We start from the raw sequence: 115,343 nt of genomic DNA, 5'->3' as shown, positions 1-115,343 counted from the left end.
GGCGAGGCGAGCCAGTGCGCCAGCGAGGCGACATCTTCGGGGACACCGACCCGGCCGTTGAGGGTCTGGCCGACGAGGAACCGGCGGCGTTCCTCGCTCAGGCCCTCGCCGAAGAACTCGGTGTCGGCGATATAGCCGGGGGCGATGACATTGACCGTGATACCGCGCGAGCCGAGAGCGGCGGCGAGGTCGTACGCGTACGGGTGCAGGGCCGCCTTGGCGGCGCCGTAGGAGCCGGAGCCGCCGCCACGGACGGCGGCGATCGAGGAGAGGAGCAGCACACGGCCGTTGTCGGCGAGCAGCTCGCGCAGAGCCTCGGTCAGCAGGACGGCGGTGAGGACGTTGGCCCGGAAATTGCCGGTCCACAGCTCTGCGGTGGTCAGCCCGACGGCGCCCTCGCCGAGGGCGACATTGCCGCCGGCGTTGTTCACCAGCACGTCGACGCGTCCGTACCGCTCGGCGAGCAGATCGCGGACGCGGGCCGCCTCCCGCTCGTCGGCGAGGTCGGCGACGACGGCGGTCGCCGCGGGGCCGAGCCGCTCGACGGCGGCGTCCAGGACGTCCTTGCGGCGGCCGATGAGAACGGCCTGGTCACCGTCGCGTACAAAGGCTTCGGCGACGGCCAGGCCTATGCCGGTTCCGCCACCGCTGATGACCACGATTCGCGACATTTCGAAGACTCCGTTCGGTAATGGAACCGTAAAAGGGGATCAGTCGTTATCGAAGGCATGACCGCTATGACACCTGGTTCGAACATCCCGCTCTCCGCACCGCGCGTCGCGGTGGAGGTCGCCGCCCCTGTGAAGCTGGATGTCTCGGGCCTGCTGATCGCCGCGAACGGCAAGGTGCGCTCGGACGACGACTTCGTCTTCTACAACCAGCCGAGCGGCCCCGGCGTGACGTACCAGCCCGATTCGATCATCGTGGACACGGTAGCCGTCCCGGCGGGCATCGAAAAAGTGGTTATCACCGCCAGCCCCGACGCGGCCGGCCAGAGCTTCGCGGGCATCGAGCCGACCGCCACGCTGCGCAACCCCGACGACGGCAGCGTTCTCGCCACCTTCACCCCGCCGCAGCTCGGCTCCGAGACCGCCCTCGTCGTCATCGAGGTCTACCGGCGCGCCGGCGCCTGGAAGGCCCGCGCGGTCGGGCAGGGGTACGCCAACGGGCTGGCCGGCATCGCCACGGACTTCGGCGTCAGCGTCGACGAGCCCGCGGCCGCCCCCGCCCCGGCAGCGGCGCCCCAGGCCCCTGCCCCTGCCCCGGCCCCTGCTCCCGCCCCCGTCGGCGCCCCCGTCGCGAACATCCCGCCGCCCCCGCCCGCTCCCCCGGCTCCCCCGGCGGCGCCCCCGCTGGCCGCCGGCAAGATCAACCTGGACAAGGGCCGCGTCAGCCTCCAGAAGAACCAGAGCGTGTCCCTGGTCAAGGGCGGCAAGCCCTTCCTGTCCAGCGTCCGGATGGGCCTCGGCTGGGAACCCGCCTTCAAGTCCAAGGACATCGACCTCGACGCCTCCGTCATCGCCTACGGCCCGCAGCGCAACCATGTGGCCTCCTGCTACTTCGGCAAGCTCACCATCCTCAACGGCGCCATCCAGCACTCCGGCGACAACCTCACCGGCGAAGGCGCCGGCGACGACGAGGCCATCACCGTCCACCTCGGCGGCCTCCCGCCCGAGGTCACCGGCCTCGTCTTCACCGTCAACTCCTTCTCCGGCCAGAAGTTCAGCCAGGTCGCCAAGGCTTACTGCCGCCTGCTCGACGCAGCCACCGGCGAGGAGCTCGTGCGCTTCGACCTGACCAACGGCGAGCCGCGCACGGGCGTGATGATGGCCAAGCTCATCAAGCAGTTCTCCGGCGAGTGGGAGATGACCGCGATGGGCGAGTTCGTCGACTCCCGCACGGTCAAGGGCATGGTCAAGCCGGCGGCCCAGGCGCTTTAGCGCCACGGACCGCCGGCCGGGTGAGCCGCAGCTGTCAGCAGCCGGAGTTACGCCGCCACGGTCCCGTGATCGCGAGCATGATGCCCGGCTCCTGGATGTTGGCGAACAGCGTCTTGCCGTCGGGCGAGAACGTGACGCCGGTGAACTCGCTGTACTCCGGGTCGTCCGCCGTGCCGATGTTGAGGTCGTTCCGGGCGATCGGGTACGTGCGGCCGTCACCCAGGGCACCGAAGAGGTGCTGGATGCCCTCGCCGTCCTCGGCGAGGACGAGGCCGCCGTAGGGGGAGACCGTGATGTTGTCGGGGCCGTCGAAGGCTCCGTCGACGGACGGGTCGGGGTTCACTCCGAGCAGGACCTTGAGCGTCAGCGTCCGCCGCTTGGGGTCGTAGAACCAGACCGCGCCGTCGTGCTGGACGGGGCTCTCGGCGCGGGCGAAGGAGGAGACGATGTAGGCGCCGCCGTCACCCCACCACATGCCCTCCAGCTTGCGGGCCCGGGTGATCTGGCCGGTGCTGAACTGCTTGCGGGTGGAGACCGTCTTGGCGTCGCGGTCAGGGACGTCGACCCAGTCGACGCCGTAGACCGTGCCGATGACGGTGGCGCGGGAGAGGTCGTCGACGAACTGGCCGCCGGAGTCGAAGCACTTGAAGGCCTGCAGGACTCCGGCGTCGTCGGCGAGGGTGCGCAGCTTGCCGCGGCCGTGCTTGAAGCCGGCCGGCGGGGTCCAGCGGTAGAGGAGGCCGTTGGGGCCGGCGGCGTCCTCGGTGAGGTAGAGGTGGCCGAGCTTGGGGTCGACGACGACGGCCTCGTGTGCGTAGCGGCCCAGCGCCTTGATGGGCTTGGGGTCGCGGTTGGCCTTGCGGTCGTAGGGGTCGACCTCGAAGACGTAGCCGTGGTCCTTGAGGAAGCCGGTGGTGCCGGCCTTGTCCTCGGTCTCCTCGCAGGTCAGCCAGGTGCCCCAGGGGGTGGCGCCACCGGCGCAGTTGGTGGCGGTGCCGGCCACGCCGACCCATTCCGCCACGTCGCCGCCGTGCTTGGCGACCTCGACGATGGTGACGCCGCCCGCCGCGCCGGTGTCGTAGACCAAGCCCTCCGTCAGCGGCACGGGGTGCGGCCAGTCGGCGCGGGCGCCGCGCAGCTCGTGGTTGTTGGCGATCAGGGTCGCGCCGCGCAGGCCCTCGAAGGTGGCCGTGCCGTCGTGGTTGGAGGGGGTGGACTCGCCCGACTCCAGGGTGGTGACGCCGGTCCGGGTGATGATCCGGTACTTGAAGCCCTTGGGGAGGGCGAGGATGCCGTCGGGGTCGGCGATCAGCTCTCCGTATCCGAGCTTGCCGCTGTGCCGGTCGGTGGTGGCCTCGGCCTCGCTGGAAGCGGTGGCGGCCAGCGCGCCGGGGGCGGTGGCCAGTACGTCCACGGTTCCGGCCAGCGCGACGCCGGCACCGGTGATGGCCGAACGCTTGGCGAAGTCTCTGCGGGTGAGCGGCATCGGTTCTCTCCTGGTGGTCCACGGGTGGCGTGGGTCATGGGTTGGTAATGCGCCGTCCGTCACGTTCCCGCCTTTTAGCAAACGGAAGTTAAACTGAACCTGACATTCCCACACTCTTTCGCCGATGTGTTCGGCTGGTTTCGGCCACTTCCGAAACACCCTCCCCATTACGTCCCGGGGCCTTGACCCGCGCCGGGCCCGGGCATAGACAGGCAGCACTACCTGCAGCACCCGCGGGGAGGCGAGTCCACTGGACGCGAAAAGGGTTCGCAGCCTCCACGAGAGCCGGCTTCTCAAGCTGGCCAATGTCACCGGAGTGGGCACAGGGAGGGACGAGCACTCGGGGGAAGACGTGATCATCGTCTTCGTCATCCGGAAAGTGCCCTTGCCCGCGCTCCGCAGTGAAGATGTGGTTCCGGATCGACTCGACGGCGTACCGGTACGCGTGCTCGCGATCGGTGACGTGTCGGCGGCGGAACCCCCGATACGGTGAAGAAGGTGGTCTGGCGTGAGCCAGCCCGAGCTGATGCGTGGTCCCATCGGAGGTCACGTAAGCGATTCATCCAGGCAGCAGGCACTGGAACAGTTCCTGCGCCCCGAAGCACCGCTCGCCAATGTGGTCGGCTTCGGCCACGGCGTGAAGTGGACGGACGGTCAGCCGACCGGCCAGGAAGCCCTGCTGGTCCTGGTGGACCAGAAGGTCCCGGAAGCCTCGCTGTCCGAGCGCGAGGTCATTCCGCGGCAGATGGACGACGGCACCCTGACCGACGTTCTGGCGGTCGGCCAGATCTCCGCCCAGCAGCGGCTGCACCAGCCGCCGCGCGGCACGGCCCAGTTCCAGCCCGACGGCCACGGCCACGCCCACGCGCCGGACTCCGCGCAGATGGAGGAGCTGGGGCTGTCCCTGGTCGAGCCCGAGGTGCTGGTGCACCGCATGCGGCCCTGCCCGTCCGGCTTCTCGGTCGGCAACGTACGGGTGACCGCCGGCACCCTGGGCAGTGTGGTCTACGACTTCCTGACGGGAGCCTCGACCAACCCGCCCGCGCCGGGCATCGGCACGCCCGCGCAGTTCTACGTCCTCAGCAACAACCATGTGCTCGCCGACTCCAACCGCGCCCAGATCGGCAGCCCGATCGTGCAGCCCGGCGTCTTCGACGGCGGCACCGACCCCAGCGACCGGATCGCGACGCTGAGCCGCTTCATCCCGATCCAGTTCGCCCCGCAGATCCCGCTCAACCAGCACAACAACACCGTGGACGCGGCGCTGGGCGCCGTCCCGTTCCAGGACGCCACCCGTGAGCAGCACTTCATCGGTGCGCCGCGCGCCTGGCGGCGCAAGGCCAATGTCTCGGTCGGCGACATGGTGAAGAAGGTCGGCCGCACCACGAATCTGTCCATGGGGCGGATCATCGTCACCGACGCCACGATCGACGTCAGCTACGGCACAGCCGGCGTGGCCCGCTTCAGGGACCAGATCCTGACCACCAACATCTCGGCGGGCGGCGACTCCGGCTCCCTGGTCTGCTCGCTCGACAACGTGGCGCTCGGCCTGCTCTTCGCCGGCTCGAACGTCGTCACCGTGGTCAACCACATCGAGAACGTGCGCACCCTGCTGCGCGTCGAGATCGCCGAGCAACTGGCCTGAGGGCCTGAGGAGGCACTGCCATGACGACGCAGGCACAGCAGAAGAAGCAACAGCAGCAGCGGCGGTCGGCGGCGGAGCACCGGTTCATCAACGCCCAGGGTGCCGAGGTCAAGAGCCACGACGAGGCCTTCAAGGCCCCGATGGAGCTCTCGCCGGAGGCCGTGTCCACCCAGTGCAAGCTCGAACTGCACAACGGGCCGGTGACCTTCGGCATCGAGGTGACGTACAACCCCAACACCTACCCGCATGTCATCACCGGCGGCCAGATCACCTCCGGCATCAGCGGCGCCCCGTGGAACATCACCGGCGGCTTCATCGGCGAGCAGATCCGGCTCGACGCGAAGCGCTCCGGAGCGGGCACCACCAACACCATCACCATCGTCGGCGAGTTCCAGAACCCGCCGGCCTACCGCGGCACCTACGGCTTCGACGGGGCCACGGCCTCGTTCAAGCACACCACCCGCTACGAGTGCTGACGCCTCAGCGGCGAGGTCCTGTCCGGGCGATCATGGGCGGTCCAGGCGTCGTCTGGTGCGGTGCATCGCAAGGTGCCGGAGTGCCCGCAGGGTGGTTTCCTGTGGGCGTTTCGGCAACGCGGCGAGGTGCCGTGCCGGGCGGCGAAGGGGCCGTTCATGATCGCCCGGACAGGGCCTAGCGGACCGGCACTGTGTCCTCGATCGCCGGATGGGCTGAGAAGCTCAGCCCATCCGGGAGCGGGCCTTGAAGGCCGCCTTGCGGGCTTCCTTGGCGACGGCCTTGTCCGGGTGCAGCCTGCCCATGGCCTCCAGGACATCGGCCGTGGCCGGGTGGTCCACCCGCCAGGCCGTCGCGAAGAAGCCGACGTGCCGGGCGACGAGATCGCTGACGAGTTCCTGCAGCAGCTCGGCGTCGTCATCGGTGTCGAGCTGCGCGGCCAGGGTGTCGACGGTGAGCCAGAAGACCATCGCCTCGTCCGGCGCCGGAACGTCCGCGGCGCCCTGCTCGGTGAGCCAGACGCGGGCCAGGCCGCCGAGTTCGCGGTCGTCGAGGACCTCGCGGATGGCGGGCTCGGCCTCGCCGCCGAGCAGGCTGAGGGTCTGCTGGGCGACCAGGCGCCGGCCGGGCGCGTCGCGGTCGTCGCCGCGGGCGGCCTGCAGCAGCTCGCGGGCGGCGTCGGCGGGCTTACGGTGGCTGAGCCACTGGTCGGCCTCGCTGCGGGCGGCCCGGTCCGGGTACCGGAACAGCGCCTCCAGCAGTACGGCGGCGGGCCGGTCGGCGAGATCCCCGGAGACGGGGGCGTGCATGCCGGCGTCGAGCATCCGGGCGCGTACGCCGTAGACGCCGAGCGGGGTGAGCCGGACCAGTCCGTAGCGGGAGACCTCTTCGGGGTCCAGCTCGCCGGGGCCGACGGGGCCGACGGCCGCCGCGTCATCGTCCTCGGCCTCCTGGATGAGCGCCTCGTCGACCGGCTCGTAGTCGATCAGCCCGGTGGGGGCGAGCAGCCGGAAGTGCTCGTCGAGGCGCATCATCACCTCGGTGACCTCTTCGAGGACGGCGTCGGTCGGGTCCTCCATCTCGTCCGGCACGACCATGGAGGCGGCCAGCACCGGGAGCGGCACAGCCCCGGACTCGTTCTCCTCCAGGGCGGTGAAGAGGTAGAGGTTGCCCAGCGCCCCGTCGAGGAACTCGGCCTCCTCCTCCGGGTCGAAGTCCGTCGCGTCCGGGTCGGCGCCGGTGTCGCCGTCCATGGCCATCTCGTCGAGCAGGCCCTCCAGGTCGGGGGCGGCGGCCTCGGCGAGCGCGGACTCCACCGCCGACAGCCACACGTCCAGGACCTCCTGCGGCTGCCCGCCCTCCAGTTGGGTCAGGGTGTCGCCGGGCACGGCCCGGCCGGCCGGGGCGTCGAGGTCGTCCGTCACCGCTTCCTCGTCGATGTCCAGCTCGACCAGTCCCGCGTCGATCGCCACGCCCCAGGCCTGCGAGGTCTCCGCCAGCCCGTCCGGCTGTTCGGCCAGCCCCAGTTCGGCCGCGCCACGCCGCAGGTCGGCCTCCACCAGCTCCCCCATCCCGTCCACCTGGACATGCGGAGCGGCCCAGCGGGCCAGCCGTGCGGCCCGCGCCAGCAACGGCGCGGCGAGCGCGAGCCGTGCCAGCTCGTCCTCGGGCAGCAGCCGTACCGGCGGCAGGTCGAGGCGGTCAGCGGCCATGGGGGATCTCCAATGCGATACGGGGTTCTTCTGCGAGGACGTACGCGGACGCGCGAGCGCGAAGCCCAGCGTAGTCCCGTGACGGCATCGTTTCGGCGCGTGCAGGCGGCCGGCCGCACCCCGGGGCAGGGTTCACCCCACGGCTGACCCTCGGTTATCCCATCGTGTCTTGACAATGCGCGCGCGGGACAAGGAGATTACGCGCGTAGACGTTTACGAGCCGTAACCCCCACCCGTTCCCTTTTGCGCATGGCACGAAACCACGGAGGCTCCGTTGACCACCCCCCGCCACAAGCGACGCAGGACCAAGGCAGCCGGCGTCGGCGCGCTCGTCGTGGCCGCGATCGCGACCGGACTGGTCGTCGTCCCGCAACTGGCCTCGGCCTCCGAGATCCAGATCCACGACCTGCAGGGCACCACGCGGCTCTCGCCCTACGCCGGCCAGACGGTCACGGGCATAGCCGGCGTCGTCACGGGTGTGCGCACCTACGGCTCGTCCAAGGGCTTCTGGTTCCAGGACACCGCCCCTGACGACAACCCCGCCACCAGCGAGGGCATCTTCGTCTTCACCAGCTCCACCCCCACCGTCGCGGTCGGCGACTCGGTGCAGGTCTCCGGCACCGTCACCGAGTACTACCCGGGCGGCAAGACCACCGGCGGCCAGTCGCTCACCCAGATCTCCAAGCCGACGGTCACCGTGGTCTCTTCGGGCAACGCGATCCCGGCCCCGGTCGTGATCACCGCCAAGACCGTCCCGGCGGCGTACACCCCGGCGGGCGACCCGGCGGCGGACAACAGCATCGAGGGCCTCACCCTGCAGCCCAAGAAGTACGCACTCGACTTCTACGAGTCCATCGAGGGCGAGAACGTCCAGGTCAAGGACGTCCGCGTGGTCGGCGCCACCGACGCGTACGCCGAGCTGTGGGTCACCACCAAGCCCAAGGAGAACGCCACCAAGCGCGGCGGGACCCTCTACTCCTCCTACGAGGACCAGAACTCCGGCCGCCTGCAGATCCAGTCGCTCGTCCCGACCGCCACCCAGGCCTTCCCGACCGCCAACGTCGGCGATGTCCTGACCGGCACCACCGCGGGCCCGCTGGACTTCAACTCCTTCGGCGGTTACACGCTGGCCGCGCGCACCATCGGCACGCTCAAGGACAACGGCCTGACCGCCGAGACCACCCGCAAGCAGAAGAAGGGCGAACTGGCGATCGCGACGTACAACGTCGAGAACCTCGCCCCGTCCGACAGCGACGCCAAGTACGCGCGGCTCGGCACGGCCATCGTCACCCACCTCGCCTCGCCCGACATCGTCGCCCTGGAGGAGATCCAGGACAACAGCGGCGCCACGGACGACGGCACGGTCGACGCCGACCAGACCGTCCAGAAGTTCATCGACGCGATCGTCGCCGCCGGCGGCCCCACCTACGACTGGCGCTCCATCAGCCCGGTCAACGACCAGGACGGCGGCCAGCCCGGCGGCAACATCCGCCAGGTCTTCCTCTTCAACCCGGCCCGGGTCTCCTTCACCGACCGCACGGGCGGCGACGCCACCACCGCCGTCGGCGTCCAGAAGATCAACGGCAAGGCGGCGCTCACCGCCTCCCCCGGCCGGATCGCGCCCGCCGACGAGGCCTGGACCACCAGCCGCAAGCCGCTGGCCGCCGAGTTCTCCTTCCAGGGCAAGCCGGTCATCGTGGTCGCCAACCACTTCAACTCCAAGGGCGGCGACTACGCCCTGACCAGCCGCTACCAGCCCGTCCCGCGCAGCTCCGAGGTGCAGCGGGTCAAGCAGGCCACCCTGGTCAACACCTTCGTCAAGGAGATCGAGGCGGTCCAGAAGGACGCGAACGTCGTCGTCCTCGGCGACATCAACGACTACGAGTTCTCCACCGCCGGCAAGACGCTCACCGCCGGGGGCGCCCTGAAGGACCTCTACTTCTCCCTCAAGCCGAGCGAGCGCTACTCGTACGTCTACCAGGGCAACACCCAGGTCCTGGACCACATCCTGGTCAGCGGTTCCGTCGGCAGCCCGGACTACGACGTCGTGCACATCAACGCGGAGTTCGCCGACCAGGCGAGCGACCACGACCCGCAGGTCGTCCGCGTCAAGCCGTGATGTGAACGCACAAGGCAGAACGCGGCTCCGCGCCCTGAGGGGGACGCGGAGCCGCGTTCGCGTTGTCCGGCGTGTGCGTTGTGTCAGTTGTGGCTGTGCAGCGCCTCGTTCAGGCCGCCCCACGAGCCGGTGCGCTGCAGCACCTCGACCGTGCCGGTCGTCGAATTGCGGCGGAAGAGCAGGTTGTTCGCGCCGGACAGCTCCTGCGCCTTCACGATCTTGCCGTCCGGCAGTGTCACCCGCGTGCCGGCGGTGACATACAGACCCGCCTCCACCACGCAGTCGTCGCCCAGCGCGATCCCGATGCCCGCCTCCGCGCCCAGCAGGCAGCGCTCGCCGATCGACACGATCTGCTTGCCGCCGCCCGACAGCGTCCCCATGATCGACGCGCCCCCGCCGATGTCCGAGCCGTCACCGACCACGACACCCGCGCTGATCCGGCCCTCCACCATGGACGTGCCCAGCGTGCCGGCGTTGAAGTTGACGAAGCCCTCGTGCATCACCGTCGTCCCCGCCGCGAGGTGCGCGCCCAGGCGCACCCGGTCCGCGTCGGCGATCCGTACGCCGGCCGGGGCCACATAGTCCGTCATGCGCGGGAACTTGTCGACACTGGTGACCTGCAGGTGCAGCCCCTCGGCGCGGGCCGCGAGGCGGACCGTCTCGACCTGGTCCACGGCCACCGGGCCGAGCGAGGTCCAGGCGACGTTCGCCAGGTGGCCGAAAATGCCGTCCAGGCTCTGCCCGTGCGGCTTCACCAGGCGGTGGCTCAGCAGGTGCAGCCGCAGATAGACGTCATGCGCGTCCAGCGGCTTGTCCTCCAGCGACGCGATCACCGTACGTACGGCGATCACCTCGACCCCGCGCCGTCCGTCCGCCCCCAGCGCCTTCGGCGCGCTCTCCCCCAGCAGTTCGGCGGCCTGCTCCGCCGTCAGCCGCTCCGTCCCCGCCGGGCCGGGGGCTTCCACCAGCTCGGGCGCGGGGAACCAGGTGTCGAGTACGGTGCCGTCGGCGGCGACGGTCGCCAGCCCTGCGGCGGCAGCACCGATGGTGCGGTTTTCGGTCGTTTCAGTCATGTGTCGAACGCTAGTCGTTCCACCTCCCCCATGCCCAACCCGCCCGCCATGCGGGCACCGCGCCCGCGCCGCGACGCTGCCGTCAGCCCTGCGCCACCGCGGTCACGCTGTCCGGCTCCGCCGCCGGCTGCCGCAGGCCCAGGCGGGGCGCCGCCAGCACCGCGACGCCGGCGACCACCGCGAGCAGCGCGCACAGCGGCCAGAGCGCGCCGGGTGCGGCACCGTAGAGGGCTCCGCCGAGCGGGGCGGCGAGGACGAAGCCGCTGACGGAGGCACCGGCGTAGAGGCTCTGGAAGCGGCCTTGCAGGTGGTCGGGGGCGTTGTCGGCGACATAGGCGGTGGACGGGGACTTGTAGAGGATGTCGCCGAGGGTGAGCAGCGACATCATCACGATGGCGGTGAGGACATGGCCGCCGGCGATCAGGGTCGCGAAGCCCGCGCCGAGGAGGACGAGGCCGGCGCCGATGACCGGGAGCGGCGCGCGTTTGCGCAGGGCCACGGTGATCGGCAGTTCGAGACAGATGACGAGCCCGCCGTTGATGGCGATGAGCGCACCGTAGAAGCCGGTGCCGAGACCGTGGTCGGCGAGGAAGACCGGGAGCGTGGAGTACTGCTGCCGGTAGACGGTGTCGGCGACGAGTATGGCTCCCAGGACCACCAGCACGCCGGGCCGGGCGCGCAGTTCGGCCCACAGACCCGGGGCCCGGGTGCCGTCCGCCGTCAGGGCCGCCGCGGGCTTCTGCCGCTTGTTGCCGTTGCTGGGGAGGATCAGGGCGGCCCAGGCCGCGAAGAAGAGCATGCCGGCCCCGTCGGCGACGAAGAGCCAGCCGTACGAGAACTGCGCGGCGATCAGCGCGCCGAGCGGCGGGCCGATGGTGACGCCCGCGTTGGCGAAGAAGCGCATCAGGGCGAAGCCCTGGCGCCGGGCGCCCTCCGGTACGGAGAAGGCGATGAGCGCGGAGTTGGACGCGCGGGTGATGCCGGTGCCGTACTGGCAGACGGGGAAGACCACGGCGAGGGCGGCTGTGGGAACCGCGGGCAGCACGGCCAGGCCGAGGCCGCCGGTGAGCATGCCGATGATGAGGATCCGGCGGTGTCCGAAGCGGTCGCCGAACCAGCCTCCGGTGAAGTTTCCGGCGATCATTCCGACGCCGCCGAGGCCCGCGATGATCCCGGCATGGGCGGTGCTGAGGCCGCGCGGTCCGGTCAGGTAGACGAAGAGGTAGACCATGGCGAAGCTGAGCGCGGCGACGATGAACATGCTCGCGGCGAGCAGCCATACGACCCTCGGTATGTCCTTCATCGCCTGTTTCATGCCTACCCCTTGATTCGATTCGCCTCCCAGAATCGATCATTTACGGGCGGTAATGCCTTGCCCAGCGATGGACGGATCAGGCCGCGACCGGTATCGGCCAGTACAAGATCATCCGAGCAGCCGGGCGAACATCACCCGTGCCTGCTCACGGTCGAACTCCCGTCCCGTGAGCAGCACCTGAAGGCACAGTCCGTCGGCAAGTGCCGCCAGCGCGCGTGCCGTGCCACGGTCGGTGCGGCGCGCGATCACCTCGGTCATCAGGTCCACCCACTCCGCCGCGATGGGCCGCACCGCCTCGCGCCGCAGCGCCGCCAGATACAGCTCGTACTCCAGCTCGGTCCGGCCGCGGTCGCGGGTCAGCATCTCGTCGACCAGCAGGGCCAGTTCGCCCGCCAGATCACAGCCCGGGTCGGCCATCCCCTCCCGCGCGTCCAGCTCCCGCATACAGGCCTCGTTGACCTGGTGGAGGGCGGCGACCAGCAGGTCGTCGAGCGTCGCGAAGTGGTACGTGGTCGAGCCGAGCGGCACATCCGCCTCGGCGGCGACCGCCCGGTGGCTCAGCCCCGCGATACCGCGCTCACCGGCCACCCGGATCGCGGCGTCGATGATCCGCTGCCGGCGCTCGGGGTCGTACCGGCGGACCATCAGTGCGCACCGCCCAGGTTGAGCACCACGACCCCGGCGATCACCAGCGCCAGCCCGGCCAGCTTGACCGCGCTCGCCGACTCACCCAGGAAGACCATGCCGATGGCGGCGATCACGGCCGTGCCGACGCCCGCCCAGATCGCGTAGGCGGTGCCCACCGACATCGTCCTCAGGGTCTGCGCGAGCAGCGCGAAGGCGATGAGGTAGCCGGCGGCGGTGCCGAGCGAGGGCAGCAGCCGGCTGAAGCCGTCGCTGTACTTCATCGCGGTGGTGCCGAGGACTTCGGCGAGGATCGCGCCTCCGAGCATCAGGTAAACCATGCGTACGATTGTACACAACGATGCGTACGGCCGTACACATACCCCCCGAACCAGAACTCGCAAAACCGACGAACAGCCAGTCCACGACCGCTGGAAACACGCGTCCCAGAATTGGTCTCTGGGGTGCGGCATAGCGGCGGGCATCCGTACGCGTCTCGCAGGGCGGCCCGAAGAAAAGGTGAGGACAGATAGATACCCAAGGGCACCCAGACTTCAGCGCGATCTTGCGAGGAACCCCGGGACCCCCGGGAGGAATCGCATCCTAATCTCAGCGCAGTGCCGCCGTGTCGTTCCGGCGGAGCCCGACAATACGAACTAGCGAACTGTAATTCATTAGTTCTGGTGAGTGCGGGAAATCTTGAGGACTGCGTAGGGGCGTCTGGTTAGGGTCGTGTGCGTGAAGCTGGTGGTGCGGGTGAAGCTGCTGCCGACGCCCGTTCAGGCGGCGGCATTCGAGGCGACTCTGCACGCATGTAACGAGGCGGCCACGTGGGTGTCGACCACCGCCACCGAGGCAAAGACCATTAACAACCGGGCGTTGCGGGACCGCACCTATGCCACAGTGAAGGAACGATGGGGTCTTGGTGCGCAGGCGGCCCAGCACACCATCAAGAAGACCGCCGACGCGTACACCACACTGCGGGCGAATTTGAAGGCCGGGAACTGCGGCCGCCCCGGCGCCAAGCGGTATGAGCGGGCTGCGGGCAAGCCAGTCGTCTTCCGGCCGGAGTCCGCGCAGCCGTACGACGACCGGATGCTGTCCTGGCAACGAATCGCGCACGGTGTCGATCTGGACGACGGCCGGGCGGCTGAAGGGTGTGGCGTTCACCGGGCAGGCTGGGCAACTGGAAGTGGTGGCCCAACGGCGGCGGGGTGAATCCGACCTGATCCATCAGAACGGTGCCTGGTATCTCCTGGCCACCTGCGAGATTCCCGAGGCCGAACCAAACACCCGTCCAGTGGGCTTCGTCGGGGTGGACCTCGGCATCGTGAACATCGCCACCACCTCCGAGGGCACCAGGCACTCGGGCCGTCGGATGAACCGGCGGCGGGAGGCCGATCGGAAGCTGCGTGGCAAGCTGCAAAAGAAGGGCAGCAAGTCCGCCAAGCGGCGGGCGAAGAAGCATGCGGGCAAGGAGAAGCGCCGCGCCCGCGACATTAACCACAAGATCAGTAAGCGCATCGTGGCGGCGGCACAACGCACCGGTCGCGGGATCGCCCTGGAAGAACTCACAGGCATCCGCCAGCGGGTACGGCTGAGAAAGCCCCAACGCGCCACCCTGCACACCTGGTCCTTCCATCAGCTCGGAGCGTTCATCGCCTACAAGGCGAAGCGCTCCGGGGTCCCCGTGGTCTACGTGAACCCGGCGTACACCAGCCAGGAATGCTCTCACTGCCATCACACCGAACGAAGAAACCGGCCCTCCCAGGCCGTCTTCACCTGCCGGGCCTGCGGTTTCGTTGAACACGCGGACCTGAACTCGTCCCACAACATCGCCGCTCGCGGCTGGATGGTGTGGGTCTGCGGGGCCGAGTCACAGGCCCCTGCCCTCACGCACATCGCGTGACGGGCTGGACACAGCCGGACTCATCGAAGCCATCGATGACCCGAGCAGCAAGCCCGGTCGTTCACGGCCGGGTAGTTGACAGACTTCGTGGCGAACTGCTCGCCCGCGCTGCTGAAGCCGGCCTTGCTGCTGAGCGGCGGCGACCGCCACTCAGCCGAGGACCTGCTGCATAACGCGCCGATCGAGGCGGCCGGTCGCTGGCACCGGATCGACGAGCCGGAGGCATACATTCGGCAGGTTCTCTACTGGCAGCAGGTCAGCCGCTGGCGGCTGCGCGGCCGCACCACGAGACGCCTCGCGGTGGTAGGGGACTCTCCCCCAGAGCATGCAGTACTGCTTGATTGAGCACGACAGAGGCCCCTGGCGCATCGCCGGGGGCCTCTGTCACGCATGCCGTACGCCGTCAGACGTTGAAGCCGAGCGCCCGAAGCTGCTCGCGCCCGTCGTCGGTGATCTTGTCCGGGCCCCACGGCGGCATCCAGACCCAGTTGATCTTGAGGTCATTGACGATGCCCTCGGTCGCCGACCTGGCCTGGTCCTCGATGACGTCGGTCAGCGGGCAGGCCGCCGAGGTGAGCGTCATGTCGAGGGTGGCGACATTGGAGTCGTCGATGTGGATGCCGTAGATCAGGCCGAGGTTGACGACATCGATGCCCAGCTCGGGGTCGACGACGTCGTAGAGGGCCTCGCGGACCTCCTCCTCGCTGGCCGGCTTGATCTCGGTGACAGTGTCGTTGTCGCTCATGCGGTCTCCTTCTCGGACAGCGCCTGTGCGGTCGCGTCCTTCCACGCCATCCAGCTCAGCAGCGCGCACTTCACGCGCGCGGGGTACTTGGAGACGCCGGCGAACGCGACCGCGTCCTCCAGCACCTCCTCCATCGCCTCGTCCGGCTCGATCTTGCCCTTGGACTGCATCAGCTCCAGGAAGGTGCCCTGGATCTTCTGCGCCTCGGTGTAGTCCTTGCCGACCAGCAGCTCGTTGAGCACGGAAGCGCTCGCCTGGCTGATGGAGCAGCCCTGGCCCTCGTACGAGATGTCCTCGATGAGGGTGCCGTCGCCGCCGAGCTTGACGCGCAGCGTGATCTCGTCGCCGCACGTCGGGTTGACGTGGTGCACCTCGGCGTCGCCGTCGCGCAGGCCACGCCCGTGCGGGTGCTTGTAGTGGTCCAGGATCACTTCCTGGTACATGGAGTCGAGCTTCACCAGTCAGCCGCCCTCTAGCCGAAGAAGTTCCGCACGTGCTCCAGGCCGTCGATGAGCGCATCGACCTCGCCGGGAGTGGAGTACAGATAGAAGGACGCTCGCGTGGTCGCCGGAATTCCGTACCGCAGGCAGACCGGGCGTGCGCAGTGGTGGCCGACGCGGACCGCGATGCCCTGCTCGTCCAGGACCTGGCCCACGTCGTGGGGGTGGATGTCGCCCAGGGTGAAGGAGATCGCGGCGCCGCGGTCCTCGGCCGTGGTGGGGCCGATGATCTTCAGGCCGGGGACTTCCTGGAGCCGCCGCAGGGCGTACTCGGTGATCGCGTGTTCATGAGCGGCGATCTTGTCCATGCCGATGGCGCTGAGGTAGTCCACGGCCGCGCCGAGGCCGACGGCCTGGGCGATCGGGGGCGTACCGGCCTCGAACTTGTGCGGCGCGGGGGCGTAGGTGGAGGAGTGCATCGAGACGGTCTCGATCATCTCGCCGCCGCCGAGGAACGGCGGAAGGTCCTCCAGCAGCTCCTGGCGGCCCCACAGGACGCCGATGCCGGTCGGGCCGCACATCTTGTGGCCGGTGAAGGCCACGAAGTCCGCGCCGAGCGCCTGGACGTCCAGGGTCATGTGCGGGGCGGCCTGGGAGGCGTCGATGAGCACGAGCGCGCCGACGTCCTGGGCACGGCGGACGATCGCCTCGACCGGGTTGAGGGTGCCGAGGATGTTGGAGACCAGGACAAAGGAAACGATCTTGGTCTTCTCGGTGATGACCTGCTCTATGTTCGACAGGTCCAGCCGGCCGTCGTCGGTGAGGCCGAACCACTTCAGCTTCGTGCCGGTGCGCTGCGCGAGCAGCTGCCACGGCACGATGTTGGAGTGGTGCTCCATCTCCGTGATGACGACCTCGGTGTCGGCGTCCACGCGGTAGGGCTCGTCGGCCCAGCCCAGCATGTTGGCGACCAGGTTGAGTGACTCCGAGGCGTTCTTGGTGAATATCACCTCGTCGCGGCTCGGCGCGTTGATGAAGGCCGCGACCTTGTCCCGCGCGCCCTCGTACAGCGCCGTGGCCTCCTCGGCGAGCACATGGACGCCACGGTGCACGTTGGCGTTGTGCCGCTCGTAGTACTCGCTGAGGGTGTCGATGACCTGGCGCGGCGTCTGGGAGGTCGCCGCGTTGTCCAGGTACACGAGCTTCTTCCCGTCGTGGACCAGGCGGTCCAGGATCGGGAAGTCCTTGCGGATCGCCTCGGTGTCGAGGAGGCCCGGCAGCTGCGGTTGTGTCACGCGGACGCGCCACCCTTCACATACGACTCGTAGCCCTCGTTCTCCAGCTTGTCCGCGAGCTCCGGGCCGCCGGACTCGACGATCCGGCCCGCGGAGAAGACGTGGACATGGTCGGGCTTGATGTAGCGCAGGATGCGCGTGTAGTGGGTGATCAGCAGGGTGCCGACCTCGCCGCTCTCGGCGACCCGGTTGACGCCCTCGGAGACCACCCGGAGCGCGTCGACGTCGAGGCCGGAGTCGGTCTCGTCGAGGATCGCGATCTTCGGCTTGAGCAGCTCCAGCTGGAGGATCTCGTGGCGCTTCTTCTCACCGCCGGAGAAGCCCTCGTTCACATTGCGCTCGGCGAAGGTGGGGTCCATCTGGAGGCGCTCCATGGTCTCCCGGACCTCCTTCACCCAGGTGCGCAGCTTGGGGGCCTCGCCGCGGATCGCGGTGGCCGAGGTGCGCAGGAAGTTGGAGACCGAGACACCCGGGATCTCGACGGGGTACTGCATGGCCAGGAAGACACCGGCCCGCGCCCGCTCGTCGACGGTCATCTCCAGCACGTCCTCGCCGTCGAGGGTGACGGTGCCGCCGGTGACCGTGTACTTGGGGTGCCCGGCCAGCGAGTACGCGAGGGTGGACTTGCCGGAGCCGTTGGGGCCCATGATGGCGTGGGTCTCGCCCTGCTTCACGGTCAGATCGACACCGCGCAGGATCTCCTTGGTGCCGTTCTCGACCTCGACGGTGACGTGCAGGTCGTGGATTTCAAGCGTTGCCATGGGTGCCTCAGGACTCCTGGGTGACGGAGACGAGCACATCGTCCCCTTCGATCTTTACGGGGTATACGGGGACGGGCCGCGTCGCGGGCAGGCCGGACGGTTTGCCGGTCCGCAGGTCGAACGAGGACCCGTGCAGCCAGCACTCGATCTGGCAGTCCTCCACCTCGCCCTCGGACAGCGAGACGTTCGCGTGCGAGCAGACGTCGTGGATCGCGAACACCTCGCCCTCGGTACGCACGACGGACACCGGCGTGCCGGAGAGCTCCACCCTCTTGGGGGTGTCCTCCTCCAGCTCGTCCAGCCCGCAGACTCGTACGAAGGTCATCAGACGGACGCCTCCAGCTCGGCGTCGATCTTCGCCATCAGGCGCTCCTCCAGATCGGGCAGGCCGATCTGCTGGATGAGCTCCCCGAAGAAGCCGCGGACGACGAGACGGCGGGCCTCGCCCTCCGGGATGCCGCGGGCCATCAGGTAGAACAGCTGCTCGTCGTCGAAGCGGCCGGTTGCGGAGGCGTGGCCGGCGCCGACGATCTCGCCGGTCTCGATCTCCAGGTTCGGCACGGAGTCGACGCGGGCGCCGTCCGTCAGAACCAGGTTGCGGTTGAGCTCGTAGGTGTCCGTGCCCTCGGCCTCGGCACGGATCAGCACGTCGCCGATCCAGACCGCGTGCGCGCCGTCGCCCTGCAGCGCGCCCTTGTAGGCGACGTTGCTGCGGCAGTGCGGGGTGTCGTGGTCGATGAAGAGGCGGTGCTCCTGGTGCTGGCCCTTGTCGGTGAAGTACAGGCCGAACAGCTCGGCCTCGCCGCCGGGGGCGCCGTAGATCACCCGGGGGTGCAGCCGGACGAGGTCGCCGCCGAAGGTGACGATCACGGACTTGAAGGTCGCGTCCCGGCCGACCAGCGCGGTGTGCTGGGCGACGTGGACGGCCTTGTCGTCCCAGTCCTGGACCGAGACCACGGTGAGCTTGGCACCGTCGCCGATCAGGTACTCGACGTTGGCCGCCAGCGTCGCGTCGCCGGTGTGGTCGATGACCACGACCGCCTCGGCGAAGGCGCCGACCTCGACGACCTGGTGGCCGTAGGCGGTGCCGCCCTCACCGTGGACGGTGATGCGCACCGGCTCGGCGAGCACCATGTCCTTGGGGATGGAGACGACGCCGGCCTTCTCGAAGGAGCTGTACGCCTGTGCCGCGACCCGGTCGACCGGCTTGCCGGCCTTCCCGAGCCGGGCGTCGTCACGGCCCACGGTCTCGACGGTCACACCCTCGGGCGCGGCCACCTCGACCTTGACGCCGCCGTCGGCCACCGCCGTGCCGTCGTGGAGGCCGCGCAGCCGCTCCAGGGGAGTGAACCGCCACTCCTCCTCGCGGCCGTGCGGCACCGGGAAGTCGGCCACGTCGTAGGACGGGGCAGCGCTCACCCGGGCGTCGCGGGGGTGACCGACCTGGATGGCCCCGTCGGTGGTGGCACCGGCGGGGCTCCCGGCGGTAACAGTTTCAGCCATGGCTGTCGTACGGCTCTTTCTCTCTAGGGATGCGTCTGGTTGAGCTCGTGAGCTCATGGAAGCAGGGCCTCAGCCGACCGCGCCTTCCATCTGCAGCTCGATCAGCCGGTTGAGCTCCAGGGCGTACTCCATCGGCAGCTCCTTGGCGATCGGCTCGACGAAGCCGCGGACGATCATCGCCATGGCCTCGAACTCCGTCATGCCCCGGCTCATCAGGTAGAAGAGCTGGTCGTCGCTGACCTTGGAGACGGTCGCCTCGTGGCCCATGGACACGTCGTCCTCGCGGACGTCCACGTAGGGGTAGGTGTCCGAACGGGAGATCGTGTCGACCAGGAGCGCGTCACACAGCACGTTGGACTTGGAGCCGGCCGCGCCCTCGCCGATCTCGATCAGACCGCGGTAGGAGGTACGGCCGCCGCCGCGCGCCACGGACTTCGACACGATGTTCGAGGACGTGTTCGGGGCCATGTGGACCATCTTGGCGCCGGCGTCCTGGTGCTGGCCCTCGCCCGCGAAGGCGATGGACAGGGTCTCGCCCTTGGCGTGCTCGCCCATCAGGTAGACGGCCGGGTACTTCATGGTGACCTTGGAGCCGATGTTGCCGTCGACCCACTCCATGGTCGCGCCCTCGTACGCCACGGCACGCTTGGTGACCAGGTTGTAGACGTTGTTCGACCAGTTCTGGATCGTCGTGTAGCGGCAGCGGCCGCCTTTCTTGACGATGATCTCCACGACGGCGCTGTGCAGCGAGTCCGACTTGTAGATCGGGGCGGTGCAGCCCTCGACGTAGTGGACGTAGGCGTCCTCGTCGACGATGATCAGCGTCCGCTCGAACTGGCCCATGTTCTCGGTGTTGATCCGGAAGTAGGCCTGCAGCGGGATCTCCACGTGCACGCCCTTCGGCACGTAGATGAAGGAGCCGCCGGACCACACGGCCGAGTTCAGGGAGGCGAACTTGTTGTCGCCGACCGGGATGACGGTGCCGAAGTACTCCTGGAAGAGCTCCGGGTGCGTCTTCAGCGCGGTGTCGGTGTCCAGGAAGATGACACCCTGCTCCTCCAGGTCCTCGCGGATCTGGTGGTAGACGACCTCCGACTCGTACTGGGCGGCGACACCGGCGACGAGGCGCTGCTTCTCGGCCTCCGGGATGCCCAGCTTGTCGTAGGTGTTCTTGATGTCCTCGGGCAGGTCCTCCCAGGACTCCGCCTGCTTCTCCGTGGACCGCACGAAGTACTTGATGTTGTCGAAGTCGATGCCCGTGAGGTCGGAGCCCCAGGTCGGCATGGGCTTCTTGCCGAACAGCCTGAGGCCCTTGAGCCGCAGCTTCAGCATCCACTCCGGCTCGGACTTCTTGGAGGAGATGTCACGGACGACGTCCTCGGACAGCCCGCGCTTGGCGGCGGCCCCGGCCGCGTCCGAGTCGGCCCAGCCGTACTCGTACGTACCCAGGCCGTCGAGCTCGGGGTGGGCAGTCTCCAGAGGCGCTGTCATGCGGGGTTCCTCCCGGCGTTTACTTGCGTGGCTTGCTTGGCTTGCGTGACTTGCGGAACAAAGGTCGTGCAGACCCCGTCGCCGTGGGCGATCGTGGCCAGTCGCTGCACATGGGTGCCGAGCAGGCTTGAGAAGACCTCGGCCTCCGCCTCGCACAGCTGGGGGAACTGCTCGGCGACGTGCGCCACCGGGCAGTGGTGCTGGCAGAGCTGCTCACCGGCGGAGGAGGGCGCACTGCGCGTGGTAGCAGCGTACCCGTCCTGGCTCAAAGCCTTCGCGAGAGCCTTCGTACGCTCCTGCGGCGCGGCCTTCTCGACCTCGGCCCGGTACCGCTCGGCCTGCGCCGCGACCCGCGCCCTCGCGAACGCCGTCACTGCGGCCTCGCCCGGCTCCCCGCCGCCCGCGGACTGCGCGATCCAGCGCAGCGCGTCGGCCGCGATCTGGTCGTACGCCTGGTCGAACTCGTCCCGCCCGCAGTCGGTCAGCGCGAACACCTTGGCCGGCCGCCCCCGCGTCCGGGCCCCGTAGACCCGCTTCTCGCGCGGCTCCACGACGTCCTCGGCCACCAGCGCGTCCAGATGCCGGCGTACGGCGGCCTGCGTCAGGCCCAGCCGCTCCGCCAGATCCGCCGCGGTGGACGGGCCATGGTCCAGGATGGACCGGACGACTCGGTTGCGGGTGCTCCGCTCCCCGGTCGCCTGCTCATCCTCGCCCACGTATTTCACAATGCCAGTGTTGCGTAATTCCTCAGGGACTGGCAAGCGCGGTCCTGGGCGGACGGCGGTGCAGTGCGTCACTTAGGCATACCTAACCTGACCTGCACAAACGATCACTCGCACCCGCGGCGGCTGTCCCCAGCCGGTTGTGGGAGAACGTTCCGCAAGGCGGAACGGGCTGGCACAACCGGCCACCGGCCCGCGGCCGGCACCACCACAAACCCGCGTCCCGGGTGCCCATCCCCAACGCCGGACTCCGTCCGACGGACCTGGGAAACCGCCCTCCCCGCAAAAGCGCCCCGCAGGGGTTCGTAGACTGCGGCCCATGGGAAACGAGCCCGCCGTCGAAGTGACCGGCCTCATCAAACGGTACGGCCCCAAAACGGCGGTGAACGGGCTCGATCTCATCGTCGAGCGCGGCACGATCGCCGCCGTCCTCGGCCCTAACGGCGCCGGGAAGACAACAACCGTCGAAACCTGCGAGGGCTACCGCCGCCCGGACGGCGGCAGCGTACGCGTCCTGGGCCTGGACCCCGTCGCGGAAAGCGCCGCGCTGCGGCCCCGCATCGGCGTGATGCTCCAATCGGGTGGCGTCTACCCCGGCGCCCGCGCCGAGGAAATGCTGACGCACACCGCGAAGCTGCACGCGAACCCGGTCGACCCGGCGCTGCTCATCGAACGCCTCGGCCTCGAATCCTGCGGCCGCACCGCCTACCGCCGGCTCTCCGGCGGCCAGCAGCAGCGGCTCGCCCTCGCCATGGCCGTCGTCGGCCGGCCCGAGCTGGTCTTCCTCGACGAGCCCACCGCCGGTCTCGACCCGCAGGCCCGCCGCGCCACCTGGGACCTCGTACGGGAGCTGCGCGCCGACGGCGTCACGGTCGTCCTGACCACCCACTTCATGGACGAGGCCGAGCAGCTCGCCGACCATGTCTCGATCATCGACGCCGGCCGCGTCATAGCGCACGGCACCCCCGAAGAGCTCTGCCGCGGCGGCGCCGAGAACACCCTTCGCTTCTCCGGCCGCCCCGGCCTCGACGTCAACTCCCTCCTCAAGGCCCTCCCCGCCGACTCCGCCGCCGCCGAGCTCACCCCCGGCAGCTACCGCATCGAGGGCAAGGTCGACCCCCAGATGCTCGCCACCGTCGCCTCCTGGTGCGCCCAGCACGGCGTCATGCCGGACCGGCTCGCCGTCGAGCGGCGCACCCTCGAAGACGTATTCCTGGAGCTCACCGGCAAGGAGCTGCGCGCATGAGTACCTTCACCCCGAACCCGGGTGCCGCTCCACTGCCCCGCATGATCGGCGCCCAGACCGCGCTGGAAACGCGGATGCTGCTGCGCAACGGCGAACAGCTCCTGCTCACCGTGATCATCCCCAGCCTCCTGCTCCTCCTCTTCAGCACCGTCGACGTCATCGACACCGGCCGGGGCAAGTCCGTCGACTTCCTCGCCCCCGGCATCCTCGCTCTCGCCGTCATGTCCACCGCCTTCACCGGCCAGGCCATCGCCACCGGCTTTGAGCGCCGCTACGGCGTCCTCAAGCGCCTGGGCGCCTCCCCTCTCCCCCGCTGGGCCCTGATGACCGCCAAGACGGGCTCCGTCCTGGTCACCGAGATCCTCCAGATCGCGCTCCTCACGGTCATCGCCCTCGCCCTCGGCTGGTCCCCCCACGGCAACCCCCTCTCCGTACTGCTCCTGCTCGTCCTCGGCACCGCCGCCTTCTCCGGCCTCGGCCTCCTCATGGCCGGCACCCTCAAGGCCGAGGCCACCCTCGCCGCCGCCAACCTCGTCTTCCTGCTCCTCCTCGTCGGCGGCGGCGTGATCGTCCCCCTCGACAAGTTCCCGCACGGCCTGCGCGCCGCCCTGGAGCTGCTGCCGATCACCGCTCTGTCGGACGGCCTGCGGGACGTACTCCAGTACGGCAGGGACATGCCCTGGGGAGAGGCCGGGATCCTCGCGGTGTGGGCCGTCCTCGGCCTGGGGGCGGCGGCACGCTGGTTCCGGTGGGAGTGAACCCGAACCCCCTCGTGAAAGTTTGCACAAAGGGCCGCCTACGATGGGTCGCGTGCCGAATCTGAACCCGCTCGCCGCCATTTCCCAGCGCTGGACCCCGTCCCCGGCGACCGTCCGCCGGGCCGCGATGGCCGCGCTCGTGATGAGCGTGGTGATCGTGGTGACAGGTGGCGCGGTGCGGCTGACCAGCTCGGGGCTGGGCTGCCCGACGTGGCCGAAGTGCACGGCGGACAGCCTGACGACGACGAGCGCGATGGGCGTCCACGGGGCGATCGAGTTCACCAACCGCATGCTGACGTATGTGCTGTGCGCGGCGGTGGGGTGGGCGATCATCGCGGCGCGGGCGGCGAAGCCGTGGCGGCGGGGGTTGACGCGGCTCGGATGGGCACAGTTCTGGGTGGTGATGAGCAACGCGGTGTGGGGCGGGCTGACGGTGCTGACACACCTCAACCCGTACATCGTCGCGGCGCACTTCCTGCTGTCGGCGGCGCTGATCACGGTGGCGCTGGTGACCTGGCAGCGCGTCGCCGAGGGCGACGGAGCGCCGCGCCCGCTGGTGGGCAAGCCGGTGAAGCAGCTGACGTGGGTGCTGATCGGCGCGACCCTGGCCCTCATCTCGGTCGGCACCCTGGTGACCGGGGCGGGGCCGCACGCGGGCGACCACAGTGACGTGCCGCGCGTCGGTATCGACTGGGAGAGCATCGCCCAGCTCCACGCCGACCTCGCCTGGGTCGTGTGCGCGCTCGCCCTGGCCCTGTGGTTCGTACTGCGCGCGGTGGACGCCCCGCCCGGCCCCCGCAGGCGCGCACGCGACCTGATCGTGGTCCTGCTCGCGCAGGGCGTCATCGGCTATGTGCAGTACGCGACGCACCTGCCCGAGCTGCTGGTGGGCCTGCACATGCTCGGCGCCGCCCTCATCTGGATCGCGGCCCTGCGGGTCCTGCTCAGCATGCGCGAGCGCCCTGCGGCCGCCCCCGGCGAGGTGCCCGCCCCGGCGGGGACCGAGCACGCGGCCGTGCCGGCTAGCTGAGGCCGTAGACGCGGCGCGCGTTGCCTGCGGCGATCAGGGCGCCGACCCGCTCGGCGTCCGGCAGGGACCAGGCGCCGGACCTCACCCAGTCGCCCAGCAGCCGCCGCAGGGCGTCGCGGAAGGCCTCGGCCCCGACGACGTACAGCTCGGGGAGGGCGTACGCGTCCGTGGAGAAGAGCAGCTTGCCGAAGGGCGCGAGCTCCAGGAACTCGGCGAGGACGTCCGGCGCCCGCGCGCCCACGTGCGAGAGCGCAAGCCCGACATCGGCGTAGACGTGCGGGAAGACGTGGGCGAGGTAGGCCGCCTGCCGGTGGTAGGGGTAGCCGTGGAGGAGCACGAGGTCCGTGCCGAGGCCGGCCGTCGCGCGGACGAAGTCCGTGAGGAGGGCGGGGTCGGCGTGGTCGAGGCGGAGGTCGGGGTCGCCGAAGCCGGTGTGGAGCTGCAACGGCAGCCCGGTGGCGACGGCGGTCCACAGGAGGTGGCGCAGCAGTACGGGGTCGGTGAGGCGGCCGCCGGGGCGGCGGGCGGCTAGCCAGTGGCCGGCGGCGCGGCGGACGTCGCCGGGGGCGGGGGGATCGGGGGCCAGGGCGAGGCCGTGGCGGTAGGCGGCGACGGACTTGAAGCCGACGGCGCTGCCGACGGAGGCCGCGGTGTGCACGGACTCGGCGACATTGGCGACGAAGGCGTCCACCGTGCCGGAGGTGTCCGCGACCTGCTCGGCCAGCTGCTCCAGCCGCACGATCTCCCGTGCCTGCGCGGCCCCCGCCGCCGCGAGCTCCCCGGGCGGGGTGAGATCGCCGGGCAGCCCGGTGTCGACCAGATACACCTCGATCCCGGTGGCCCGCAGCAGCAGCCGCCCGGCCTCGTACGCGCCCAGCTCGCGGCGCCGGGCGAGATATTGGGCGGGCGACGCATGCGGTTCCAGCCCGAGCAGCGGCGGGCACCAGCGCCGTACGGCGAAGCCGGCCTGGGTGTCGAAGAACGTCGTCCCGGGCGCGGCGGGGGCGTCCGACTCCGTCAGGTAGGTCTCGAAGGTGCCGAAGCCGAGGTCGCCCCGCAGGACTCCGTGGCAGTGGTGGTCGACGAGGGCAGGGAGCTCGATCACGGGCGCCGGCCGCCCTTCGGAACGCCGTTCGGAGCGGCCGTCACCAGCGCCACCGCGTCGCTTCCGCGATCTCCTGCGGCTCGCTCTTCGCGAACCGCTCGGCCTCGGCCCGCCGCACCGCGAGCACCGCGCCGTGCAGGACTTCGCCGAACGCCTCGCGCAGCACCGCGCTCTCCTCGAACCGGTCGGCGGCCTCCGTCAGCGAGACCGGCAGCCGCTCCTGGCCGCCGCGGCCCGCGGGGTCACCGGCGACCGGCGGCGGGAGTACGCCGGAGCCCGCGAGCCCGGCCGCTATGACCGCCCCGACCAGCAGATACGGGTTCGCGGCGGCGTCGAAGGGCTTGAGCTCGGCATTGGGATTGGCCTCGTCCGCGATGAACCGCAGTGCGGCCTCGCGGTTCTCCAGCCCCCAGCAGCGGTAGACGCCGGCCCAGCGGGACGGCTCCAGCCGGAGGTAGCTCGCGGGGCTGGGGGCGCCGACCGCGAGCAGGGCGGGGAGTTCTCCGAGCACGCCTGCCAGGAAGGCCTCGCCGGCCGCCGTGATGCCGTAGGGCCCGTCGCCGCCGCTGAGCAGGCCGGCGGCGCTCAGGTGCAGGTGGCAGCCGTTCCCGACATGGCCGGCGGTGAAGCTCGGCGCGAAGGAGGCCCGCAGTCCGTGCCGCAGGCTCACCGCCCGTACGGTCTCCCGCACGAGCACCACCTCGTCCGCCGCCCGGACCGGGTCGGCCGGGACGGTGGAGACCTCGAACTGGCCGGGGGTGTACTCGGGGTGGATCTGGAGCACCTCGAGGCGCTGGGCGGCCAGCGCGTCGTACAGGTCGCGCAGATAGTCCGACCGCTCGACGACCCGGGTCAGCCCGTACGCGGGGCCGTCGCCCGCCGGGTCGACGATCCACTCCGTCTCGAAGCCCATCCGCAGGTCGAGCCCGGCGGCGGCCGCCCGCTCGGCCATCCGCCGGGCGAACAGCCGCTGGCAGCCGGGGTGCGGCTCGCCCTGCTGGTCGTAGCGGTCGACCGGCGCCCAGGCCCAGCCGGGCTGCGCGGCGAGGACGGTCAGCCGGTCGAGGTCGGGGAACAGCCGGAGGTCACCGTCGGGGCCGCCGGAATGCGGGGAGGAGGTGACGGCGTCCTCGGAGGTGAAGACGTCGAAGACCGGGGAGGCACCGATCCCGTGGTGGGCGGCGTCGGCGAGCCGGGTCGTGGGGATGGTCTTGACCCTGCTGACCCCGGCGTTGTCGACCCAGCCGAGCGCGACGGCCCGTACGCCCTCGGCGGTCAGCCGCGCCGCCTCCTGCCGGGCCTGCAGCCGCTGCCGTTCCCGCGTGTCCGCGTCCACCGCGCATCCCTCCCGTCGAGCACCGCTGTCACTCTCATGGTGCTTAACGGGCGGGCCCGCTGTCAGGTGTCGCCGGGTTGCGCAGCCCTCCGGCTGCGCTTGTCCTCAATCGCCGGACGGGCTGAGTTCAGCCGAGCTGGATGCCTGCCATGCGCTTCCACTCGTACGGCCCTGTGCTGACCCTGGCCGCGAAGTCGCCGTCGAAGTTCTCATGGACGGTCACGCCGGCGCGCTCGACGGCGCTCAGCGCGATCTCGTGCGTGGGGGCCACCAGGTCGCCCCACTCGCCGTTCTCGCCGACGAGGACGATCCGGGTGCCGATCTGGCCGATGTACTCGACCGTGGCCTCGGCGCTGCCGCCGTGGCTCTTGGCGAATGCCTGGATCTGCTTCGCGAGCCGTGCGACACGGCGCTCGGTGCTGTCTGCCTTAGCTGCCATGACCAGAATGCTACCCGTCGGTAATCAGCGCAGGAAGGGATCGAGGGCGACGACCACGAAGAGCAGTGTCGCGTAGGTGATCGACCAGTGGAAGAGCCGCATCTCCTTGAGCTTGGCCCCGGTGATCCCGGCCTTGGCGCGCGAGTGGAGCCCGTGCGCCTCCTTGAGCCAGAAGCCGCCCAGCACTGCCGCCGCGAGGGGGTAGAGCCAGCCTGTGGCGCCCAGCGGCCACCACAGGGTGAGGGAGACCAGGACCATGATCCAGCTGTAGATGACGATCTGCTTGGCGACGGCCTGGTTGCCGGAGACGACCGGCAGCATCGGGACGCCGGCCCGCTCGTAGTCGTCCTTGACCTTCATCGACAGCGGCCAGTAGTGCGGCGGCGTCCAGAAGAACAGGACGAGGAACAGCACGAACGGCGCCCAGGCCAGCTCGTTACGCACGGCCGACCAGCCGATGAACACCTGGAGACAGCCCGCGACGCCGCCCCACACGATGTTCTGCGCCGTGCGGCGCTTGAGCCAGATCGTGTAGACGAAGACGTAATAGAGGATGGCCGTCAGGGAGAGCGCGGCGGACAGCGGGTTGACCAGCACCACGAACCAGACCGTGGAGACCACCGACAGCGTGATGCCGAAGACCAGGCCCTCGCGCGGCGAGACCATGCCGGTGACCAGCGGGCGCTGCTCGGTGCGGTGCATGAGCGCGTCGATGTCGCGGTCGATGTACATGTTGAGCGCGTTCGCGCCGCCCGCCGACAGGTAGCCGCCGACAACCGTCGCCAGCACCAGCCAGAGGTCGGGAACGCCGCCTGCCGCGAGGAACATCACCGGAACCGTGGTGATGAGCAGAAGCTCGATAATGCGCGGCTTGGTCAGCGCCACGAAAGCCATCGCACGGGCACCGAAAGGACGGTGACCGATGCTCGACCCGGTGGCTCCGGCGGGCCGGGATTCGACGGCCGTCACGAACACCCCTGAGGAAAAGTCCAGCAAGCCGAGGCTTGCGCGTACCAGTGCACTCTAGACGCAGCCGGTACCCCGCCCTGCCCGGGGGTCCTCGTGTTGGTCCCGTCGTGTTGGTGTAACCGCCCGCGCACGCAGCGCGTACGACCCGCGTGCGCACTCGCGTACGAGTTGGCCTCCATACCGCAACCACCCCTTGTTGCGCACCCCGTATCCCGTTCAACAGGCGAATCCACACTGGCCGGGGCAAGGTGGGGCCAGGGCCTGGCCTCCGCCGCGCTCGCCCGGATGGCGAGACGGCTCGAGCGGGTGTACGCCCCCACAGGGGTAGGCTCGACAACGCCCGGTAGGCGTCCTGTCACCGGCGTTCCAGCATGTGGAAAGGAGCCCTGAGCCAGGGTGAGCACCGAGCCGACCACCACAGACCTCGAATGGACCGAACTGGACAAGCGGGCTGTTGACACCGCCCGGGTTCTGGCCATGGATTCCGTGCAGAAGGTCGGCAACGGCCATCCCGGAACGGCCATGAGCCTCGCGCCCGCCGCGTACCTGCTCTTCCAGAAGCTGATGCAGCACGACCCGTCGGACTCCCACTGGGTGGGCCGCGACCGGTTCGTGCTGTCCCCGGGCCACACCTCGCTGACGCTCTACACCCAGCTCTTCCTCTCCGGCTACGGCCTGGAGCTGGACGATCTGAAGGCTTTCCGCACCTGGGGCTCGCTGACCCCCGGCCACCCCGAGCACGGCCACACCACCGGCATCGAGACCACCACCGGTCCGCTGGGCCAGGGTGTCGGCAACGCGGTGGGCATGGCCATGGCCGCCCGTTACGAGCGCGGCCTGTTCGACCCGGACGCCGCCCCCGGCGAGTCCGTCTTCGACCACACCATCTGGGCCATCGTCTCCGACGGCGACCTGGAAGAGGGCATCTCGGCGGAGGCCTCCTCCCTCGCGGGCCACCAGAAGCTCGGCAACCTGATCGCGCTGTACGACGACAACCACATCTCGATCGAGGGCGACACCGCCACCGCGTTCTCCGAGGACGTGCTGAAGCGGTACGAGGCCTACGGCTGGCACACGCAGCGCGTCGAGCAGTCGCCGGACGGGGACTTCGACGTCCAGGCCCTGTACGCGGCCTTCCGCGCCGCCCAGGCCGTCACCGACCGCCCGTCCATCATCGCCGCCCGCACGATCATCGCCTGGCCGGCCCCCAACGCCCAGAACACCGAGGCCGCCCACGGCTCAGCGCTCGGCGCCGACGAGGTCGCCGCCACCAAGAGCGTGCTCGGCTTCGACCCCGAGAAGTCCTTCGAGGTCGCCGACGAGGTGCTCGCCCACGCCCGCAAGGCTGTGGACCGGGGCGCCGAGGCGCACTCCGCGTGGACCAAGCGCTTCGAGGAGTGGCGTACCGCCAACCCGCAGCGCGCCGCCGACTTCGACCGCATCGCCGCGGGCGAACTGCCGGCCGGCTGGGAGGACGCGCTTCCGGAGTTCCCCGCCGGCAAGGACGTCGCCACCCGCAAGGCCTCCGGCGAGGTGCTGAAGGCCGTCGGCGCCGTGCTGCCCGAGCTGTGGGGCGGCTCCGCCGACCTCGCGGGCTCCAACAACACCACCATCGACGCCTCGTCGTCCTTCCTCCCGGCGGACAACCCGCTGCCGGAGGCGGACCCGTACGGCCGGACCGTGCACTACGGCATCCGCGAGCACGCCATGGGCTCGACCATGAACGGCATCGCGCTGCACGGCAACACCCGTATCTACGGCGGCACGTTCCTGGTGTTCTCCGACTACATGCGCCCCGCCGTGCGCCTGGCCGCGCTGATGAAGCTGCCGGTCACCTACGTGTGGACGCACGACTCCATCGGCCTGGGCGAGGACGGCCCGACCCACCAGCCGGTCGAGCACCTGGCCGCGCTGCGCGCCATCCCCGGGCTGAACATCGTCCGCCCGGCCGACGCCAACGAGACCGCCATCGCCTGGCGCGAGATCCTCAAGCGGCACGCCACCAACCCCGCCCCGCACGGCATCGCGCTGACCCGTCAGAACGTGCCGACGTACGAGGCGAACGAGGACACCGTGAAGGGCGCGTACGTGCTCTTCGAGGCCGAGGGCGGCGCGCCGCAGGTCATCCTGCTGGGCACCGGCTCCGAGGTGCAGCTGGCCGTCGAGGCCCGCGAGGCGCTGCAGGCCGAGGGAATTGCGACCCGGGTCGTCTCCGTTCCGTCTGTGGAGTGGTTCGAGGAGCAGGACCAGGCGTACCGCGACAGCGTGCTGCCGCGCGATGTGAAGGCCCGCGTCGCCGTGGAGGCGGGCATCGGTCTGACCTGGCACCGCTTCGTCGGCGAGGACGGCCGGATCGTGTCCCTGGAGCACTTCGGGGCAAGTGCCGACTACAAGGTCCTTTACCGGGAGTTCGGAATCACCGCCGAGGCCGTGGCCGCCGCCGCCCGCGACTCGCTTGCGGCCGTAGCCCGCTGACGTACGACGCATTCGACTTACGAGGAGATGCAATACCAATGACAGACGCACTCAAGCGCCTCTCCGACGAAGGCGTCGCGATCTGGCTCGACGACCTGTCCCGCAAGCGGATCACCTCCGGCAACCTCGCGGAACTGATCGACGCCAGCCATGTCGTGGGCGTGACCACCAACCCCTCGATCTTCCAGAAGGCCATCTCCGGCGGCGACGGCTACGAGCAGCAGGTGGCCGACCTGGCCGCCCGCCAGGTCACCGTCGACGAGGCCATCCGCATGATCACCACGGCGGACGTCCGCGACGCCGCCGACATCCTGCGCCCGGTGTACGACCAGAGCGGCGGCCAGGACGGCCGGGTCTCCATCGAGGTCGACCCGCGCCTGGCGCACAACACCGCGGCGACCGTCGCCGAGGCCAAGCAGCTCGCCTGGCTGGTGGACCGGCCCAACACGCTGATCAAGATCCCGGCGACCAAGGCCGGTCTGCCGGCGATCACCGAGGTCATCGCCAAGGGCATCAGCGTCAATGTCACGCTGATCTTCTCCCTGGCCCGCTACACCGAGGTCATGGACGCCTACGTGACCGGCCTGGAGAAGGCCAAGGCGGCGGGTCTGGACATCTCGCGGATCCGTTCGGTCGCGTCCTTCTTCGTGTCCCGCGTGGACACCGAGATCGACAAGCGCCTGGAGAAGATCGGTACGCCGGAGGCCAAGGCCCTCAAGGGCAAGGCCGCCCTGGCCAACGCCCGGCTCGCCTACCAGGCGTACGAGGCGGTCTTCTCCTCCGACCGCTGGTCCGTGCTGGAGACGGCCGGCGCCCACCGCCAGCGCCCCCTGTGGGCCTCCACCGGCGTGAAGGACCCGGCCTACCCGGACACCCTCTACGTCACCGAGCTGGTCGCCCCCGGCACCGTCAACACCATGCCGGAAGCCACCCTTGAGGCCACCGCCGACCACGGCACGGTCACCGGCGACACCATCCGCTCCACCTACGCAGCCGCGCAGGCCGACCTCGACGCGCTCGCCGCCGTCGGGATCTCCTACGACGACGTCGTCCAGCTGCTGGAGGACGAGGGCGTCGAGAAGTTCGAGCAGGCCTGGATCGAGCTGCTCGACTCGACCACAGCTTCCCTCAAGCGGCTCGCGCCGAAGGAGGCGTAACGACCTTGAGCAGCGCCAATCCGCTGCGAAGTGCCCAGGACCGACGGCTCCCGCGCATCGCGGGGCCGTCGGGCCTGGTCATCTTCGGCGTAACGGGTGACCTGTCCCGCAAGAAGCTGATGCCGGCCGTCTACGACCTGGCCAACCGCGGGCTGCTGCCGCCGGGCTTCTCGCTCGTCGGCTACGCCCGCCGCGACTGGGCCGACGAGGACTTCGCCCAGGTCGTGCACGACTCCGTCAAGGAGCACGCCCGGACCCCCTTCCGCGAGGAGGTCTGGCAGCAGCTGTCGGAGGGCATGCGCTTCGTCCCCGGCGACTTCGACGACGACGCGGCCTTCGAGAAGCTGAAGGCCACCATCAACGACCTCGACAAGGCCCGGGGCACCGGCGGCAACTTCGCCTTCTACCTCTCCGTGCCGCCCAAGTTCTTCCCCAAGGTCGTCGAGCAGCTCAAGGCCCACGGCCTCAACGAGGGCCCCGGCGACGCCTGGCGACGGGCCGTCATCGAAAAGCCCTTCGGCCACGACCTGGAGAGCGCGGAGGACCTCAACTCGGTCATCCACCATGTCTTCAAGTCCCGCAACGTCTTCCGGATCGACCACTACCTGGGCAAGGAGACGGTCCAGAACATCATGGCGCTGCGGTTCGCCAACACGATGTTCGAGCCGCTCTGGAACCGCAGTTACGTGGACCATGTCCAGATCACGATGGCCGAGGACATCGGCATCGGCGGCCGCGCCGGCTACTACGACGGCATCGGCTCCGCCCGCGATGTCATCCAGAACCACCTGCTCCAGCTGATGGCCCTGACCGCCATGGAGGAGCCCGCCTCCTTCGACGCGGACTCCCTGGTGCAGGAGAAGCTCAAGGTCCTGCGGGCCGTCAAGCTTCCCGACGACCTGAGCGCCCACACCGTACGCGGCCAGTACGCGCACGGCTGGCAGGGCGGCGAGGAGGTGCTCGGCTACCTGGAGGAAGAGGGCATCAACCCGCAGTCCAAGACCGACACCTACGCGGCCGTCAAGCTGGAGGTCGACAACCGCCGTTGGGCGGGCGTCCCCTTCTACCTGCGCACCGGCAAGCGCCTGGGCCGCCGCGTCACCGAGATCGCGGTGGTCTTCCAGCGCGCCCCGCACTCCCCCTTCGACACCACGGACACCCAGGAGCTGGGCCAGAACGCCCTGGTCATCCGGGTCCAGCCGGACGAGGGCATCACCATCCGGTTCGGCTCCAAGGTGCCCGGCACCTCGATGGAGATCCGGGACGTGACGATGGACTTCGCGTACGGCGAGTCCTTCACGGAGTCCAGCCCGGAGGCGTACGAGCGGCTCATCCTCGATGTGCTGCTGGGCGACTCCAACCTCTTCCCCCGCCACCAGGAGGTGGAGGAGTCCTGGAAGATCCTCGATCCGATCGAGGAGCACTGGGACACCCACGGCCGTCCCGAGCAGTACACGGCCGGGACCTGGGGCCCCAAGGCGGCGGACGAGATGCTCGCACGAGACGGCAGGAGCTGGCGTCGGCCATGAACATCGATTTGACGGAAACCACGTCAAGTAAGATCAACTCCGCGTTGATAAAGGCGCGGCGGGCCGCCGGGAGCCCGGCGACGGGCATGGTGCTCACGCTGGTCATCGTCACGGACGAGGGCAATCACTACGACGCTCTCAAGGCCGCCAACGACGCGTCCAAGGAGCACCCCTCCCGGATCCTGGTCGTCATCAAGCGGCCGGGCCGGTCGCCGCGTGACCGCCGCACCGCCCGCCTCGACGCCGAGGTCCGGGTCGGCGGCGAGACCGGCACCGGCGAGACCGTGCTGCTGCGCATGCACGGCGAGCTGGCCAACCACGCCCAGAGCGTGGTCCTGCCGCTGCTGCTGCCGGACGCCCCCGTGGTGGTCTGGTGGCCCGACACCGCCCCGCTCAACCCCGCCGAGGACCTGCTCGGCCGGCTCGCCGCCCGCCGCATCACCGACGCGGCGGCGGCCGAGGACCCGGTCGCCTCGCTCACCCTGCGGGCCGACACCTACACCCCCGGCGACACCGACCTGGCCTGGACCCGGATCACCCCGTGGCGCAGCGTCCTGGCGGCCGCCCTGGACCAGAAGCACGCCGCCATCTCCGGCGCCGTCGTCGAGGGCGAGGCGTACAACCCCAGCACCGAACTGCTCGGGCTGTGGCTCGCCGAGCGCCTCGGCGTCCCCGTCGAGCGGCGCGTCTCGGACGGGCCCGGGCTCACCGCCGTACGTCTGAACACCTCGGACGGCGAGATCCGCCTGGACCGCCCGAACGGCTCCCTCGCCGAGCTGGCCATGCCGGGCCAGCCTGAGCGGCGGGTCGCGCTGCAGCGCCGCAACACGGCCGAGCTGATCGCGGAGGAGCTGCGTCGGCTCGACCCGGACGAGGCGTACGCGGCGGCGGTCAAGCACGGCGTGAAGCGGCTGTCACAGCCGATACCCGTCTCCGTATCGGCGGAGGCCGCCCCGAAGCCGGCCCCTCCGAAGCCGGCTGCGGCTCCGGCTCCGGCGGCGAAGGTGGCCGACAAGTGAGCGCACCCCAGGTCGTGGTCCATCGCGACAAGGAGCTCATGGCGCAGGCCGCCGCGGCCCGGCTGATCACCAAGATCGTGGACGCCCAGGCCGCCCGGGGCTCCGCCTCCGTCGTCCTCACCGGCGGCCGGAACGGCAACGCCCTGCTCGCAGCCCTCGCCCAGTCCCCGGCGCTCGACGCCGTGGACTGGGCGCGGCTCGACCTCTGGTGGGGCGACGAGCGGTTCCTCCCCGAGGGCGACCCCGAGCGCAACGTCACCCAGGCGAGGGAAGCCCTCCTGGACGCGGTCCCCGTCACCCCTTCGAGGGTGCACGCCATGCCCGCCTCCGACGGCCCCTACGGCCGTGACGCGGACGCGGCCGCCGCCGCCTACGCGGAGGAGCTCGCCAAGGCGGCGAGCCCCGAGGACCACGGCCGGGTCCCGTCCTTCGACGTCCTCATGCTCGGCGTCGGCCCCGACACCCACGTCGCCTCGCTCTTCCCCGGCCACCCCGGCGTACGCGAGACCGAACGCACCGTCGTCGGCATCCACGGCGCCCCCAAACCGCCCCCCACCCGGGTCTCCCTCACCCTCCCCGCCATCCGCGCCGCCCGCGAGGTCTGGCTCCTCGCCGCCGGCGACGACAAAGCCGGCGCCGTCGCCATAGCCCTCTCCTCCCCCGGCGAACTCCAGGCCCCCGCCGCCGGCGCCCACGGCCGCGCCCGCACCCTGTGGCTCCTGGACCGCGCGGCGGCCGCGAAGCTGCCGCCGCAGCTTTATCCGCCGGCCTCGGCGTAACGGTGCCGTTGGCCATGGTTTCCGGTTCCGTCCTCAAACGCCGGACGGGCCGCGCGGACGGTGCCGCCTGCACCGGTGCGGTTTCGGTGCCCCCGGTCGGGGTTGCCGGTTCCGTCCTCAAACGCCGGACGGGCCGCGCGGACGGTGCCGCCTGCACCGGTGCGGTTTCGGTGCCCCCGGTCGGGGTTGCCGGTTCCGTCCTCAAACGCCGGACGGGCCGCGCGGACGGTGCCGCCTGCACCGGTGCGGTTTCGGTGCCCCCGGTCGGGGTTGCTGGTTCCGTCCTCAAACGCCGGACGGGCTGGGGTGGCCGTGGGGTCGGGGGCGCCTGCCGGGGCTTCTCTCCTCGGCGCTCGCGACTCTGGCACCTTCAAATCCTTGCCCGGGATCCTCGCTCGTCGCCTGCGGGAGAACCCCTCCACCGCCCCCGCCCGGCCGGAGACGTTTGCTTCAGCCCGTCCGGGCTTGAGGACCCGTACCCCCACCGGGCGGTGGCCGCCAACCGGCCGAAGGGGACGGTGGAGGGATGCGCCCGGAAGCGACGAGCGAGGATCCCGGGCACGAACCGGGCCAACCCGAGTCGCGAGCGCTGAGGACGCAGTCCCGGCAGGCGGCCCCGACCCCACGACAACAGCAGGCGCACAACGGCCGACCCAGCCCGTCCGGCGATTGAGGACGGAACCGGTGCCCCCGCCGGGGGCACCGAAACCGCACCGCTCAGCGGCCCCGCAGGGACCGGTACTTGGCGACGAGCGCCGTCGTGGAGGCGTCCAGCCCCGGCACCTCCGCGCCTTCCGTGAGCGCGGGCTCGACCCGCTTCGCGAGGACCTTGCCGAGCTCGACGCCCCACTGGTCGAAGGAGTCGATGTCCCAGACGGCACCCTGGACGAAGACCTTGTGCTCGTAGAGGGCGACGAGCTGACCGAGCACGGAGGGCGATAGCTCGGCGGCGATGATCGTCGTCGTGGGGTGGTTGCCCAGGAACGTGCGGTGCGGAACTTGGGCCTCGGCGACGCCTTCCGCGCGCACTTCCTCGGCTGTCTTGCCGAAGGCGAGGGCCTGGGTCTGGGCGAAGAAGTTGGCCATGAGCAGGTCGTGGTGGTCCCGGAAGGGCCCCAGCTCCCGTACCGGCTCGGCGAAGCCGATGAAGTCGGCCGGGATGAGCTTGGTGCCCTGGTGGAGGAGTTGGTAGTAGGCGTGCTGGCCGTTGGTGCCGGGGGTGCCCCAGACGACCGGGCCGGTCTGCCAGGCGACGGGGTTGCCGTGGCGGTCGACGTACTTGCCGTTGGACTCCATGTCGAGCTGCTGGAGGTAGGCCGTGAACTTCGAGAGGTAGTGGCTGTAGGGGAGGACGGCGTGCGACTGGGCGTCGTGGAAGTTGCCGTACCAGATGCCGAGGAGGCCCAGCAGCAGCGGGACGTTGTCCTCGGCGGGGGCCGTGCGGAAGTGCTCGTCGACGAGGTGGAAGCCGGCGAGCATCTCGCGGAAGTGGTCGGGGCCGATGGCGACCATGAGGGACAGGCCGATGGCGGAGTCGTAGGAGTAGCGGCCGCCGACCCAGTCCCAGAACTCGAACATGTTGGCCGTGTCGATGCCGAACTCGGCGACCTTCTCGGCATTCGTCGAGAGGGCGACGAAGTGCTTGGCGACGGCCTCCTGGCCCGCGCCGAGGCCGCCGAGGAGCCAGTCGCGCGCCGAGGTGGCGTTGGTGATGGTCTCGATGGTGGTGAAGGTCTTGGACGCGATGATGAAGAGCGTCTCGGCGGGGTCGAGGTCGCGTACGGCCTCGTGCAGGTCCGCGCCGTCGACGTTGGAGACGAAACGGAACGTCAGGTCGCGGGCGCTGTACGGCCGCAGGACCTCGTAGGCCATGGCGGGGCCGAGGTCGGAGCCGCCGATGCCGATGTTGACGATGTTCCTGATGCGCTTGCCGGTGTGGCCGCGCCAGTCGCCGGAGCGGATCTTGTCGGTGAAGACCGTCATCTTGGTCAGCACGTGGTGCACGGCCGGGACGACATCGTGGCCGTCGGCCTCGATGACGGCCGAGCGCGGGGCGCGCAGCGCGGTGTGGAGTACCGCGCGGTCCTCGGTGACGTTGATGCGGTCGCCGCGGAACATCGCGTCCCGCAGCTCCGGGACCCCGGCGGCCGCGGCGAGTTCGCGCAGCAGGCGCAGGGTCTCGTCGGTGACGAGGTGTTTGGAGTAGTCCAGATGGAGGTCGCCGACCTGGAGGGTGTAGCGCTCGGCGCGCTGCGGGTCGGCGGCGAAGAGCTCGCGGAGATGCGTATCCCCGAACTCCTCGCGGTGCTTGGCGAGCGCGTGCCATTCGGGCCGCTGGTCGAGACGGATCCTGCCCTGGTCAAGCGCGTTGGTATCGGACATCAGTCCACTTTCTCCTTGTCCTCCGCTGCGGGTTCCACGCTAGTCGACGCGGAACGCGCAGGGGCGCAGCCGCCGTTCGGGCGGGAGATTTGCGGAAACGTACACCGGCACGTCATCTCATGTGCTTAAGAGGCCGCGAGGCCTCCAAGATCATGCGCTTACGAGGCGCATCCTGGCCAGCGCCAGCGCGCCAGCGCCCCCTTCATGGACCGGCATCACCTTCAGGCCCATCTCCTCGGCGCGCGCGGTGACCCGGCCGAGCAGTGGGCCGTGTGGGCCGAGGAGGCCGCCGGCGGCCACCAGCGTCTCGTCCTCGCGGGGGTCCAGGGCGGCGACGGTGGCGCCCAGCTCGTCGGCGGCGTCGTCGAGCAGCGACATGGCGACCTCGTCGCCGTCGGCGTCGGCCGTGACGGCGAGGGGGCTGAGCCGGGCGAGCCGGACCGGGGGCTCGGCGTAGGCGAGGGGGACGAGGCGGTGGCGGAGCAGCTCGCACTCGTGGCGGCTGGGGCGTTCCCGGGCGAGGTAGGGGCCGCCGGGGGTGCCCACGTAGTGCGCCATGACGGCCTCGACGAGCGAGGTCCAGGGTCCCCGGCCGTCCAGGGCGCGCAGGGCCGCCCTGACCACCTCACGGCCGATCCAGAAGCCGCTGCCGCCGTCGCCGAGGAGCCAGCCGTTGCCGTCGGAGAGGTAGAGCCGGCGGCGGTTCTCGATGCGGGCCGCGACCGCCCCCGTACCGGCGACGAGCGCCAGGCCGTCGGCGGGCGTGCCGTCGGCGGAGGCGAAGGCGATCTCGATGTCGCCCAGTACCTCGATCGAGCGGGCCGCGATGCCGTTGGCGGTGAGGGCCGTGTCCAGGCAGGTCATGGCCAGCTCGTACCCGGCGTCGGGACCCGCGTCGGACGCGCCGCCCGCGAAGCCGCCCACGACCGCCCGTACGGCCCCGCGCCGGTCCGCCGGGACGGCTGCCTTGATCGCGGCCACCAGGTGCCGGGTGAGCTCGCCCCGGGGGACGCTCATCGCGTTTCCGGGGCCGCCGGCGCCCTCACCGAGGACGATGCCGTCGCCATCGGCGAGATACGCGCGGGTACGGGTGCCGCCGGCGTCGATACCGATCACCAGCGGTGCGGTGTCACTGGCCACAGGTCCGAGCATACGGTTGCGGTCGCATTGGCGCCTGCGCGCCGTGCGCGCCGCCGGCCCGGGTCCTAGATCTCGCCGCGGAGCTTCGCCAGCGCCTCCGCGAGAATCGCTTCGCCGTCGGCCGCGCTGCGCCGCTCGCGTACATACGCGAGGTGCGTCTTGTACGGCTCGGTGCGCGGCGGGGCCGGCGGGTTCTCCTCGTCCTGCCCGGCCGGGAAGCCGCAGCGCGGGCAGTCCCAGGTTTCCGGGATCTGCGCGTCGCTGGCGAAGCTCGGCTGGGTCTCGTGCCCGTTCGAGCACCAGAAGGAGATGCGGAGGCGAGGCGCGGACTCGCCGCGCTCGGCCTCTCCCATCGGCCCCGCTCCGACCCGACTGCCACGGATCGCGTTGCCACTTGCCACGGTCGTAACTCCCTGCGTGATGGTGCTGCGAGGTCGTCCAGTTTACGGAGACCCTACGCGCCGTCCAGCGACTGGTCGTCGACCCGGCCCCCGAGGACGCCGTTACATGATAAGCCGCGTTGGCGACGAAGCGTCAGTTCTCCATCAAGGCAGGGCAGTCGGGCCCAGGGTCAGTGGTTCTTGAACTTGAGCAGCAGGCCGAGTACGACAATGCACGCGAACCATGCCAGACCGAACACAACCGTGATCCGGTCGAGGTTGCGCTCGGCGACCGAGGAGCCGCCGACGGAGGACTGCATGCCGCCGCCGAACATGTCGGAGAGGCCGCCGCCCTTGCCCTTGTGCATCAGCACGAGCAGCAGAAGCAGCAGGCTGAAGATGATGAGGGCGATGGAGAACCCGAGTACCACAGCAGGACCAACTCTCTCGGTGACAGGACACAGACACGACGAATCGGGGCCGGACGGTGGTCCGGCCCCGACAGCCTACTTCGCCCGGAGGGCGTGCGGATACTTCCAGGTCACTTACTGGTCACGGAAGCGGACGATCTTGACGAACTCCTCCGCGTCCAGCGCCGCGCCGCCCACCAGGGCGCCGTCGACATCCGGCTGCGCCATGATCGCCGCGACGTTGCCGGCCTTGACCGAGCCGCCGTACTGGATGCGGACCTTGTCCGCCAGCTCCTGGCTGTACAGCTCCGCCAGCCGGCCACGGATCGCCCCGCAGACCTCCTGGGCGTCCTCGGGGGTGGCGACCTCGCCGGTGCCGATGGCCCAGACGGGCTCGTAGGCGACGACGATGGTCTCCGCCTGCGCGGCCGGGATGCCCGCCAGGGCGCCGTCGAGCTGCGCGAGGGTGTGGGAGACCTGATTGCCCGCCTTGCGGACGTCCAGGCCCTCACCGACGCACAGGATCGGGGTGAGGCCGTGCTTGTACGCGGCCTTGACCTTGGCGTTGATCAGCGGCTCGTCCTCGCCGTGGTACTGGCGGCGCTCGGAGTGGCCGATGGCGACGTAGGTGCACTTCAGCTTGGCGAGCATCGAGCCGGAGATCTCGCCGGTGTACGCGCCGGAGTCGTGCGCCGAGAGGTCCTGGGCGCCGTACTTGATCTTCAGCTTGTCGCCGTCGACCAGGGTCTGTACGGACCGCAGGTCGATGTAGGGCGGCAGGACGGCGACCTCTACGGCGTCGTAGTCCTTGTCGGTGAGCGCGAAGGCGAGCTTCTGGGTGTGGGCGATGGCCTCGAGGTGGTTGAGGTTCATCTTCCAGTTGCCGGCCATGAGCGGGGTACGGGTCATGAGGGTCAGTCCTCCAGTGCGGCGAGGCCGGGGAGGGTCTTGCCCTCCAGGTATTCGAGGCTGGCGCCACCGCCGGTCGAGATGTGACCGAAGGCGGCTTCGTCGAAGCCGAGGATGCGCACGGCGGCGGCCGAGTCGCCGCCGCCGACCACGGTGAACGCGGGGCTGTCGATCAGCGCCTGGGCGACCGCGCGGGTGCCCTCGGCGTAGTCGGGGTGCTCGAAGACGCCCATCGGGCCGTTCCAGAACACGGTGGCCGCGTCTGCGAGCTTGGAGGCGAAGAGCTTGCGGGACTCCGGACCGATGTCCAGGCCCATCAGGTCGCCGGGGATGGCTTCGGCGGAGACCGTGGCCGGGCTGGTCGCGACCGGGTTCTTCAGGTCGGGGAAGCCGCCGGTGGCGACCACGTCGACCGGGAGCACGAACTCCACACCCAGCTTCTTCGCCCGCTCCAGGTACTCCGTGACCGCCGGGATCTGGTCCTCCTGCAGCAGGCTGCCGCCCACCTCGTGGCCCTGGGCCTTGAGGAAGGTGAACATCATGCCGCCGCCGATCAGGATCCGGTCGGCCTTGCCCAGCAGGTGGTCGATCACCCCGAGCTTGTCGGAGACCTTCGAGCCGCCGAGCACGACCGCGTACGGGCGCGACACGTCCTCGGTGAGCTTCTTCAGCACCCCGAGCTCGGTCGCGATCAGGTCGCCCGCGGCGTGCGGCAGCCGCGCCGGGAGGTCGTAGACGGAGGCGTGCTTGCGGTGCACGGCGCCGAAGCCGTCGCCCACGTACGCGTCCGCGAGGGCCGCCAGTTCGTCGGCGAAGGCGCCGCGCTCGGCGTCGTCCTTCGCGGTCTCGCCCGCGTTGAAGCGCAGGTTCTCCAGGAGTACGACGCCGCCGGCGGCGAGCGCGGAGACGGCGGCCTGCGCGCTGTCACCGACGGTGTCGGTGGCGAAGGCGACGTCCTGGCCCAGGAGTTCACCCAGACGGGTGGCGACCGGGGCGAGCGAGAACTGGGGGTCGGGCGCGCCCTTGGGACGGCCCAGGTGGGAGGCGACGATCACCTTGGCGCCGGCTGCGACGAGCTTGGTGATGGTCGGGACGGCGGCGCGGATGCGGCCGTCGTCGGTGATGGTGGTGCCGGACAGCGGCACGTTGAGGTCGGCGCGGACGAACACCCGCTTGCCGGACACGTCGAGGTCTTCGATCGTCTTCATCCATGGCTCCTAGGTCATGGGACAGGGCCCGGACGAGTTTCGTCGTCCGGACCCTGTCCTCATCACATCGTGCTGCGCGTTGCTTAGAGCTGGCCGCCGATGAAGGTGGTCAGGTCGACGAGGCGGTTGGAGTAGCCCCACTCGTTGTCGTACCAGCCGATGACCTTGACGCTCTTGCCCTGGACCATGGTCAGGGACGAGTCGAAGGTGCAGGAGGCCGGCCAGTTGACGATGTCCGAGGAGACGATCTCGTCCTCGGTGTACTCCAGGATGCCCTTGAGCTGGCCCTCGGCGGCCTTCTGGAACGCGGTGTTGACCTCGTCCTTGGTCACCTCGCGCTCCAGCTCGATGACCAGGTCGGTGACCGAGCCGGTCGGGACCGGGACGCGCATCGCGATGCCGTCGAGCTTGCCGGCGAGCTCCGGGATCACCAGCGCGGTGGCCTTCGCGGCACCGGTGGTGGTCGGGATGATGTTCTCGGCGGCGGCGCGGGCGCGGCGCAGGTCGCTGTGCGGGAAGTCCAGGATGCGCTGGTCGTTGGTGTACGCGTGGACCGTCGTCATCATGCCCTTGACGATGCCGAAGTTCTCCAGCAGCACCTTCGCCATCGGCGCCACACAGTTCGTGGTGCAGGAGGCGTTGGAGATGATGTGGTGGGCGGCCGGGTCGTACTTGTCGTTGTTGACGCCCATCACGATCGTGATGTCCTCGTCCTTGGCGGGCGCCGAGATGATGACCTTCTTGGCACCGCCCGCGAGGTGCTTGCCCGCGTCAGCGGCCTTCGTGAAGATGCCGGTCGACTCGATGACGATGTCGACGCCCAGCGTGCCCCACGGGATGTCGGCGGGGTTGCGCTCGGAGAGCACCTTGATGGTGTGGCCGTCCACGGTGATCGTGTCGGCGGTGTGGCTCACCTCGGCCTTGAGGCGGCCCAGGATGGTGTCGTACTTGAGCAGGTGCGCGGTGGTCGCCGTGTCACCCAGGTCGTTGACAGCCACGATCTCAATGTCCGCACCCTGCTCCAGGGCGGCACGGAAGAAGTTGCGACCGATGCGACCAAAGCCGTTGATGCCTACGCGGATCGTCACGAACCGATCTCCTCGCTGATTCGCCGGATTCCATTCCGGCTGCGACGTATGGGATGTCCCCGACCAAGGACGACCCTACCTCGCCCGGGACCCCTCAGTGACATCCCGACGGGCCGTTCCACGGCGCGGCGGCCCGTACCGCCCGGTAGGGGTACGGGCCGCCGCGTTCAGGCCGCCTGTCAGCGCCGCAGGGCTGCCAGGGCCTTGCCGATCAGGGCGGTACGGTCCGCGGCGGCGGGCAGGTGCTCAAGTCCGAAGCCGAGGAGGACGGTGTCACGGGTGGTGACGGCCGCGTAGGACTGGAAGAGCTCGCCGGAGCGGGTCCAGTCGCCCGCGACGGCGGGGCTGCCGGCCGGGGGGCCGGGGACGGTCCAGGGGCCGAGGGAGGTTTCGAAGCCCTCGGTGTCCTGGGGGGTGCCGGCGATGACGAGGGAGGCGTTGTCGGCGAAGACGCCGTGGCCGCCGGAGCCGGGGTCGGTGATGTAGCTCAGGGACAGCTCGACGGTCTTGCCGGCGAAGGCGCTCAGGTCGAAGGCGACCTGCTGCCAGCCACTGGAGGAGCCGGTGAGGCTGTTCCAGGCGCCGGTGGTGCCGGTGGCGGTGCAGGCGCCGTCGGCGAGGGTGAGGTAGTGGCTGAGGAAGGGGTGTTCGCCGATGAAGAATCCGGCCCCGCAGTCCTCGGGGACGGTGGTGCCGGTGGCGCCGCCGGCCTCGGGGAGGGTGGTCCAGTCGTCGGCGCCGGCGGTGTGGGCCTCCAGTACGGCGTGGTCGTAGCCGGGCTCGGTGTCCCAGCTGAGGGCGAGCCGCAGTTGGGGGGCGTCGGCGGCGCCGACGCCGGTGAGGTCGACGGTCCGGCTCAGCCGCTTCCAGTCGTCGTCGGCGTGAGTGGCGGCGGCCATCCACTGGCCTTCGTACGGGCCGTACGGGTTGAGGCTCCCGGCGTACCGGCCCGCCTGGGCGCTGGCGAACTGCGGGTAGTCGGCGGCGGGGAGGCTGTCGGAGGTGACCGTGTAGTTGCCGGCGTTGTCCAGCGGGTTGCCGGTGACGCCGGAGAGCGGGCCGGTGAAGCCGGCCAGGGTTCCGGCGCCGGTGAAGCCGGTGGCGCCGGCCGAGGACGAACGGTCGTACGCACCCAGGTAGTACTGGCTGAAGTCGTCGGTCTCGGCGCGGCCGACGACCGCGGAGCCGCCCGCCGCCTCCCCGGCCTCGATCAGCTTGCCGCCCTCGTTGAGGAAGTCGCGGATCGCCAGCTGGGTCTCGCCGCCGGGCTCCTGCGCGCCGAGGTAGTGGACGACGGTACGGAAGTGGCTGAGGACGCCGAGCGCGGACGGGACGCCCTGGGCGGCGACGTCCCAGACGACGGCGCTGCGGCCGTTGGCCTTGAGGGCGTCGACGTAGGTCTGGGCGTGTGCGGCCCCGGCGCCCTCCTCGGCCAGCACCAGGGTGTCCGCCTTGGCGCGCGGGGCCACGGTGTAGGTGAAGGACGCGCCGGCGGTGGACTTGCCGGCCTTCGTACGGCCGGTGAACCAGACCTTGACGGTGTCGCCGGGGCGGGCGCCCTTGACCTTGGCGCGGTATGCGTCGAAGCGGATGTTGTCCTTGCCACCGTAGGTCTCGCCGCCCTTCCAGGCCTTGAGGGCGGTGGTGTGCGTACGGCCGCCGTTGACGCGGTAGTTGAGCTTCTTGTCGCGGACCGACTTGCGGGCGGTGACCGCGACCTGCTGGTCGGCGCCGCGTGCGTACGAGGTGGTGAAGGCGTCCGCGGTGAAGTCGGGGGCCTCGGTGCCGGTGATGGAGACGGGCTGGTCGGGGTGGGCTGCGGTTTCGGCGACGGCCAGGGCGAAGGGGATGTTCTTGGCGAACTCGTCCTGGATCAGCTTCTCGTCGTCGGGGAAGTTGAAGCCGGACTCGCAGTCCCCGGGCTTCCAGGCGTCGTCGGGGTCGATGGCCGAGGCCGTCTGGCAGGTGCTCATCTCCGGGGTGAACATCATCATGCCGTTGACGTTGGCGGCGTGGCCGTCGGCCTCACCGTTGGTGGTGTACAGCTCGGAGGAGACCTGCGGGTAGTAGCCGGGGATGGCCGAGTTCCCGGGGGTGCCGGCGAGCGACTTGTAGAGCACGTCGTCGGGGGTGGGTGTGGCGACCTGCCAGCCGACGCCGTACAGGAGCAGCTCTGCGGCGGAGTGGTAGTTGATGCCGTACTCGAACCCGATCCGCTTTTCGAGGCCGTCGAGCGCCTTGGTCTCGGGCTCGGAGCCGGGGCCGGAGCCGCGGTAGACCTCGCTGGCGGGGTCGGGGGACGAGCCCTCGTCGTCGTAGCCCCACTTGTAGGCGAAGTTGCGGTTGAGGTCGACGCCGTCGCCGTTGGTGATCTTGCCGTCGCCGTTGACGTCCCGCAGGTTCTTGCGCCACAGCCGGTCGCCGTCGGGGTTGAACGTCCAGTCGTAGCCGTCCGGGTTGGCGCTGATCACGAACCACAGCTCGGTGGAGTCCACGATCTTCGTGATCCGCTTGTCCTTGCCGTAGTTGTCCAGGTAGTAGTGCATCAGCCGCCGGGTCATCTCGGGCGTGATCCACTCACGGGCGTGCTGGTTGGACGCGTACAGGACGGACGGCTTGGCGCCGTCCCTGGTCTTCTTCGCGCCCTTGGTGAGCTTGAGGGCGAGGATGTCCTGGCCGTTGACCGTCTTGCCGATGGAGACGACCTTGGTGAGGTCCGGGTGGGCCTGGCCGGTCTCGACGATCTCCTGCTTGATGCCGCCGGTGCCGCTGTACGGGCGGAAGACGCCGTCGCCAGCGGCCTCGACGCGGGCCTGCGCCTTCGCGGAGACCTGGCGTTCGGTGAGGGCCACGCCCTTGCTCCGCAGGTCGCCCGCCTGGGCGTCGGTGAGGTAGACCTCGACGTGTGCGGTACCCGTGGCGGCGGGCTGTTGGGCCAGTTCCTCGCCGTCCTGGCCGGCGGCGAGGAGTAACGGGATCTGCGCGCGGGTCACATCGGCGGTGAACACCTTCACCGCGTCCGCGCCCGGGTCCGCCCCGGACGACGCGGCCCCGGCCTGGGCGACCGGTGCCGCCATGACGCCGCCCAGCATCAGTACGCCCGCGGTGAGTATCGCTCTTGCCCTGCGTCTCATGAGTCCCCCTTGCGACGATGGGTCCCGACGGCGGTCATCCGTCAGGCTCATGACATTACCTGCGCATGACAAGCCTCATGAGTGACATGAGAAACCGTCGGCGCCCGGTCCGGGCGCCGACGGCGATTTCAGGTCAGTGCTGCTCCGCTTGACCCGGCTCGGCTCTCAGCCGACCAGGTTGTCGGCCAGCTCCTCGCTGAGATTGGACTCCGTACCCGGGATGCCGAGATCCTGCGCCCGCTTGTCGGCCATGGCCAGCAGCCGGCGGATCCGGCCGGCCACCGCGTCCTTGGTCAGCGGGGGCTCGGCCAGCGAGCCCAGTTCCTCCAGGGAGGCCTGCTTGTGGTCCATGCGCAGGCGCCCCGCGGCGGCGAGATGCTCGGGCACCTCCTCGCCGAGGATCTCCAGGGCCCGCTGCACCCGGGCGCCCGCCGCGACCGCGGCCCGCGCCGAGCGGCGCAGGTTCGCGTCGTCGAAGTTGGCGAGCCGGTTGGCCGTGGCCCGGACCTCGCGCCGCATGCGGCGCTCCTCCCAGGCCAGTACGGACTCGTGGGCGCCCAGCCGGGTCAGCAGGGCGCCGATCGCGTCACCGTCGCGGACCACGACGCGGTCGACGTTGCGCACCTCGCGCGCCTTGGCCGCGATCTGCAGCCGCCGGGCCGCGCCGACCAGGGCGAGCGCGGCTTCCGGCCCGGGGCAGGTGACCTCCAGGGAGGACGAGCGCCCCGGCTCCGTCAGCGAGCCGTGGGCCAGGAAGGCGCCGCGCCACGCCGCCTCGGCGTCGCAGGTGGCGCCGGAGACGACCTGCGGGGGAAGCCCGCGGATGGGCCGCCCGCGGCCGTCCACCAGGCCCGTCTGGCGGGCCAGCTGGTCACCGCCCGCGACGACCCTCACCACGAAGCGGCTGCCGCGCCGCAGCCCTCCCTGGGCCAGGACCACCAGGTCCGAGGAGTGCCCGAAGATCTCCAGGATGTCCTTGCGGAGCCGCCTTGCCGCCATCGCCGTGTCGAGCTCCGCCTCGATCACGATGCGCCCGCTCACCAGATGGAGCCCCCCGGCGAAACGCAGGATCGCCGAGACCTCCGCCTTGCGGCAGCAGGTCCGGGTGACGGGAAGCCGGGAGATCTCGTCCTTCACCGCTGCCGTCATCGCCATGGGCCGATCCTTCCATGCATACGAAAAATCCGGTCGTACGCGGCCGCCAGCAGCTCAGGGTCGTGTCGCGGCCCGTCTGGGGCGGCGACCGCGGCCAGCTCCACCGTGCCGGACAACCGCTCGGCGGCCTTGCTCAGGCTGTCGCGGTCGGGCACGGCGGCCTCGTCGGCCAGCACCACGTCGATGGTGAGTTTAGGGGCGTGTCGGGCCAAAACCTCCAAGTGACGCTGCGGAGAAAAGCCCTCGGTCTCGCCGGGCTGGGGCGCCAGGTTCAGCGCCAGCACCTTGCGGGCCCGGGTCTCCATCAGCGCGCACACCAGGTCCGGCACCAGCAGATGGGGCATCACCGACGAGAACCACGACCCCGGCCCGAGCACCACCCAGTCGGCGTCCAGAACCGCCCGTACCGCCTCCGGAACGGCCGGCGGATCATGCGGCACGAGCTGGACTTCCTGCACGTCACCGGGGGTGAGGGCGACATTGGCCTGCCCCCGTACGGTGGTCAGCTGATCCGGCTTCTCCGGGTCGTGACCGCGTACGGTCGCGGTCAGCTCCAGGGGCACCCCGGACATCGGCAGCACCCGCCCCTGGGCGCCGAGCAGCCGCCCGACCCACTCCAGGGCGGCCACCGGATCGCCGAGCTTCTCCCACAGCGCGACGATCAGCAGATTGCCCACCGCATGGCCGTGGAGATCACCCTCGCTGGTGAACCGGTGCTGGATCACCTGGGCCCATGTCTGACCCCACTCGTCGTCCCCGCACAGCGCCGCCAGCGCTTTGCGCAGGTCGCCGGGGGGCAGGACGCCCAGTTCCTCGCGGAGCCGGCCGCTGGAGCCGCCGTCGTCGGCGACGGTGACCACGGCGGTCAGGTCCTGGGTGATGCGGCGCAGCGCCGACAGCGAGGCGGACAGCCCCTGGCCGCCGCCGAGCGCCACCACCTTGGGAGTCGCGCCGGAGCCCGAGCGTTGGGCCGACCGGCGCAGGAACCGTGCGGTCTTGATCACTCGCGCCCCATGTCGCGGTGCACGAGCACGGTCTCCACGCCGTCCGCCGACAGCCGGGCGGCCAGCCGCTCGGACATCGCGACGCTGCGGTGCTTGCCGCCGGTGCAGCCCACCGCGATGGTCACATAGCGCTTGCCCTCGCGCCGGTAGCCGGCGTTGATGATGTGCAGCAGCTCGGCGTAGCGGTCGAGGAACTCCTTGGCGCCGGGCTGGTTGAAGACATAGGTCGCGACCTCGTCATTGAGCCCGGTGTACGGGCGCAGCTCCGGCACCCAGTGCGGGTTGGGCAGGAAGCGGCAGTCGGCGACGAGGTCGGCGTCGACCGGCAGCCCGTACTTGAAGCCGAAGGACATGACCGTGGCCCGCAGCTCCGGCTCCTCCCCGCCGGCGAACTGGGCGTCCATCTTGGAGCGCAGCTCGTGGACGTTGAGGGCGGAGGTGTCGATCACCAGGTCCGCGTCGCCGCGCAGCTCGCTGAGCAGCTCGCGTTCCTTCGCGATGCCGTCCACGATCCGGCCGTCGCCCTGGAGGGGGTGCGGACGCCGTACGGACTCGAAACGGCGGACCAGCGTGTCGTCGGACGCCTCCAGGAAGAGCACGCGGCGCTTGACGCCCTTGGCCTCCAGGTCGGCGAGCGACTCCATGAGGTTGTCGAAGAAGCGCCTGCCGCGCACGTCCACGACCACCGCGATGCGGGCCACATTGCCCTGCGAGCGGGCGCCGAGGTCCACCATGGTCGGGATCAGGGCGGGCGGCAGGTTGTCCACCACGAACCAGCCGAGGTCCTCCAGGCATTTGGCCGCATGGCTGCGCCCGGCGCCCGACATACCAGAAATGATCACGAGCTCGGGGATGGCCTCCGCGGCCTCGCTCGCTCCACCGGTGGTCACCTGTGCTCCGCCTCCGTCGTTCTCGTTCACTGGGTCTCGCCTCGCGGTGTCTCGCCGGTCCGGCCTGTCGGCCGGGGCTCTTCGTGGGGGTACGGGGGGTCGCCCCCCGAGGGATCGCAGGATGATCCCTTCACCCGTTCCGGTGAGGCGGCCGCCTTTGCGGCCGCCCCCTCTTCCACTCGCTCTTCCTCAATGATCTCTCCTGTGGCGGTGTTCACCGCAGGCCCGGCTGGCGCCGCTCCGGCCAGGGCGGCGAGCACCGTCTCCGCCGTCCGGCGGCCGACCCCGGGGACCTCGCAGAGCTGGTCCACGGTGGCCGTACGCAGCCGTTTCAGCGAGCCGAAGTGCTTGAGCAGCGCCTGTTTGCGGGTCTCCCCCAGGCCGGGTACGGAGTCCAGGGCGCCCGCCTTCATCGACTTCGAGCGCTTGCTGCGCTGGTACGAGATCGCGAAGCGGTGCGCCTCGTCCCGTACGCGCTGCAGCAGGTACAGGCCCTCGCTGGTGCGCGGCAGGATCACCGGGTCGTCCTCACCGGGCAGCCAGACCTCCTCCAGCCGCTTGGCCAGGCCGCACACCGCGATGTCCTCGATGCCCAGCTCGTCCAGCGCGCGCCTGGCGGCGGCGACCTGCGGCTGCCCGCCGTCGACGACCACGAGCTGCGGCGGGTAGGCGAAGCGGCGGGGCTTGCCGGTGTCGGGGTCGATGGGCCCGCTGACGGGCTCGTGCTCCTCGGGCTCGCCGTCGACCCATTCGCCGGACTTCTGCATGTCCTGCAGATAGCGGCGGAAGCGCCGGGACACGACTTCGTGCATGGACCGGACATCGTCCTGGCCCTCGAACGTCTTGATCTGGAAGCGCCGGTACTCGCTCTTGCGGGCGAGGCCGTCCTCGAAGACCACCATCGATGCGACCACGTCATCGCCCTGGAGGTGGGAGATGTCGAAGCACTCGATGCGCAGCGGCGCCGTGTCCAGGTCCAGCGCCTCGCTGATCTCCTCCAGGGCGCGCGAGCGCGTGGTCAGGTCGGAGGCGCGCTTGGTCTTGTGCAGCGCGAGCGCCTGCTGCGCGTTGCGCTGGACCGTGGCCATCAGGTCCTTCTTGTCGCCGCGCTGCGGTATGCGCAGGGACACCTGCGAGCCCCTGCGGGTGCTCAGCCACTCCTGCACCGGCTCGTACGGCTCCGGGAGGGCGGGCACGAGGACCTCGCGCGGGACCGCGTCGCCCTTCTCCTCGCCGTACAGCTGCTGCAGCGCGTGCTCGACCAGACCGGCGGTGTCCACGGCCTCGACCTTGTCGGTGACCCAGCCGCGCTGGCCGCGCACCCGGCCGCCGCGTACGTGGAAGATCTGGACGGCGGCTTCGAGCTCGTCCTCGGCGACCGCGATCAGGTCGGCGTCGGTGGCGTCCGCCAGCACGACGGCGTTCTTCTCCATGGCCCGGCGGAGGGCCTCGATGTCGTCCCGGAGGCGGGCGGCCTTCTCGTACTCCATCTCGGAGGCCGCGTCCTTCATCTGCTGTTCGAGGCGGCGCAGGTACGTCCCGGTCCGGCCCGCCATGAAGTCGCAGAACTCGTCGGCCAGTTCGCGGTGCTCCTCGGCGGTGACCCGGCCCACGCAGGGCGCCGAGCACTTGCCGATGTAGCCCAGCAGGCACGGCCGGCCGATCTGCGCCGAGCGCTTGAACACCCCGGCGGAGCACGTCCTTACCGGGAACACGCGCAGCAGCAGATCGACCGTCTCGCGGATGGCCCACGCATGGGCGTACGGACCGAAGTACCGCACGCCCTTGCGCTTCGGGCCGCGCATCACCTGGACGCGCGGGAATTCCTCATTGAGCGTGACCGCGAGCGACGGATAGCTCTTGTCGTCGCGGTATTTGACGTTGAAGCGCGGGTCGAACTCCTTGATCCAGGAGTACTCCAGCTGCAGGGCCTCCACCTCGGTCCCGACCACCGTCCACTCGACGGACGCGGCTGTCGTGACCATCGTGCGGGTGCGGTAGTGCAGATTGGCGAGGTCCTGGAAGTACGAGGAGAGGCGTGAGCGCAGGCTCTTCGCCTTCCCGACGTAGATCACCCGGCCGTGCTCGTCCCGGAACCTGTAGACGCCGGGGCTGTCCGGAATCTGTCCCGGCTTCGGGCGGTAGCTGGATGGATCGGCCATGCCCCCACCCTACTGACTGGGGATGACATTCCCGTTCCGCCCGCAGGGCTATTGGCTATCCGGCGACCAGCTTCCCTTCCTTGACGGTGACGGTCGCCGCCCTCAGCGCGGTCGTCGCCGGGCCCTGCTCCACGGCGCCCGTCTCGGCGTTGAACTTGCTGCCGTGGCAGGCACACAGCAGGGACGTGCCGGTCACCGAGTCGCAGACGCAGCCCTGGTGCGTACAGACCGCACTAAAGGCTTTGTACGTCCCTTTGGTCGGCTGGGACACCACGAGCTTGGCGTCCTTGTAGAGCTTCGCCCCGCCGACCGGGACATCCGACGTCGCGCCCAGCTCGGTGGACGTCGCGGCCGCGCTCGTCTCGGCCGTCGTCGTGGCGGAATCACTGTCCGAGCTACCGCACGCGGTGAGGCCTATACCGGCCACGCCGGCGAGCGCGGCGCCCTGGAGGACAGTACGGCGGCAGGGGGGCAGTGTGGTCATGATGGCGCTCCTCAGCTCGTAGCGAATCTTGAAAGCTGGAGCGTACGGGCTGAGCTTCTGAGAAGGCTATGAGCAAGGCCACGCGTCCACCGTTGAACCGCCCGGGGTGCGGGGAGGCGTTCCACCGTGGCGGAACGCCTCCCCGCACGAGGGCTTCGAGGTCAGCGCTTGGCGGCCGCCCGCTTACGCGCCGCGGGCTTCCGCAGCGGCGGGGCGTCGGAGACCCGGTCCGCGCCCAGGATGTCCCGCAGGAACTTTCCGGTGTGGCTGGCGCCGACGCCCGCGATCTGCTCGGGTGTGCCTTCGGCTACGACGAGCCCGCCGCCGCTGCCGCCCTCGGGGCCCATGTCGACGACCCAGTCGGCGGTTTTGATGACATCGAGGTTGTGCTCGATGACGATCACGGTGTTGCCCTTGTCGACGAGCCCGGAGAGCACCCTGATGAGCTTGCTGATGTCCTCGAAGTGGAGGCCGGTGGTCGGCTCGTCGAGGACGTAGACCGTCCGCCCGGTCGACCGCTTCTGCAGCTCGCTCGCGAGCTTCACGCGCTGCGCCTCGCCGCCCGACAGGGTGGGCGCGGACTGCCCGAGCCGGACATAGCCCAGCCCGACCTCGTTCAGCGTGCGCAGATGCCGGGCGATGGTCGGCACGGCCTCGAAGAAGGCCAGGCCCTCCTCGATCGGCATGTCCAGGACCTCGGCGATGGACTTGCCCTTGTAGTGCACTTCGAGGGTCTCGCGGTTGTAGCGCGCGCCGTGGCAGACCTCGCACGGGACGTACACATCCGGGAGGAAGTTCATCTCGATCTTGATCGTGCCGTCGCCGGAGCAGTTCTCGCAGCGACCGCCCTTGACGTTGAAGGAGAAGCGCCCGGGGAGGTATCCGCGGACCTTCGCCTCCATGGTCTCGGCGAAGAGCTTGCGCACATGGTCGAAGACACCGGTGTACGTGGCCGGGTTGGAGCGGGGGGTGCGGCCGATCGGCGACTGGTCCACATGCACGACCTTGTCGACCAGGTCGTCGCCGTCGACGCGGGTGTGGCGGCCGGGGACGGAGCGCGCGCCGTTCAGCTCACGGGCGAGGTGGGTGTAGAGGATGTCGTTGACCAGCGTGGACTTGCCGGAGCCGGAGACGCCCGTGACCGCGGTGAAGACGCCGAGCGGGAAGGAGACGTCGATGTCCTGGAGGTTGTGCTCGCGCGCGCCGTGCACGGTCAGCCGGCGGGCGCGGTCGATCGGCCGTCGTACGTCGGGGGTGGGGATGGCCCGCTTGCCGGAGAGGTACTGGCCGGTGAGCGACTCCTCGTTGGCCAGCAGGTCCTTCAGGGAGCCGCTGTGGACGACCTTGCCGCCGTGCTCGCCGGCGCCGGGGCCGATGTCGACGACCCAGTCGGCGGTCTTGATGGTGTCCTCGTCGTGCTCGACGACGATGAGGGTGTTGCCGAGGTCGCGGAGCCGGACGAGGGTCTCGATGAGCCGGTGGTTGTCGCGCTGGTGGAGGCCGATGGAGGGCTCGTCGAGCACATAGAGCACGCCCACCAGCCCGGAGCCGATCTGGGTGGCGAGCCGGATGCGCTGGGCCTCGCCGCCGGACAGGGTGCCGGACGCGCGGTTGAGGGAGAGGTAGTCCAGGCCGACGTCGACCAGGAAGGTCAGCCGCTCGTTGACCTCCTTGAGGACCCGCTCGGCGATCTTCTTGTCGCGGGCGTCGAGCTTCATCGCGCCGAGGAAGTCCGCGCAGTCGCTGATCGACATCGCGGCGACCTCGGCGATGGAGCGGTCCTGGACGGTGACGGCCAGGACGATCGGCTTGAGCCTGGTCCCCTCGCAGGTCGGGCAGGGCACCTCGCGCATATAGCCCTCGAAGCGCTCCCGGCTGGAGTCGGACTCCGACTCGGAGTGCCGCCGCTTAACGAAGGGCACCGCCCCCTCGAAGGAGGTCGTATAGGAGCGCTCGCGCCCGTACCGGTTCTTGTAGCGGACGGCGATCTGGGTCTTGTGCCCGTTCAGCAGCGCCTTCCTGGCGCGCACCGGCAGCCCGGCCCAGGGGATGTCGGTGCGGAAGCCCAGCTCGTCGGCGAGCGCGCCGATGAGGCGCTGGAAGTAGTCCCGGGTGTGGCCGAGCGACCAGGGCGCGATGGCGCCCTCGTCGAGGGACTTCTCCTCGTCGGGGATGATCAGCTCGGGGTCGACCTCCATGCGGGTGCCGATGCCGGTGCAGTCGGGGCAGGCGCCGAAGGGCGAGTTGAAGGAGAAGGAGCGCGGCTCCAGCTCCTCGAAGGACAGGTCGTCGTACGGGCAGTAGAGGTGCTCGGAGAACATCCGCTCGCGCTGCGGGTCGTCCTCGGGCAGATCGACGAAGTCCAGGATCACCATGCCGCCCGACAGGCCGAGGGCCGTCTCGACGGAGTCGGTGAGGCGGCGCTTGGCGCTGTCCTTGACCGTGAGGCGGTCGATGACCACCTCGATGGTGTGCTTCTCCTGCTTCTTCAGCGTGGGCGGTTCGGTGAGCTGGACGGTCGCGCCGTCCACCCGGGCCCTGCTGTAACCCTTGGTCTGCAGGTCGGCGAAGAGGTCGACGAACTCGCCCTTGCGCTCCCGTACCAGCGGGGACAGCACCTGGAAGCGGCTGCCCTCCTCCAGCTCCAGCACCCGGTCCACGATCGCCTGCGGCGACTGCCGGGAGATGGGGCGGCGGCACTCGGGACAGTGCGGCTTGCCGATGCGGGCGAAGAGCAGGCGCAGGTAGTCGTAGACCTCGGTGATGGTGCCGACGGTCGAGCGGGGGTTGCGGGAGGTGGACTTCTGGTCGATCGAGACGGCCGGGGAGAGGCCCTCGATGAAGTCGACGTCGGGCTTGTCCATCTGGCCCAGGAACTGCCGGGCGTAGGAGGAGAGCGACTCGACGTAGCGGCGCTGCCCCTCGGCGAAGATCGTGTCGAACGCGAGGGACGACTTGCCCGACCCGGACAGCCCGGTGAAGACGATGAGCGAGTCCCGTGGGAGGTCGAGCGAGACGTTCTTGAGGTTGTGCTCGCGAGCGCCACGGACGGTGAGTCGATCGGCCACGCCAGTGCGCACCTTTCATAGAGCGGGGGACGGGGAGCAGCACCCCCAGACAGCGTAACGGGGCACCTTCGCGCTTTCTTCCGGATAACCGCGGTCTTCGGGCCTCCGACTGCGCCACGCCCAGGCTATAGCACGTACATTCGATTTACGGGCCAAGCCTGCCATCTTCACTCGATCGAGTGGAGCGCGATAGCGTCGTTGACGAGACGTCGGTCACGTCCGACCCGGTCCGACCTGGGAGGCCCCCGTGTCTGTCCAACGACCCGACCCCGCACGCGATGCGGCCGCCGCACGGGAAGCCACCGAACAACTGCTCGAATCAGTGGCAGCCCTCACCCCCTCCGCCGTCGCCGAGCCCTCGCAGCTGCCCGGCTGGACCCGCGGCCACCTCCTGGCCCACCTCGCCCGCAACGCCGACTCCTACGTCAACCTGCTCACCTGGGCGCGTACCGGCGAGGAGACCCCGCAGTACGCCGACCAGGAGTCCCGTGACAAGGACATCGAGGACGGCGCCGGACGACCGCTGAGCGAGCACCTCGACGAGCTGCGGATCTCCGCCGACCGGCTCGCCTACGCCGTCGAGCAGACCCCGCCGCAGGCCTGGGCGGCCCAGGTCGTCATGCGCTCCGGCCGCGTCATCGCCGCCGCCGAGATCCCGTACCGCCGCCTCATCGAGGTCCTGCTGCACCACGTCGACCTCGGCATCGGCTACACCTGCGCCGACCTGCCCGCCGACTTCGCCGTGCGCGAGCTCGCCAACGTCATCGACGGCCTATCCGGCCACGAGGGCGTCGCCGCCGTACGCCTCCACGACACCGACAGCGGTGAGAAGTGGACCATCGGCGCCGCCAACGAGCCCGACCTCACCGTCAGCGGCCCCCGCACCGCACTCCTCGCCTGGGTCACCGGCCGCAGCAAGGGCGAAGGCCTCACCCCCGTGCCCGCCCTGCCCCTGCCCGTCCTCCCGCCACTAGGCTGACCGCCATGCCTTACACGGGAGAGGTCGAGGTCGGCGGCACGCCCGACGTGCACGAACTCAAGGACCTGATCATCACCAAGGCCGCCGTCGGCCCCATGAACAACAACGCCTACGTGCTGCGCTGCCGCGCCACCGACGAGCAGCTGCTCATCGACGCCGCCAACGAGCCGCACACCCTCGCCGAGGTCATCGGCACCGACGGCCTCACCTCCGTCGTCACCACCCACCAGCACGGCGACCACTGGCAGGCCCTCGCCACCGTCGTCACCACCACCGGCGCCCGCACCTACGCCGGCCGCCACGACGCCGCCGGCATCCCCGTCCCCACGGACGTGCTGGTCGACGACGGCGACACCATCACCGTCGGCCGCGTCACCCTCACCGCCCGCCACATCGTCGGCCACACCCCCGGCTCCATCGTCCTCGTCTACGACGACCCCCACGGCCACCCCCACCTCTTCACCGGCGACTGCCTCTTCCCCGGCGGCGTCGGCAACACCCAGGGCGACGCCGACCGCTTCGCCTCGCTCTACCGCGACGTCAAGGCCAAGCTCTTCGACGCCCTCCCCGACGAGACCTGGGTCTACCCGGGCCACGGCTCCGACACGACGCTCGGCGCGGAGCGGCCGCACCTGGAGGAGTGGCGCGAGCGCGGGTGGTGATCCGCTGACCCGAGCGGGGCCACCCGGCAACGGGACGGCCCCGCTTCGGTTCTTGAGGCATGTCCGGGAGCCTGTCCGGGCATGCGGTGGGCGAACGCACCATATTGGGGGGCCGGATGCACATCACCCGATCCGTGGCCGGTATCGCCGTACTGCTCGCCACCGTGAGTGCGTGCGGGCCGGTCAGCGACAGCAAGAGCGACGGCAGTGGCTCGCCGACCAGTTCGGCGAGCAGCAAGGCGGCCACCGCGAGCGTGCCCGATTTCGTGGGGATGGGGCTGCAGTCCGCGCAGGACAAGGCGCAGGAGCTGGGCTTCTACGGTCTGGACTCGCATGACTCGCTGGGGCGGGGCCGCAATCAGCTGTGGGACCGGGACTGGCGGGTCTGCTTCCAGAGTCCGGCGGCGGGCAAGCGGGTTGGGACGGATACGACGATCGACTTCGGGACGGTGAAGCTGAAGGAGACGTGTCCGTCGAAGGATGCGAGCGGGGCAGTGAAGGCGGGCGGGAGCATGCCGGACTTCAGGGGGAAGTCGGTGAAGGCCGCGCGGGCGGCGCTGGATTCGTCGACGAGCCTCACAGTGGACGACGCGTCGGGGAAGGACCGGTTCATCGTGGTGGAGAGCAACTGGCAGGTGTGCTCGCAGACTCCGGCGGCGGGTACGAAGCTGTTCGGGCAGCCGGTGACGTTCAAGGCCGTGAAGTTCGGGGAGAGCTGCCCTTAGCGTCCATGGCCTCAGGGGGCCGTCAGGCCTCGTGCTGGTAGAACCAGTAGTGGCTGACGGCGGTCATGGCGAGACCGAGGGTGGCGCCGACCAGGCTCGCCTTGAGTACGGAGTAGCCGCTGAGGCTGAGCAGGTAGCCCATGGCGCAGCCGAAGACGATGCCGAAGGCGGCCGCGCGGGCCTCGCGGGCAAGGGAGGCGCGCGCGGCGCCGACGGCGTAGCAGACGGCGGTGAGGGCGACGCAGCCGATGACGGCGATGAGGGTGGTGCGGGTGGTGGAGGCGCCGTTGTTGTCGGCGATGAAGGCCGCGTAGCCGCCGAAGACGACGCCGAGAGTGAGGGGGACCGCCCAGGCGGAGGTGTGGAGCTGGAGCTGGGGGCGGGTGGAGGGGGCTGCGTGAGCGTTCATGGGGAGAGCTCCTCTGTGTGCGTGTGCCCTGTTCATCAGGTGACACCCGTGGGGCGCTGCTGGCAACCGGTGGGCGGGTCGGTCGTTGGGCACACGTGCGTGATGACACCTCTTCCGGCATTCCGATGGGACGGATCGCGGCGGCCTCGGCGGCCGGGACCGCGATCGAGTTCTACGACTTCTTCGCCTACGGCACGGCGGCCGCGCTGGTCCTGGGACCGCTGTTCTTCCCCGGCTTCTCGGCGCTCGCCGGGACGCTGGCGGCGTTCGCGACCTTCGGGGTCGGCTTTGTGGCCCGGCCCCTCGGGGCGGTGGTGTTCGGGCATGTCGGGGACCGGTACGGGCGGCGGCCGGTGCTCGTCGGCTCGCTGCTGCTGACCGGGCTGGCGACGACCGCCGTCGGGTTTGTGCCGTCGTACGCGACGATCGGCGCGGCCGCGCCGGTGATCCTGGTGACGCTGCGCTTTCTTCAGGGGCTCGGCCTCGGCGGGGAGTGGGGCGGCGCGGTGCTGCTGGCCGCGGAACACGCGCCGCCGGGGCGGCGGGGGCTGTGGGCGAGCCTGCCGCAGACGGGGCCCGCGACGGGCTTTGTACTGGCCAACGGGGTGCTGCTGGCGCTGTCGGCGGGGCTGAGCGACGCGGCGTTCCGGGACTGGGGCTGGCGGGTGCCGTTCTGGGCGGCGGGGGTGCTGGCGGTGGGCGGGCTGGCGCTGCGGGCGGCGCTGCCGGAGACGCCGGAATTCACCCGGGTGGCCGAACGCGGGGAGCTGGCGCGGGTGCCGCTGGGCGAGCTGTTCGGCCGCCACTGGCGACTGGTGCTGCTGACGGCGGGGGCCATGGCGGGCGGGTATGCCGTGTTCTACACGGTCACCACGTGGTCGCTGTCATATGCGACCGGCACGCTCGGCATGCCGCGTACGACTGCCCTGGCCGCCGTGCTCGTGGCCGTCCTGGTCAAGGGCGCCGTCACACCGCTGGTGGGAATGCTGGGCGACCGCTTCGGGCGGCGGCGGCTCGCGCTGGCCGGCACCGGGGCGATGGCGGTGGTGATCTTCCCGTACGCCGGGCTTCTCGCCACGGGCTCGGCCGCCGCGATGGCGCTGGGCTCGACGGCGGAACTGCTGGCCTTCATCACGGCTTTCGCGGTACTCGGGGCGTATCTGCCGGAGCTGTACGAGCCCCGGGTGCGGTGCACGGGCGCCGCTCTGGGCTACAACCTGGGCGGGATCCTCGGCGGTGCGCTGACGCCGGTCGTCGCGACGCGCCTGGCGGAGGGCGGCGGGGGGCCCTGGCCGGTGGCGCTGTATGTGGCGGCGATCGCGCTGGGGAGCGTGGCGTGCTTCGCCGCGCTGCCCGACCCGGGGAGGGAGTTGGCCAGCGCGGCGCCGGCGGTCGCTACGTCCGCCGCTACCTCTGCCTCTACGTCTCCATGACGTCGATGAGGTCGCAGTTGATGAAGCGGGTGGGGCGGGTGCAGAGCTGCGCGGCCTGTTCGGCGAATTTCTGCGTCTCGGGGAGTTCGCTGTTGCGCATCGCTTCCTCGTACGAGTCGAATTCGACGACCACGTAGTAGCGGTTGGGGTTGTCACGGTCCCGCAGCACCATGCCGCGCGTGGCGGTGTTCGCGTCGCCGGCCGCCTGCCGCCGTTCCTCACCGAGCGCCTTGAACTCGTCGGGCTGCTCGGTCTCGTAGTCGATGATCTGGACGAACTTCATCGTGCCTCCAGCGATACGCGATACGGGGCGTGATTGCGGGACGAAAGCCCCCGTACAGACAAACACCGGGCGGTCCGGGCGGCAATGCATGCCGCCCGGACCGCCCGGAGGCGAAGAGGCATCCGTCAGACCTCGGCGTGCTCCACGCGCCCCTCGGCGAGCTCCCGCTCCGCCTGCTTCTTCGAGGCTCGCAGGCTGGTCACCGTGGTGACGGCGAGGACCAGGACGATGAAGCCCAGGGAGAAGGGGATGCTGATCTCGGGCACGTGGACGCCGGATTCGTGCAGGGCGTGCAGCACGAGCTTGACGCCGATGAAGCCGAGGATGACCGACAGGCCGTAGGAGAGGTGGACCAGCTTCTTGAGCAGGCCGCCGATGAGGAAGTAGAGCTGGCGCAGGCCCATCAGCGCGAAGGCGTTGGCGGTGAAGACGATGTACGGGTCCTGGGTGAGGCCGAAGATCGCGGGGATCGAGTCCAGGGCGAACAGCACGTCGGTGGTGCCGATGGCGAGCATGACGACGAGCATCGGCGTCATGACGCGCTTGCCGTGCTGCTGAACGAAGAGCTTCGTGCCGTGGTAGCGGTCGGCGACGCCGAGGCGGCGCTCGGCGGCCTTGAGGAGCTTGTTCTCCTCGAACTCCTCGTCGCCGTCGTCGGACTGGGCTTCCTTGATGAGCTTCCAGGCGGTGTAGATGAGGAAGGCGCCGAAGATGTAGAAGACCCAGGCGAAGGAGGTGATGATCGCGGCGCCGGCGGCGATGAAGACCGCGCGCAGGACCAGGGCGATGAGCACGCCCACCAGGAGCACGCGCTGCTGGTACTGGCTGGGGACCGCGAACTTGCCCATGATGAGGACGAAGACGAAGAGGTTGTCCACGCTGAGCGACTTCTCGGTGATGAAGCCCGCGAAGAACTCACCGGCCGGCTGTCCGCCGCTGAATATCAGCAGGCCGATGCCGAAGAGGGCGGCGAGGGCGATCCAGACGACCGTCCAGATGCCGGCTTCCTTGATCGATACGTCGTGCGGTTTGCGCCCGATGAGGAAGTCGATGGCGATGAGGGCGCACAGACCGGCGATGGTCACGGCCCACATGGTCAAGGAAACATCCACGCTTTGCCTCCGGCAGGTTGGTTCGGCAACTGTCAGCGTTGTCGCTGCCGGAGGTCTCTTCCACCCGGGCGCAGTGGCCGGGCCGGCGCCCCGGGGCCGTCTCGGCCCGTGATGACGGGGTCGCCGCAGATACGGGAATACTCCCCTCCGCGTAAAGAACAGTACACGAAAGACCAAGGATTGGTAAAGCGATGGTCAAGCGGAGGGTAGGTGGGCGGGGTCAGCTTCCATAGGCCTGCCGGGCGGCGGCTACCTGCCGCAGCACGAGCGGGAGCACCTGGCTGCCGTGCGGCGGCAGCAGCGGCTCGTACGTCCAGGAGTGGCCGACCCAGGGGTCGGCCATGTGGTCGTCCGGGACGGGGGTGAGGCGGAGCAGGGAGCGCCAGAGGGGGTCGAGGACGGGACCGTATTCGTGGGCGTCCTCGCGGTCGGCGATCAGGAGGAGGTGGACGCCGGCGGAGGGGCCCTCGTCGGCGAGGTAGCGGAGCTGGGTGATGGCCCGGTCGTCGAAGCCGTACGGGAAGTCGTTGACGATCAGCAGCTGTTCGGCGGGGTCGAGGTCGGGCGGGAGCGCGTCGGGGGCGCCGGCCCGAAGGGCCATCTGGACGAGGTCGACGCGCTCGGTCAGTCGGCCGAGCACCGTGGTCACCCCGGCGGCTCCCGTGGCGGGTGGCTCGCGCAGGACGCCGGAGCCGGCGAGCGGGGCGAGGGCGGCCGCTGCCGAGCCGGACGGGTCGATGATCTGGAGGGCGTAGCCGCCGACCGGGTAGGAGGCCAGCAGCCGGGTGGCAAGGGCGACGGCGACATCCTGGGCGCGCCGCCGGTCCTGGGCGCTGTCGACCCACAGGCCGCGCTCCAGCGGCAGCCGTACGAGCATGGGGATCCGCAGTGCCGGCTGCTCGGGCAGATGGAGCTCACCGACGCGGACCGCCATCGAGGGCTCGGCCGGCACCGCGTAGCCGTGCCAGACCGGGCTGTCCCAGCCGGCGTAGGCGGGCGGCAGCGCGGGCTCGACCACCTCGGCCTCGGCGGTGAGCTGCGCCAGGTCCCGGTCCAGGGCGGCACGGGCCTGGTCGACCAGGTCGGTGTGGCGGGCCATGGCCTGGTCGCGGGCGGCCTCGGCGGCCGGGCCGACCCGGGTGCGCGGATCGGCCAGGGCCCGGTCCAGCTCCTGGTCGAGCCGGGACTCGGCGAAGCCGACGGCGCTGCGGTACCCGGCTATGGTGCGGGCCAGGTCCTCGAACATCCCCCAGACCTGGTTGTAGAGCCGCTCCTCCATGGTCCAGCCGCCGGCGTCCCCGGCGACGGGCTGCCCGGAGGCGGGCGGGGCGGAGGCGGGCGGGGCGGAGGGCTGGGCAGCGGGCGAGGCCGGCTCGGGCTTCGGCTCGGGCTGTTTCAGGCCCAGGTCCCGCAGCAGCTCGGGGAGGCCGCCCGCGTAGCCCTGCCCGACCGCGCGCACCTTCCAGGCGCCCTGCCTGCGGTAGAACTCAAGGGCGACCAGCGCGGACTCGTCCCCGAGCCCCTCGATGGTGAAGCTCGCCAGCTCCGCACCGCTGCCGGCGCCCAGGACGGCCACATACGGAGCCGCCACCGCCCCGAAGCGGACGCCCGGGGGCAGCGCGAGCACCACGCTGACCCGCTCCTCGGAGGCGGGCACCGCGTCCAGTTCGACGGGGAAGCGGTGGACGCAGGCGTCCTGCGGCTCGAGCCGCAGGGTCTCCCCCGCCGTGCTGCCCGACAGCACCGGCGTGGCCGCCGACACCGTGATCTCCAGCCGGGTCTCGCGCAGCGGGTGGTTCTGTCCCCGTACCAGCTCGACGGTCATGGCCGGCCGTCCTACAGCGCCGATGCGATGGCCGGCAGCAGGTCCTGGAAGGTGCGCCCGTTGGCCGGGGTGCCGATCGCGGTCATCGACCAGCCGCCGCCGGAGCGCTCCACCTTCGCCATGATCTGCGCGGTGTGCGGGCCACCGCCGGTGAGGGTGTAGCGGGCCAGCTCCTGGCCGTTGGTCTCGTCGACCAGTCGGCAGAAAGCGTTCTGGACCTCGCCGAAGGTCTGGCCGGTGAAGGAGTTGACGGTGAAGACGATCTGGTTGACGTGCACCGGCACCCGCTGCAGGTCGACCAGGATCGACTCGTCGTCGCCACCCTGGCCCGCCCCGCCGACCCGGTTGTCACCGGTGTGCCGGACGGACCCGTCGTTGCTGACGAGGTGCTGGAAGAACACCACGTCCGTCGGCTCCTTGTCGGCGAACAGGACCGCCGACGCGTCCAGGTCGATCTCCTGGGTGCGCTTGCCGAAGAGCCCGCGGCGCGGCGCGGCCTGCCAGCCCAGCCCCATCCGCACCGCCGTCAGCGTCCCCCCGTCGGACTTCTGCAGGCTGATCTGCTGGCCCTTGGTCATGTTGACCGTCACGGCGCTGTCCCCTCTCGCCCAAAATGCCCTGTGCGGTTTGCTGTTGTCCCGCACCCTACGGGTAGACGCGAAAGCACCGCACGGTGGTTCAGGCTCAGGCCATTCCGGCCTCCCTCATCTGGCGCAGCTCCTTCTTCAGCTCCCCCAGCTCGTCGCGCAGCCGCGCCGCCACCTCGAACTGCAGCTCCGCCGCCGCCGCGTGCATCTGCTCGGTCAGCTCCCCGATGAGATCCGCCAGCTCCTCCGCCGGCAGGCTCTTCCCCGCGCGCTTGCCGCCCGCCTTCGCCGACAGGCCCGGCACCGGCGCCTTGCCCCGCGAGCGCTGCCGGCCGCTGCCGAGCAGCTCCTCGGTGTCGGCGTCCTCACGAGCGAAGGAGTCCATGATCCCGGCGATCTTCTTCCGCAGCGGCTGCGGGTCGATGCCGTTCTCCGTGTTGTACGCGATCTGCTTCTCGCGCCGCCGGTTGGTCTCGTCGATGGCCTTGGCCATCGACGGCGTGATCCGGTCCGCGTACATGTGGACCTGACCCGACACATTGCGCGCCGCGCGGCCGATGGTCTGGATCAGCGACGTCCCCGAGCGCAGGAAGCCCTCCTTGTCGGCGTCCAGGATCGCCACCAGCGACACCTCGGGCAGGTCGAGGCCCTCACGCAGCAGGTTGATGCCCACCAGCACGTCGTACTCGCCCGCGCGCAGCTCGCGCAGCAGCTCGACCCGGCGCAGGGTGTCGATGTCACTGTGCAGATACCGCACCTGGATGCCCAGTTCCAGCATGTAGTCGGTGAGGTCCTCGGACATCTTCTTGGTGAGGGTGGTGACCAGGACGCGTTCGTTCTTCTCGGCGCGGATACGGATCTCGTGCACCAGGTCGTCGATCTGTCCCTGGGTCGGCTTGACGACCACCTCGGGGTCGATCAGACCGGTCGGCCGGATGATCTGCTCGACGACCCCGTCGCCGCGCGACAGCTCGTACGGGCCCGGGGTCGCCGACAGGTACACGGTCTGGCCGACCCGCCCGAGGAACTCCTCCCACTTCAGCGGCCGGTTGTCCAGTGCGGACGGCAGCCGGAAGCCGTGGTCGACGAGGGTGCGCTTGCGGGAGGCGTCGCCCTCGTACATCGCGCCGATCTGCGGCACGGTGACATGCGACTCGTCGATGACCAGGAGAAAGTCCTCCGGGAAGTAGTCGATGAGGGTGTCCGGCGCGGTGCCGCCCTCGCGGCCGTCGATGTGGCGTGAGTAGTTCTCGATGCCCGAGCAGGTGCCGATCTGCCGCATCATCTCGATGTCGTACGTCGTGCGCATGCGCAGCCGCTGCGCCTCCAGGAGCTTGCCCTGCTTCTCCATGAGCGCGAGCTGTCCTTCGAGCTCCTTCTCGATCCCCGCGATGGCCCGCTCCATGCGCTCCGGACCGGCCACGTAGTGGCTGGCCGGGAACACGTAGAGCTGCTGGTCGTCGGTGATGACCTCGCCGGTGAGCGGGTGGAGGGTGGACAGCGCCTCGATCTCGTCGCCGAACATCTCGATGCGGACGGCGAGCTCCTCGTAGACCGGGAAGATCTCGATGGTGTCGCCGCGCACGCGGAATGTGCCGCGGGAGAACGCCACGTCATTGCGGGCGTACTGGATGTCGACGAACTTGCGCAGCAACCGGTCGCGGTCGATCTCGTCGCCGACCTTGAGGCGCACCATGCGGTCGATGTATTCCTGCGGCGTGCCGAGGCCGTAGATGCAGGACACGGACGCGACGACGATCACATCGCGCCGGGTGAGCAGGGAATTCGTCGCCGAGTGGCGGAGCCGCTCGACCTCCTCGTTGATCGAGGAGTCCTTCTCGATATAGGTGTCCGTCTGCGGGACATACGCCTCGGGCTGGTAGTAGTCGTAGTACGAGACGAAGTATTCGACAGCGTTGTTCGGAAGCAGCTCGCGGAATTCGTTGGCCAGCTGCGCGGCGAGTGTCTTGTTCGGCGCCATCACCAGTGTCGGGCGCTGCAGCCGCTCGACCATCCACGCCGTCGTCGCCGACTTTCCGGTGCCGGTCGCCCCCAGCAGGACGACATCCTGTTCGCCGGCGCGGATGCGCCGCTCCAGGTCGTCGATGGCGGTGGGCTGGTCACCGCTGGGATTGAAGGGGCTGACGACCTCGAAGGGCGCCACGGTGCGTTCGATGTCTGATACGGGCCGCATGGAACCCACGGTACGGCCCCCCACTGACAATCGGGTCCGGGCGCCCTACGGCAGCAGTCTCGGCCGCTTCTTCGCCGCGACGTCCTCGACCCAGCCGACCAGGAGAACCGCGACGGCGATCAGCACCCAGGCGACCCCGAACTGGAACCACATACTGTCCAGCGGCAGCGACAGCTCGAAGGCCCGCACCTGCCACATCAGGTCGATCAGGGGGACGCTGACGATGAGCGCGATCTCGTGCCAGAGGTAGATCGTGACGGCCCGCGAGTTGAAGATCGTGACGGTGCGGTCGAGCGGCTTGATCCGGCGCACCCAGTCCATGTCCGGCCGGAAGCGGAGCAGCAGCAGGACGAAGCCGACCGACCAGAACGCCTGGGCGAGCGGGATCTCGTTGAGGTCGTACGAGCCGTCCGACTGGTGGGTGAGGCCGTACCAGCCGCCGAAGGCCATCGTTGCGGCGGCGAGGAGCAGGACGACGCCGGGGTGCAGCCGGTCGACGAGGCCGTCGCGGTGGGCGAATCCGAGCAGCCAGCAGGTGAGGAAGGTGGCGAGGTCGAAGAGGATGGAGCCGATCCGGCCGTCCGGCGGGCTCCAGACCGTCGACATGACGACGATCGGGACCAGCGACAGGACCAGCGTCACCCCCCGGGAGAGCCTGAAGGCCTTCAGGAGCAGCGGCGAGAGCAGTACGAACCACAGATACGTACGCAGATACCACAGAATGTCCGTGGCCTGCGCACCCCACGCGTTGCCGGGCGGATCGCCGATGGGGATCACCCACAGCAGCATTCGCAGCCACCAGCGGCCGATGTGGTGCTCGGGCGGGGCCCAGCCGTGGACCATCATCGCGAGGACGACGACGATGCCGAAGGCCCAGAGCGGCGGAAGCAGCCTGCGCATGCGGCCTCGGATGACGCCCAGGGCGGGGCGGCCGAGGGAGCGGGCCATCAGTGAGCCGGCGAGGGCGAACATGACGCCCATGGAGGGGAAGACCAGGCTCAGCCAGGCCCAGCCGAAGGTGTGATAGGTGACGACGCGGATCATGGCGAACATGCGCAGGATGTCGAGGTAGCGGTCGCGACCGCCGGTCGCCGCCCCGGGCGCGGTGCGCGCGCGGCGGCGGGACGCCCTGGTCGTGAGGGGCACGGCGTCCGCGGGAGCGGGAGCTGGAGCCGGAGCCGTGGCGGGGGTGGTGACGGTCATGAGACACCTGCCGGGGTCTGCGGAGTGCCGACCTCGCCGGTGCGTTTGAGCTTCTGCCAGCGAAGGCGGCCGCCGGTGAGGGCGGTGATGGAGGAGTGGATCAGCACGAGGTACATGAGCTGCCGGTAGGCGATCTGCTGCAGCGGCATCATCCACAGGTAGCGGTACTTCTCGCGGTCCAGGCGGAACGCGTAGGCCGCACAGACCAGTTGGACGGCCAGTACGGCGGCCCAGGCGAGCAGCGACTTCACCGGGTCCACGAAGATCATTCCGTAGATCGTGAAGAGGTCGATCAGCGGTGCGAACAGCGGGGTGACGATCTGGAAGAGGACGACGAGCGGCATGCCGACGCGTCCGAAGCGGCCCGAGGGGCCCCGGTCGGTGACGGACTTGCGGTGCTTCCACAGGGCCTGCATGGTGCCGTAACTCCAGCGGTAGCGCTGCCGCCACAGCTGGCCGATGCTGGCCGGGGCCTCGGTCCAGGCGCGGGCGTGCTCCTGGTAGACCACGCGCCAGCCGGCCCGGTGCAGGGCGATCGTGACGTCGGTGTCCTCGGCAAGGGTGTCCTCGCTCATGCCGCCTGCCCGCAGCAGCGCCTCGCGGCGGAAGCCGCCGACGGCGCCGGGGATGGTCGGCATGCAGTTGAGCAGGTCGTACATGCGGCGGTCGAGGTTGAAGCCCATCACGTACTCGATGTGCTGCCAGGCGCCGATGACGGTGTTGCGGTTGCCGACCTTGGCGTTGCCGGCGACCGCGCCCACCGCCGGGTCGGCGAAGGGCTGGACGAGGTGGCGCACGGTGTCGGGCTCGAAGACGGTGTCGCCGTCCATCATGACGATGATGTCGTAACGCGCGTTGCGCACACCGTTGTTCAGGGCGGCCGGCTTGCCCGCGTTCTCCTGGCGCACGACGCGTACGTTGGGCAGGCCCATCGCCTCGACGATGTCGGCCGTGCCGTCGGTGGATCCGTCGTCCACGACGATGATCTCGATCGGATGGGTGCTGGCGGCGAGCGAGTTCACCGTGTTGGCGATGCACTCCTTCTCGTTGTACGCGGGCACGATCACGCTCACCGGTTCGGTGACCGTACGCCCCCAGGAGAAGCGCCGCTTGTTGCGGATCCGGTAGTGCCGCCGGGCGAGGATCAGCATCATCCCGAAGCGGCCCATGACGGCGACCCCGACGACGACCAGCAGCCAGGACAGGACCGGCATGGTGCCCTCGGCGAGGGCGACCGCCCAGACGAAGGCCCGGCCCTGCCACAGCTGGGCGCCGGTGGCCTTCTGGTTGGTGGACGTGCCACCGAGGCTCTTGGTCAGGGTGGTGAAGGCGTAGCCCTTGGCCTTCATCTGCTTGATGTACGTGCCGAGGGCGGCCACGGTCTGCGAGCGGTCGCCGCCCGCGTCGTGGAAGAGGACGGCGGCGCCCTTGCCGTTCTCGGGGGTGGCGTTGCTGATGATCTTCGCGACGCCGGGCTTCTTCCAGTCCTCGCTGTCGGTGTCGACGAAGGCGCTGATGTAGCCCTTGGAGCCGATGTACCGGTACACGGGCCAGTTGAAGTTGTCGATCGAGTCCGTCTCGGAGGAGTACGGGGCCCGGAAGAGCGAGGTGGTGATCCCGGCGGCGCCGGCCAGGGCGAGCTGGGTCTGCGACAGCTCGCGGTCGATGCGGGACCGGCTCTGGTAGGAGAGGTCGACGTGGGAGAAGGTGTGGACGCCGATCTCGCTGCCGGAGCTGACCATCTCACGGATCAGCGCGGGGTAGCGGACCGCCATCTGGCCGACCACGAAGAAGGTGCCGGGGACGTCGTTCTCGCGCAGCACCTTCAGGACCTGGGAGGTGTAGGTGGGGTCCGGGCCGTCGTCGAAGGTGAGCGCGATGGTCTTCTTCGGGATGGCGTGGGCGGTGGGGGTGCCCTTGGAGTCGAAGCTGATGAGCGGGCCGCCGTCGGTCACGCGGTCCGGGACCCTGCTGGCGCTGCCGGATTCGTGCACCCGGCTGTCGTTGCCGATCTCCGAGTGGAGATAGCCGTCCAGGAGCATCACGCACACCAGCGCGAACAGCGCCACCAGGGCCATGACCACCCGGGGCCTGGGCACGGCCTGCCGGCCGGCCGAAGCCACCCTGGTGATCGCTCCGGGTGCGGCGTGCCTTCTGTTCGGGCTGCTCGTCATCGACATGGCGGGTCAGCCGCCGCCGTTGGTGCTGTTGCCGTCACGGCTGCCGCCGGAGTCGCCGCCGCTGTCGCCGTCGCCATAGCCGCCAGGGGAGGTGACCGAAGCGCTGGGGGTGGCCGAAGCACTGGCGCCGGCGGTCGCCGAAGCGCTCGCGGTGGCCCCGGACTTCGTCGCGGACGCGCTCGTGCTCGTGCTCGCACTCGCGCTCGCCGACGCCGAGGAGGTGGCCGTGCCGGTGGCCTCGGCGGACGTGTCGGCGGCCTGGACGGTGCCGGCCGACGCAGTCGCGGACGCGGCAGGCGTCGCCTTGTGCGGCCGGGTGGTCCTGGTGGCGGTCGCCGACGAACTCGCCTTCGGGGACGCAGAATTCTCGACTTTTTCCGCTTTGGCCAAGGAATTGGACCTAGTGCCCGGAATTAGGGTGTCCGGAGCGAATGGCGTACCACCCGCGAAGGCCACGCCGAGCACCGCCGCGTAACCGATGCAGGCGATGCCGGTTACCACACCGGCCCGCTTGATAATCCGGGCCCGTCGCCCGGATGAGTCCACGAAGACAGGCCCTTCTTCGGTTGATCGCCGCCTACGAGCGGCAGCTCGCCCAGAGTTGGAATTCATGGCGGGAATGCTAGCAGGATAATTGCTTCATAAAATCTCAAATTCTTTCATGAGGATTCTAATGAGGGATTCCCCGGTTATGATGAGGGATCCTCACAAGAGGTGTTGGTAGTGTCGCCGGTATGAAAAAGCGGATCGGCGCCATCGTCGCCTTGCTGATATGGGGCGGCACTTCCTGTACGTCGCCGACTTCATCGACACCGTCGACGCTGTCGGCGAGTTCCACCGACGCCGCGAACAGTGTGAGCTTCGCCCCATATGTCGCCGTGTCCTCCTCCGGGAACTACGACATGGCCGCGACGGCCGAGGCCACCGGCACCGACCGCTTCACCCTCGGCTTCGTCGTCTCCGAAGGCGGCTGCGCCGCCAAGTGGGACGGCACCGACGGCCTCGCCAACCCGAGCCTGGACAAGCGCATCTCGGGGCTGCGGTCGGCCGGCGGCGACATCGGCGTGTCCTTCGGCGGCCAGGACGGCAGCGAACTCGCCCTTGCCTGCGACAGCGCCGGCGAACTGGCCGCCGCCTACGCGACCGTCATCGACCGCTACTACCTCACCGAGGCGGACTTCGACATCGAGGGCAGCGCGCTGGCCGACACCGCCGCCAACACCCGCCGCGCGAAAGCCATCGCCCAGCTCCAGAAAGAGGCCACGGCCGAGGGCCGCACCCCCGACATCTCCTTCACCCTGCCCGCCATGCCGGACGGCCTGACGGCCGACGCCGTCGCGTTCCTGAAGAACGCCGAGGCCAACGGTGTCGACATCTCGGCGGTCAACATCATGGCGATGGACTACGGATCCGAGTACACCGGCGACATGGGCGGCTACGCGATCCAGGCGGCCACCGCCGCGCATGCGCAGCTCAAGAGCATCCTCGGCCTGTCGGACACCGCCGCCTGGCAGACCCTCGCCGTGACCCCGATGATCGGCGTCAACGACATCACCACCGAGGTCTTCAGGGTCTCCGACGCCGCGCAACTGGCCGCGTTCGCCGCCCGGAAGGGCCTCGGCCGGCTGTCCATGTGGTCAGCCGACCGGGACACGTCATCGCTGGGGTTTACGAAGGCGCTGGCGGGAGGCTCCTGACAGCCCGTCCGGGCCGACAGGAGCGACAGGACCGAGAGGATCGACGGGACCGGCGGAACCGAACGGGCGGTACGTGTCGCTGAACTGCTCGGGCTCAGGGGCCCTGCCTCCCGCTGCGGACGGCGGGTCGAGCGCCACCACCACCCCCGCCAGGAACAGGAAGACCACGGGGCCGATCAGGACCGGCGCCAGCATGGCCGCCGGAGCCGACCCGCCCACCGACCCGTCCGCGACATGGGACTGGATCTCGACGCTCAGCGCGGCCATCCCCGTGTAGTGCATGGCGCTGACCGCGACCCCCATGATGAGGCTGGCGCCGAAGCCCACGTACGCCCCCTTGACCGACACCGCGCACCAGAGCGCGGCCGTGGCCGCCAGGACGGCGATGCCGATCGACTCACCCACGGTCAGCAGCTCGTAGCGCAGCTCGCCGTGCAGCCGCATGGCCGCCATGCCCAGGTAGTGCATGGCCGCGACGCCGAGACCGGTGACGGTGCCGCCGGCCAGCAGCGCGGGGACCGTACGGCCCCGGAAACCGACGATGAAGACGCCGATGCCGACGACCACGATCGCCACCAGGAGGCTTGCGAAGGTGACGGGCTTGTCGTAGTTGATCCGCGCTTCCCGGACCGTGAAGCCCATCATCGCGATGAAGTGCATGGTCCAGATGCCGGAGCCGATGGCGGTCGCGCCGAGCGCGAGCCAGCCGGCCCGCCGCGAGCGCTCCATCGTCAGCGCCCGCACCGTGCAGCGCAGTCCTAAAGCCGCGCCCAGGCAGGCCATGAGATACGCCGCCACCGGTGTGACCCAGCCGTAGGTGAAGTCATCTATCGTCCCGTACATGAATCACGCGCCCCCACCCTGAAATTCATGGAATTCATAGGTCCCGCCCGCGCACACCGTAGAGCGCAACGAAGATCCGCCTCAGGAACTTGAGGGAAGTTCATGTCCCGGACACGGATTCGTGACAGCCTTTCAGCCGCCGTCGGCCGCCCCGTCAGTCGCCCGGCAGCACGGTGATCCGCTCCAACGGGCCGTACGGACCCGCAGCCAGCGCCTCGCGCACCGTCCCCACCACCTCGCCGGGATGCCGCGCCAGGGCGGCCGGCGCGATCCGCAGCACCCGCACCCCCAGCGCCTCCAGCCGCCCCCGTCCGTTCGCCGGGCCGAGGTCCAGGGCCACCCCGTCGCGGGCCCAGTAGGCGTCCGGCGAGGCCAGGTACGAGCCGTCCACGCGCAGCACCGGCCGCCACAGCGGCTGGCGCAGGCCGGCCCGTATGACCAGCGCCCGGGCCAGGCCCAGTGCCGCCCGGATCCCGGTGTCCAGCTCGGCCAGCAGCGCGCCGACGGCCGGCCTGCGGGCCAGGACCGCGTCGCCCAGTGCGGCGGCGACGGCGTCCGGCCGCACCCCGGCGTACGTCACCAGCTCCCGGATCACGTCCCCGGCCCACTCCGCGTCGCACGATTCGCGTACCCCGTCGGCGGCCGCCCGGGCCAGCGGGGCCACCGGCACACCGCCGGCCAGCTCCGGGGCGGGCAGACCGGGCGCGTGATGCACCCGCACCCAGGTGTGCGTACGGATCCGGCGCTCGGCCGGCACCAGTACGTCCACCACGGGCACCCCGGACGGCAGCGGGGCCGCCTCGATGCCGTGCAGCGCCAGCGCCGCCGTGCCCGTCACCATCGCCGCCGCCTCCGGGTGCCCCGCGAAGCCCAGCGCCGCCCGGCAGCGCTGGCCGACGCTCAGCGGCCCGGCGTGCAGCACGATCACCCGCGGCAGCGGCCGCTGCCACCGCCCGCCGGGCCTGACCCGCTCCCGTACGAGGGACTGCGGCACCCCGATTGCGGTGAGCTGGGCCACGGTGGCCACCCGGTCCTGGTCGCGGGCGAGTCTGCGCAGGGCGGGCGTGAAGTCGTTTCGCGTCATGCCGGACCCGTCCCCCAATGTGGTGATTCGACTACCCGCTGTGACAGAGCTGTCGAGAACCGCCACCCGGGCGAGTGGGGCCGGGCGGGCCGCGTTGTCAGTGGCGGCGCATAGGCTTTTGATGTGACGAGCCCGCAGACTGAATCCGCAGCTGTGGCCTGGACGGTGCTGGACTCACCGATCGGGCCGCTGCTCCTCGCCGCGTCGGAGCAAGGCCTGGTCGAGGTCGTCTTCCACGCCGACGAGCCCACCGCTGCCGCCGCCGTCGACCGCCTCGCCCGGCGCCTCGGCGCGACCGTGCGCGCGGATCCGGCCGCCCCTCACCTCGCGGAGGCGATACGCCAACTCCGGGCCTACTTCTCGGGCGGGCTGCGCGACTTCACCCTCGACCTGGACTGGTCCCTGACCACCGGCTTCAACCGCCGCGTCCAGCGCGAGCTCGCCACGGGCGTGCCGTACGGCACGGTCGTCGGCTACCAGGACCTCGCCAACCGCGTCGGCGAACCCGGTGCCGCCCGTGCCGTCGGCATGGCCATGGGCGCCAATCCGCTGCCCATCGTCGTCCCGTGCCACCGGGTCGTCGAAAGCGACGGCGGCATCGGCGGCTTCGGCGGCGGGCTGGAGATGAAGCGGCAACTGCTGGCGCTGGAGGGCGTGCTGCCCGAGCCGCTGTTCTAGGGCCTGTCCAGGCGGCCAGGCCCTAGGCCGACAGGCTCTAACAGCCGGGGTCCGGCGCGTCAACGGAGAGCGGCGCGCCTTCCGGGAGGAGGTAGGTGACGTAGAGGACGACCGGTTCCGTGCCCAGATTGCGGCCGATGTGGACGTGGTTCGCACCATCGGGCTCGACGAAGGACTGTCCCGCGGTCGCGACCTCCACCGAGCAGTCGGCCATGGTGCGGGTGAGCGTGCCGGACTGCACGACCGCAATCAGTTTGCCCAGGTGGTAGTGCCAGCCAGTGCTGCCGCCGGGCTCTACGGTGATCGTACGGACCACGACATCCGTACGCCCCTTGGTCTTGATCTTCAGCCCGTCCTCGGACGTGCCCTTGGCCAGAATGGTCGCGCTCACCCCGCTGCCAGGCGTGGCCAGCGCCGCCGACGGTAAGACCGCCAATGCCGCCACGCCCGCCACGACCACGGCCCCCCTGCGAATCCGCCCCATGCGCATGTTCCGCCCCTCCCCTTTACGATGGCGGCGCAACGCTACCGGGGGACAAGGACGGCACGGCAGTGGACAAACCACCCCGCAACGGCGTGGGCTACAAGGTCACCCCCGGCGCCCCCGACTCCCCCGTGCTCCTCCATGTCCCGCACGGCTCACGGGCCGTTCCGGATCCGGTCCGCGCCCGGATCCTCCTCGACGACGACGCCCTCGCCGCGGAACTGGACCGCATGACGGACTCCCACACCGGGCTGATCGCCGAACGGGCGGCGGCCGAAGCGACCGTCGCCCCCTGGCAGTTCACCAATGTCCTCTCCCGGCTGGTGGTCGACCCCGAGCGCTTCCCCGACGAGCGCGAGGAGATGCGCGCGGTCGGCATGGGCGCCGTCTACACCCGCACCTCCGACGGCCGCCCGCTGCGCGCGGATGACGACCCGGCCCACACGGCCCATGAACAGGACCTGCTCGATGCCTACTTCATCCCCTACGCCGAGGCGATGACGGACTGCGTCCAGGACCGCCTCGACACCGCCGGCCGGGCCGTCGTCATCGACGTGCACTCCTACCCCCGCGACCCCTTGCCCTACGAGCTCCACGCCGACGGCCCCCGCCCGGCCGTCTGCCTGGGCACGGATTCCTTCCACACCCCGGCCCCGCTGCTCGACGCCGCGCGGGAGGCCTTCGGCCACTGCGGGCTCGCCGTCGGGCTGGACTCGCCCTTCGCGGGGGCGTACGTGCCGCTACGGCACTACGGCAGCGTGCGGGAGGTGTCGGCGCTGATGGTCGAGATCCGCCGCGACGTCCCGGCCACGGCGGACGGCCTCGACCGGCTCGTACGGGCGCTGGCGCGGCTCATCGGCAGCGTCACGTGATCCGTCACGTGATCCGGAAGCGCGCCGCCTGCAGATAGTCCGGCTGCGGATCCAGCGCCGCCGCCAGCCTGAAGTGCCGCAACGCCTCATCCGCCCGCCCCGCCCGCTCCAGGGTCCGCCCCAGTGCGAAGTGCGCGAACGCGTTGTCCGGCTCCCGCTCCAGCACCACCTGGAACTCCAGCTCCGCCGGCCGCAGCTGCGCCGCCAGGAAGAACGCCCTGGCGCGCAGCAGTCGCGCCGCCGTGTTCTCCGGGTGCGCCGCGATCACCGAGTCCAGCAGCTTCACCGCTCCGCGGGGGTCACGGGCGGCCAGCAGCTGCTCTGCGGCGCGATAGTCGATGACATGGGTCTCGGGGGTGCGCTCAAGCACGGCCATCTCCTTCCCGGGAGGTCAGAACTACCCAACATCCCGGGCGGCCATACGCATTCCCGGGGCGGGTGACCGGCCTCAGCGCGACCGTAGCTCGTCCCAGACCTTGCGGACCTGCGGCTCAAGCGCGTCCAGCGGGCCGTCGTTGTCGATGACGAAGTCCGCGACGGCGAGCCGCTGCTCGCGCGTGGCCTGCGCGGCCATGCGCGCACGGGCCTCCTCCTGCGTCATCCCCCGCAGCCGTACCAATCGGTCGAGCTGAGTCGAAGGTGCGGCATCGACGACGACGACCACGTCGTAGAGCGGGGCGAGTGCGTTCTCGGCCAGCAGGGGCACGTCGTGGACGACGACCGTGCCGGGCCCGGCGGCGGCCTCCTGCTGCGAGGAACGGTCACGCACCAGGGGGTGAACGATGGCGTTGAGCGCCTTGAGCCGGTCCGGGTCGGCGAAGACGATCGAGCCGAGCCCGGGCCGGTCCAGGCTGCCGTCGGGCAGGAGGACGCCGGTGCCGAACTCGGCGACGACGGCGGCCAGTCCGGGCGTGCCGGGCTCGACGACCTCCCGCGCGATGCGGTCGGCGTCGATGAGCACGGCGCCGTAGGAAACCAGCAGTGCGGAGACCGTGCTCTTGCCGGAGCCGATGCCCCCGGTGAGGCCCGCGCGGGTCACGCGCCGTCTTCCTCGCGGTCGGCGAGGAAGCGCTCGAACTCGGCGGCGAGGTCGTCCGCCGACGGTAGGTCCACCGGCTCGGCGATGAGGTTCTCGCGGCTGGCGGAGCCGGCGAGGGCGTCGTACTGGTTCTCCAGCCCGCGGACGACGGAGACGAGTTCGGCGTCGCCCTCCTCGACCTGGCGGTCGATCTCCAGGCGTACGGTGTGGGCCTCGGTGCGCAGCGCGTGCGCGACCTCCGGCAGGACCAGGCCCGTGGCGGCGGTCAGCGCCTCCAGCACCGCGAGGGCGGAGTCGGGGTAGGCGGAGCGCGCCAGGTAGTGCGGGACGTGGGCGGCGATGCCGAGGACGTCGCGGCCGGACTCGGCGAGGCGCAGCTCAATGAGGGACTCGGCACTGCCGGGGACCTGGGCCTCGTCGAACCAGCTGCGGTGGCCGGGGATGAGGTCGAGGCGGTTGCCGTGCGGGGTGAGGCCGACGGGGCGCGTGTGGGGGACGCCCATGGGGATGCCGTGGAAGTTGATGGCGAGGCGGACGCCGAGGCGCTCGATGATCTGGCGTACGGCGGCAGCGAACCGCTCCCACTCGACGTCCGGCTCGTGGCCGGTGAGGAGCAGGAAGGGCGCGTCGGTGCTGTCCTGAACGAGGTACAGCGTGATGTCCGGGGTCTCGTACGCGCTCCAGTGGTCGCGCTCGAAGGTCATCAGGGGGCGGCGGGCGCGGTAGTCGACCAGCCGGTCGGCGTCGAAACGCGCGACGATCTCGTGCTCCAGGCGGTCGAGCAGCTGCTCGGTCACCTGGGAGCCGGTCTCACCGGCGTCGATGTAGCCCTCCAGGTGGTACAGCAGCACGGGTCCGGCGTCGCCGAACGCCTCGTCGACGGCCTCGGCCCCGCCTGGCACGAACTCGTACAGCCCTTGCGGATCCAGCACCGCACACCCTCTCGTTTTCCAGGTCCACCGCGATCGTGCGCGGACCCTCGCTCGACAATGAGCAACGATCGGCGGGGCCCGCGCATTCCCGAGCGGCTCAGGCCATCAGGCCAGAACGCGCTTGTGCAGCGCGGTCACCGCCACCCGCGCCGACGTGAAGGCGCCATGCTGCCAGGCGTCGGTGTAGCTGAGCCAGTCGCCGGCGAAGTACACCCGTCCGGACGGATCGTTGAGCGGCTTGTAGCGGGCGTCGTCGGGGCCGCCGGGCGTGTCGTGCCAGGCCGCCTCCTGGTAGGGGAACTGCCGCCAGTGCTGCGAGAAGGAGGAGGCCAGCTCGGTGCGGTACTTGTCGCCGTAGATCTTCACGCCGGCCGCGATCGCGCGGGTCTCGCGCTCCTTGGGGGTGAGCTTGGCGTACGCGTCCGCGTCGTCGTCGTAGTTGTAGTAGCCGATCACAATGCCGCGCTCGCCGTGGAAGCCGTAGGACGGATGCCAGATGTGGACGACGTCCTGGTCGGTCTCCGTGATGCCGCCGTAGATGTTGTGGTCCTGCTCCCACCAGCGGGAACGGTATTCGAGGCCGATCTTGCCGGCCGAGGACGGGGTGATCGCCTCCAGCGCGGTCTGCACGCCGGAGCCCAGGTTGTGCGGGATCCTCGCCAAGAGGTTCGGTGGCAGCGCGCCGATGCAGTAGTCGGCGCTGATGGTCTTCGTGCGCCCGCCCTGGGTGTACGTGACGGTGACGCCGTCCGCCATGTCGGTGACCTCGGTGACGGCGCAGCCCGTCCGGACCTTGTGTCCGCCGATCGCCTTGACCAGGGCCTTCGGAATCTGGTCCATGCCCCCGACCGGCTGGAACATCAGCATGGCCTGGTCGTAGCCGAACTCGAAGGAGAAGTAGCGGCCGACGCCGGTCGCGAAGATCTGGGAGGCGGTCGGCACGTCGCCGTAGCGGACGCCCGGGGTGCCGGCGGCGGCCGGGACGACTGAGTAGCCGCGGCGCTCGCTGTCGGTGTAGGAGAGAGTCTCGCCCAGGTCACCGAAGTCCTTCAGGAACTCGGTGAGGGCTTCCTTGTCGTCGGTGGTCAGCTCCTTGTCCAGGGCGCCCTTGTCGGTCGCCTTGGCGAGCAGCTCCGACACATAGCCGTACATATCGGCCTTGGCGGTGCGGTAGCGCATCGGCTCGGTCATGCCGGACGACTCGTTGTAGATGTAGGCGTCCGCGTTGACGTTGGTGAACACCTCGATGGGCACGCCCAGTTCGCGGCAGTAGTCGAGGGTGACCATCCATTGCGGGATACGGGCGGGACCCGCGTTCATGTAGTGGCCGTCGCTGAACTTCGCGGTCTGGCGGTGTCCGTACAGGTCCACGGTGGTGTCCCCGCCCCGGACGGTGAAGTTGCGCCCGCCCGCCCGGTCCTTGGCCTCCAGGACCGTACAGGCGTAGCCGGCCTTGCCCAGTTCGTACGCGGCCGTCAGGCCCGCGATGCCGCCACCGAGGATGACGACGCTTGCGGCGGCCTTTCCGGTGAGCGTGAAGTCGCCCTCCGTGGGCGCGACGTACTTGGCGTCGCGGGTGGCGGCCTGCGCGGTGGGGGCTAGGCCGAGTGCGCCCATGGTGGCGAACATGGCGCCGGCGCCGGAGGTGGCGCCGACGGTGCGGAGGAAATCGCGACGGTTGAAGTGCGATATGCGAGACATCTGAGACATCAGTGAACTCCCCTTTCGCTCCTGGCGCAGGGGACTCTCGCAGCGGGATGTTACGGGCCGTCAGGGGTGGGTGTATCGCGCAGGTTTCTTTCCGGGCGCATGCGAGAGGCCCGCACCCTCGCGGGTGCGGGCCTCTCGTCAGCTACTGCCTAGCGGGTGAGCCGTTCAGCTCTGGCCGCCGGCCAGCTTCTCGCGAAGCGCGGCGAGCGCCTCGTCCGAGGCCAGCGCGCCGGAGGTGTCATCGGACTCCGAGGAGTACGAACCGCCGCCAAGACCGGCACCGGCGGCACCGGCGGGAGCCGCCGTACCCTCGGCAGCGGCCTGCTCGTCGGCCTCGCGGGACTTGATGACCTGGGCCTGGTGCTGCTCGAAGCGCTGCTGCGCCTCGGCGTACTGGCCCTCCCAAGCCTCGCGCTGGGTCTCGAAGCCCTCGAGCCAGTCGTTGGTCTCGGGGTCGAAGCCCTCGGGGTAGATGTAGTTGCCCTGGTCGTCGTACGAGGCAGCCATGCCGTACAGCGTCGGGTCGAACTCGACCGAGGCCGGGTCGGCACCGAAGGACTCGTTGGCCTGCTTCAGCGAGAGGCTGATGCGGCGGCGCTCGAGGTCGATGTCGATGACCTTGACGAAGATCTCGTCGTTGACCTGGACGACCTGCTCCGGGATCTCCACGTGGCGCTCGGCCAGCTCGGAGATGTGGACCAGACCCTCGATGCCCTCGTCGACGCGCACGAACGCACCGAACGGAACGAGCTTGGTGACCTTACCGGGAACGACCTGCCCGATCTGGTGCGTCCGGGCGAACTGCTGCCACGGGTCCTCCTGGGTCGCCTTCAGCGACAGGGAGACACGCTCGCGGTCCATGTCCACGTCGAGAACCTCGACGGTGACCTCCTGGCCGACCTCGACAACCTCGGAGGGGTGGTCGATGTGCTTCCAGGACAGCTCGGAGACGTGCACGAGACCGTCGACGCCACCCAGGTCCACGAAGGCACCGAAGTTGACGATCGAGGAGACGACGCCGGAGCGCACCTGACCCTTCTGGAGGGTCGTGAGGAACGTCTGGCGGACCTCGGACTGGGTCTGCTCGAGCCAGGCACGGCGAGACAGGACCACGTTGTTGCGGTTCTTGTCCAGCTCGATGATCTTGGCCTCGAGCTCCTTGCCCACGTAGGGCTGGAGGTCGCGGACGCGGCGCATCTCGACGAGCGAAGCCGGCAGGAAGCCACGGAGGCCGATGTCGAGGATGAGACCACCCTTGACCACCTCGATGACGGTGCCGGTGACGATGCCGTCCTCTTCCTTGATCTTCTCGATCGTGCCCCAGGCGCGCTCGTACTGCGCACGCTTCTTGGACAGGATGAGACGACCTTCCTTGTCCTCCTTCTGGAGAACAAGGGCCTCGATCTCGTCACCCACGGCGACGACCTCATTGGGGTCGACGTCGTGCTTGATGGAGAGCTCGCGGGAGGGGATGACGCCTTCGGTCTTGTAACCGATGTCGAGCAGGACCTCGTCCCGGTCGACCTTCACGATGACGCCGTCGACGATGTCGCCGTCGTTGAAGTACTTGATCGTCTCGTCGATCGCGGCGAGGAAGGCTTCCTCGTTACCGATGTCGTTGACCGCCACCTGCGGGGTGGTACGAGGGGCCTCGGTGCTGCTCGTCATTATAGGAAGGGCTCCGGTACGGACAGTAAGTCGTAGGTACTGCTACGCCGTGAGCCCGTGATCGCTCCTGCCGAATTCCGGACAGCCGCAAGGCCGAGAGGTTAACAACAGATTCGAGCGCAGCCTGCTCGGTCCGAGGCGCGCAGGCTCGCAGCGCAACTTGTAGCATACGGGGGCAGCCGGGCACGGTCAATGCGCGAAGAGCACACCGGGGGCATAACACCCCATACCGGGCACTTCCCGCAGCCACAGGTCAACACAGAGAGTACGACGACAAGCGTGATGATCCAAGCACCCAGCCCCATGGAAGAGCCCGAGGATACGGAAGAGGAGCCGGAGGCGACGCGGCGCAGCGCCGACAACACGGAGAGCATCCGGGCCAATCGCGGCTGGTGGGACGGCAACGCCGACGAATACCAGGTCGAACACGGGGACTTCCTCGGCGACGACCGCTTCGTCTGGGGGCCGGAGGGGCTGGACGAGGAGGACGCGCGGCTGCTCGGCCCGGCGGACGGGCTGAAGGGCCTGTCGGTGCTGGAGATCGGCGCCGGCGCCGCCCAGTGCTCGCGCTGGCTCGCCGCGCGCGGCGCCCGGCCGGTCGCGCTCGACCTCTCCTACCGGCAGCTGCAGCACGGCAGGCGCATCGGCGGTGACTTCCCCCTCGTCCAGGCCGACGCGAGCGCGTTGCCGTTCGCGGACGCCTCCTTCGACCTGGCGTGCTCGGCGTACGGCGCGCTGCCGTTCATCGCCGACACCGCGAAGGTCATGCGCGAGGTGCGGCGTGTCCTGCGGCCCGGCGGGCGGTGGGTCTTCTCCGTCACGCACCCCGTGCGCTGGGCGTTCCCGGACGAGCCGGGCCCGGAGGGGCTGACTGCGGCGTCCTCCTACTTCGACCGCACGCCGTACGTCGAGCAGGACGAGGCCGGGCGGGCGGTGTACGTCGAGCACCACCGCACCCTGGGCGACCGGGTCCGGGAGATCGCCGGCGCCGGCTTCCGGCTCACCGACCTCGTCGAGCCGGAGTGGCCCGACTGGAACCGGCAGGAGTGGGGCGGCTGGTCCCCGCTGCGCGGGGCGCTGCTGCCGGGGACGGCGATCTTCGTCTGCGTCGCCGGATGACCCCTGGCCGGACCACCCCCGAGCTGCCCGATCTGCCGGTGCGCGCGGCCGTCCCGGCCCTGCTGCGGGCGCTGGAGACGCACGGCTGCGCCGCGCTGACCGCGCCACCGGGAACGGGGAAGACGACGCTGGTGCCGCTGGCGCTCGCCGAGGCGGGGATGCGGGTGCTGGTCGCCGAGCCCCGGCGCATGGCCGCGCGGGCGGCGGCGCGGCGGATGGCGTGGCTGCTGGGCGAGGAGACCGGCGGGCGGGTCGGATTCACCGTGCGGGGTGAGCGCAGGGTCTCCGGGGACACGGTGGTCGAGGTGGTGACCACGGGCGTGCTGCTGCAGCGGTTGCAGCGGGACCAGGAGCTGGCGGAGGTGGATGTCGTCCTCCTCGACGAGTGCCATGAGCGGCATCTCGACGCGGACACAGCGATGGCCTTCCTGCTGGACGTACGGGCCATGCTGCGCCCCGATCTGCGGCTGGTGGCGGCCTCGGCGACGACGGACGTACAGGCGTGGTCGTGGCTGCTGGACAACGCCCCGGTGGTCGCCGCCGAGGGCCGGATGCATTCGGTGGCCGTCCGCTACGCCCCGCCCCCGCGCGGGATACGGCCGCCGCATGGGATGCGGGTCGATCCGGCGTTCCTCGGCCATGTGGCGGCGACGGTGCGGCGGGCGCTCACCGAGGTGCCCGGGGGTGATGTGCTGTGTTTCCTGCCCGGGGTCGGCGAGATCGCCCGGGTGGCCGGGCAGCTGGGCAACCTGGACGCCGACGTGCTGCAGCTGCACGGGCAGGCCCCTGCGGCGGTGCAGGACGCGGTGCTCGGGGGCGGTGGATCCCGGCGCAGGGTCATCCTGTCGACCTCGGTGGCCGAGTCGAGCCTGACGGTGCCCGGGGTGCGGATCGTGGTCGACTCCGGGCTGGCGCGCGAGCCGCGCATGGACCACGGCCGGGGCCTTGGCTCGCTGACGACCGTCCGGGTCTCCCTGGCGACCTCCACCCAGCGGCTCGGCCGGGCCGGGCGCGAAACCCCGGGCACCGTCTACCGCTGCTGGAGCGAGGCCGACGACGGTTCCCGGCCGCGCTTCCCCTCCCCCGAGATCGCGGTCGCCGACCTGACGCAGTTCGCCCTCCAGACCGCCGCCTGGGGCGACCCCGCCGCCTCGGGCCTGGCCCTGCTGGACACCCCTCCCGCCGGCGCCATGTCGGCGGCCCGCGAGGTGCTCGCCGCCATCGGCGCCGTCGACCCCGCCTCCGGCCGCCCCACCGGACGCGGCACGCGCATGACGCGTATCGGCGTCCATCCCCGCCTTGCGCGTGCGCTCCTGGACGGCGCCCCCCTCGTCGGCTCCCGCCGGGCCGCCGACATCGTCGCCCTGCTGAGTGAGGAGCCGCCGCGCTCCTACGGCGACGACCTGGCGGCCGCGCTGCGCACCGCCCGCCGCGGCGGCGACGGCTATGCGGCGCGCTGGCGCACCGAAGCCAGACGGCTGGCCTCGGCCGCCGCGTCCACCGCCGGCGCCGGGGATCTCGGCGACGATGCCGCCGCCGGGATCATCGCGGCCCTCGCCTTCCCCGAACGCGTCGCGCGCAGGCGGGGCGGGGCGTATCTGATGGCGTCCGGCACCGCCGCCCAGCTCGGCGACGGGTCCGCGCTGAGCGCCTCGGAGTGGCTGGCCGTCGCCGTGGCCGACCGGCCCGCGACCGCGGCGTCGGCCCGGGTGCGGCTGGCCGCGGTGATCGACGAGGAGACGGCACGCCGGGCCGCCGGGCCGCTGCTGCACTCGTACGAGGAGGTGGCCTGGAGCGGCGGCGATGTCGTCGCCCGCAGCGTCGAGCGCCTGGGCGCCGTCGAGCTGGCCTCTCGGCCCCTGCGCAACCCGGCGGCCGGGCTGCTGAGGGCGGCACTGCTGGACGGCCTGCGCAGCGAGGGCACCGGCCTGCTGCGCTGGACCCAGGACGCCCAGGCCCTGCGGCTACGGCTGGCCTTCCTCCACCGCGAGCTGGGGGCGCCCTGGCCCGACGTCTCCGAGGCCGCCCTGCTCGCCCCGGACCGCGTCGAGGACTGGCTCGGCCCCGAGCTCGGCAAAGCCCGCCGCCGCGCCGACCTGGAGCGCGTCGAGGCCGGGCAGGCCCTCTCGCGGCTGCTGCCCTGGGCCACCGGCGACGCCGCCCGGTTCGGCGAGCTCGCCCCGGAGCGGGTCGAGGTGCCGTCCGGGTCGCGCGTCCGGATCTCGTACGAGGGCGAGCAGCCGGTGCTCGCCGCCAAGCTCCAGGAGCTGTTCGGCTGGACCGAGACCCCGCGCATCGCGGGCGGCCGCGTCCCTCTCCTCATCCACCTCCTCTCCCCCGCCGGCCGCCCGGCCGCCGTCACCGCCGACCTGGCCTCCTTCTGGCGCGACGGCTACCGCTCGGTGCGCGCGGAACTGCGCGGGCGCTACCCCCGGCATCCGTGGCCCGAGGATCCCTCGACGGCGGAGCCGACCCGCCGGCTGAACGCCCGCCGCTAGCCGACCGGCACCGGTTCGGGGTCGTACGTCTGGGCGGAGGCCGGAGGCCTGCGGCGGCGGCCGCGCGCCTCCAGCAGGAGCGAGAGCGACAGCAGGGCCGCGCCGAGGAAGAGGAAGCCCCAGGGCAGGTAGGTGGTCATCAGCAGGACGAGCTGGCGCTGGGACTTCACGAGGGCGACGGTGTGCTGGATGTAGTCCTCGCGCATTTTCACGTCGCCCGCGAAGGCGGTGACCGGCGGGGTCTTCCCGTCGGTGTAGCGCATCTCCTCCTGGTGGATCTCCTCGCCGTTGACGGGGGCGCCGGTGGTCGGGTCGACCCAGAACATGCGCTTGGTGGTGTACCAGCGCTGCATGCCCATGGCCTCGACAGTGGCGGGGGTGACGCCCGCGACAGGCAGCTTCTTGGGGAGCGCGACCCGGGTCCAGGGGATGGTCTGCTCGAAGTAGTAGACCTCCAGGCCGCGGAAGTTCTGGGTGCCCTTGTAGTGGATGGGCGCGGAGGTGCGGGTCTGGGCGTCGAAGTAGAGGTAGTCGCGCTTCTCGGTGAGGAAGGGGAACTTGTACTCGATGCCCTGTCGGGTGACCGGGTCGCCGTCCACGCTCTCGCCCGCGTAGTGCACGGGGTCCTGGCTGTGGGCGTCGAAGATGTAGCGCTCGGGGAGCTCGGAGACCATCTTCCCGTCGGGGCCGACGATGTAGGCGAGGCCGTCCCAGACGACGACGCTGCGGCCGGTGGCCCTGTCGACCTTCTTCGCTTCCTCGACGTTGCCCTTGAGGGTCTGGACGATGCTGACCTTGGAGACCTTCTTGGCCGTCATGGAGCCGTAGTCCAGGAGCGTGGCGTTCTTCGCCTCCAGGACGACGGACTGGTACTGGCCTGCCGGGATCCTGGCCAGCCGGGGGAAGGCGTACCAGCGCAGCAGCGGCGACAGCGCGGCGAAGAAGACGGCGAGGGCGAGGAGCACCAGGCTGGACCTGCGGCGCATGTCGCTCGCCTCCTACGGGTGCGAGGGGATGGTGGTCAGCAGCGGCTCGGGCGAGGTGCTGCCGCTGGGCGTACCGATCGCGCTGAGGGTGAGTACGAGGGCCAGGGCGGCGGCCAGTCCGATGGCCGAGGCGATCAGGGCGCGCATGACCAGGCCTCCCGGTCGGTCGGGTGAGGACGGGGTGCGGACGGGCGAGCCGGGGCACCGTAGCAACCGGGGCGTGAGATGAGAACACGTACGGCCGCAACTCCTGAAGGGAGTGCGGCCGTAGGCGATGAGGCGTTACGTCAGTTGAGCTTGCCGGAGGCGGACTCGGCGACCGCCGGGGTGGTCGACTCCGAAGCGCTGGGGCTGGCGCTCGCGGAGGCCGTGGCGCACGGGTCGTCCGTGGCGGTGGCGGTGGGCGAGGCGGTCTCGGTGGCCGTCGCGGAGTCGGTCGCGCAGGTGGTGGCGGTGGGGCTGGCCGACTCGGAGGCGGATGCGGACGCGGAGGCCGAGGCCGAGGCGGACGCGCTGGCGGAGGTGGACGCGGAGGCCGACGCCGAGGCGCTGATGGAGCCGCTGGCGGTCGCGGTGGCGGTCGGCGACTTCGTCGCGGAGGCGGAGGCCGAGGCCGAGGCGCTGGCCGACTTGGACGACGAGGCGGAGGCCGACGGGGACTTGGTCGCGGTCGGACTGGCGCTCGCGCCGGTCGACGTACGGGGGTTGGTCGTGTAGCCGCTGCCGCTGTCGGGGATGGAGACGGCCCCGCCCTTGCGGAAGTGGTCGTACCAGGACAGGACGGTCGTCAGGTAGGCCTGGGAGTGGTTGTAGCCGAGGATCGCGCGGTCGAGTTCGGCCTCGACGGACAGGTCGCGGCCGTCGGCGCACAGGTAGTTGCCGGCGGCGAGCGCGGCGTCGTAGATGTTGTTCGGGTCCTTGTCGCCGTCGCCGTTGCCGTCGGCGCCCCAGGTGGCCCAGGTGGAGGGGATGAACTGCATGGGGCCCACGGCGCGGTCGTGGGTGCTGTCGCCGTCCCATTCGCCGTTGTCGGTGTCGCTGATGTTCGCGAAGCCGTCGCCGTTGAGGACCGGGCCGAGGATGGGGCTCAGGGTGGTGCCCTCGGAGTCGACGTTGCCGCCGCGCGCCTGGTTGGACTCGACCTGGCCGATCGCGGCGAGCAGTTCCCAGCGCAGGTTGCACTGCGGCCTGGTGAGGGCGATCGCCGTCTGGGCTTTCTGGTACGCGGCCAGGACGGTGGCCGGCAGGCCGGTGCCGCTGGTGTCGGTGGTGGAGCCGGTTCCGGTGCCCGCGCCGGGGCTGCTGGACACGCCGGGCGTCGGGGTGTTGAGCGGCGGCAGATCCATGTAGTTCGGCTGCGACCCGCCGTCGATGGCCGGGCCGGGGGGTGCGGTGACCGCGGCTCTCAGCGTGTCGCTGTTCTGGCTCGCGAAGGCGAATCCCGGTCCCTGCGAGGCGCTCAGCGCCGCCATCGCAGCCGTCGCGACCGCCGTGCCGGCGACACCCCTGCGTATCCGTCGGCCGTACCGCGCTGCCATACCCGAAACCCTCCCGATATACCCGATGTGCGTCTCCCGCGCGACAACCCTGGTGACACTACGGCAACTTCCCGCGCGCATCTACAGACGGGTGCCTCGCATACTGATCAGACGGATACCTTCAGAAAGAGGTTGTATGCCGTTCACTTTGAGCCACGCCATGGCCGTACTTCCGGGCCTGCGGCAGGACCGTGACGGCGTGGTGCGCGGCAGGGGCCCGCTGATCGCGTCGGCCCTGGTCGCGGGCTCTTTCGCGCCGGACGCGCCGTTCTTCGCGGACTCGCTGGTGCACGGTGTCTTCCGCCACGGCGAGGCCACCCACGGCCCGCTCGGGGTCGTGCTGGCCGATCCGCTGATCGCGGCCGGTCTGGTGGGTGGCTGGTACGTGGTGCGCGGCCCGCTGACGGCGCTGCTGCCGCACCGGTGGCAGGGGCCGGTGGGCACGGTGCTGGGCTGCGACGGCTCCGTGCTTCCCACTGCCCGTACCGCCGCCTGGTTCTGGGCTTCGGCGACGGCGGGCGCGGCCACGCACGTGGTGTGGGACGCCTTCACGCACCACGGGCGCTGGGGTGTGCGGATGCTGCCGTTCCTGGACGAGGACGTGCAGGGCTGGCCGCTGCACAAGTGGGCGCAGTACGGCAGTTCGGCGGTCGGCCTGGCGGTGCTGGGTGTCTGCGCCGTACGGGCCGTGCGCGCCGTGCCGCGCGACCCGGCACCGCCGCGCCGTGTCCCCCGGCTGTCGCGGCGGGCTCGGCGGGTGGCCCTGGCGGGGCTGGCCGCCGGGGCTGTGGCGGGTGCGGCGCTGCGCTGCCGGTCGTGGTGGGACGCGCACCCGGGGGCGCCGCTGGCCGACGTGGTGCCCACCTCGCTGTTCGGGGCGGGCGCGAGTCTGCCGGTGGCCGCCCTCGCGTACGCGCTGCTCGTACATGCGACGGCCGGCCGGCGGACCCCGGGTGATCAGTGGGCGGCGGACTCCCAGTCCGGGCCGACGCCGACCGAGACATCGAGCGGGGCCCGCAGCGGGTAGGCGCCTGCCATCTCGCGGCGGACCAGTTCCTCGACCGCCGCGCGCTCGCCGGGGGCGACCTCGATGACGATTTCGTCGTGGACCTGGAGCAGCAGGCGGGAGGCCAGCCCCTCCTTGGTGACCGCCTCGTCGACCCGCAGCATGGCGATCTTGACGATGTCGGCGGCCGAGCCCTGGATGGGTGCGTTGAGCGCCATCCGCTCGGCCATCTCGCGGCGCTGCCGGTTGTCGCTGTTGAGGTCCGGCAGATAGCGGCGGCGGCCCAGCAGCGTCTCGGTGTATCCGGTGACCCTGGCTTCCTCGACGACGCGCTGCAGGTAGTCCCGTACGCCGCCGAAGCGCTCGAAGTACGTCTCCATCAGGCCGCGGGCCTCGCCGGCCTCGATGCCGAGCTGCTGGGAGAGGCCGAAGGCGGAGAGGCCGTAGGCCAGTCCGTACGACATCGCCTTGATCTTGCGGCGCATGTCGGCGTCCACGTTCTCCGGCGGGACGGAGAAGACGTAGGAGCCGACAGTGGTGTGCAGGTCCTCGCCGGAGGCGAAGGCGGCCATCAGCTCCTCGTCCTCGGACAGGTGGGCCATGACGCGCAGTTCGATCTGGCTGTAGTCGGCGGTGAGCAGCGACTCGTACCCCTCGCCGACGACGAAGCCGCGGCGGATGTCGCGGCCCTCGGCGGTGCGGACCGGCACGTTCTGCAGGTTGGGGTCGGTGGAGGACAGCCGGCCGGTGGCGGCGACGGTCTGGCTGAAGGAGGTGTGGATGCGGCCCTGGGGGGCGATGCACTTGACCAGGCCCTCGACGGTGACGCGGAGCTTGGCCTGCTCCCGGTGGCGCAGCATGATCACCGGCAGCTCGTGCTCGGTCTGGGCGGCGAGCCAGGCCAGGGCGTCGGCGTCGGTGGTGTAACCGGTCTTGGTCTTCTTGGTCTTGGGCAGGCCCAGCTCGCCGAAGAGCACCTCCTGCAGCTGCTTGGGCGAGCCGAGGTTGAACTCGTGGCCCACGGCGGCGTGCGCCTCCTTCACCGCGAGCTGGACCTGGCCGGCGAACTGCTGCTCCAGCCGCTCCAGGTGCTCGCGGTCGGCGGCGATCCCGGCCCGCTCCATGCGGGCCAGCAGCACCGAGGTCGGCAGCTCGACATCGCGCAGCAGGCCGGCCGCGCCGACCTCGTCGAGCCGCTCGGTGAAGGCCTCGCCGAGGTCCAGGACCGTACGGGCCTGGGCCATGAGGGCGTCCGCCTCCTTGCCGTCCTCCTCCTCGCCGAAGGCCAGCTGGCCGCTCTCGGCGCCGGCCGGGGCCAGCTCGCGGCCCAGGTACTCCACGGACAGGGCGTCCAGGGCGAAGGAGCGGCGGCCCGGCTTGATCAGGTAGGCGGCCAGTGCGGTGTCCATCGCGACGCCGGCCACGCTCCAGCCGTGCTCGGCGAAGACCCGCATCACGTTCTTGGAGTTGTGCAGCACCTTGGGGCGGGCCGGGTCGGCGATCCAGGCCGCGAAGGCCTGTTCGTCGGTCTCGGCCAGCTGTGCCGGGTCGATCCAGGCGGCCGGTCCCCCGGCGGCGGCCAGCGCGATCTCCGAGACGCTGCCGCTGCCCAGGGCCCACGCGTCGACCGTGGCCACGCCCAGCGGCCCGGCGGCGGCGTGCTCGGCCAGCCAGCCCTCCAGCTCGCCGGAGCCGATCACGGTGCCGTCGATCTCGACACCGCCGGCGATCTCGATCTCCTCCTCGACCGCGCCCGGGTCGGCGGCGAACACCCGCTCCCGGAAGTTGGCGTTGCGGAACTCCAGCGCCTCCAGCACCACCGTGAGGGCGGCGCGGTCGTACGGCTCCCGGATCAGCCCCTCGGGGCCGCAGGGCAGCGCGACATCGCGCACCATCTCGGTGAGCCGCCGGTTGAGCTTGACCGCGTCCAGGTGGGCGCGCAGATTCTCGCCCGCCTTGCCCTTGACCTCCTCGACCCGCTCCACGAGGTCGGCGAAGGACCCGAACTGGGTGATCCACTTGGCGGCGGTCTTCTCGCCGACGCCCGGGATGCCCGGCAGGTTGTCCGACGGGTCGCCGCGCAGAGCGGCGAAGTCCGGGTACTGGGCCGGGGTGAGGCCGTACTTCTCCACGACCTTCTCCGGCGTGAAGCGGGTCAGCTCGGAGACGCCCTTGGTCGGGTACAGCACCGTGACATGGTCGCTGACCAGCTGGAAAGCGTCGCGGTCGCCGGTGACGATCAGCACCTCGTACCCCAGCGCCTCGGCCTGCGTGGCCAGCGTCGCGATGACGTCGTCGGCCTCGAAGCCCTCGACGGCGAAGCGCTTGACCGACATGGAGTCCAGCAGCTCGCCGATCAGCTCGACCTGGCTGCGGAACTCGTCCGGGGTCTTGGAGCGGGTCGCCTTGTACTCGGGGAACTCGTCGAAGCGCCAGGTCTTGCGGGAGACGTCGAAGGCGACCGCGAGGTGTGTGGGCTTCTCGTCACGCAGCGTGTTCGCCAGCATGGACGTGAAACCATAGATCGCGTTCGTCGGCTGCCCGGTGGCGGTGCTGAAGTTCTCCACCGGCAGCGCGTAGAACGCCCGGTAGGCAAGGGAGTGCCCGTCCAGCAGGAGCAGCCGGGGGCGCTGGCCGCCGGTCGCCGGGGTGGTCTCTGCGTTCGTCTTCGATGCTGTCTCTGCCACGCGTCCGATCCTCCCACGCTCCACTGACAATCCCGGCCGTGGCAGGATCGGAGGCATGGCAGGCAAAGCACCCTCAGGGGACCCGGTCCAGGACGCGCCCGAAGTCAGCGCGCCGAAGCACGCCGCTGCCGGGCTGCCGGCCGTCGGGCACAGCCTGCGCATGGCGCATCAGCAGATGGGCGTGCGGCGCACCGCGCTGACCCTCCTCAAGGTCAACCAGAAGGACGGCTTCGACTGTCCGGGCTGCGCGTGGCCGGAGCCGGAGCACCGCCACAAGGCGGAGTTCTGCGAGAACGGCGCGAAGGCCGTCGCCGAGGAGGCGACGCTGCGCAGGGTGACGCCGGACTTCTTCGCCGAGCACCCGGTCTCCGACCTGTTCCGGCGCAGCGGCTACTGGCTGGGCCAGCAGGGCCGGCTCACCCAGCCCATGTACCTGCCCGCCGGAGCGGACCGGTACGAGCCGGTGCCCTGGGAGCGGGCCTTCGAGATCATCGCCGAGGAGCTGACCGCCCTGGCCAGCCCCGACGAGGCGCTGTTCTACACCTCGGGCCGCACCAGCAACGAGGCCGCCTTCCTGTACCAGCTGTTCGCCCGCGAGTTCGGCACGAACAACCTGCCGGACTGCTCCAACATGTGCCACGAGTCGTCCGGGTCGGCGCTCAGCGAGACGATCGGCATCGGCAAGGGCAGCGTCCTGCTGGAGGACCTCTACCGCTCGGACCTGATCATCGTGGCCGGGCAGAATCCCGGGACCAACCATCCCCGGATGCTGTCCGCCCTGGAGAAGGCCAAGGCCCAGGGCGCCACGATCGTCACGATCAACCCGCTGCCCGAGGCGGGCATGCAGCGCTTCAAGAACCCGCAGCACGCCAAGGGCCTGGTGGGCGGCGGCACCGCGCTGTCCGACCTGTTCCTGCAGATCCGGCTCGGCGGCGACCAGGCGCTCTTCCGCGCCCTGAACAGCCTGCTGCTCAAGGCCGAGGACGAGGCCCCGGACACGGTCCTGGACCACGCCTTCATCGACGAGCACACCCACGGATACGACTCCTTCGCGGCCGCCGCCCGCGCCACCGACTGGGACGAGGTGCTGCGCGCCACCGGTCTGGAGCGCGCCGAGATCGACCGGCTCCTCGCGCTCGTCCTGAAGTCGAAGAGCATCGTGGTCTGCTGGGCGATGGGCCTCACCCAGCACAAGCACTCCGTGCCCACCATCCGCGAGGTCGTCAACTTCCTCCTCCTGCGCGGCAACATCGGCCGCCCCGGCGCCGGCGTCTGCCCCGTGCGCGGCCACAGCAACGTGCAGGGCGACCGCACGATGGGCATCTTCGAGCGGCCCGCCCCGGCCTTCCTGGACGCCCTGGAGAAGGAGTTCGGCTTCGCGCCCCCGCGCGAGCACGGTTACGACGTCGTACGGTCCATCCGCGCGCTGCGCGACGGCGACGCCAAGGTGTTCTTCGCCATGGGCGGCAACTTCGTGGCCGCCTCCCCCGACACCGACGCCACCGAAGCCGCCATGCGCAAGGCGCGTCTGACCGTCCACGTGTCGACCAAGCTCAACCGCTCGCATGTCGTCACCGGCGCCCGGGCCCTGATCCTGCCCACGCTGGGCCGCACCGAGAAGGACGTCCAGGCGGGCGGGCCGCAGTTCGTGACCGTCGAGGACTCCATGGGCATGGTGCACGCCTCGCACGGCGGCCTGGAACCGGCCGGCCCGCACCTGCTGTCCGAGACCGCCATCATCACCCGTCTTGCGCGTGCCGTGCTAGGGCCGGACAGCCGCGTGCCCTGGGCGGACTTCGAGGCCGACTACAGCCTCATACGCGACCGAATATCGCGCGTCGTCCCCGGCTTCGAGGACTTCAACGCACGTGTGGCCAACCCGGGCGGCTTCACCCTGCCGCACGCCCCGCGCGACTCCCGCAGCTTCCCCACCGCCACCGGCAAGGCCAACTTCACCGCGGCCCCGGTGGAGTACCCGGCGGTCCCCAAGGGCCGACTGCTGCTGCAGACCTTGCGCTCGCACGACCAGTACAACACCACCATCTACGGCCTCGACGACCGCTACCGCGGCATCAAGGGCGGCCGCCGCGTCGTCCTGCTCAACCCCGAGGACGCCGCCGCCCACAGCCTCGCCGACGGCGCCTACGTGGATCTGGTCAGCGAGTGGTCGGACGGCAGCGAGCGGCGCGCCCCCGGCTTCCGGGTGGTGCACTACGCGACGCCCCGGGGCTGCGCGGCCGCGTACTACCCCGAGACCAATGTGCTGGTCCCGCTGGACCACACCGCCGACACCAGCGGCACCCCGGCGTCGAAGTCGGTGCTGATCCGCCTGGAGGGCGGCACTGACCGTCCGGTATAAAGCTGGTCAGTACAACTACAGCGAACCATCGAACGGCACAACACCTTGAGGAGCCGACCGGCATGGGCGAGCAGACCCGCACTCCCTTCCCCCCGGAAGTAGTGGAGGAGTACGCCGGCCTCGGCGTCGACATCGTCGCGCTCTTCTCCGCCGGCCACCTCGGCAACCACATGGGCATCGAGGTCGTCGAGGCCACCGCCGACCGCGTCGTCGGCACCATGCCCGTCAAGGGCAACACCCAGCCCTACGGCCTCCTGCACGGCGGCGCCTCCGCCGTCCTCGCCGAGACCCTCGGCTCCGTCGGCGCCATGCTCCACGCCGGCTCCGGCAAGATCGCCGTCGGCGTCGACCTCAACGCCACCCACCACCGCGGTGTCCGTGACGGCGTCGTCACCGGCACCGCCACCCCCCTGCACCGGGGCCGCTCCTCCGCCACGTACGAGATCACCATCACGGACGAGCAGGGCCGGCGGGTCTGCTCCGCCCGGCTCACGTGCGCGCTGCGGCCGGTGACGCCGAACGGCATCACCGGCTGACCGGCCCCGGTATGCGCAAGCCCGGCCGCACGAGGCTCCGTTGTGGCGCGCGGCAGCGCGGTCTAACGTTTCGTCATGAGCGGCATCGGACCGGTCGAGCCCGGCGAAGGCACGACGATGCGCGGCCCCGCGGACGTGGACGTGATCGGCCCGGAGACCGGCGCGCCCCGCCTGTCCGACCGCTGGGCCGCACTGCCCCGCAGCCGGCGCCGGGCGACCGTCTCGGTGGCCTGTGCCACCGTCCTGGCCGCGCTCGCGGGCTACGCCGCCGCCACCCGCCCGGCCCCGCCCGAGCCCCCTCCGCCGCCCTGGCCGGCCCAGGCCACCCGCTTCGAGTACGAGGGGCCGGGCAGGGACACACCGGATCGCGCCACCCGGACTTTCACCCTCCGGTTCACCGTCTCGGTCACGGAGGGGCCGCCGGTCACCGTACGGGAGATCCGGCTGTCATCCGAAAGCGTGACGACGGTCGCGGCGCCCGCCACACCGTTCACCGTCGAGGCGGGGAGCGAGGTGCGGATTGTCCTGCGATTCCATGTGCGCGACTGCCGCGGCGTGCCCAGGAAAGTCGTGCTCGCTTTCCTCGACGTAACGCTTCGTAACACCCGCGCAATACAGCAGGAGAGCTACATCATCGGCGGCGACTACCCCGATGACCTGTTCACAGCGCTGCGCACGTCATGTGAGAACTCCTCACAGGTGGCGCAAAAACACGCACCGGAACTGGGGATTCTCAGTATGTGAAATCTTCGGTTTTGAAAAGATGATGCCGTTTTGTCACCGAGCCGAACCTCAAGCTTTGCTCATGTCATAACAAGAGCGTCACATCATGTCCTACCCCACTCCCAGACACCCTCCGACGCGCCTATAGTCACGCCCAGTCACCGCGCCACCGGATTCCAGCTCAGTTCGGTACCAGCGCACGACTCGGCCCCTCAAGCAGAGCGGGCCGCGCCAGGGGAAAGGACCAATCGTGCGACACCGTTCCTTGCTGATTCTCACCTCCACGCTCAGCGTCGGGGCGCTCACGCTGACCGCCTGCGGCTCACGCGGCGATGACTCCAGCAGCAGCGACAGCAAGTCCACCACCGTCGTGATCGGGGTCGACGCCCCGCTCTCCGGTGCGAACTCGGCCACCGGCCTGGGCATCCTCGGTGGCGCCAAGCTCGCCGTCGAAGACGCCAACAAGAACAAGACGGTCTCCGGCGTCACGTTCAAGATCAAGGAACTCGACGACAAGGCGCAGCCGGCCACCGGCCAGCAGAACGCCACCACGCTCGTCGCCGACGAGGACGTCCTCGGCGTCGTCGGCCCCCTGAACTCCGGCGTGGCCCAGTCGATGCAGCAGGTCTTCAACAGCGCGAACCTGGTCGAGATCTCCCCCTCGAACACCAACCCGGCGCTGACCCAGGGCGCCAACTGGGCGACCGGCAAGAAGGTCCGCCCGTACAAGACGTACTTCCGCACCGCCACCACCGACGCCCTCCAGGGCGCGTTCGCCGCGGACTACGCCTACAACACGATCAAGAAGACGAAGGTCTTCGTCGTCGACGACAAGCAGACCTACGGTGCCGGCCTGGCCGCCATCTTCAAGGACAAGTTCGTCGCGCTCGGCGGCAAGGCGGTCGGCACCGACCACGTCAACGCCGGCGACACCGACTTCTCCACCCTCGTCACCAAGATCAAGAACTCCGGCGCCGACCTGCTCTACTACGGCGGCCAGTACGACGAGTCCTCGCTGATCACCAAGCAGCTCAAGGCCGCCGGCTCCAAGATCCCGCTGTTCGGCGGTGACGGCATGTACTCCGACACCTACATCACCAACGGCGGCGCGGCCACCGCGGGCGACTACGTCACCTCCGTCGGCGTCCCCGTCACCACCCTGCCTGCCGCCCAGGACTTCATCACGGCCTACAAGGCCTCCGGCCTCAAGGGCGACTACCAGACCTACGGCGGCTACTCCTACGACGCCACCACGGCCATCATCAAGGCCGTCGGCGAGGTCGTGAAGGACGGCAAGATCCCCTCCGACGCCCGCGCCCAGATCACCGCGGCCGTCCAGAAGACCGACTTCGACGGCATCGCCGGCCACGTCTCCTTCGACGAGTTCGGTGACACCACCAACAAGCAGCTCACCGTCTACGAGGTCAAGGACGGCAAGTGGGCGGCCGTCAAGAGCGGCACCTACACCGGCTGACCACCGGAGTAGCGGCAGGACCCCTGGAAACCCAGGACCTGGAACCGCCGTAACGACACACAGCGCCACCACAGCACCACAAAAGGGCCGCGCGGAGGTCCACCCACCACCGCGCGGCCCGTGCCATGACCCGGGAACCCGGCACAGCCGGGAACCCGCCCCGAAAAACTCCCCTGCTCCCCAGCGACATGGAGGCCATGCGGTGAACACCCTGCCGCAACAGCTGGCCAACGGGCTGTTCCTCGGCTCGATGTACGGGCTGATCGCCATCGGCTACACGATGGTGTACGGCATCGTCCAGCTCATCAACTTCGCCCACGGCGAGATCTTCATGACCGGCGGCTTCGGCGCCCTCACGGTCTGGTTCGCCCTTCCATCCGGCACCTCCATGTGGGTAGCCCTACCCCTGATGCTCATCGGCGGCGCCGTCGTCGCCGTGCTCATCGCCACCGGGGCAGAACGATTCGCCTACCGGCCGCTGAGAAACGCGCCACGCCTCGCGCCACTCATCACCGCCATCGGACTCTCCCTGGCCCTCCAGGAAGCCGTCCGCAACTGGTACCCCAAGGCCACGGACGCCCGCGTCTTCCCCCAGATCGACGCCGGACCCTGGCACATCGGCTCCATCAGCTTCAGCAGCGGCGACCTCTTCGTCATCATCGCCGCCCCCCTGTGCATGGGCGCCCTCGCCGGCTTCGTCCGCTCCACCCGCACCGGCCGCGCCATGCAGGCCACCGCCCAGGACCCGGACACCGCCCAGCTCATGGGCATCGACACCAACCGGGTCATCGTCATCGCCTTCGCCATCGGCGGCCTCTTCGCCGCCGTCGCCTCGGTCGCCTACGGACTGCGCTACGGCCAGATCAAGTACGACATGGGCTTCCAGGCCGGCCTCAAGGCCTTCACCGCCGCCGTCCTCGGCGGCATCGGCAACATCTACGGCGCCATGCTCGGCGGCCTCGTCCTCGGCGTCGCCGAAGCCCTCGCCAGCGCCTACATCGCCAACATCCCCGGCATGGAACAGTTCGGCGGCGGCGGCTGGACCTCCGTGTGGGCGTTCGTCCTCCTCATCCTCGTACTCCTGCTGAGGCCACAAGGCCTACTCGGCGAACGCGTCGCGGACAGGGCGTGACACCATGACTGACACCATCAAGGACAACACCCCGGCCACGACCGTCAGCGCCGCAGGCCTGATCCCCCTCCCGGAGAACATCGCCCGCGCCCTCACCGTCGCCGGCGGCCTCCTCACCTGCGTGGGCGCCTTCCTCGCCTGGACCTGGACCAGCGAATTCCCGGGCGACCTCACCTACTACGGCTCACCCGCCGGCCTGCAGTGGCTCGCCTTCACCGCCGGCCTGCTCACGGTGCTCTTCGCCCTCGCCGGCTACGGCATCAAAGGCCTGGGCTGGCTCACCCCGGCCGGCGGCACCACCGCGCCGATCGTCCTGAGCGCCTTCGCCGGTCTCGGCGTCACCTGGTTCTCGCTCATCTCGATCGCCACCGAACTCGGCGGCGTGGCCAACTGGGTAGTCGGCGGCGTACTCGCGGGACTCTTCTCCATCGTCCCCGTCATCGGCGCACTGGCACTGCCCAAGCCCGGCCCCGCCACGGTCAGCGGCAAGGACAGCCTCAAGGCCACCCTCGCCGCATACGTCGCCAAGCCCGAGCGCACCAAGCCGCTCGCGGTCCTCCCCGGCTGGCAGCAGCGCGGCATCATCGCCGTCGTCATCGGCCTCGGGCTCCTGGTCTTCACCTACGGCATCGACACCGAGGGCGGCGAGCTCTTCAGCGGCTTCCTCATCGTCACCCTCCTCGGCTCCTGGGCCCTGCACAGCGCAGGCCTGCTCGACCGCTTCTCCGCGATCAGCGCCGGCAACCGCAGCTACGCCATGACGCTCGCCTTCGTGGCCGCCGCGATCTTCCCCTTCACCCAGAACAACGACCACGACGCCAACGTCGGCGTCAACATCCTCATCTTCGGCACGGTCGCCCTGGGCCTGAACATCGTCGTCGGCCTCACCGGCCTCCTCGACCTCGGCTACGTCGCCTTCCTCGGCGTCGGCGCCTACGCCGCGGCCCTGGTCTCCGGCTCCGAGTACTCCACCATCTCCGGGACGACGTTCCCCTTCTGGGCCGCCGCCCTCACCGGAGCCGCAGCCTCACTCATCTTCGGCGTCCTCATCGGCGCTCCCACCCTGCGGCTGCGCGGCGACTACCTCGCCATCGTCACCCTCGGCTTCGGTGAGATCTTCCGCATCGTCGTCCGCAACCTCGACGGCAGCTCCGGCCCGGACGTCACCAACGGGCCCAACGGCATCGCAGCCATCCCCGACCTGAGCATCGGCAGCTTCAACTTCGGCGCGAACCACACCTTCGCCGGGTTCACCCTCGGCCGCTTCGCCAACTACTACCTGCTCATGCTCATCGTCACCGTGGTCGTGGTGCTCGTCTTCAACCGGGCCTCCGACTCCCGCATCGGCCGCGCCTGGGTCGCCATCCGCGAAGACGAGACCGCCGCCACCGCCATGGGCATCAACGGCTTCCGCGTCAAGCTCATCGCCTTCGCCCTCGGCGCCTCCCTCGCCGGCCTCGCCGGCACCGTCAGCGCCCACGTCACCAACAACGTCGTGCCCGACCCCTACGTCTTCGCCGGGCCCGTCGCCCCCAACTCCGCGTTCCTCCTGGCCGCGGTCGTCCTCGGCGGCATGGGCACCGTCAGCGGCCCCCTCCTCGGCGCGGCGCTGCTGTACCTCATCCCCGAAAAGCTCGAATTCCTCCAGGAATACCAGCTCTTCGCCTTCGGCATCACCCTCATCATCCTCATGCGCTTCCGCCCCGAAGGCGTCATCGCCAACCGGCGGCGCCAGCTCGAATTCCACGAAGCCGAGGAACCAACCGAACCCGCCGCTCCCGCAGCGCCCGCCACGGCCGGGGTGTGAACCACATGACCACCACCACCGCAACCGCCACCACCGAGACCATCCTCGAAGCCAGCGGCGTAATCATGCGCTTCGGCGGCCTCACCGCCGTCCGCAACGTAGACCTCACCGTCAACAGCGGCGAGATCGTCGGCCTCATCGGCCCCAACGGCGCCGGCAAGACCACCTTCTTCAACTGTCTGACCGGGCTCTACATCCCAACCGAGGGCACGGTGAGGTACAAGGGCACGGTCCTTCCGCCCAAGCCGCACCTCGTCACCACGGCCGGCATCGCCCGTACCTTCCAGAACATCCGGCTCTTCGCCAACATGACCGTCCTGGAAAACGTCCTCGTCGGCCGGCACACCCGCACCAAGGAGGGCCTCTTCTCAGCCCTCATCCGCGGCCCCCGCTACCACAGGGCCGAAGCCGCCAGCCGCGCACGCGCCATGGAACTCCTGGAGTTCATCGGCCTCGAGAACAAGGCCGAGCACCTCGCGAAGAACCTGCCCTACGGCGAACAGCGCAAGCTCGAAATCGCCCGGGCACTCGCGAGCGAACCCGGCCTGCTGCTCCTCGACGAGCCCACGGCCGGCATGAACCCGCAGGAGACGCGAGCCACCGAGGAACTGGTGTTCGCCATCCGCGACAAGGGCATCGCCGTCCTCGTCATCGAGCACGACATGCGCTTCATCTTCAACCTCAGCGACCGCGTCGCCTGCCTCGTCCAGGGCGAAAAGCTCGTCGAAGGCACCAGCGAAGTCGTCCAGAACGACGAACGCGTCATCGCCGCCTACCTCGGCGAACCCTTCGAGGGCGCCCCGGGGGCGGAAGAAGTCGCCGAAGTCGAAGCAGCCGAGGCCGCGGAAGCCGCTCAAGCCGCGAGCACCACCAGCACCACGGAGGACGAGCGATGACCGCCCTGCTCGAAGTCGAAGACCTGCGCGTCTCCTACGGCAAGATCGAAGCCGTCAAAGGCATCTCCTTCAGCGTAGAAGCCGGCCAGGTCGTCACCCTCATCGGCACCAACGGCGCCGGCAAGACCACCACCCTGCGCACCCTGAGCGGCCTGCTGCGGCCGACCGGTGGCCGAGTCCTCTTCGACGGCCAGCCCATCGAAAAGGTCCCGGCCCACAAGATCGTCGCCTTGGGGCTCGCTCACTCTCCGGAAGGGCGGCACATCTTCCCCCGCCTGACCATCGAGGAGAACCTCAAGCTCGGCGCCTACCTGCGCAAGGACGCCGACGGCATCGCCAAGGACATCCAGCACGCCTACGACCTCTTCCCCATCCTGGGCGAGCGTCGAAAGCAGGCCGCCGGCACGCTGTCCGGTGGCGAGCAGCAAATGCTGGCCATGGGCCGCGCCCTGATGTGCCAGCCCAAACTGCTCATGCTGGACGAGCCCTCCATGGGGCTCTCCCCCATCATGATGCAGAAGATCATGTCCACCATCGTCGAGCTCAAGTCCACCGGCATGACCATCCTGCTCGTCGAGCAGAACGCCCAGGCCGCGCTCTCCCTGGCCGACCAGGGCCACGTCATGGAGATCGGCAACATCGTCCTCAGCGGGACCGGTCAGGACCTGCTGCACGACGAATCCGTACGCAAGGCCTACCTCGGCGAGGACTGACCTTACCTACGTACGCAATGCGAAGGGGCCCGCACCGATCGGTGCGGGCCCCTTCGCGTCGTACCTGCGGCTACTTCCCCGGGACCTCGTCGATCACGGCCTGCGCCACCGCCTGCATCGTCATCCGACGATCCATCGACGTCTTCTGGATCCACCGGAACGCGGCGGGCTCCGTCAGGCCGTACTTCGTCTGCAGCACGCTCTTCGCCCGGTCCACCAGCTTCCGCGTCTCCAGGCGCAGGGAGAGATCCGCGATCTCCGCGTCCAGCGCCCGCATCTCCGTGAAGCGGGATACGGCCATCTCGATCGCCGGCACGACATCGCTCTTGCTGAACGGCTTCACCAGATACGCCATCGCGCCCGCGTCACGCGCCCGCTCGACCAGCTCCCGCTGCGAGAAAGCCGTCAGCATCAGAACCGGCGCCAGCCGCTCCTTCGCGATCTGCTCCGCGGCCGAAATCCCGTCCAGAATCGGCATCTTCACATCGAGGATCACCAGATCCGGGCGGTGCTCCTCCGCCAGCTTCACGGCCGTCTCGCCGTCGCCGGCCTCACCGACGACCGAATAGCCTTCCTCTTCCAGCATCTCTTTGAGGTCGAGCCGGATCAGTGCCTCGTCCTCGGCGATGACGACACGCGTCGTCGTCGGGGGTACATGCTGCTGCTCGTCAGCGGGCTCGGGGGCGCTCACGGGACTCCTTGTTCCAGGCGGGGTACTGCACCATGAGCCTACCTATCTCCGGTATCGTTGGGGGCCGAAGGGCATCCGCAACCCTTCGTTTTGAAGGAGCCCCGGTAGCCCAGCGGTAGAGGCGATGGATTCAAAACCCATTCAGCGTCGGTTCGAATCCGACCCGGGGTACTCTCCCTTCAATTCCAAGGCGTTCCAAGAATGGCGATCTTCGCCACATCGAGTGAACTGACCTTCGAGTTTGCCCGGTGAGCAAGCAATCCGACCACGCTCGGTCACATGTACGACCTCGAAACGCGCCGTCGCGCCCTCTCACTTGTCGATGAGGGCCGCAGCCTCAACTCAGTGAGCCAACTGACCGGGATATCGCGCTCCGCGCTCCGCGACTGGCGCGTCCGAATCGAGCCGCTTCAGCGCAGCGGCGAGTGCGTTCGCTGCGCCGTACCCGCCGCGACGCCGAGCCCGGCACCCTATGCCTACCTGCTCGGCCTCTACCTGGGCGACGGCTGTCTGAGCCGTCAGCCGCGAGGCGGGTACGCCCTCCGCATCGCGTGTGCCGACTCCTGGCCCGGGCTCATCGCCGCCTGCGAGGAGGCCGTGCGCGCGGTCCGCCCGGAGGGTGCCGTCTGCCGCGTGCAGAACGTGGGCTGCACGATGATCACGTCCTACAGCAAGCACTGGCCGTGCCTGTTCCCGCAGCACGCCCCCGGCAAGAAACACGACCGCACGATCACACTGGAGCCGTGGCAGCAGACGATCACCGACGCGCACCCCTGGGAGTTCGTGAAGGGCCTCATCCACTCCGACGGCTGCCGGATCACCAACTGGGCCACGCGCCTCGTCCAGGGTGAGCGGAAGCGCTACGAGTACCCGAGATATTTCTTCACCAACAAGTCCGAGGACATCCGGCGGCTCTACACCGACACCCTGGACGCGCTGGGCGTCGAGTGGAAGCAGGCGAACGCCTGGAACATCTCCGTCGCCCGCCGGGAATCCGTCGCGCTCATGGACCGGCACGTGGGCCCCAAGTACTGACGGACGCCCTTCTCAGGGCTACTTCGGGGAGTCGTCCTCGCCGACGTGATGCACCCGGACCATGTTCGTCGTGCCGGCGACGCCCGGCGGGGAACCCGCCGTAATGATCACGACGTCGCCCTTCTGGCAGCGGCCGATGCGCAGCAGTTGCTCGTCGACGTGGTCGACGATCGCGTCGGTGGTCTGGACGACGGGGCCGAGGAAGGTTTCGACGCCCCAGGTGAGGTTGAGCTGGGAGCGGGTGGCGGGTTCGGGGGTGAAGGCGAGCACGGGAATCGGGGAGCGGTAGCGGGAGAGGCGGCGGGCGGTGTCGCCGGACTGGGTGAAGGCGACGAGGAATTTGGCGTTGAGGAAGTCGCCCATTTCGGCGGCGGCGCGGGCGACGGCGCCGCCTTGGGTGCGGGGTTTGTCGCGGTCGGTGAGGGGCGGGAGCCCGGCCGCGAGCATGTCTTCTTCGGCGGCTTCGACGATGCGGGACATGGTCTTGACGGTTTCGATGGGGTGTTTGCCGACGCTGGTCTCGCCGGAGAGCATGACGGCGTCGGCGCCGTCCATGACGGCGTTGGCGACGTCGCTGGCTTCGGCGCGGGTGGGGCGGGAGGCTTCGATCATGGAGTCGAGCATCTGGGTGGCGACGATGACGGGCTTGGCGTTGCGCTTGGCGAGTTTGACGGCTCGTTTCTGCACAAGCGGCACGGCTTCGAGGGGCATTTCGACGCCGAGGTCGCCGCGGGCGACCATGATGCCGTCGAAGGCGTCGACGATGTTTTCGAGGTTGTCTACGGCCTGCGGCTTTTCGATCTTGGCGATGACGGGGACGCGGCGGCCTTCTTGTGCCATGACGCGGTGGACGTCCTCGGCGTCGCGTCCGCTGCGTACGAAGGACAGGGCGATGATGTCGGCGCCGATGCGCAGGGCCCAGCGGAGGTCGTCGATGTCTTTTTCGGAGAGGGCGGGGACGGAGACGGAGACGCCGGGGAGGTTGAGGCCTTTGTTGTCGGAGATGAGGCCGCCCTCGATGCACATGGTGTGGACGCGGGGGCCTTCTACGTCGGTGACTTCGAGGGTGACGCGGCCGTCGTCGACGAGGATGCGTTCGCCGCGGCTGACGTCGGCGGCGAGGCCTTTGTAGGTGGTGCCGCAGATGTCGCGGGTGCCGGGGACGTCGTCGGTGGTGATGGTGAATTCGTCGCCGCGTTCAAGGAGTACGGGGCCTTCGGCGAAGCGGGCGAGGCGGATCTTCGGGCCTTGAAGGTCGGCGAGGATGCCGACGCTGTGGCCGATCTCGTCGGAGGCTTTGCGGACGCGCCGGTAGCGGTCTTCGTGGTCGACGTGGGAGCCGTGGCTCATGTTGAGGCGGGCTACGTCCATACCGGCTTCGACCAGGGTTTTGATCTGGTCGTAGGTGTCGGTGGCGGGGCCCAGGGTGCAGACGATTTTCGCTCGGCGCATGTTTCGAGCTTATGACTTACCCGTGGGTAGGTATTTGGTTGTCGGCGACTGTCCAACGTCGGCTGGATTAACGGTTGTTGACAAGTGGTGAATGTGCATGGGGGCGCTCCGATGAGCACACCGGGCGCGCCGGACAGGCTCTAGCCGAGGTCCGGGGCGGTCATGGTGAAGTGAGCGGTGACCTGGGCGTAGACGGTCTGGCGTTCGGGTTCGAGGTCGATGGCGGGGGCGGTGTCCTGTGCGGCGGAGCCGGGGGCGGCGGCGAAGGCGGCTCGCATGGTGCGTTCGCGGGGGTAGGGGGTGGATTGCTGGACGCCTTCGTCGTCGAGTTCGATGAGGGTGGTGAGGCGGGCGCCGAGGGCTTCGGCGTATTCGCGGGCGCGCTGGACGGCGGCGTGGACGGCTTGCTGCCGGGCGGTGCGGTAGGCGGGTGAGTCGTGGCGCAGGGACCACCAGGGGCCGTCGACGCGGGTGAGGTCGAGGTCGGCGAGGCGGGTGGTGAGTTCGCCGAGGGCGGTGAAGTCGGTGAGGGTGGCGTTGATGCGGACGGTGCCGTGGTAGGCGCGGATGCGTTCGCCGCGGCCGCGTTCGCGCAGTTCGGGGGTGATGACGAAGCCGCCGGTCTCCAGTTTCTCGACCGCGTCGCCGTATTCCTTGATCAGGTCGAGGATGTGGTTGTTGCGGCGGGTGATGTCCTTGAGCGTGTCGCGGCGGTCGGTGCCGCGGGCGGTGACGGTGACGGCGATGCGGGCGAGCTCGGGTTCGACTTCGAGGGTGGCTTCGCCGCGTACGCCGACGCGCGGGGCCTCGGGGCGGGGTGTGGGGGCGCTTGTCATGATTCCACTGTGGCAGGAAGCCAGGGCTCTGGCATGGCATGAACACACACGCAAGACGGCATAGCGTCAGGTGTCTGGGCGGTGTGTACATTGCCGAGGGCAACGCGGCGCAGTTCGTTGACGGAGCGGGTTAGCTAGGACGTCAGTACGGGCCTGTGTCATCAGCCCGTCGGCCTCGGCCCCGTCCTCCTTCCTCACCAAAGGCCAGCCGGCTGTCGATCGCGGCTATGAACCTTGACTCCTCCGCCTCCTGAAGGAGGGGGATTCCTGGCTCACGTCGCCTGCGGACCGGCGGCCCGCCAGGTCTTACACGATCAGCACCAGCCGGGTTGAGACCAGCCCGGACCAGCATCACGCGGGCGGAGTTCTTGTCCCGGGGGGACACGGCTCCGCACGCGGTGCAGGTGTAGGTACGTTCCGACAGCGGCAGTGCGTGCTTGGTTCTCGCTCCGCAGTGTCCGCAGTCCATTGTGGTGTGCGCGGGGTGCACGAGGTCCAGTTGTCGCCCATGCTTGCGCGCCATGTGGATCAGCGCCTGCTTGGTCGCGCTGATCGCGGCGTCGGCGGCTTTGCGGGCCATGGTGGACTTGGCGAGGAACTTCGGACGGAAGTCCTCGACCGCGAGCCTGTCATGATCGCGTACGACACTCTTGGCCCACTTGCGAGCGGTGTCCTCCCGTTGCCGGGCCACCTTCTTGTGGACCTTCGCGGCCTGCCGCTTCGCGGTGCGGTAGCCCTTGGACGCGGCCTGCCCGCGCTGTGGTTTGCGGCGGGCCATCATCCGCTGATACCGGGTAAGTCTTCCGGCGGCCTTCTTGCCGTGCCCACTGTAGGGGAGGTCGTGGGTATCGCTGGTGGTGGTGGCGGTCTCTTTCACGCCCCAATCGATGCCTATACAGCGGCCGGTTGCGGGGAGCGGTTGGGTCTCCGAGGGGACGACGAAGGAGGCATACCAGTGGCCGAGGCTATCGCGGTAGATGCGCACGCTGGACGGGTCAGCGGGCAGGCCCCTTGACCACACCACTGTCAGGACGACTCCTCCGGCCAGGTGCAAGCGGCCGTCCTTCAACCGGAAGCCACGTCGGGTGTAGTTGAGGGTGGGGCCCGCGAAATCCTTCTTCTTGAAGCGGGGCATGCCCGCCCGCTGCCGTACCGGCACTCGGGCCTTGATGTCCTTCAGCGCCTTGGCGCGCGACCTGGCGAAGTCCCGGATGATCTGCTGCTGCGGCACCGAGGCGCCCTCACCCAGCCACTCGTGTTCGGCGCGCCAACCGGTCAGCATCTTGTCGAGCCGGGCCGGACCGCACTTCTCCTCAGCCTTGTGCGCGGCCCTGGATTCGGCAGCGCACTGGTTCCACACCCACCGGCACCGGTCCCACTCGCCGAGCAGGGCCTTGCGGTCGGCGGACGACAGCCGCAGCCGGTAGGTGTATCGAGCATGTCCGGCCTCCTCCGACTCCCGTGGCGTCGCCATAACGTCAAAATACCACTAAACTGGTGTCATGAATTCCGAAGTTCGCATCACACTCAGACTCCCCTCCGAACTCCGTGACCGCCTGGACACTCGCGCCCGTGCCGACCGGCGGTCACTCAATTCCGAGATCGTGCACCTGCTAGAGGTCATCCTCGGCGATCCGGTGGAGGAGGCTGATTCGTCCTGACGGCGAATCGACTGTCCCCTCCCCGCTACCCCGCCCCGTCCCTCTACGGCCTGAAGGCCGGGGCATCCTCCGGCTCTCAGGAGTGAATACCTGCGGGCCTTGCGGTAGCGGGAGCGCTGACGGGCGCGGGTTGCAGCCCGAAGGTGGTGAAGGCGGTGCGCGAGGGCAGCGGGTAGGGCTGGCTGCCGGTGACGGCGTTGAGGATGACGGCGGAGCGCCAGGCGGCCAGGCCGAGGTCGGGGGCGCCGACGCCGTGGGTGTGGCGTTCGGCGTTCTGTACGTAGATGCCGGCGCCGTGGACGGGAGGGTCGAGGTCGAGGCGGTGGTCGAGCCCGATGCGGGGGCGGCCGGCGGAGTCGCGGCGGATGTACGGCTCCAGGGGGGCGAGGAGCTGGTCGAGGGGGCGTTCGCGGTATCCGGTGGCGAGGACGGCGGCGTTGGTGGTGAGCCGGGTGCGTACGCCCTGCTGCTCGTGTTCGAGGTGGAGCTCGATGGCGTTGGTGCCGAGGCGGCCGGCGGTGCGGACGGTGACGCCGGGGGTGAGGGTGACATCGGGCCAGCCGCCGTCGAGGGTGCGGCGGTAGAGCTCGTCGTGGATGGCGTTGATGGTGTCGTGGTCGATGCCCTTGTGGAGCTGCCACTGCTGGGGGACGAGCCGGTCGCGTACGGGTTCGGCGAGGTCGTGGAAGTAGCGGGTGTAGTCGGGGGTGAACTGTTCCAGGCCGAGCTTGCTGTATTCCATGGGGGCGAAGGCGGGGGTGCGGGCGATCCAGGTCAGGCCCTCGGCGCCGGCGGGGCGGGCCCGCAGGAGGTCGAGGAAGACCTCGGCGCCGGACTGGCCGGAGCCGACGATGGTGACGTGGGGGGTGGTCAGGAGACGTTCGCGCTGCTTGAGGTAGTCGGCGGAGTGGACGACGGGGACGGTGGGGGCCTCGGCGAGGGGGCGCAGCGGCTCGGGGACGTAGGGGGTGGTGCCGATGCCGATGACGAGGTTGCGGGCGTGGGTGCGGCCGAGGGCCTCGGCTTCGCCGTTGGTGTCGAGCTGGGTGTGGTCGACCTCGAACAGGCCCCGGCCGGGGTTCCAGCGGACGGTGTCGACCTGGTGGCCGAACCGGATGGTGGGGAGGGATTCGGCGACCCAGCGGCAGTAGGCGTCGTATTCGGCCCTTTGAATATGAAATCGCTCGGCGACGTAGAAGGGGTAGAGCCGGTCGCGGGACTTGAGGTAGTTGAGGAAGGTCCAGGGGTTGGCGGGGTCGGCGAGGGTGACGAGGTCGGCGAGGAAGGGCACTTGGAGGGTGGTGCCGTCGATGAGCAGGCCGGGGTGCCAGTGGAAGGCGGGGCGCTGGTCGTAGAAGGCGGTACGCAGGCCGGGGAGGCGGTCCGCCAGGGCGGCGAGGGAGAGGTTGAAGGGGCCGATGCCGATGCCGAGGAGGTCGAGGGGCTGGTCTTCTGCGGGCGCGGTCGTCATCGGGTCGGGCCTTCCGTGGGTTCCGTGGTGAGCCTGAGGAGCGTTGCCAGGTCTTCGGTGCGCGTGCCGGGGTTGAGGAGGGTGGCCTTGAGCCAGAGCCGGCCGTCGGCGGCGGCTCGGCCGAGGACGGCGCGGCCTTCGTCCATCAGCCGGCGGCGGATGGCGGCGACCTGTTCGTCGGTGGCGCCGGCGGGTCGGAACAGGACGGTGCTGATGGTGGGGCGGGCGTGGAGTTCGAGCCCGGGGTGCTGTTCGACGAGGTCGGCGAGGGTGTGGGCGCGGTCGCAGACGGCGTCGATGAGGGCGCCGAGGCCTTCGCGGCCCAGGGCTTTGAGGGTGACGGCGATTTTGAGGATGTCGGGGCGGCGGGTGGTGCGCAGCGAGCGGCCGAGGAGGTCGGGCAGTCCGGCTTCGGTGTCGTCGGTGGCGTTGAGGTAGTCGGCCTGGTAGGCCAGCGGCGCGAGGTCGGCGGTGTCGGGGACCGCGAACAGCCCTGCGGCCACCGGCTGCCAGCCGAGTTTGTGCAGGTCGAGGGAGACGGAGGCGGCTTTGGACAGGCCGTCGAGCTTGTGCGCCTGACGGTCGCTGAAGAGCAGGGAGCCGCCGTAGGCCGCGTCGATGTGGAGTTCGGCGCCGTGGGTGGCGGCGGCCTGGGCGATCTCGGGGATCGGGTCGATGGCGCCGGTGTCGGTGGTGCCGGCGGTGGCGACGACCAGGGCGGGGTCGTAGATGTCGGAGAGGGCGCGGCAGACGGCCGCCGGGTCCAGTACGCCGGTGGGGGTGAGGATGGTGAACGGCTCGGGCAGGCCGAGAAGCCAGGCGGCGCGGTGGATGCTGTGGTGGGCGTTGGCCCCGCAGACCACCTGGAGGGGGGCGGCGGGGTGGCGCTCGCGGGCCAGCAGGAGGGCGAGCTGGTTGGACTCGGTACCGCCGGTGGTGACCAGCGCGTCGGGCGCGGGCCGGTCGGGGTAGACCAGGGCGGCCAGCGCGGCCGTGGTCTCTGCCTCGATGGTGGCTGCGGCGGGCGCCTGGTCCCAGGAGTCGAGGGAGGGGTTGAGGACGGCGGCCGCCAGGTCCGCCGCGACGGCCGCCGCGAGCGGCGGGGCGTGCAGGTGCGCCGCGCACAGCGGGTCCGCCGGGTCGGCGGCGCCTTCGGCCAGCGTACGTACGTATCTGCGCAGCGCCGCTGCCGCGCCCTCGCCGGTGTCCGGGATCGCCTCCCCGCAGGCCTCCTGTACGCGCCGGGTGACCGCTTCCGGTCCGCCGGCCGGCAGGGGCCCGCCGCGGGCCGCGGCGCCCTGGGCGAGGGCGTCGAGCACGATGTCCAGCAGCGGCCGCAGGTGGCCGGTCCCTTCGACGCCTCCGGCGAGATCCGGGTGGGGTGGCATGGGGTGGCGTCCTTTGCGGTCGTGCGGTTGACCGGGGCGTTCGTACGTCCCGGTCAACACAACGACCGCCATCCGTCAGGGGTATCGCCCGGCCGGACCGGAACGTGGGAATCCGGTCAAATCATGGTCATACGGTCAGCGTTGAGCGTCGTCTTTCAGCTGTGCCCGCCCCGCACCCGCAGTGCCCTGCTCAGGTCGTCGAGCTGGTCGGCGAGCTTGCGGCGCAGCGCGGGGGTGACGTCGTCGCCGTTCAGGCAGGCCTCGCCGAGGCGCAAGGTCTCGGCGTCGACGTACGGGAGCGGGAAGGCGAAGCGGCCGGCGGCTTCGGCGAGGGCGGGGCCCCGGCGGGCGGCCAGGGCGACGGCCGCGGGGTAGAAGAGGGGGACGTAGCCGGCGACGAGGTCGCGGTGTTCGGGCTGCCAGAAGCCCTGGGCGGTGGCGATGAAGAGGTAGTTGGACAGTTCGGGCAGGCCTGCGGCGTCGCCGGTGGCGAACAGGGCTTCCCAGGCTGCCTGCTTGCTCGCCGGGTCGGGGAGGGCGGCGCGGCAGCGGGCGGCGCCTTCCTGGCCGGTGGCGCTGGGGTCGCGGGCGAGTTCGGCGTCGATGTCGGCGGCGGTGGCGGCGCCGAGGACGGTGAGGCGGAGCAGGAGCTGCCAGCGCAGTTCGGGGTCGAGTGCCTGTGCCGCGGCGCCGGCTGTGACGGTTTCGGCCTCGAGCCAGGCGCGCAGTTCGGCGGTGTCGGTGGCGACCGCGATGAGGGCCCGGGTGGCGGACAGCGGGTGGCGGGGCAGCAGTTCGCGCGCGAGGGCGTCGAGGGTGGCCAGGGCTGCGGGGCGCTGCTCGCCGGGGAGGTAGCGGTCGGCGATCTGGGCGCGGGCGAAGGCGAGGACGCCCTCGACGATCGCGATGTCGGTCTCGTACGGCAGGTGGGCGCGGGCCGCTTCGAGGTAGGCGGCGGGCGGCAGTTCCCCGTCGCGGACCAGGTCGCGGGCGGCGTTCCAGACCACCGCGCGGGACAGCGCGGCGGGCAGGCCGCGCAGGGCGGCGGCCACGGTGGCCCAGGACTGCTCGTCGAAGCGGATCTTGGCGTACGTGAGGTCGCCGTCGTTGAGCAGGACCAGGTCGGGGCGGGGGCCGGTGAAGTCGATCGGCTCACCGTCGGCGTCGGCCGGCACATCGGTGAAGAAGTGCTCGCGCCGCACGAGCCGTGCCGGGTCGGCGGGGGCAACGTCGTACAGGCCGACGGCGATGCGGTGCGGGCGGGACCCTTCGTGGCGTACGGCGAGCCGCCAGCCGCCCGCCGTGGTGGTGATCTCGGGGGTGAGGAGGTCGGGTCCGGTGGTGCGCAGCCAGGCCTGCGCCCAGCCGTGGACGTCACGGTCGGTGGCGCCGGCGAGGGAGTCGATGAAGTCGGCGAGGGTGGCGTTGCCGAAGCGGTGGCGGGCGAAGTGGTCGTTGATGCCGGCCAGGAAGTCCTTCTCGCCGAGCCAGGCGACGAGCTGGCGCAGGGCGGAGGCGCCCTTGGCGTACGAGATGCCGTCGAAGTTGAGCAGCGCGGAGGCGGTGTCGGGGACGGCGTCCGCGTCGGGGGCGACGGGGTGGGTGGAGGGGCGCTGGTCGGCGTCGTAGCCCCAGCCCTTGCGGGCGACGGCGAAGTCGGTCCAGGTGTCGGTCCAGGCGGTGGCCTCGGACAGGACCTGGAAGCCCATGTACTCGGCGAAGGACTCGTTCAGCCAGATGTCGTCCCACCACTGGAGGGTGACGAGGTCGCCGAACCACATGTGGGCCATCTCGTGGGCGATGACCATGCCGCGGGTCTGGCGCTCGGTGTCGGTGACGGCGGAGCGGAAGACGAAGTCGTCGCGAAAGGTGACCAGGCCCGGGTTCTCCATCGCGCCCGCGTTGAACTCGGGGACGAAGGCCTGGTCGTAGGAGTCGAACGGATACGGCTCCTGGAAGATCTCGTGGTAGCGGTCGAAGCAGCGGCGGGTGGTGGCCAGCAGCTCGCTCTCGTCGGCGTCCAGGTAGGGCGCCAGGGAGCGGCGGCAGTGCAGGCCGAAGGGCAGGCCGGCGTGCTCGGTCCGTACGGAGTGCCAGGGGCCGGCGGCGACGGCGAGCAGGTAGGTGCTGATCGGCGGGGTCGCCGCGATCTGCCAGCGGCCTTCCTTTCCGCCGTTCCCGTTCACGCGCTCGGCGATGCCGTTGCCGAGGACCGTCCATGCGGGCGGCGCGGTGACCGTGACCTCGAAGACGGCCTTCAGGTCCGGCTGGTCGAAGGCGGCCAGCACACGCTGGACGTCCTCCATGAACAGCTGCGTGTAGACGTAGGTCTCGCCGTCGGCCGGGTCCGTGAAGCGGTGCATCCCCTCGCCGGTGCGCGAGTAGCGCATGTCCGCCTCGACCCGCAGCTCGTGCGGTCCGGCCGCGAGGCCGGTGAGCGGCAGCCGGTTGTCGTCCAGCGCTGCCGGGTCGAGCTCGTGGCCGTCGAGCACGGCACGGTGCAGGGTCGCGGGTTTGAGCTCGACGAACGTGTCGCCGTCGGCGAGGGCGGTGAACCGGATCACCGTGCTTGAGCCGAACACCTCATCGCCGCGGGTCAGGTCGAGGTCGACGGCGTAGTGCTGGACGTCGATGAGCTGGGCGCGGATCTCGGCGGCAGCACGTGTGAGAGCAGGCATGCCGCCCATGCTGCCGTATGCCATGCGCCCCACGCATGGGGGTTTGCCCTAGGGTTGCGCGGGGCGACCAGGCCGGGCCGCTGCGGAGGGCGTAGACGGTCGCGGCCGGTACGGGGCAGGCTCCCCCACATGATTGGGACTCTCTACTGCGTGGTCATCGACTGCCCCGACCCGCTCGCGCTCGCCGTCTTCTACCAGCGGATGCTCGGCTGGGAACTGGATGACTCCGACCCGATTTCTCCTTCTCTGACCTCGGAGAACGGCATGCAGATCGGCTTCCAGATCGTGGGGGCCTACCGGGCGCCGCTGTGGCCCGACCCGGATCGCCCGCAGCAGTTCCACCTCGACTTCGACGCGGGCACGCTGGCCGATGTGGAGGCCAAGCACGAGCAGGTGGTCGCGTGGGGCGCGGCGTTCGTGCGCGACAGCGGCGGCAGGCAGAAGGGGTTCCGGGTCTTCAGCGACCCCGCGGGACACCCCTTCTGCCTGTGCTGGCGCGCGGACGCGAAGGGCACTACGGAGTGAGCGGCGGCACCGCGTTCCGTACGAGTTCCAGTGCCATGTCCGGGAACCAGGCGCCGGCGGCCGGGTCCACCGTGCCGCGCTCGGGGTCCTCGGGGCCGGGGGTGCCGCGCAGGCAGAGGCCGTCGGACTCGCCGGGGATCTTCACCCAGAGACGGGCGTCCTGGAGCGGGTCGCCGGGGCTGGTGGTGGGGCGGGCGCCGAGGCCGCGGGCGGGGGGATTGCACCAGTCCTGGGCGTCGGTGTACTTGCCGGCGGGCGGGGTCCAGGGGCCCTGGCCGTTGCGGCTGGTGTCGGTGACGAAGTGCTTCATCGTCTCGGGGGTGGCCTGGACGTTGGCGTCCAGCCAGGACTGGGCGTCGGGGCGCGGCCACCACTGGTTGGGGCAGGCGGCGGGATCCCCGCCGGAGGCGGCGTAGGCGAGGCAGGAGGAGATGAGCTTGCCGTACCAGGCGTTGGCGTCGTCGGTCTGGTAGTTGGAGACGTTGGTGAAGAAGCCGGTGGCGTCGGCGATGCCGCCGTTGATCAGGCGCGGGACGATGCTGTTGACGCTGTGCCAGGCGGGGTGTCCGGTGTCGAGGTAGACGCGGGTGGCGGCGAGCGGTTCGAGGGTGTGCACCGCGTAGGCGGTCTCGGCGTAGCGGGCGGCGGTGAGGGTGCCCTGGGCGTCGTCCTGTCCGCAGTCGGAGGGGAGGAGGGCGAGCGAGTCGGGTTCGAGGACGACGAGCGCGTCGCGGCGGCCTATGCCCCGGGCAACCGCGTCGATCCACGCCTTGTACTCGGCGGTGTTCGCCGCGCCTCCGGCGGAGTACTGCGAGCAGTCGCGGCCCGGGATGTCGTAGAGCGCGAGCACCGGCAGCGCCCGGTCGCGGGCCGCGTCCCGGACGGTCTCGCGGATGTCCGCCTCGACCTCGGCGGGGGTCTGGTCCCCGTACCAGACGGCCTGCGGCGTGCGGGTCATCGCCAGGAGCCCGGCGGCGTCACGGTAATCGCCCTGCTGGGCGAGTCGGAGGATCTGGCGGTACGCGTCGGGGTTGGCCGGCGGGGTGTAGAGGCGGGTGGCCGTCCCGGTGGCTTGCGCCGCATGCGCATGCGGCGCGATGAGCGTGAGAGCGGCGGCCACGAGGGCGGCCAGGAGGGCTGCGGGTCTGCGCACGTGATCACTCCTGAGAATGGGAGCGCTCCCAAAGCGCTGCGCGCAGCGCGGGGAACACAGGTGCGGGATATGGACGCGAGACTGCCCGCTCGCCGTGTCCGCGTCAAGGCCTGGGACGACACCGCTCTTGCGCAGGGGCGGTTGTCGTGAACACAGGGTCGTCGTCCATACTTCGTGCCGTGGAGCAGCCCATAAGTCCCAACATCCAGCCCGTGCACGCCGCCGCGACCGATCCGGCGTTCGTCCCCGGCATCACGCCTCCTCCCGCCGACGAGTCGGCCGAGGCGGCGGAGGCGACCGAGGCGGCGGAAGCCGCCGACTCCGCGGAGTCGGCAGAGCCGGCGGCGGACGAGGCCCCGGAGGCCTCGGCGACGCCGACCGACGACGCTGTCGCCGAGGAGGACGCCGAGGAGGACGCCGGGGAAGACGCCCCCGAGGGTGACGACGCCGAGGGTGACGACGCCGACGGTCCCGTCCTGGAGGCCGCCGACCGCCGCGGATCGGTCACCGCCGACCGCGACGGCATCCGGTTCCAGCTGGACGACCAGGAGGCCGACTTCGACTGGGACGAGGTCGGCGCGGTCGAGTACGAGACCTCCCGCTTCGGGCGCTGGTTCACCATCACCGTCCACCTCCCCGGCCCCCGCCGCCGCTGGTACCAGGCCGATGTCGAGGCGCCTTCCAAGAGCCGCATCAAGGAGTGGACGGCCCAGCTCGACGCGGTCCTGGACGCCTACTTCGAGGACGCCTGAGCCCGGCCCCTCAGCCCCGAGGCCCCATGCCCGTCCCCGTCACCGCACGTGTCGATCGAGGACCGTGCGGTGCGCGGCCGTCCAGTCGTACGCCGCCCGCACGGCGGCGACCGCGCCGCCGTCCCGCAGCCGCGCCATGGCCGGGTCACCCGCGTCCGCGAGCCGGTCGATGCCGCGCCAGCAGCGGTCCTGCCACCACAGCACCGTCTCCACCAGGCGCTCCCGGTCCGTGTCGGCGAGCCCGTACGCCTCGGCGACCAGCCGCATGCGCAGACCGGCTTCCTCCGGCCGGAACACCTGCGATCCCGTCCCGCAGAACTGCCAGCAGACATGCGCGACGTCGTGCACGCGCAGGCCGGGCGCGGCGAGGTCCCAGTCGATGAAGGCGACCGGCCGCAGCCCCTCCCCCATGTCCCGGTAGACCGTGTTCCTGGGGGACAGGTCGTTGTGGCACACCACCTCGCCGCCCTCCGCCAGCGGCGTACCCGCCGTCAGGTCGTGCAACCGCCGCGTCAGCCGGGCCACTTCCGCCAGGCTCTCCTCGCCGATGACCGAGGCGGGCTGCAGCGGCTCCCACGCCACGTGCCCGTCGACGTACGACAGCACCTCACGGCCGCGCTCGTCCGTGCCCAGGTGGCGCGGCGCGCCGGACCAGCCGGCCCTCCCGAGAAGCCCGAGCAGTTCGCGTACGTACGCCGCCCGCTCGCCCGGCGGCCGCCGGACCGTGTCCCCGATCCGTACGACCTCGGTCACGTTGCCGCCCGGCAGTGCTTCTTCCATCCGGTGATCGTCACACATGTGACACGTCAGCCCGCGACCGCCGCCCGCAGCGACTCCCCCGCCCCGCCGATGACCGGCTCGCCGTGCCCGAAACAGGCCGTCTCCACATCAAGGGCCGCCAGCCGGCGGCAGGCGGCCAGCACCTGCTCCCGGTCGTTGTTGAACACGCCCGGCATCGGCCGCCCATCGGCGAACGCGATCGTGTCCCCGGTGAACAGCACCCCCGCCGAGGGCAGATACAGCGCGATGCTGCCCGGCGTGTGGCCGGGCACATGGAGCACGCGAGCCCCTTCGCCGCCCCAGTCCAGCCGGTCCCCGTCGGCCAGCTCCCGGTCGACGCGCGCCGGCGGCACGAGCGGCAGGTCCCCGGCGCCCACCCGCTCCCAGATGGGCCGCTCCCATGGCTCCAGGACGGGAGGCAGCACCGTGTCCAGGCCCCGGACGGCGTCGGCGTCGGCCGCCCCGGCCAGGACGCGCGCGCCGGTGGCCGCCGCGAGGGCGGCGGCGGAGCCCGCGTGATCCCGGTGGGCGTGGGTGAGGACGATCTCCCGTACGTCCTCCGGGGCGCCGCCGAGCGCTTCGAGCGCCTGCAGGATCGGGCCCTCGCTGCCCGCCGGACCGGTGTCCACCAGGGCGAATCCGCCGGGCCGGCGGACGGCGTAGACCTGCCCGACGGGGAAAGGGAGAAGCCAGATGTCAGTGGCGACTTGTACGGTTTCCATAGCTGGACGCTAGGCGGGCTACGGGGGCCCGGCAGCGGTTCAGCCGAGGGGGAACGGCATGGCACAGGACGCGCTGACGGCGCATGCGGGAGCGATCCAGGAGCTGGCCTCCCGCTGGCTGCCGATCGTGGCGGGCGGGACCGGGACCGACGAGCCGGGCGGGGACTTCGCGTGCTCACCGGCCGGACTGTGGCTCGCGCTGGCGGCCACCGCCGCGGGCGCTGCGGGCGAGACGGCGGAGGAACTGCGCAAGCTGCTGGGCACGGCCGGGCCGGAGGCGGCGGGGACGGTGACGGAGGCGGCCCGGGCGGTGGCTGGGACGGACGCGGTGGCGGTGGCGACCGGGGTGTGGGCGCGTACGCCGTTGTACCGGGCCTTCCGCGAGTCGCTGCCGGACATCGGTTTCGGGCAGCTCGATCCGGAGGACCTCCGGGCGATCGACGACTGGGTGCGCGAGGCGACCGGCGGGCTGATCGAGCGGCTGCCCGCCGAGCCGGGCCCCGGGACATTGCTGCTGCTGGTCAACGCGATCGCGCTCAAGGCCTGCTGGGCCGAGCCGTTCGAGCCGCACGCCACGCGCCACCGGCCGTTCACGGACGCCACGGGCGGCCGGGAGAGCGTGCCGACCATGCGGAAGCGGGTGCCGCTCACGGACGCCTGGACGGTGGGCGCGTCCTGTGTCGTCGAGCTGCGCTGCCGTGGGGACGGCGGGAAACCCGGAGCCAGGGTGCGCTTCGTGCTCGGCGAGCCCGGACAGGCGGCGGGAGAAGTGCTGGCCGATGCCTGGGCCGCGCCCACGCGTCGCAGGCCGGTGGACGCGGAGGAGGTCGAGATCTCCCTCCCCCGGCTGTCCCTGCGCACCCGGCTGGAGGTGACCGATCACCTCGCGGCGCTGGGCATCGCCCGGTCCGCGTCGGACGCCGCCGACTTCTCCGTGATGTCGCCGGAGCGGCTCAAGATCGGCGCGGTGGCACAGGAGGCGGTGCTGCGGGTCGCCGAGAACGGCGTCGAGGCGGCCGCCGTGACGGTGGTGGAGATGCTGGCGGGCGGCGCCGCGCCGATACGACGGGTCGAGCACATCCGTTTCGACCGGCCCTTCGGGATCGTCGTCCTGGACGCGGCCGGTGAGGTGCCGCTGTTCACGGCCTGGCAGGCCGCCGTCCCGCGCGATCCGCTGCCCCGGCCGTACGAGCTGACCGAGCACGACCCCGACCCGGATGCCGTACGGCGGATCACCTTCGTGCCGTTCCTGCCGGACGGGCGGTGTGCGCTGATCGACACCGACGACGGGGATCTCGGGCTGCCGGCCGGCGATGTGCTCCCCGGCGAGCACTGGCTGCTGGACACCGCTCTGCGCGTGCCGATGGAGACCGCCGGATTCCGGCCGCAACGGGTGCATCCCTTCGCGTACGACGCCTCGCGGCAGCACCTCTTCGTCTGGCTGGAGGGCGACCGCTACACCGGCCCGCGCCCGCACGCGGACGCCCGGCTGGTGGCCGAGCCCCCCGAGGTGCTGGCCGAGGTCCTGCTGCCCGGCACGGACCTCACCGCCGCGCTCGACGCCGCCCGTTCCTATCGCGCGCAGAGCGACGCCTCGTACTTCGCGGACAATGTGC

101 protein-coding genes, 1 tRNA gene and 1 pseudogene (2 of these 103 only partly in view) are annotated in these 115,343 nt (G+C 70.4%); 40 read left to right on the top strand and 63 right to left on the bottom strand.

The window, feature by feature from the left end:
* A protein-coding gene (locus tag OG607_RS35770) for an SDR family NAD(P)-dependent oxidoreductase (protein WP_405732512.1) crosses the window boundary here: on the bottom strand, positions 1–671 show its 5' portion. 64 nt of this gene lie to the left of the window's left edge; only the first 671 of its 735 coding nucleotides appear in the window; its start codon is at positions 669–671; its stop codon lies off the left edge, out of view.
* A gap of 66 nt (positions 672–737) precedes the next feature.
* Here OG607_RS35770 and OG607_RS35765 point away from each other — a divergent pair, with 66 nt between their 5' ends.
* Positions 738–1,940 carry a TerD family protein gene (locus OG607_RS35765; RefSeq protein WP_405732509.1) on the top strand — a complete coding sequence of 401 codons (1,203 nt, stop codon included), beginning with the start codon at positions 738–740 and terminating at the stop codon, positions 1,938–1,940.
* 34 nt (positions 1,941–1,974) lie between these two features.
* On the opposite strand, the gene OG607_RS35760 is transcribed toward OG607_RS35765, so the two are convergent.
* The gene (locus OG607_RS35760; RefSeq protein ID WP_405732507.1) at positions 1,975–3,426 is read right to left on the bottom strand and encodes an alkaline phosphatase PhoX; all 1,452 of its coding nucleotides are present in this window, start codon (positions 3,424–3,426) and stop codon (positions 1,975–1,977) included.
* A gap of 508 nt (positions 3,427–3,934) precedes the next feature.
* Between OG607_RS35760 and OG607_RS35755 the strand changes: the two genes are divergently transcribed.
* Both OG607_RS35755 and OG607_RS35750 read left to right on the top strand, forming a co-directional pair.
* On the top strand, positions 3,935–5,071 hold the full coding sequence (locus OG607_RS35755) for a hypothetical protein (RefSeq protein WP_405732504.1): 1,137 nt from the start codon (positions 3,935–3,937) through the stop codon (positions 5,069–5,071).
* Positions 5,072–5,091: 20 nt separating this feature from the next.
* Entirely contained in the window at positions 5,092–5,547 is a 456-nt protein-coding gene (locus OG607_RS35750; protein WP_405732501.1) for a hypothetical protein, read from the top strand.
* A gap of 222 nt (positions 5,548–5,769) precedes the next feature.
* Here OG607_RS35750 and OG607_RS35745 read toward each other — a convergent pair whose 3' ends face one another.
* A complete protein-coding gene (locus OG607_RS35745) occupies positions 5,770–7,257 on the bottom strand; it encodes a hypothetical protein (protein ID WP_405732498.1) in 1,488 nt (495 codons plus the stop codon).
* 274 nt (positions 7,258–7,531) lie between these two features.
* Here OG607_RS35745 and OG607_RS35740 point away from each other — a divergent pair, with 274 nt between their 5' ends.
* On the top strand, positions 7,532–9,376 hold the full coding sequence (locus tag OG607_RS35740) for an endonuclease/exonuclease/phosphatase family protein (RefSeq protein WP_405732495.1): 1,845 nt from the start codon (positions 7,532–7,534) through the stop codon (positions 9,374–9,376).
* A gap of 83 nt (positions 9,377–9,459) precedes the next feature.
* Here the strand turns inward: OG607_RS35740 and dapD are convergent, their stop codons facing one another.
* The 4 genes from dapD to OG607_RS35720 form a co-directional block, all read right to left on the bottom strand.
* Complete coding sequence (dapD, locus tag OG607_RS35735; RefSeq protein WP_405732492.1) at positions 9,460–10,449, bottom strand: 2,3,4,5-tetrahydropyridine-2,6-dicarboxylate N-succinyltransferase; 990 nt, start codon at positions 10,447–10,449, stop codon at positions 9,460–9,462.
* Between the two features lie 82 nt (positions 10,450–10,531).
* Positions 10,532–11,764, bottom strand: a complete 1,233-nt coding sequence (locus OG607_RS35730) for an MFS transporter (RefSeq protein WP_405732489.1) — start codon at positions 11,762–11,764, stop codon at positions 10,532–10,534.
* A 108-nt stretch (positions 11,765–11,872) separates the two neighbouring features.
* Positions 11,873–12,409, bottom strand: coding sequence for a TetR/AcrR family transcriptional regulator (locus OG607_RS35725; protein WP_405732486.1), 537 nt, complete (start codon positions 12,407–12,409; stop codon positions 11,873–11,875).
* Complete coding sequence (locus OG607_RS35720) at positions 12,409–12,729, bottom strand: DMT family transporter (protein ID WP_405732483.1); 321 nt, start codon at positions 12,727–12,729, stop codon at positions 12,409–12,411. The genes OG607_RS35725 and OG607_RS35720 overlap by 1 nt, the downstream gene beginning before the upstream one ends.
* A gap of 397 nt (positions 12,730–13,126) precedes the next feature.
* On the opposite strand from OG607_RS35720, the gene OG607_RS35715 reads away from it, so the two are divergent.
* The 3 genes and pseudogenes from OG607_RS35715 to OG607_RS35705 all read left to right on the top strand — a co-directional run.
* Positions 13,127–13,606: a hypothetical protein gene (locus OG607_RS35715; RefSeq protein WP_405732480.1), complete on the top strand. Its 480-nt coding sequence runs from the start codon at positions 13,127–13,129 to the stop codon at positions 13,604–13,606.
* Positions 13,512–14,297 carry an RNA-guided endonuclease InsQ/TnpB family protein gene (locus tag OG607_RS35710; protein ID WP_405732477.1) on the top strand — a complete coding sequence of 262 codons (786 nt, stop codon included), beginning with the start codon at positions 13,512–13,514 and terminating at the stop codon, positions 14,295–14,297. The genes OG607_RS35715 and OG607_RS35710 overlap by 95 nt, the downstream gene beginning before the upstream one ends.
* A 75-nt stretch (positions 14,298–14,372) precedes the next feature.
* Positions 14,373–14,621: pseudogene (locus OG607_RS35705) on the top strand (SigE family RNA polymerase sigma factor); the annotation flags it as partial.
* A 79-nt stretch (positions 14,622–14,700) separates the two neighbouring features.
* Here OG607_RS35705 and OG607_RS35700 read toward each other — a convergent pair.
* The 8 genes from OG607_RS35700 to OG607_RS35665 all read right to left on the bottom strand — a co-directional run bounded on the left by OG607_RS35700 (position 14,701) and on the right by OG607_RS35665 (position 21,257).
* Positions 14,701–15,042, bottom strand: coding sequence for a metal-sulfur cluster assembly factor (locus tag OG607_RS35700; RefSeq protein WP_329319405.1), 342 nt, complete (start codon positions 15,040–15,042; stop codon positions 14,701–14,703).
* A complete protein-coding gene (gene sufU, locus OG607_RS35695) occupies positions 15,039–15,500 on the bottom strand; it encodes a Fe-S cluster assembly sulfur transfer protein SufU (protein WP_405732473.1) in 462 nt (153 codons plus the stop codon). The genes OG607_RS35700 and sufU overlap by 4 nt, the downstream gene beginning before the upstream one ends.
* Positions 15,501–15,514: 14 nt before the next feature.
* Positions 15,515–16,777, bottom strand: a complete 1,263-nt coding sequence (locus OG607_RS35690; protein WP_405732471.1) for a cysteine desulfurase — start codon at positions 16,775–16,777, stop codon at positions 15,515–15,517.
* Positions 16,774–17,538, bottom strand: a complete 765-nt coding sequence (sufC, locus tag OG607_RS35685) for a Fe-S cluster assembly ATPase SufC (RefSeq protein ID WP_405732468.1) — start codon at positions 17,536–17,538, stop codon at positions 16,774–16,776. The genes OG607_RS35690 and sufC overlap by 4 nt, the downstream gene beginning before the upstream one ends.
* A gap of 7 nt (positions 17,539–17,545) precedes the next feature.
* Positions 17,546–17,863, bottom strand: coding sequence for a bifunctional 3-phenylpropionate/cinnamic acid dioxygenase ferredoxin subunit (locus tag OG607_RS35680; RefSeq protein WP_405732465.1), 318 nt, complete (start codon positions 17,861–17,863; stop codon positions 17,546–17,548).
* On the bottom strand, positions 17,863–19,041 hold the full coding sequence (sufD, locus tag OG607_RS35675) for a Fe-S cluster assembly protein SufD (protein WP_405732462.1): 1,179 nt from the start codon (positions 19,039–19,041) through the stop codon (positions 17,863–17,865). The genes OG607_RS35680 and sufD overlap by 1 nt, the downstream gene beginning before the upstream one ends.
* 69 nt (positions 19,042–19,110) lie before the next feature.
* On the bottom strand, positions 19,111–20,532 hold the full coding sequence (sufB, locus tag OG607_RS35670; protein ID WP_405732459.1) for a Fe-S cluster assembly protein SufB: 1,422 nt from the start codon (positions 20,530–20,532) through the stop codon (positions 19,111–19,113).
* A complete protein-coding gene (locus OG607_RS35665; protein WP_405732456.1) occupies positions 20,529–21,257 on the bottom strand; it encodes a helix-turn-helix transcriptional regulator in 729 nt (242 codons plus the stop codon). The genes sufB and OG607_RS35665 overlap by 4 nt, the downstream gene beginning before the upstream one ends.
* 316 nt (positions 21,258–21,573) lie before the next feature.
* Between OG607_RS35665 and OG607_RS35660 the strand changes: the two genes are divergently transcribed.
* Genes OG607_RS35660 through OG607_RS35650 form a run of 3 tightly spaced genes read left to right on the top strand, consistent with a single transcriptional unit; the run spans position 21,574 to position 24,288 of the window.
* The gene (locus tag OG607_RS35660; RefSeq protein WP_405732453.1) at positions 21,574–22,500 is read left to right on the top strand and encodes an ABC transporter ATP-binding protein; all 927 of its coding nucleotides are present in this window, start codon (positions 21,574–21,576) and stop codon (positions 22,498–22,500) included.
* Positions 22,497–23,258, top strand: a complete 762-nt coding sequence (locus tag OG607_RS35655) for an ABC transporter permease (RefSeq protein ID WP_405732450.1) — start codon at positions 22,497–22,499, stop codon at positions 23,256–23,258. Before OG607_RS35660 ends, OG607_RS35655 begins: the two co-directional genes overlap by 4 nt.
* Positions 23,259–23,301: 43 nt before the next feature.
* Positions 23,302–24,288 (top strand): COX15/CtaA family protein, encoded by a 987-nt coding sequence (locus tag OG607_RS35650; protein WP_405732448.1) that lies wholly within the window; start codon positions 23,302–23,304, stop codon positions 24,286–24,288.
* On the opposite strand, the gene OG607_RS35645 is transcribed toward OG607_RS35650, so the two are convergent.
* The 4 genes from OG607_RS35645 to OG607_RS35630 all read right to left on the bottom strand — a co-directional run bounded on the left by OG607_RS35645 (position 24,281) and on the right by OG607_RS35630 (position 28,143).
* Entirely contained in the window at positions 24,281–25,393 is a 1,113-nt protein-coding gene (locus tag OG607_RS35645) for an amidohydrolase family protein (RefSeq protein ID WP_405732445.1), read from the bottom strand. The two genes, OG607_RS35650 and OG607_RS35645, sit on opposite strands and share 8 nt — an antisense overlap.
* 40 nt (positions 25,394–25,433) lie before the next feature.
* Entirely contained in the window at positions 25,434–26,729 is a 1,296-nt protein-coding gene (locus OG607_RS35640; protein ID WP_405732442.1) for a glutamine synthetase, read from the bottom strand.
* Positions 26,730–26,856: 127 nt separating this feature from the next.
* Positions 26,857–27,168, bottom strand: coding sequence for a hypothetical protein (locus tag OG607_RS35635; RefSeq protein ID WP_405732439.1), 312 nt, complete (start codon positions 27,166–27,168; stop codon positions 26,857–26,859).
* A 24-nt stretch (positions 27,169–27,192) separates the two neighbouring features.
* The gene (locus OG607_RS35630) at positions 27,193–28,143 is read right to left on the bottom strand and encodes a heme o synthase (protein ID WP_405732436.1); all 951 of its coding nucleotides are present in this window, start codon (positions 28,141–28,143) and stop codon (positions 27,193–27,195) included.
* Between the two features lie 390 nt (positions 28,144–28,533).
* Between OG607_RS35630 and tkt the strand changes: the two genes are divergently transcribed.
* Genes tkt through pgl form a run of 5 tightly spaced genes read left to right on the top strand, consistent with a single transcriptional unit; the run spans position 28,534 to position 35,096 of the window.
* Entirely contained in the window at positions 28,534–30,612 is a 2,079-nt protein-coding gene (tkt, locus tag OG607_RS35625) for a transketolase (protein WP_405732433.1), read from the top strand.
* Between the two features lie 38 nt (positions 30,613–30,650).
* Complete coding sequence (tal, locus tag OG607_RS35620; RefSeq protein ID WP_405732431.1) at positions 30,651–31,769, top strand: transaldolase; 1,119 nt, start codon at positions 30,651–30,653, stop codon at positions 31,767–31,769.
* 5 nt (positions 31,770–31,774) lie between these two features.
* Positions 31,775–33,298: a glucose-6-phosphate dehydrogenase gene (gene zwf, locus OG607_RS35615; protein WP_405732428.1), complete on the top strand. Its 1,524-nt coding sequence runs from the start codon at positions 31,775–31,777 to the stop codon at positions 33,296–33,298.
* A complete protein-coding gene (opcA, locus tag OG607_RS35610) occupies positions 33,295–34,317 on the top strand; it encodes a glucose-6-phosphate dehydrogenase assembly protein OpcA (RefSeq protein WP_405732425.1) in 1,023 nt (340 codons plus the stop codon). Before zwf ends, opcA begins: the two co-directional genes overlap by 4 nt.
* The gene (gene pgl / locus OG607_RS35605) at positions 34,314–35,096 is read left to right on the top strand and encodes a 6-phosphogluconolactonase (RefSeq protein ID WP_405732423.1); all 783 of its coding nucleotides are present in this window, start codon (positions 34,314–34,316) and stop codon (positions 35,094–35,096) included. The genes opcA and pgl overlap by 4 nt, the downstream gene beginning before the upstream one ends.
* A 717-nt stretch (positions 35,097–35,813) precedes the next feature.
* On the opposite strand, the gene pgi is transcribed toward pgl, so the two are convergent.
* The 14 genes from pgi to uvrA form a co-directional block, all read right to left on the bottom strand.
* The gene (gene pgi, locus OG607_RS35600; protein ID WP_405732420.1) at positions 35,814–37,478 is read right to left on the bottom strand and encodes a glucose-6-phosphate isomerase; all 1,665 of its coding nucleotides are present in this window, start codon (positions 37,476–37,478) and stop codon (positions 35,814–35,816) included.
* 150 nt (positions 37,479–37,628) lie between these two features.
* On the bottom strand, positions 37,629–38,618 hold the full coding sequence (locus OG607_RS35595; RefSeq protein ID WP_405732418.1) for an N-acetylglucosamine kinase: 990 nt from the start codon (positions 38,616–38,618) through the stop codon (positions 37,629–37,631).
* A 65-nt stretch (positions 38,619–38,683) separates the two neighbouring features.
* On the bottom strand, positions 38,684–39,019 hold the full coding sequence (locus OG607_RS35590; RefSeq protein WP_073497103.1) for an RNA polymerase-binding protein RbpA: 336 nt from the start codon (positions 39,017–39,019) through the stop codon (positions 38,684–38,686).
* A gap of 170 nt (positions 39,020–39,189) precedes the next feature.
* Positions 39,190–39,429, bottom strand: a complete 240-nt coding sequence (gene secG / locus OG607_RS35585) for a preprotein translocase subunit SecG (RefSeq protein ID WP_405732415.1) — start codon at positions 39,427–39,429, stop codon at positions 39,190–39,192.
* Between the two features lie 114 nt (positions 39,430–39,543).
* On the bottom strand, positions 39,544–40,317 hold the full coding sequence (tpiA, locus tag OG607_RS35580; protein WP_405732412.1) for a triose-phosphate isomerase: 774 nt from the start codon (positions 40,315–40,317) through the stop codon (positions 39,544–39,546).
* A gap of 5 nt (positions 40,318–40,322) precedes the next feature.
* Positions 40,323–41,525, bottom strand: a complete 1,203-nt coding sequence (locus tag OG607_RS35575; protein ID WP_405732409.1) for a phosphoglycerate kinase — start codon at positions 41,523–41,525, stop codon at positions 40,323–40,325.
* Positions 41,526–41,608: 83 nt separating this feature from the next.
* The gene (gene gap / locus OG607_RS35570) at positions 41,609–42,613 is read right to left on the bottom strand and encodes a type I glyceraldehyde-3-phosphate dehydrogenase (protein WP_405732406.1); all 1,005 of its coding nucleotides are present in this window, start codon (positions 42,611–42,613) and stop codon (positions 41,609–41,611) included.
* 179 nt (positions 42,614–42,792) lie between these two features.
* Positions 42,793–45,747, bottom strand: a complete 2,955-nt coding sequence (locus OG607_RS35565; protein ID WP_405732403.1) for a M14 family zinc carboxypeptidase — start codon at positions 45,745–45,747, stop codon at positions 42,793–42,795.
* Positions 45,748–45,912: 165 nt separating this feature from the next.
* A complete protein-coding gene (whiA, locus tag OG607_RS35560; protein WP_405732400.1) occupies positions 45,913–46,902 on the bottom strand; it encodes a DNA-binding protein WhiA in 990 nt (329 codons plus the stop codon).
* Positions 46,893–47,906 (bottom strand): uridine diphosphate-N-acetylglucosamine-binding protein YvcK, encoded by a 1,014-nt coding sequence (yvcK, locus tag OG607_RS35555; RefSeq protein WP_405732397.1) that lies wholly within the window; start codon positions 47,904–47,906, stop codon positions 46,893–46,895. The genes whiA and yvcK overlap by 10 nt, the downstream gene beginning before the upstream one ends.
* A complete protein-coding gene (rapZ, locus tag OG607_RS35550; RefSeq protein ID WP_405732394.1) occupies positions 47,903–48,826 on the bottom strand; it encodes an RNase adapter RapZ in 924 nt (307 codons plus the stop codon). The genes yvcK and rapZ overlap by 4 nt, the downstream gene beginning before the upstream one ends.
* Positions 48,823–50,958 carry an excinuclease ABC subunit UvrC gene (uvrC, locus tag OG607_RS35545; protein WP_405732391.1) on the bottom strand — a complete coding sequence of 712 codons (2,136 nt, stop codon included), beginning with the start codon at positions 50,956–50,958 and terminating at the stop codon, positions 48,823–48,825. Before uvrC ends, rapZ begins: the two co-directional genes overlap by 4 nt.
* A 55-nt stretch (positions 50,959–51,013) precedes the next feature.
* Entirely contained in the window at positions 51,014–51,442 is a 429-nt protein-coding gene (locus OG607_RS35540) for a Rieske (2Fe-2S) protein (RefSeq protein WP_405732388.1), read from the bottom strand.
* Positions 51,443–51,603: 161 nt separating this feature from the next.
* On the bottom strand, positions 51,604–54,510 hold the full coding sequence (uvrA, locus tag OG607_RS35535) for an excinuclease ABC subunit UvrA (RefSeq protein WP_405732385.1): 2,907 nt from the start codon (positions 54,508–54,510) through the stop codon (positions 51,604–51,606).
* Positions 54,511–54,757: 247 nt separating this feature from the next.
* On the opposite strand from uvrA, the gene OG607_RS35530 reads away from it, so the two are divergent.
* From OG607_RS35530 to OG607_RS35520, 3 genes are all read left to right on the top strand, one after another.
* Positions 54,758–55,489 carry a maleylpyruvate isomerase family mycothiol-dependent enzyme gene (locus OG607_RS35530; protein ID WP_405732382.1) on the top strand — a complete coding sequence of 244 codons (732 nt, stop codon included), beginning with the start codon at positions 54,758–54,760 and terminating at the stop codon, positions 55,487–55,489.
* Positions 55,490–55,494: 5 nt separating this feature from the next.
* A complete protein-coding gene (locus OG607_RS35525; RefSeq protein WP_405732379.1) occupies positions 55,495–56,151 on the top strand; it encodes an MBL fold metallo-hydrolase in 657 nt (218 codons plus the stop codon).
* A 116-nt stretch (positions 56,152–56,267) separates the two neighbouring features.
* Complete coding sequence (locus OG607_RS35520; RefSeq protein ID WP_405732376.1) at positions 56,268–56,876, top strand: PASTA domain-containing protein; 609 nt, start codon at positions 56,268–56,270, stop codon at positions 56,874–56,876.
* Positions 56,877–56,898: 22 nt separating this feature from the next.
* Here the strand turns inward: OG607_RS35520 and OG607_RS35515 are convergent, their stop codons facing one another.
* The gene (locus OG607_RS35515) at positions 56,899–57,285 is read right to left on the bottom strand and encodes a hypothetical protein (protein ID WP_405732373.1); all 387 of its coding nucleotides are present in this window, start codon (positions 57,283–57,285) and stop codon (positions 56,899–56,901) included.
* Between the two features lie 125 nt (positions 57,286–57,410).
* On the opposite strand from OG607_RS35515, the gene OG607_RS35510 reads away from it, so the two are divergent.
* Positions 57,411–58,718 carry an MFS transporter gene (locus OG607_RS35510; RefSeq protein ID WP_405732370.1) on the top strand — a complete coding sequence of 436 codons (1,308 nt, stop codon included), beginning with the start codon at positions 57,411–57,413 and terminating at the stop codon, positions 58,716–58,718.
* On the opposite strand, the gene OG607_RS35505 is transcribed toward OG607_RS35510, so the two are convergent.
* The 7 genes from OG607_RS35505 to OG607_RS35475 form a co-directional block, all read right to left on the bottom strand.
* The gene (locus OG607_RS35505) at positions 58,705–59,001 is read right to left on the bottom strand and encodes a hypothetical protein (RefSeq protein ID WP_405732367.1); all 297 of its coding nucleotides are present in this window, start codon (positions 58,999–59,001) and stop codon (positions 58,705–58,707) included. The two genes, OG607_RS35510 and OG607_RS35505, sit on opposite strands and share 14 nt — an antisense overlap.
* A 125-nt stretch (positions 59,002–59,126) precedes the next feature.
* Positions 59,127–60,113, bottom strand: coding sequence for a TerC family protein (locus OG607_RS35500; protein WP_405732365.1), 987 nt, complete (start codon positions 60,111–60,113; stop codon positions 59,127–59,129).
* Between the two features lie 220 nt (positions 60,114–60,333).
* Positions 60,334–61,938: a TerD family protein gene (locus tag OG607_RS35495; protein WP_405732362.1), complete on the bottom strand. Its 1,605-nt coding sequence runs from the start codon at positions 61,936–61,938 to the stop codon at positions 60,334–60,336.
* Between the two features lie 11 nt (positions 61,939–61,949).
* The gene (locus OG607_RS35490; protein WP_405732359.1) at positions 61,950–62,528 is read right to left on the bottom strand and encodes a TerD family protein; all 579 of its coding nucleotides are present in this window, start codon (positions 62,526–62,528) and stop codon (positions 61,950–61,952) included.
* A gap of 94 nt (positions 62,529–62,622) precedes the next feature.
* A complete protein-coding gene (gene uvrB / locus OG607_RS35485; protein ID WP_405732357.1) occupies positions 62,623–64,719 on the bottom strand; it encodes an excinuclease ABC subunit UvrB in 2,097 nt (698 codons plus the stop codon).
* Between the two features lie 45 nt (positions 64,720–64,764).
* A complete protein-coding gene (locus tag OG607_RS35480) occupies positions 64,765–65,922 on the bottom strand; it encodes an acyltransferase (RefSeq protein WP_405732354.1) in 1,158 nt (385 codons plus the stop codon).
* Positions 65,919–68,102, bottom strand: a complete 2,184-nt coding sequence (locus OG607_RS35475; RefSeq protein WP_405732352.1) for a bifunctional polysaccharide deacetylase/glycosyltransferase family 2 protein — start codon at positions 68,100–68,102, stop codon at positions 65,919–65,921. Before OG607_RS35475 ends, OG607_RS35480 begins: the two co-directional genes overlap by 4 nt.
* Before the next feature lie 91 nt (positions 68,103–68,193).
* On the opposite strand from OG607_RS35475, the gene OG607_RS35470 reads away from it, so the two are divergent.
* Complete coding sequence (locus tag OG607_RS35470; RefSeq protein WP_405732349.1) at positions 68,194–68,577, top strand: hypothetical protein; 384 nt, start codon at positions 68,194–68,196, stop codon at positions 68,575–68,577.
* A gap of 259 nt (positions 68,578–68,836) precedes the next feature.
* Complete coding sequence (locus tag OG607_RS35465; RefSeq protein WP_405732347.1) at positions 68,837–69,799, top strand: chitinase; 963 nt, start codon at positions 68,837–68,839, stop codon at positions 69,797–69,799.
* On the opposite strand, the gene OG607_RS35460 is transcribed toward OG607_RS35465, so the two are convergent.
* The gene (locus OG607_RS35460) at positions 69,758–70,642 is read right to left on the bottom strand and encodes an MHYT domain-containing protein (RefSeq protein ID WP_405732344.1); all 885 of its coding nucleotides are present in this window, start codon (positions 70,640–70,642) and stop codon (positions 69,758–69,760) included. The two genes, OG607_RS35465 and OG607_RS35460, sit on opposite strands and share 42 nt — an antisense overlap.
* Positions 70,643–70,796: 154 nt before the next feature.
* Positions 70,797–71,726 carry a hypothetical protein gene (locus OG607_RS35455; RefSeq protein ID WP_405732342.1) on the bottom strand — a complete coding sequence of 310 codons (930 nt, stop codon included), beginning with the start codon at positions 71,724–71,726 and terminating at the stop codon, positions 70,797–70,799.
* Positions 71,727–71,849: 123 nt separating this feature from the next.
* Here OG607_RS35455 and OG607_RS35450 point away from each other — a divergent pair, with 123 nt between their 5' ends.
* Entirely contained in the window at positions 71,850–72,404 is a 555-nt protein-coding gene (locus OG607_RS35450; protein WP_405732339.1) for a methylated-DNA--[protein]-cysteine S-methyltransferase, read from the top strand.
* Between the two features lie 37 nt (positions 72,405–72,441).
* Here the strand turns inward: OG607_RS35450 and OG607_RS35445 are convergent, their stop codons facing one another.
* The gene (locus tag OG607_RS35445; protein ID WP_405732336.1) at positions 72,442–72,795 is read right to left on the bottom strand and encodes a cupin domain-containing protein; all 354 of its coding nucleotides are present in this window, start codon (positions 72,793–72,795) and stop codon (positions 72,442–72,444) included.
* Positions 72,796–72,956: 161 nt separating this feature from the next.
* Between OG607_RS35445 and OG607_RS35440 the strand changes: the two genes are divergently transcribed.
* On the top strand, positions 72,957–73,760 hold the full coding sequence (locus OG607_RS35440; RefSeq protein ID WP_405732333.1) for an N-formylglutamate amidohydrolase: 804 nt from the start codon (positions 72,957–72,959) through the stop codon (positions 73,758–73,760).
* A 4-nt stretch (positions 73,761–73,764) separates the two neighbouring features.
* On the opposite strand, the gene OG607_RS35435 is transcribed toward OG607_RS35440, so the two are convergent.
* The 5 genes from OG607_RS35435 to rpsA all read right to left on the bottom strand — a co-directional run bounded on the left by OG607_RS35435 (position 73,765) and on the right by rpsA (position 79,109).
* A complete protein-coding gene (locus OG607_RS35435) occupies positions 73,765–74,130 on the bottom strand; it encodes a tetratricopeptide repeat protein (protein ID WP_405732330.1) in 366 nt (121 codons plus the stop codon).
* A 78-nt stretch (positions 74,131–74,208) separates the two neighbouring features.
* Complete coding sequence (gene coaE, locus OG607_RS35430; protein WP_405732327.1) at positions 74,209–74,799, bottom strand: dephospho-CoA kinase; 591 nt, start codon at positions 74,797–74,799, stop codon at positions 74,209–74,211.
* A complete protein-coding gene (locus OG607_RS35425) occupies positions 74,796–75,731 on the bottom strand; it encodes a PAC2 family protein (protein ID WP_329319323.1) in 936 nt (311 codons plus the stop codon). The genes coaE and OG607_RS35425 overlap by 4 nt, the downstream gene beginning before the upstream one ends.
* Before the next feature lie 105 nt (positions 75,732–75,836).
* Positions 75,837–77,360, bottom strand: a complete 1,524-nt coding sequence (locus tag OG607_RS35420; protein WP_405737257.1) for a flavin monoamine oxidase family protein — start codon at positions 77,358–77,360, stop codon at positions 75,837–75,839.
* 246 nt (positions 77,361–77,606) lie between these two features.
* The gene (gene rpsA, locus OG607_RS35415; RefSeq protein ID WP_405732322.1) at positions 77,607–79,109 is read right to left on the bottom strand and encodes a 30S ribosomal protein S1; all 1,503 of its coding nucleotides are present in this window, start codon (positions 79,107–79,109) and stop codon (positions 77,607–77,609) included.
* A 282-nt stretch (positions 79,110–79,391) separates the two neighbouring features.
* On the opposite strand from rpsA, the gene OG607_RS35410 reads away from it, so the two are divergent.
* On the top strand, positions 79,392–80,228 hold the full coding sequence (locus OG607_RS35410; RefSeq protein ID WP_405737254.1) for a class I SAM-dependent methyltransferase: 837 nt from the start codon (positions 79,392–79,394) through the stop codon (positions 80,226–80,228).
* Positions 80,225–82,726: an ATP-dependent helicase HrpB gene (hrpB, locus tag OG607_RS35405; protein WP_405732319.1), complete on the top strand. Its 2,502-nt coding sequence runs from the start codon at positions 80,225–80,227 to the stop codon at positions 82,724–82,726. The genes OG607_RS35410 and hrpB overlap by 4 nt, the downstream gene beginning before the upstream one ends.
* Here the strand turns inward: hrpB and OG607_RS35400 are convergent.
* The 3 genes from OG607_RS35400 to OG607_RS35390 form a co-directional block, all read right to left on the bottom strand.
* The gene (locus tag OG607_RS35400; protein WP_405732316.1) at positions 82,723–83,712 is read right to left on the bottom strand and encodes a DUF3068 domain-containing protein; all 990 of its coding nucleotides are present in this window, start codon (positions 83,710–83,712) and stop codon (positions 82,723–82,725) included. The genes hrpB and OG607_RS35400 overlap by 4 nt on opposite strands.
* 12 nt (positions 83,713–83,724) lie before the next feature.
* Positions 83,725–83,859, bottom strand: a complete 135-nt coding sequence (locus OG607_RS35395; RefSeq protein ID WP_405732313.1) for an SPW_0924 family protein — start codon at positions 83,857–83,859, stop codon at positions 83,725–83,727.
* Positions 83,860–83,999: 140 nt separating this feature from the next.
* On the bottom strand, positions 84,000–85,250 hold the full coding sequence (locus tag OG607_RS35390) for a lytic transglycosylase domain-containing protein (RefSeq protein WP_405732310.1): 1,251 nt from the start codon (positions 85,248–85,250) through the stop codon (positions 84,000–84,002).
* Between the two features lie 136 nt (positions 85,251–85,386).
* Here OG607_RS35390 and OG607_RS35385 point away from each other — a divergent pair, with 136 nt between their 5' ends.
* Positions 85,387–86,277, top strand: a complete 891-nt coding sequence (locus tag OG607_RS35385; protein ID WP_405732307.1) for a DUF4184 family protein — start codon at positions 85,387–85,389, stop codon at positions 86,275–86,277.
* On the opposite strand, the gene polA is transcribed toward OG607_RS35385, so the two are convergent.
* Complete coding sequence (polA, locus tag OG607_RS35380; protein ID WP_405732304.1) at positions 86,208–88,943, bottom strand: DNA polymerase I; 2,736 nt, start codon at positions 88,941–88,943, stop codon at positions 86,208–86,210. The two genes, OG607_RS35385 and polA, sit on opposite strands and share 70 nt — an antisense overlap.
* A gap of 55 nt (positions 88,944–88,998) precedes the next feature.
* Between polA and OG607_RS35375 the strand changes: the two genes are divergently transcribed.
* From OG607_RS35375 to OG607_RS35340, 8 genes are all read left to right on the top strand, one after another.
* Entirely contained in the window at positions 88,999–91,302 is a 2,304-nt protein-coding gene (locus OG607_RS35375; protein ID WP_405732301.1) for an FdhF/YdeP family oxidoreductase, read from the top strand.
* 62 nt (positions 91,303–91,364) lie between these two features.
* On the top strand, positions 91,365–91,838 hold the full coding sequence (locus OG607_RS35370) for a hotdog fold thioesterase (RefSeq protein ID WP_405732298.1): 474 nt from the start codon (positions 91,365–91,367) through the stop codon (positions 91,836–91,838).
* Between the two features lie 75 nt (positions 91,839–91,913).
* Positions 91,914–92,582 (top strand): Tat pathway signal sequence domain protein, encoded by a 669-nt coding sequence (locus OG607_RS35365; RefSeq protein WP_405732295.1) that lies wholly within the window; start codon positions 91,914–91,916, stop codon positions 92,580–92,582.
* Between the two features lie 229 nt (positions 92,583–92,811).
* The gene (locus OG607_RS35360; protein WP_405732292.1) at positions 92,812–94,035 is read left to right on the top strand and encodes a branched-chain amino acid ABC transporter substrate-binding protein; all 1,224 of its coding nucleotides are present in this window, start codon (positions 92,812–92,814) and stop codon (positions 94,033–94,035) included.
* 202 nt (positions 94,036–94,237) lie between these two features.
* Positions 94,238–95,167: a branched-chain amino acid ABC transporter permease gene (locus OG607_RS35355; protein WP_405732289.1), complete on the top strand. Its 930-nt coding sequence runs from the start codon at positions 94,238–94,240 to the stop codon at positions 95,165–95,167.
* A gap of 4 nt (positions 95,168–95,171) precedes the next feature.
* A complete protein-coding gene (locus OG607_RS35350) occupies positions 95,172–96,974 on the top strand; it encodes a branched-chain amino acid ABC transporter permease (RefSeq protein ID WP_405732286.1) in 1,803 nt (600 codons plus the stop codon).
* A gap of 5 nt (positions 96,975–96,979) precedes the next feature.
* Positions 96,980–97,870: an ABC transporter ATP-binding protein gene (locus OG607_RS35345; protein ID WP_405732283.1), complete on the top strand. Its 891-nt coding sequence runs from the start codon at positions 96,980–96,982 to the stop codon at positions 97,868–97,870.
* A complete protein-coding gene (locus OG607_RS35340) occupies positions 97,867–98,583 on the top strand; it encodes an ABC transporter ATP-binding protein (RefSeq protein WP_405732280.1) in 717 nt (238 codons plus the stop codon). The genes OG607_RS35345 and OG607_RS35340 overlap by 4 nt, the downstream gene beginning before the upstream one ends.
* Positions 98,584–98,653: 70 nt before the next feature.
* On the opposite strand, the gene OG607_RS35335 is transcribed toward OG607_RS35340, so the two are convergent.
* Positions 98,654–99,274, bottom strand: a complete 621-nt coding sequence (locus tag OG607_RS35335) for an ANTAR domain-containing response regulator (RefSeq protein WP_405732277.1) — start codon at positions 99,272–99,274, stop codon at positions 98,654–98,656.
* A gap of 98 nt (positions 99,275–99,372) precedes the next feature.
* Between OG607_RS35335 and OG607_RS35330 the strand changes: the two genes are divergently transcribed.
* Both OG607_RS35330 and OG607_RS35325 read left to right on the top strand, forming a co-directional pair.
* Positions 99,373–99,445: transfer RNA gene (locus OG607_RS35330), tRNA-Leu, on the top strand.
* A gap of 108 nt (positions 99,446–99,553) precedes the next feature.
* Positions 99,554–100,309 carry a helix-turn-helix domain-containing protein gene (locus OG607_RS35325; protein ID WP_405732274.1) on the top strand — a complete coding sequence of 252 codons (756 nt, stop codon included), beginning with the start codon at positions 99,554–99,556 and terminating at the stop codon, positions 100,307–100,309.
* A gap of 18 nt (positions 100,310–100,327) precedes the next feature.
* Here OG607_RS35325 and pyk read toward each other — a convergent pair whose 3' ends face one another.
* The 3 genes from pyk to OG607_RS35310 form a co-directional block, all read right to left on the bottom strand.
* Entirely contained in the window at positions 100,328–101,761 is a 1,434-nt protein-coding gene (pyk, locus tag OG607_RS35320; protein WP_405732272.1) for a pyruvate kinase, read from the bottom strand.
* A 140-nt stretch (positions 101,762–101,901) separates the two neighbouring features.
* Positions 101,902–102,597: an SIMPL domain-containing protein gene (locus OG607_RS35315; protein ID WP_405732269.1), complete on the bottom strand. Its 696-nt coding sequence runs from the start codon at positions 102,595–102,597 to the stop codon at positions 101,902–101,904.
* A gap of 142 nt (positions 102,598–102,739) precedes the next feature.
* Positions 102,740–104,071 (bottom strand): RNA-guided endonuclease InsQ/TnpB family protein, encoded by a 1,332-nt coding sequence (locus OG607_RS35310; protein WP_405732266.1) that lies wholly within the window; start codon positions 104,069–104,071, stop codon positions 102,740–102,742.
* A gap of 28 nt (positions 104,072–104,099) precedes the next feature.
* Between OG607_RS35310 and OG607_RS35305 the strand changes: the two genes are divergently transcribed.
* Positions 104,100–104,258, top strand: coding sequence for an Arc family DNA-binding protein (locus OG607_RS35305; RefSeq protein WP_405732263.1), 159 nt, complete (start codon positions 104,100–104,102; stop codon positions 104,256–104,258).
* 76 nt (positions 104,259–104,334) lie between these two features.
* On the opposite strand, the gene OG607_RS35300 is transcribed toward OG607_RS35305, so the two are convergent.
* The 3 genes from OG607_RS35300 to pepN all read right to left on the bottom strand — a co-directional run bounded on the left by OG607_RS35300 (position 104,335) and on the right by pepN (position 109,795).
* On the bottom strand, positions 104,335–105,729 hold the full coding sequence (locus OG607_RS35300; RefSeq protein WP_405732260.1) for a lysine N(6)-hydroxylase/L-ornithine N(5)-oxygenase family protein: 1,395 nt from the start codon (positions 105,727–105,729) through the stop codon (positions 104,335–104,337).
* Positions 105,726–107,117 carry a pyridoxal phosphate-dependent decarboxylase family protein gene (locus OG607_RS35295; protein WP_405732257.1) on the bottom strand — a complete coding sequence of 464 codons (1,392 nt, stop codon included), beginning with the start codon at positions 107,115–107,117 and terminating at the stop codon, positions 105,726–105,728. Before OG607_RS35295 ends, OG607_RS35300 begins: the two co-directional genes overlap by 4 nt.
* 155 nt (positions 107,118–107,272) lie before the next feature.
* The gene (gene pepN / locus OG607_RS35290) at positions 107,273–109,795 is read right to left on the bottom strand and encodes an aminopeptidase N (protein ID WP_405732254.1); all 2,523 of its coding nucleotides are present in this window, start codon (positions 109,793–109,795) and stop codon (positions 107,273–107,275) included.
* A 129-nt stretch (positions 109,796–109,924) separates the two neighbouring features.
* Between pepN and OG607_RS35285 the strand changes: the two genes are divergently transcribed.
* On the top strand, positions 109,925–110,320 hold the full coding sequence (locus tag OG607_RS35285; protein WP_405732251.1) for a VOC family protein: 396 nt from the start codon (positions 109,925–109,927) through the stop codon (positions 110,318–110,320).
* Here OG607_RS35285 and OG607_RS35280 read toward each other — a convergent pair.
* The gene (locus tag OG607_RS35280) at positions 110,310–111,473 is read right to left on the bottom strand and encodes a glycoside hydrolase family 6 protein (RefSeq protein ID WP_405732248.1); all 1,164 of its coding nucleotides are present in this window, start codon (positions 111,471–111,473) and stop codon (positions 110,310–110,312) included. The two genes, OG607_RS35285 and OG607_RS35280, sit on opposite strands and share 11 nt — an antisense overlap.
* A 179-nt stretch (positions 111,474–111,652) precedes the next feature.
* Between OG607_RS35280 and OG607_RS35275 the strand changes: the two genes are divergently transcribed.
* Positions 111,653–112,225 (top strand): hypothetical protein, encoded by a 573-nt coding sequence (locus tag OG607_RS35275; protein WP_405732245.1) that lies wholly within the window; start codon positions 111,653–111,655, stop codon positions 112,223–112,225.
* A gap of 39 nt (positions 112,226–112,264) precedes the next feature.
* Here the strand turns inward: OG607_RS35275 and OG607_RS35270 are convergent, their stop codons facing one another.
* Entirely contained in the window at positions 112,265–113,005 is a 741-nt protein-coding gene (locus OG607_RS35270) for a phosphotransferase (protein ID WP_405732242.1), read from the bottom strand.
* Between the two features lie 26 nt (positions 113,006–113,031).
* Complete coding sequence (locus OG607_RS35265) at positions 113,032–113,727, bottom strand: MBL fold metallo-hydrolase (protein ID WP_405732239.1); 696 nt, start codon at positions 113,725–113,727, stop codon at positions 113,032–113,034.
* Between the two features lie 58 nt (positions 113,728–113,785).
* On the opposite strand from OG607_RS35265, the gene OG607_RS35260 reads away from it, so the two are divergent.
* On the top strand, positions 113,786–115,343 hold the 5' portion of the coding sequence (locus OG607_RS35260; protein ID WP_405732236.1) for a serpin family protein. It continues 566 nt past the right edge of the window; the window shows 1,558 of its 2,124 coding nt (coding positions 1–1,558); the start codon lies at positions 113,786–113,788; its stop codon lies beyond the right edge, outside the window.

This window comes from Streptomyces sp. NBC_01537, assembly GCF_045040445.1.
In the GTDB taxonomy this organism is placed as follows: domain Bacteria; phylum Actinomycetota; class Actinomycetes; order Streptomycetales; family Streptomycetaceae; genus Actinacidiphila.
The sequence above is the reverse complement of the archived record's forward strand: the minus strand, read 5'-3'. Positions and strand labels throughout refer to the sequence as shown.

Bases quoted from the DNA above. Each gene is read 5' to 3' on its own strand.
- OG607_RS35285 (WP_405732251.1), top strand. From the start codon at position 109,925: ATGATTGGGACTCTCTACTGCGTGGTCATCGACTGCCCCGACCCGCTC.
- pepN (WP_405732254.1), bottom strand. From the start codon at position 109,795: ATGCCTGCTCTCACACGTGCTGCCGCCGAGATCCGCGCCCAGCTCATC.
- OG607_RS35680 (WP_405732465.1), bottom strand. From the start codon at position 17,863: ATGACCTTCGTACGAGTCTGCGGGCTGGACGAGCTGGAGGAGGACACC.
- OG607_RS35475 (WP_405732352.1), bottom strand. From the start codon at position 68,102: ATGTCGATGACGAGCAGCCCGAACAGAAGGCACGCCGCACCCGGAGCG.
- OG607_RS35345 (WP_405732283.1), top strand. From the start codon at position 96,980: ATGACCACCACCACCGCAACCGCCACCACCGAGACCATCCTCGAAGCC.
- OG607_RS35480 (WP_405732354.1), bottom strand. From the start codon at position 65,922: ATGACCGTCACCACCCCCGCCACGGCTCCGGCTCCAGCTCCCGCTCCC.
- OG607_RS35465 (WP_405732347.1), top strand. From the start codon at position 68,837: ATGAAAAAGCGGATCGGCGCCATCGTCGCCTTGCTGATATGGGGCGGC.
- OG607_RS35305 (WP_405732263.1), top strand. From the start codon at position 104,100: ATGAATTCCGAAGTTCGCATCACACTCAGACTCCCCTCCGAACTCCGT.
- sufC (WP_405732468.1), bottom strand. From the start codon at position 17,538: ATGGCAACGCTTGAAATCCACGACCTGCACGTCACCGTCGAGGTCGAG.
- uvrC (WP_405732391.1), bottom strand. From the start codon at position 50,958: ATGGCCGATCCATCCAGCTACCGCCCGAAGCCGGGACAGATTCCGGAC.
- opcA (WP_405732425.1), top strand. From the start codon at position 33,295: ATGAACATCGATTTGACGGAAACCACGTCAAGTAAGATCAACTCCGCG.
- OG607_RS35460 (WP_405732344.1), bottom strand. From the start codon at position 70,642: ATGTACGGGACGATAGATGACTTCACCTACGGCTGGGTCACACCGGTG.
- OG607_RS35300 (WP_405732260.1), bottom strand. From the start codon at position 105,729: ATGACGACCGCGCCCGCAGAAGACCAGCCCCTCGACCTCCTCGGCATC.
- hrpB (WP_405732319.1), top strand. From the start codon at position 80,225: ATGACCCCTGGCCGGACCACCCCCGAGCTGCCCGATCTGCCGGTGCGC.
- uvrB (WP_405732357.1), bottom strand. From the start codon at position 64,719: ATGCGGCCCGTATCAGACATCGAACGCACCGTGGCGCCCTTCGAGGTC.
- OG607_RS35315 (WP_405732269.1), bottom strand. From the start codon at position 102,597: ATGACAAGCGCCCCCACACCCCGCCCCGAGGCCCCGCGCGTCGGCGTA.
- OG607_RS35375 (WP_405732301.1), top strand. From the start codon at position 88,999: ATGGCAGGCAAAGCACCCTCAGGGGACCCGGTCCAGGACGCGCCCGAA.
- OG607_RS35730 (WP_405732489.1), bottom strand. From the start codon at position 11,764: ATGAAACAGGCGATGAAGGACATACCGAGGGTCGTATGGCTGCTCGCC.
- OG607_RS35650 (WP_405732448.1), top strand. From the start codon at position 23,302: ATGGGTCGCGTGCCGAATCTGAACCCGCTCGCCGCCATTTCCCAGCGC.
- OG607_RS35520 (WP_405732376.1), top strand. From the start codon at position 56,268: ATGCACATCACCCGATCCGTGGCCGGTATCGCCGTACTGCTCGCCACC.
- OG607_RS35660 (WP_405732453.1), top strand. From the start codon at position 21,574: ATGGGAAACGAGCCCGCCGTCGAAGTGACCGGCCTCATCAAACGGTAC.
- OG607_RS35745 (WP_405732498.1), bottom strand. From the start codon at position 7,257: ATGGCCGCTGACCGCCTCGACCTGCCGCCGGTACGGCTGCTGCCCGAG.
- OG607_RS35540 (WP_405732388.1), bottom strand. From the start codon at position 51,442: ATGACCACACTGCCCCCCTGCCGCCGTACTGTCCTCCAGGGCGCCGCG.
- OG607_RS35455 (WP_405732342.1), bottom strand. From the start codon at position 71,726: ATGACGCGAAACGACTTCACGCCCGCCCTGCGCAGACTCGCCCGCGAC.
- OG607_RS35400 (WP_405732316.1), bottom strand. From the start codon at position 83,712: ATGCGCCGCAGGTCCAGCCTGGTGCTCCTCGCCCTCGCCGTCTTCTTC.
- OG607_RS35310 (WP_405732266.1), bottom strand. From the start codon at position 104,071: ATGGCGACGCCACGGGAGTCGGAGGAGGCCGGACATGCTCGATACACC.
- sufB (WP_405732459.1), bottom strand. From the start codon at position 20,532: ATGACAGCGCCTCTGGAGACTGCCCACCCCGAGCTCGACGGCCTGGGT.
- OG607_RS35370 (WP_405732298.1), top strand. From the start codon at position 91,365: ATGGGCGAGCAGACCCGCACTCCCTTCCCCCCGGAAGTAGTGGAGGAG.
- OG607_RS35365 (WP_405732295.1), top strand. From the start codon at position 91,914: ATGAGCGGCATCGGACCGGTCGAGCCCGGCGAAGGCACGACGATGCGC.
- OG607_RS35325 (WP_405732274.1), top strand. From the start codon at position 99,554: ATGTACGACCTCGAAACGCGCCGTCGCGCCCTCTCACTTGTCGATGAG.
- OG607_RS35495 (WP_405732362.1), bottom strand. From the start codon at position 61,938: ATGACCGTCGAGCTGGTACGGGGACAGAACCACCCGCTGCGCGAGACC.
- OG607_RS35390 (WP_405732310.1), bottom strand. From the start codon at position 85,250: ATGGCAGCGCGGTACGGCCGACGGATACGCAGGGGTGTCGCCGGCACG.
- OG607_RS35385 (WP_405732307.1), top strand. From the start codon at position 85,387: ATGCCGTTCACTTTGAGCCACGCCATGGCCGTACTTCCGGGCCTGCGG.
- OG607_RS35765 (WP_405732509.1), top strand. From the start codon at position 738: ATGACACCTGGTTCGAACATCCCGCTCTCCGCACCGCGCGTCGCGGTG.
- OG607_RS35575 (WP_405732409.1), bottom strand. From the start codon at position 41,525: ATGAAGACGATCGAAGACCTCGACGTGTCCGGCAAGCGGGTGTTCGTC.
- dapD (WP_405732492.1), bottom strand. From the start codon at position 10,449: ATGACTGAAACGACCGAAAACCGCACCATCGGTGCTGCCGCCGCAGGG.
- OG607_RS35510 (WP_405732370.1), top strand. From the start codon at position 57,411: ATGGGACGGATCGCGGCGGCCTCGGCGGCCGGGACCGCGATCGAGTTC.
- OG607_RS35635 (WP_405732439.1), bottom strand. From the start codon at position 27,168: ATGGCAGCTAAGGCAGACAGCACCGAGCGCCGTGTCGCACGGCTCGCG.
- pyk (WP_405732272.1), bottom strand. From the start codon at position 101,761: ATGCGCCGAGCGAAAATCGTCTGCACCCTGGGCCCCGCCACCGACACC.
- OG607_RS35420 (WP_405737257.1), bottom strand. From the start codon at position 77,360: ATGTTCGCCACCATGGGCGCACTCGGCCTAGCCCCCACCGCGCAGGCC.
- OG607_RS35700 (WP_329319405.1), bottom strand. From the start codon at position 15,042: ATGAGCGACAACGACACTGTCACCGAGATCAAGCCGGCCAGCGAGGAG.
- OG607_RS35725 (WP_405732486.1), bottom strand. From the start codon at position 12,409: ATGGTCCGCCGGTACGACCCCGAGCGCCGGCAGCGGATCATCGACGCC.
- OG607_RS35565 (WP_405732403.1), bottom strand. From the start codon at position 45,747: ATGAGACGCAGGGCAAGAGCGATACTCACCGCGGGCGTACTGATGCTG.
- OG607_RS35340 (WP_405732280.1), top strand. From the start codon at position 97,867: ATGACCGCCCTGCTCGAAGTCGAAGACCTGCGCGTCTCCTACGGCAAG.
- whiA (WP_405732400.1), bottom strand. From the start codon at position 46,902: ATGGCGATGACGGCAGCGGTGAAGGACGAGATCTCCCGGCTTCCCGTC.
- OG607_RS35350 (WP_405732286.1), top strand. From the start codon at position 95,172: ATGACTGACACCATCAAGGACAACACCCCGGCCACGACCGTCAGCGCC.
- OG607_RS35515 (WP_405732373.1), bottom strand. From the start codon at position 57,285: ATGAACGCTCACGCAGCCCCCTCCACCCGCCCCCAGCTCCAGCTCCAC.
- OG607_RS35525 (WP_405732379.1), top strand. From the start codon at position 55,495: ATGCCTTACACGGGAGAGGTCGAGGTCGGCGGCACGCCCGACGTGCAC.
- OG607_RS35655 (WP_405732450.1), top strand. From the start codon at position 22,497: ATGAGTACCTTCACCCCGAACCCGGGTGCCGCTCCACTGCCCCGCATG.
- OG607_RS35750 (WP_405732501.1), top strand. From the start codon at position 5,092: ATGACGACGCAGGCACAGCAGAAGAAGCAACAGCAGCAGCGGCGGTCG.
- OG607_RS35395 (WP_405732313.1), bottom strand. From the start codon at position 83,859: ATGCGCGCCCTGATCGCCTCGGCCATCGGACTGGCCGCCGCCCTGGCC.
- OG607_RS35505 (WP_405732367.1), bottom strand. From the start codon at position 59,001: ATGAAGTTCGTCCAGATCATCGACTACGAGACCGAGCAGCCCGACGAG.
- pgi (WP_405732420.1), bottom strand. From the start codon at position 37,478: ATGTCCGATACCAACGCGCTTGACCAGGGCAGGATCCGTCTCGACCAG.
- OG607_RS35720 (WP_405732483.1), bottom strand. From the start codon at position 12,729: ATGGTTTACCTGATGCTCGGAGGCGCGATCCTCGCCGAAGTCCTCGGC.
- OG607_RS35270 (WP_405732242.1), bottom strand. From the start codon at position 113,005: ATGGAAGAAGCACTGCCGGGCGGCAACGTGACCGAGGTCGTACGGATC.
- tal (WP_405732431.1), top strand. From the start codon at position 30,651: ATGACAGACGCACTCAAGCGCCTCTCCGACGAAGGCGTCGCGATCTGG.
- OG607_RS35410 (WP_405737254.1), top strand. From the start codon at position 79,392: ATGATCCAAGCACCCAGCCCCATGGAAGAGCCCGAGGATACGGAAGAG.
- OG607_RS35295 (WP_405732257.1), bottom strand. From the start codon at position 107,117: ATGCCACCCCACCCGGATCTCGCCGGAGGCGTCGAAGGGACCGGCCAC.
- OG607_RS35265 (WP_405732239.1), bottom strand. From the start codon at position 113,727: ATGGAAACCGTACAAGTCGCCACTGACATCTGGCTTCTCCCTTTCCCC.
- OG607_RS35760 (WP_405732507.1), bottom strand. From the start codon at position 3,426: ATGCCGCTCACCCGCAGAGACTTCGCCAAGCGTTCGGCCATCACCGGT.
- sufD (WP_405732462.1), bottom strand. From the start codon at position 19,041: ATGGCTGAAACTGTTACCGCCGGGAGCCCCGCCGGTGCCACCACCGAC.
- rpsA (WP_405732322.1), bottom strand. From the start codon at position 79,109: ATGACGAGCAGCACCGAGGCCCCTCGTACCACCCCGCAGGTGGCGGTC.
- tpiA (WP_405732412.1), bottom strand. From the start codon at position 40,317: ATGACCCGTACCCCGCTCATGGCCGGCAACTGGAAGATGAACCTCAAC.